General features: G+C 43.4%; 104 protein-coding genes, 2 tRNA genes and 4 pseudogenes (2 of these 110 cut by a window edge). 15 read left to right on the top strand and 95 right to left on the bottom strand.

What is annotated here, in order from left to right; genetic code table 11:
- The 7 genes from K1I80_RS07335 to K1I80_RS07305 form a co-directional block, all read right to left on the bottom strand.
- Positions 1 to 363: the beginning of a cysteine desulfurase gene (locus K1I80_RS07335; protein ID WP_223313855.1), read on the bottom strand. The gene continues 870 nt to the left of window position 1, outside the view; the window shows 363 of its 1,233 coding nt (coding positions 1-363); its start codon is at positions 361 to 363; its stop codon lies off the left edge, out of view.
- Between the two features lie 40 nt (positions 364 to 403).
- Positions 404 to 1,666: a Fe-S cluster assembly protein SufD gene (sufD, locus tag K1I80_RS07330; protein ID WP_002902438.1), complete on the bottom strand. Its 1,263-nt coding sequence runs from the start codon at positions 1,664 to 1,666 to the stop codon at positions 404 to 406.
- A 41-nt stretch (positions 1,667 to 1,707) separates the two neighbouring features.
- Complete coding sequence (sufC, locus tag K1I80_RS07325) at positions 1,708 to 2,478, bottom strand: Fe-S cluster assembly ATPase SufC (protein ID WP_002893635.1); 771 nt, start codon at positions 2,476 to 2,478, stop codon at positions 1,708 to 1,710.
- A gap of 89 nt (positions 2,479 to 2,567) precedes the next feature.
- Positions 2,568 to 3,734: a glycosyltransferase family 4 protein gene (locus K1I80_RS07320; protein WP_002893637.1), complete on the bottom strand. Its 1,167-nt coding sequence runs from the start codon at positions 3,732 to 3,734 to the stop codon at positions 2,568 to 2,570.
- The gene (gene mecA, locus K1I80_RS07315) at positions 3,725 to 4,477 is read right to left on the bottom strand and encodes an adaptor protein MecA (protein WP_002898871.1); all 753 of its coding nucleotides are present in this window, start codon (positions 4,475 to 4,477) and stop codon (positions 3,725 to 3,727) included. The genes K1I80_RS07320 and mecA overlap by 10 nt, the downstream gene beginning before the upstream one ends.
- Before the next feature lie 173 nt (positions 4,478 to 4,650).
- A complete protein-coding gene (locus K1I80_RS07310; RefSeq protein WP_223313854.1) occupies positions 4,651 to 5,493 on the bottom strand; it encodes an undecaprenyl-diphosphate phosphatase in 843 nt (280 codons plus the stop codon).
- Between the two features lie 139 nt (positions 5,494 to 5,632).
- Positions 5,633 to 7,528 carry a DUF2207 domain-containing protein gene (locus K1I80_RS07305; RefSeq protein ID WP_223313853.1) on the bottom strand — a complete coding sequence of 632 codons (1,896 nt, stop codon included), beginning with the start codon at positions 7,526 to 7,528 and terminating at the stop codon, positions 5,633 to 5,635.
- Positions 7,529 to 7,659: 131 nt separating this feature from the next.
- On the opposite strand from K1I80_RS07305, the gene K1I80_RS07300 reads away from it, so the two are divergent.
- Complete coding sequence (locus K1I80_RS07300; protein WP_223313852.1) at positions 7,660 to 9,225, top strand: ABC transporter substrate-binding protein/permease; 1,566 nt, start codon at positions 7,660 to 7,662, stop codon at positions 9,223 to 9,225.
- Entirely contained in the window at positions 9,222 to 9,962 is a 741-nt protein-coding gene (locus tag K1I80_RS07295; protein WP_002893646.1) for an amino acid ABC transporter ATP-binding protein, read from the top strand. The genes K1I80_RS07300 and K1I80_RS07295 overlap by 4 nt, the downstream gene beginning before the upstream one ends.
- Before the next feature lie 98 nt (positions 9,963 to 10,060).
- On the opposite strand, the gene K1I80_RS07290 is transcribed toward K1I80_RS07295, so the two are convergent.
- From K1I80_RS07290 to K1I80_RS07035, 52 genes are all read right to left on the bottom strand, one after another.
- A complete protein-coding gene (locus tag K1I80_RS07290; protein WP_002893653.1) occupies positions 10,061 to 10,276 on the bottom strand; it encodes a capsule biosynthesis transcriptional regulator in 216 nt (71 codons plus the stop codon).
- Positions 10,277 to 10,384: 108 nt separating this feature from the next.
- Positions 10,385 to 11,317, bottom strand: coding sequence for an SPFH domain-containing protein (locus K1I80_RS07285; protein WP_002898882.1), 933 nt, complete (start codon positions 11,315 to 11,317; stop codon positions 10,385 to 10,387).
- Between the two features lie 56 nt (positions 11,318 to 11,373).
- Positions 11,374 to 12,624, bottom strand: coding sequence for a threonine ammonia-lyase IlvA (ilvA, locus tag K1I80_RS07280; protein WP_223313851.1), 1,251 nt, complete (start codon positions 12,622 to 12,624; stop codon positions 11,374 to 11,376).
- Between the two features lie 99 nt (positions 12,625 to 12,723).
- A complete protein-coding gene (gene ilvC, locus K1I80_RS07275) occupies positions 12,724 to 13,746 on the bottom strand; it encodes a ketol-acid reductoisomerase (protein ID WP_002905287.1) in 1,023 nt (340 codons plus the stop codon).
- Between the two features lie 64 nt (positions 13,747 to 13,810).
- The gene (gene ilvN / locus K1I80_RS07270; RefSeq protein ID WP_002893659.1) at positions 13,811 to 14,287 is read right to left on the bottom strand and encodes an acetolactate synthase small subunit; all 477 of its coding nucleotides are present in this window, start codon (positions 14,285 to 14,287) and stop codon (positions 13,811 to 13,813) included.
- Positions 14,280 to 15,980, bottom strand: coding sequence for an acetolactate synthase large subunit (locus K1I80_RS07265; protein WP_223313850.1), 1,701 nt, complete (start codon positions 15,978 to 15,980; stop codon positions 14,280 to 14,282). Before K1I80_RS07265 ends, ilvN begins: the two co-directional genes overlap by 8 nt.
- Before the next feature lie 260 nt (positions 15,981 to 16,240).
- A complete protein-coding gene (locus K1I80_RS07260; RefSeq protein WP_223313849.1) occupies positions 16,241 to 16,840 on the bottom strand; it encodes a response regulator transcription factor in 600 nt (199 codons plus the stop codon).
- Positions 16,837 to 17,937, bottom strand: a complete 1,101-nt coding sequence (locus K1I80_RS07255) for a sensor histidine kinase (protein WP_223313848.1) — start codon at positions 17,935 to 17,937, stop codon at positions 16,837 to 16,839. The genes K1I80_RS07260 and K1I80_RS07255 overlap by 4 nt, the downstream gene beginning before the upstream one ends.
- Before the next feature lie 4 nt (positions 17,938 to 17,941).
- Positions 17,942 to 18,676, bottom strand: a complete 735-nt coding sequence (locus tag K1I80_RS07250; protein WP_012130775.1) for an ABC transporter permease — start codon at positions 18,674 to 18,676, stop codon at positions 17,942 to 17,944.
- A 12-nt stretch (positions 18,677 to 18,688) separates the two neighbouring features.
- On the bottom strand, positions 18,689 to 19,564 hold the full coding sequence (locus K1I80_RS07245; protein ID WP_223313847.1) for an ABC transporter ATP-binding protein: 876 nt from the start codon (positions 19,562 to 19,564) through the stop codon (positions 18,689 to 18,691).
- A 419-nt stretch (positions 19,565 to 19,983) separates the two neighbouring features.
- The gene (locus tag K1I80_RS07240) at positions 19,984 to 20,592 is read right to left on the bottom strand and encodes an SP0191 family lipoprotein (protein ID WP_223313846.1); all 609 of its coding nucleotides are present in this window, start codon (positions 20,590 to 20,592) and stop codon (positions 19,984 to 19,986) included.
- Between the two features lie 110 nt (positions 20,593 to 20,702).
- Complete coding sequence (locus K1I80_RS07235; protein WP_223313845.1) at positions 20,703 to 22,367, bottom strand: DAK2 domain-containing protein; 1,665 nt, start codon at positions 22,365 to 22,367, stop codon at positions 20,703 to 20,705.
- 2 nt (positions 22,368 to 22,369) lie between these two features.
- Complete coding sequence (locus K1I80_RS07230; RefSeq protein ID WP_002893676.1) at positions 22,370 to 22,735, bottom strand: Asp23/Gls24 family envelope stress response protein; 366 nt, start codon at positions 22,733 to 22,735, stop codon at positions 22,370 to 22,372.
- Positions 22,736 to 22,876: 141 nt separating this feature from the next.
- Positions 22,877 to 23,065 carry a 50S ribosomal protein L28 gene (rpmB, locus tag K1I80_RS07225; RefSeq protein WP_001140948.1) on the bottom strand — a complete coding sequence of 63 codons (189 nt, stop codon included), beginning with the start codon at positions 23,063 to 23,065 and terminating at the stop codon, positions 22,877 to 22,879.
- Between the two features lie 130 nt (positions 23,066 to 23,195).
- Entirely contained in the window at positions 23,196 to 23,870 is a 675-nt protein-coding gene (locus K1I80_RS07220) for a LiaF transmembrane domain-containing protein (protein WP_002908050.1), read from the bottom strand.
- 4 nt (positions 23,871 to 23,874) lie between these two features.
- Entirely contained in the window at positions 23,875 to 24,321 is a 447-nt protein-coding gene (locus tag K1I80_RS07215; RefSeq protein WP_002908049.1) for a LytTR family DNA-binding domain-containing protein, read from the bottom strand.
- A gap of 170 nt (positions 24,322 to 24,491) precedes the next feature.
- The gene (locus K1I80_RS07210; protein ID WP_223313844.1) at positions 24,492 to 26,405 is read right to left on the bottom strand and encodes a hypothetical protein; all 1,914 of its coding nucleotides are present in this window, start codon (positions 26,403 to 26,405) and stop codon (positions 24,492 to 24,494) included.
- A gap of 155 nt (positions 26,406 to 26,560) precedes the next feature.
- Positions 26,561 to 27,079, bottom strand: coding sequence for a hypothetical protein (locus tag K1I80_RS07205; protein ID WP_223313843.1), 519 nt, complete (start codon positions 27,077 to 27,079; stop codon positions 26,561 to 26,563).
- 639 nt (positions 27,080 to 27,718) lie between these two features.
- On the bottom strand, positions 27,719 to 29,851 hold the full coding sequence (locus K1I80_RS07200; RefSeq protein ID WP_223313842.1) for a hypothetical protein: 2,133 nt from the start codon (positions 29,849 to 29,851) through the stop codon (positions 27,719 to 27,721).
- 176 nt (positions 29,852 to 30,027) lie between these two features.
- Positions 30,028 to 30,100 (bottom strand) — tRNA-Thr (locus K1I80_RS07195).
- A gap of 98 nt (positions 30,101 to 30,198) precedes the next feature.
- Positions 30,199 to 30,984, bottom strand: a complete 786-nt coding sequence (locus K1I80_RS07190; RefSeq protein WP_223313841.1) for an ABC transporter permease — start codon at positions 30,982 to 30,984, stop codon at positions 30,199 to 30,201.
- Position 30,985: 1 nt separating this feature from the next.
- Positions 30,986 to 31,804 carry an ABC transporter permease gene (locus K1I80_RS07185; protein WP_223313840.1) on the bottom strand — a complete coding sequence of 273 codons (819 nt, stop codon included), beginning with the start codon at positions 31,802 to 31,804 and terminating at the stop codon, positions 30,986 to 30,988.
- A gap of 1 nt (position 31,805) precedes the next feature.
- Complete coding sequence (locus tag K1I80_RS07180) at positions 31,806 to 32,798, bottom strand: ABC transporter ATP-binding protein (protein ID WP_223313839.1); 993 nt, start codon at positions 32,796 to 32,798, stop codon at positions 31,806 to 31,808.
- Positions 32,799 to 33,002: 204 nt separating this feature from the next.
- Positions 33,003 to 33,884 carry a class II fructose-bisphosphate aldolase gene (locus tag K1I80_RS07175; RefSeq protein WP_002905307.1) on the bottom strand — a complete coding sequence of 294 codons (882 nt, stop codon included), beginning with the start codon at positions 33,882 to 33,884 and terminating at the stop codon, positions 33,003 to 33,005.
- A 177-nt stretch (positions 33,885 to 34,061) separates the two neighbouring features.
- A tRNA-Leu gene (locus K1I80_RS07170) sits at positions 34,062 to 34,147 on the bottom strand.
- 144 nt (positions 34,148 to 34,291) lie between these two features.
- Positions 34,292 to 34,702 carry a GyrI-like domain-containing protein gene (locus K1I80_RS07165; protein ID WP_223313838.1) on the bottom strand — a complete coding sequence of 137 codons (411 nt, stop codon included), beginning with the start codon at positions 34,700 to 34,702 and terminating at the stop codon, positions 34,292 to 34,294.
- Positions 34,703 to 34,772: 70 nt separating this feature from the next.
- A complete protein-coding gene (locus K1I80_RS07160; RefSeq protein WP_223312190.1) occupies positions 34,773 to 36,386 on the bottom strand; it encodes a CTP synthase in 1,614 nt (537 codons plus the stop codon).
- Between the two features lie 325 nt (positions 36,387 to 36,711).
- Positions 36,712 to 38,418, bottom strand: a complete 1,707-nt coding sequence (locus K1I80_RS07155; RefSeq protein WP_223313837.1) for an FtsX-like permease family protein — start codon at positions 38,416 to 38,418, stop codon at positions 36,712 to 36,714.
- 1 nt (position 38,419) lies between these two features.
- Positions 38,420 to 39,121 (bottom strand): ABC transporter ATP-binding protein, encoded by a 702-nt coding sequence (locus K1I80_RS07150; RefSeq protein ID WP_223312188.1) that lies wholly within the window; start codon positions 39,119 to 39,121, stop codon positions 38,420 to 38,422.
- A gap of 196 nt (positions 39,122 to 39,317) precedes the next feature.
- Entirely contained in the window at positions 39,318 to 40,001 is a 684-nt protein-coding gene (locus K1I80_RS07145) for a B3/B4 domain-containing protein (RefSeq protein ID WP_223312187.1), read from the bottom strand.
- Positions 40,002 to 40,121: 120 nt separating this feature from the next.
- The gene (gene rpoE, locus K1I80_RS07140) at positions 40,122 to 40,712 is read right to left on the bottom strand and encodes a DNA-directed RNA polymerase subunit delta (RefSeq protein WP_002898937.1); all 591 of its coding nucleotides are present in this window, start codon (positions 40,710 to 40,712) and stop codon (positions 40,122 to 40,124) included.
- Between the two features lie 185 nt (positions 40,713 to 40,897).
- The gene (gene tig, locus K1I80_RS07135) at positions 40,898 to 42,181 is read right to left on the bottom strand and encodes a trigger factor (RefSeq protein ID WP_223312186.1); all 1,284 of its coding nucleotides are present in this window, start codon (positions 42,179 to 42,181) and stop codon (positions 40,898 to 40,900) included.
- A gap of 79 nt (positions 42,182 to 42,260) precedes the next feature.
- Positions 42,261 to 42,824, bottom strand: coding sequence for a TIGR01440 family protein (locus K1I80_RS07130; protein WP_032915521.1), 564 nt, complete (start codon positions 42,822 to 42,824; stop codon positions 42,261 to 42,263).
- 12 nt (positions 42,825 to 42,836) lie between these two features.
- A complete protein-coding gene (locus K1I80_RS07125) occupies positions 42,837 to 43,319 on the bottom strand; it encodes an ECF transporter S component (protein WP_011837488.1) in 483 nt (160 codons plus the stop codon).
- Complete coding sequence (locus tag K1I80_RS07120; protein ID WP_223312185.1) at positions 43,300 to 44,070, bottom strand: bifunctional hydroxymethylpyrimidine kinase/phosphomethylpyrimidine kinase; 771 nt, start codon at positions 44,068 to 44,070, stop codon at positions 43,300 to 43,302. The genes K1I80_RS07125 and K1I80_RS07120 overlap by 20 nt, the downstream gene beginning before the upstream one ends.
- Positions 44,060 to 44,809, bottom strand: a complete 750-nt coding sequence (gene truA, locus K1I80_RS07115) for a tRNA pseudouridine(38-40) synthase TruA (RefSeq protein WP_223312184.1) — start codon at positions 44,807 to 44,809, stop codon at positions 44,060 to 44,062. The genes K1I80_RS07120 and truA overlap by 11 nt, the downstream gene beginning before the upstream one ends.
- A gap of 256 nt (positions 44,810 to 45,065) precedes the next feature.
- Entirely contained in the window at positions 45,066 to 50,804 is a 5,739-nt protein-coding gene (locus K1I80_RS07110; RefSeq protein WP_223313836.1) for a ZmpA/ZmpB/ZmpC family metallo-endopeptidase, read from the bottom strand.
- Positions 50,805 to 51,124: 320 nt separating this feature from the next.
- On the bottom strand, positions 51,125 to 52,258 hold the full coding sequence (gene dnaJ, locus K1I80_RS07105; protein WP_223313835.1) for a molecular chaperone DnaJ: 1,134 nt from the start codon (positions 52,256 to 52,258) through the stop codon (positions 51,125 to 51,127).
- A 137-nt stretch (positions 52,259 to 52,395) separates the two neighbouring features.
- The gene (locus K1I80_RS07100) at positions 52,396 to 53,028 is read right to left on the bottom strand and encodes a DJ-1/PfpI family protein (protein ID WP_223313834.1); all 633 of its coding nucleotides are present in this window, start codon (positions 53,026 to 53,028) and stop codon (positions 52,396 to 52,398) included.
- Between the two features lie 227 nt (positions 53,029 to 53,255).
- Positions 53,256 to 55,085: a molecular chaperone DnaK gene (gene dnaK / locus K1I80_RS07095; protein WP_002905346.1), complete on the bottom strand. Its 1,830-nt coding sequence runs from the start codon at positions 55,083 to 55,085 to the stop codon at positions 53,256 to 53,258.
- A 285-nt stretch (positions 55,086 to 55,370) separates the two neighbouring features.
- Positions 55,371 to 55,907: a nucleotide exchange factor GrpE gene (gene grpE, locus K1I80_RS07090; RefSeq protein ID WP_223313833.1), complete on the bottom strand. Its 537-nt coding sequence runs from the start codon at positions 55,905 to 55,907 to the stop codon at positions 55,371 to 55,373.
- Between the two features lie 35 nt (positions 55,908 to 55,942).
- Complete coding sequence (hrcA, locus tag K1I80_RS07085) at positions 55,943 to 56,977, bottom strand: heat-inducible transcriptional repressor HrcA (RefSeq protein ID WP_042763211.1); 1,035 nt, start codon at positions 56,975 to 56,977, stop codon at positions 55,943 to 55,945.
- Positions 56,978 to 57,140: 163 nt separating this feature from the next.
- Positions 57,141 to 57,869, bottom strand: a complete 729-nt coding sequence (locus K1I80_RS07080) for an ABC transporter permease (protein WP_223313832.1) — start codon at positions 57,867 to 57,869, stop codon at positions 57,141 to 57,143.
- Positions 57,862 to 58,701, bottom strand: a complete 840-nt coding sequence (locus tag K1I80_RS07075) for an ABC transporter ATP-binding protein (RefSeq protein ID WP_223313831.1) — start codon at positions 58,699 to 58,701, stop codon at positions 57,862 to 57,864. Before K1I80_RS07075 ends, K1I80_RS07080 begins: the two co-directional genes overlap by 8 nt.
- 41 nt (positions 58,702 to 58,742) lie before the next feature.
- On the bottom strand, positions 58,743 to 59,315 hold the full coding sequence (locus tag K1I80_RS07070; protein ID WP_223313830.1) for a DUF2812 domain-containing protein: 573 nt from the start codon (positions 59,313 to 59,315) through the stop codon (positions 58,743 to 58,745).
- Positions 59,315 to 59,638, bottom strand: a complete 324-nt coding sequence (locus K1I80_RS07065) for a PadR family transcriptional regulator (protein WP_002920200.1) — start codon at positions 59,636 to 59,638, stop codon at positions 59,315 to 59,317. The genes K1I80_RS07070 and K1I80_RS07065 overlap by 1 nt, the downstream gene beginning before the upstream one ends.
- A 225-nt stretch (positions 59,639 to 59,863) precedes the next feature.
- Positions 59,864 to 60,652: a M15 family metallopeptidase gene (locus K1I80_RS07060; RefSeq protein ID WP_223313829.1), complete on the bottom strand. Its 789-nt coding sequence runs from the start codon at positions 60,650 to 60,652 to the stop codon at positions 59,864 to 59,866.
- Positions 60,639 to 61,337: a histidine phosphatase family protein gene (locus K1I80_RS07055; RefSeq protein ID WP_223313828.1), complete on the bottom strand. Its 699-nt coding sequence runs from the start codon at positions 61,335 to 61,337 to the stop codon at positions 60,639 to 60,641. The genes K1I80_RS07060 and K1I80_RS07055 overlap by 14 nt, the downstream gene beginning before the upstream one ends.
- Before the next feature lie 99 nt (positions 61,338 to 61,436).
- Positions 61,437 to 62,138: a histidine phosphatase family protein gene (locus K1I80_RS07050; RefSeq protein WP_223313827.1), complete on the bottom strand. Its 702-nt coding sequence runs from the start codon at positions 62,136 to 62,138 to the stop codon at positions 61,437 to 61,439.
- A 131-nt stretch (positions 62,139 to 62,269) separates the two neighbouring features.
- Complete coding sequence (locus K1I80_RS07045) at positions 62,270 to 63,166, bottom strand: hypothetical protein (RefSeq protein ID WP_002908012.1); 897 nt, start codon at positions 63,164 to 63,166, stop codon at positions 62,270 to 62,272.
- A 132-nt stretch (positions 63,167 to 63,298) separates the two neighbouring features.
- Complete coding sequence (locus tag K1I80_RS07040; RefSeq protein WP_002902345.1) at positions 63,299 to 64,636, bottom strand: PFL family protein; 1,338 nt, start codon at positions 64,634 to 64,636, stop codon at positions 63,299 to 63,301.
- A 10-nt stretch (positions 64,637 to 64,646) separates the two neighbouring features.
- The gene (locus K1I80_RS07035) at positions 64,647 to 64,913 is read right to left on the bottom strand and encodes an ACT domain-containing protein (RefSeq protein ID WP_002893729.1); all 267 of its coding nucleotides are present in this window, start codon (positions 64,911 to 64,913) and stop codon (positions 64,647 to 64,649) included.
- A gap of 255 nt (positions 64,914 to 65,168) precedes the next feature.
- Here K1I80_RS07035 and K1I80_RS07030 point away from each other — a divergent pair, with 255 nt between their 5' ends.
- On the top strand, positions 65,169 to 68,267 hold the full coding sequence (locus K1I80_RS07030; protein WP_223313826.1) for an LPXTG-anchored zinc carboxypeptidase: 3,099 nt from the start codon (positions 65,169 to 65,171) through the stop codon (positions 68,265 to 68,267).
- A 58-nt stretch (positions 68,268 to 68,325) separates the two neighbouring features.
- On the opposite strand, the gene K1I80_RS07025 is transcribed toward K1I80_RS07030, so the two are convergent.
- Positions 68,326 to 69,360, bottom strand: a complete 1,035-nt coding sequence (locus K1I80_RS07025) for an NAD(P)H-dependent amine dehydrogenase family protein (RefSeq protein WP_223313825.1) — start codon at positions 69,358 to 69,360, stop codon at positions 68,326 to 68,328.
- Between the two features lie 86 nt (positions 69,361 to 69,446).
- On the opposite strand from K1I80_RS07025, the gene K1I80_RS07020 reads away from it, so the two are divergent.
- Positions 69,447 to 70,283: a MerR family transcriptional regulator gene (locus K1I80_RS07020; RefSeq protein ID WP_223313824.1), complete on the top strand. Its 837-nt coding sequence runs from the start codon at positions 69,447 to 69,449 to the stop codon at positions 70,281 to 70,283.
- A 150-nt stretch (positions 70,284 to 70,433) separates the two neighbouring features.
- On the opposite strand, the gene K1I80_RS07015 is transcribed toward K1I80_RS07020, so the two are convergent.
- The 8 genes from K1I80_RS07015 to K1I80_RS06980 all read right to left on the bottom strand — a co-directional run bounded on the left by K1I80_RS07015 (position 70,434) and on the right by K1I80_RS06980 (position 80,643).
- Positions 70,434 to 74,651, bottom strand: a complete 4,218-nt coding sequence (locus K1I80_RS07015) for a GH32 C-terminal domain-containing protein (protein WP_223313823.1) — start codon at positions 74,649 to 74,651, stop codon at positions 70,434 to 70,436.
- A 278-nt stretch (positions 74,652 to 74,929) separates the two neighbouring features.
- The gene (locus tag K1I80_RS07010) at positions 74,930 to 75,868 is read right to left on the bottom strand and encodes an ATP-grasp domain-containing protein (protein ID WP_223324166.1); all 939 of its coding nucleotides are present in this window, start codon (positions 75,866 to 75,868) and stop codon (positions 74,930 to 74,932) included.
- Between the two features lie 14 nt (positions 75,869 to 75,882).
- A complete protein-coding gene (locus K1I80_RS07005; protein ID WP_223313821.1) occupies positions 75,883 to 77,133 on the bottom strand; it encodes a dicarboxylate/amino acid:cation symporter in 1,251 nt (416 codons plus the stop codon).
- 184 nt (positions 77,134 to 77,317) lie between these two features.
- A complete protein-coding gene (locus tag K1I80_RS07000; protein ID WP_002908723.1) occupies positions 77,318 to 77,647 on the bottom strand; it encodes a hypothetical protein in 330 nt (109 codons plus the stop codon).
- A 15-nt stretch (positions 77,648 to 77,662) separates the two neighbouring features.
- The gene (locus tag K1I80_RS06995) at positions 77,663 to 77,944 is read right to left on the bottom strand and encodes a hypothetical protein (protein WP_002908722.1); all 282 of its coding nucleotides are present in this window, start codon (positions 77,942 to 77,944) and stop codon (positions 77,663 to 77,665) included.
- 38 nt (positions 77,945 to 77,982) lie between these two features.
- Positions 77,983 to 79,716 (bottom strand): hypothetical protein, encoded by a 1,734-nt coding sequence (locus K1I80_RS06990; protein ID WP_002908721.1) that lies wholly within the window; start codon positions 79,714 to 79,716, stop codon positions 77,983 to 77,985.
- Positions 79,700 to 80,152: a hypothetical protein gene (locus tag K1I80_RS06985; RefSeq protein WP_223313820.1), complete on the bottom strand. Its 453-nt coding sequence runs from the start codon at positions 80,150 to 80,152 to the stop codon at positions 79,700 to 79,702. The genes K1I80_RS06990 and K1I80_RS06985 overlap by 17 nt, the downstream gene beginning before the upstream one ends.
- 47 nt (positions 80,153 to 80,199) lie before the next feature.
- Entirely contained in the window at positions 80,200 to 80,643 is a 444-nt protein-coding gene (locus K1I80_RS06980) for a hypothetical protein (RefSeq protein ID WP_125342557.1), read from the bottom strand.
- 462 nt (positions 80,644 to 81,105) lie between these two features.
- On the opposite strand from K1I80_RS06980, the gene K1I80_RS06975 reads away from it, so the two are divergent.
- Together K1I80_RS06975 and K1I80_RS06970 are read left to right on the top strand one after the other, a co-directional pair.
- Entirely contained in the window at positions 81,106 to 81,342 is a 237-nt protein-coding gene (locus K1I80_RS06975; protein WP_002908717.1) for a hypothetical protein, read from the top strand.
- A complete protein-coding gene (locus K1I80_RS06970; RefSeq protein ID WP_061595308.1) occupies positions 81,332 to 82,468 on the top strand; it encodes a YcjF family protein in 1,137 nt (378 codons plus the stop codon). Before K1I80_RS06975 ends, K1I80_RS06970 begins: the two co-directional genes overlap by 11 nt.
- A gap of 140 nt (positions 82,469 to 82,608) precedes the next feature.
- Here the strand turns inward: K1I80_RS06970 and K1I80_RS06965 are convergent, their stop codons facing one another.
- On the bottom strand, positions 82,609 to 83,121 hold the full coding sequence (locus K1I80_RS06965; RefSeq protein WP_223313867.1) for a GNAT family N-acetyltransferase: 513 nt from the start codon (positions 83,119 to 83,121) through the stop codon (positions 82,609 to 82,611).
- A gap of 143 nt (positions 83,122 to 83,264) precedes the next feature.
- On the opposite strand from K1I80_RS06965, the pseudogene K1I80_RS06960 reads away from it, so the two are divergent.
- Positions 83,265 to 83,456: pseudogene (locus tag K1I80_RS06960) on the top strand (site-specific integrase); the annotation flags it as partial.
- A gap of 707 nt (positions 83,457 to 84,163) precedes the next feature.
- Here K1I80_RS06960 and K1I80_RS06955 read toward each other — a convergent pair.
- From K1I80_RS06955 to K1I80_RS06945, 3 genes and pseudogenes are all read right to left on the bottom strand, one after another.
- Positions 84,164 to 84,436 (bottom strand): annotated as a pseudogene (locus K1I80_RS06955) (hypothetical protein); the annotation flags it as partial.
- Positions 84,437 to 85,122: 686 nt separating this feature from the next.
- Entirely contained in the window at positions 85,123 to 85,803 is a 681-nt protein-coding gene (locus K1I80_RS06950) for a response regulator (RefSeq protein WP_223313819.1), read from the bottom strand.
- Between the two features lie 10 nt (positions 85,804 to 85,813).
- Positions 85,814 to 87,325, bottom strand: coding sequence for a Spo0B domain-containing protein (locus tag K1I80_RS06945; RefSeq protein WP_223313818.1), 1,512 nt, complete (start codon positions 87,323 to 87,325; stop codon positions 85,814 to 85,816).
- A 163-nt stretch (positions 87,326 to 87,488) separates the two neighbouring features.
- Between K1I80_RS06945 and K1I80_RS06940 the strand changes: the two genes are divergently transcribed.
- The 3 genes and pseudogenes from K1I80_RS06940 to K1I80_RS06930 form a co-directional block, all read left to right on the top strand.
- Positions 87,489 to 88,808, top strand: coding sequence for a 2-hydroxycarboxylate transporter family protein (locus K1I80_RS06940; protein WP_223313866.1), 1,320 nt, complete (start codon positions 87,489 to 87,491; stop codon positions 88,806 to 88,808).
- 29 nt (positions 88,809 to 88,837) lie between these two features.
- Complete coding sequence (locus K1I80_RS06935; RefSeq protein ID WP_223313817.1) at positions 88,838 to 90,001, top strand: NAD(P)-dependent malic enzyme; 1,164 nt, start codon at positions 88,838 to 88,840, stop codon at positions 89,999 to 90,001.
- 243 nt (positions 90,002 to 90,244) lie between these two features.
- A pseudogene (locus K1I80_RS06930) lies at positions 90,245 to 91,039 on the top strand (site-specific integrase); the annotation flags it as partial.
- 109 nt (positions 91,040 to 91,148) lie between these two features.
- Here the strand turns inward: K1I80_RS06930 and rpsI are convergent.
- The 5 genes from rpsI to rlmB form a co-directional block, all read right to left on the bottom strand.
- A complete protein-coding gene (rpsI, locus tag K1I80_RS06925; protein WP_002902303.1) occupies positions 91,149 to 91,541 on the bottom strand; it encodes a 30S ribosomal protein S9 in 393 nt (130 codons plus the stop codon).
- Positions 91,542 to 91,560: 19 nt separating this feature from the next.
- Positions 91,561 to 92,007 carry a 50S ribosomal protein L13 gene (gene rplM, locus K1I80_RS06920; protein ID WP_002893769.1) on the bottom strand — a complete coding sequence of 149 codons (447 nt, stop codon included), beginning with the start codon at positions 92,005 to 92,007 and terminating at the stop codon, positions 91,561 to 91,563.
- Between the two features lie 182 nt (positions 92,008 to 92,189).
- Positions 92,190 to 93,053, bottom strand: coding sequence for a DegV family protein (locus K1I80_RS06915; RefSeq protein WP_223313816.1), 864 nt, complete (start codon positions 93,051 to 93,053; stop codon positions 92,190 to 92,192).
- Positions 93,043 to 93,564: an NYN domain-containing protein gene (locus K1I80_RS06910; RefSeq protein ID WP_002902298.1), complete on the bottom strand. Its 522-nt coding sequence runs from the start codon at positions 93,562 to 93,564 to the stop codon at positions 93,043 to 93,045. Before K1I80_RS06910 ends, K1I80_RS06915 begins: the two co-directional genes overlap by 11 nt.
- Entirely contained in the window at positions 93,561 to 94,289 is a 729-nt protein-coding gene (rlmB, locus tag K1I80_RS06905) for a 23S rRNA (guanosine(2251)-2'-O)-methyltransferase RlmB (RefSeq protein WP_223313815.1), read from the bottom strand. Before rlmB ends, K1I80_RS06910 begins: the two co-directional genes overlap by 4 nt.
- Positions 94,290 to 94,441: 152 nt before the next feature.
- On the opposite strand from rlmB, the gene K1I80_RS06900 reads away from it, so the two are divergent.
- Positions 94,442 to 95,398 carry an aromatic acid exporter family protein gene (locus K1I80_RS06900; RefSeq protein ID WP_223313814.1) on the top strand — a complete coding sequence of 319 codons (957 nt, stop codon included), beginning with the start codon at positions 94,442 to 94,444 and terminating at the stop codon, positions 95,396 to 95,398.
- Between the two features lie 25 nt (positions 95,399 to 95,423).
- Here the strand turns inward: K1I80_RS06900 and K1I80_RS12100 are convergent, their stop codons facing one another.
- From K1I80_RS12100 to pnp, 8 genes are all read right to left on the bottom strand, one after another.
- Positions 95,424 to 96,476: a DUF6287 domain-containing protein gene (locus K1I80_RS12100; protein WP_223313813.1), complete on the bottom strand. Its 1,053-nt coding sequence runs from the start codon at positions 96,474 to 96,476 to the stop codon at positions 95,424 to 95,426.
- Between the two features lie 136 nt (positions 96,477 to 96,612).
- Positions 96,613 to 97,005, bottom strand: a complete 393-nt coding sequence (locus K1I80_RS06890) for a Mini-ribonuclease 3 (protein WP_111675294.1) — start codon at positions 97,003 to 97,005, stop codon at positions 96,613 to 96,615.
- Complete coding sequence (gene cysS / locus K1I80_RS06885; protein ID WP_223313812.1) at positions 96,998 to 98,341, bottom strand: cysteine--tRNA ligase; 1,344 nt, start codon at positions 98,339 to 98,341, stop codon at positions 96,998 to 97,000. The genes K1I80_RS06890 and cysS overlap by 8 nt, the downstream gene beginning before the upstream one ends.
- A 17-nt stretch (positions 98,342 to 98,358) precedes the next feature.
- Positions 98,359 to 98,880, bottom strand: coding sequence for a dihydrofolate reductase family protein (locus K1I80_RS06880; protein ID WP_223312162.1), 522 nt, complete (start codon positions 98,878 to 98,880; stop codon positions 98,359 to 98,361).
- A gap of 8 nt (positions 98,881 to 98,888) precedes the next feature.
- On the bottom strand, positions 98,889 to 99,653 hold the full coding sequence (locus K1I80_RS06875; protein ID WP_223313811.1) for a nucleoside phosphorylase: 765 nt from the start codon (positions 99,651 to 99,653) through the stop codon (positions 98,889 to 98,891).
- A 13-nt stretch (positions 99,654 to 99,666) separates the two neighbouring features.
- Positions 99,667 to 99,885, bottom strand: coding sequence for a YdeI/OmpD-associated family protein (locus K1I80_RS06870; RefSeq protein ID WP_002911671.1), 219 nt, complete (start codon positions 99,883 to 99,885; stop codon positions 99,667 to 99,669).
- 30 nt (positions 99,886 to 99,915) lie between these two features.
- On the bottom strand, positions 99,916 to 100,533 hold the full coding sequence (gene cysE, locus K1I80_RS06865) for a serine O-acetyltransferase (protein WP_002899011.1): 618 nt from the start codon (positions 100,531 to 100,533) through the stop codon (positions 99,916 to 99,918).
- Between the two features lie 91 nt (positions 100,534 to 100,624).
- A complete protein-coding gene (gene pnp / locus K1I80_RS06860; protein ID WP_223313810.1) occupies positions 100,625 to 102,826 on the bottom strand; it encodes a polyribonucleotide nucleotidyltransferase in 2,202 nt (733 codons plus the stop codon).
- Between the two features lie 523 nt (positions 102,827 to 103,349).
- On the opposite strand from pnp, the pseudogene K1I80_RS06855 reads away from it, so the two are divergent.
- Both K1I80_RS06855 and pepF read left to right on the top strand, forming a co-directional pair.
- Positions 103,350 to 104,706, top strand: a pseudogene (locus tag K1I80_RS06855) (MFS transporter).
- A 115-nt stretch (positions 104,707 to 104,821) separates the two neighbouring features.
- Positions 104,822 to 106,618 carry an oligoendopeptidase F gene (gene pepF, locus K1I80_RS06850; protein WP_223313809.1) on the top strand — a complete coding sequence of 599 codons (1,797 nt, stop codon included), beginning with the start codon at positions 104,822 to 104,824 and terminating at the stop codon, positions 106,616 to 106,618.
- Between the two features lie 617 nt (positions 106,619 to 107,235).
- Here pepF and trxA read toward each other — a convergent pair.
- The 3 genes from trxA to K1I80_RS06835 all read right to left on the bottom strand — a co-directional run bounded on the left by trxA (position 107,236) and on the right by K1I80_RS06835 (position 108,392).
- The gene (trxA, locus tag K1I80_RS06845; protein WP_223313808.1) at positions 107,236 to 107,550 is read right to left on the bottom strand and encodes a thioredoxin; all 315 of its coding nucleotides are present in this window, start codon (positions 107,548 to 107,550) and stop codon (positions 107,236 to 107,238) included.
- A gap of 18 nt (positions 107,551 to 107,568) precedes the next feature.
- Positions 107,569 to 107,790: a DUF4649 family protein gene (locus tag K1I80_RS06840; protein WP_002899027.1), complete on the bottom strand. Its 222-nt coding sequence runs from the start codon at positions 107,788 to 107,790 to the stop codon at positions 107,569 to 107,571.
- Positions 107,791 to 107,978: 188 nt separating this feature from the next.
- Positions 107,979 to 108,392 carry a YjdF family protein gene (locus tag K1I80_RS06835; RefSeq protein ID WP_223313807.1) on the bottom strand — a complete coding sequence of 138 codons (414 nt, stop codon included), beginning with the start codon at positions 108,390 to 108,392 and terminating at the stop codon, positions 107,979 to 107,981.
- 288 nt (positions 108,393 to 108,680) lie between these two features.
- Here K1I80_RS06835 and K1I80_RS06830 point away from each other — a divergent pair, with 288 nt between their 5' ends.
- Positions 108,681 to 109,607 carry an alpha/beta hydrolase family protein gene (locus K1I80_RS06830; RefSeq protein WP_223313806.1) on the top strand — a complete coding sequence of 309 codons (927 nt, stop codon included), beginning with the start codon at positions 108,681 to 108,683 and terminating at the stop codon, positions 109,605 to 109,607.
- Between the two features lie 521 nt (positions 109,608 to 110,128).
- On the opposite strand, the gene rpsO is transcribed toward K1I80_RS06830, so the two are convergent.
- From rpsO to K1I80_RS06815, 3 genes are all read right to left on the bottom strand, one after another.
- A complete protein-coding gene (gene rpsO, locus K1I80_RS06825) occupies positions 110,129 to 110,398 on the bottom strand; it encodes a 30S ribosomal protein S15 (RefSeq protein ID WP_004193424.1) in 270 nt (89 codons plus the stop codon).
- Positions 110,399 to 110,564: 166 nt separating this feature from the next.
- A complete protein-coding gene (locus K1I80_RS06820; protein ID WP_223313805.1) occupies positions 110,565 to 111,293 on the bottom strand; it encodes a pseudouridine synthase in 729 nt (242 codons plus the stop codon).
- A gap of 11 nt (positions 111,294 to 111,304) precedes the next feature.
- On the bottom strand, positions 111,305 to 112,474 hold the full coding sequence (locus tag K1I80_RS06815; protein ID WP_223313804.1) for an MFS transporter: 1,170 nt from the start codon (positions 112,472 to 112,474) through the stop codon (positions 111,305 to 111,307).
- A 193-nt stretch (positions 112,475 to 112,667) separates the two neighbouring features.
- Between K1I80_RS06815 and def the strand changes: the two genes are divergently transcribed.
- Positions 112,668 to 113,300, top strand: coding sequence for a peptide deformylase (gene def, locus K1I80_RS06810; RefSeq protein WP_223313803.1), 633 nt, complete (start codon positions 112,668 to 112,670; stop codon positions 113,298 to 113,300).
- A gap of 60 nt (positions 113,301 to 113,360) precedes the next feature.
- Here the strand turns inward: def and K1I80_RS06805 are convergent, their stop codons facing one another.
- The 4 genes from K1I80_RS06805 to K1I80_RS06790 form a co-directional block, all read right to left on the bottom strand.
- Positions 113,361 to 113,591 carry a GlsB/YeaQ/YmgE family stress response membrane protein gene (locus K1I80_RS06805; protein ID WP_002893807.1) on the bottom strand — a complete coding sequence of 77 codons (231 nt, stop codon included), beginning with the start codon at positions 113,589 to 113,591 and terminating at the stop codon, positions 113,361 to 113,363.
- Between the two features lie 94 nt (positions 113,592 to 113,685).
- Complete coding sequence (locus K1I80_RS06800) at positions 113,686 to 114,927, bottom strand: aminopeptidase (RefSeq protein WP_223313802.1); 1,242 nt, start codon at positions 114,925 to 114,927, stop codon at positions 113,686 to 113,688.
- A gap of 21 nt (positions 114,928 to 114,948) precedes the next feature.
- Positions 114,949 to 115,101: a hypothetical protein gene (locus tag K1I80_RS06795; protein WP_049552879.1), complete on the bottom strand. Its 153-nt coding sequence runs from the start codon at positions 115,099 to 115,101 to the stop codon at positions 114,949 to 114,951.
- Positions 115,102 to 115,119: 18 nt separating this feature from the next.
- Positions 115,120 to 115,343: the 3' portion of a class I SAM-dependent methyltransferase gene (locus K1I80_RS06790; RefSeq protein ID WP_223313801.1), read on the bottom strand. Its footprint extends 460 nt past the window's final position; 224 of the gene's 684 nt are visible here — the last part of the coding sequence; its start codon lies beyond the right edge, outside the window — the gene reads right to left on this strand; the stop codon is at positions 115,120 to 115,122.

The following is a 115,343-nucleotide window of genomic DNA, read 5'->3' as shown; positions in this document are numbered from 1 at the left end:
CATGATAGAAATCAGCACTTCATCACCAGGCTGCAACCTTTCAGTCGCAAACTGAGCCACCCAGTTAAGTCCCGTCGTGGTTCCTCGCGTAAAGAGGACTTCTCTACTAGAAGCCGCATTGATAAAAGAACGAACTCTTTCCCTGGCTGCTTCATAAGCTGCTGTCGCCCGCTCGGCTAGCGTATGCACACCGCGGTGGACGTTGGCATTGTCTCTAAGATAGTAGTTTTCAATCGCTGCCAGCACCTGCTTGGGTTTCTGGGTTGTCGCCGCATTGTCCAAATAAACCAAAGGCTCATCATTGACAATTTGGTCCAAAATGGGAAAATCTTGCTTGATTGCTTCTGCATTAAATCCAGTCATGAAGACTCCTATCTACTTACAAGGGACAAGGCCCAGCTTTTTATCTTTTTGCGAGAATAATATCGATATTTTCAATCATTTCATCACGAACTTCTTTAACAGGGATTTCTACAATCACTGAGCCCAAGAAGCCGCGCACGACCAAGCGTTCAGCCGTCGCCTTATCAAGACCCCGACTCATGAGATAATACATATCTTCTGGATCTACCTGACCGATAGAAGCCGCGTGACCAGCTGTCACATCGTTCTCATCAATCAAAAGGATGGGATTAGCATCTGAGCGAGCCTGGTCAGACAGCATGAGAACCCGACTTTCCTGCTGGGCATCCGCTCCCTTGGCACCTTTGATAATATGTCCAATACCATTGAAGGTCAGGGTTCCTTTTTCTAGGATAACCCCGTGCTGCAGGATATTTCCGATAGAGTTGCAGCCATAGTTAGTTACGCGGGTATCAATCCCCTGAACCTGCTTACCGCTTGAGAGAGCCACCACTTTCATATCCGCATGGCTACCCTTGCCATAGAGGTCGCTATCAAAGTCAGCCACGACATTGCCTTCGTTCATAACGCCGATGGCCCAGTCAATCATAGCATCATTATCCAGTTTACCACGACGACTGATATAAGCCGTTACATTTTCGCCCAAGCGATCAATAGCTGAAAACTTAATCTGAGCTCCAGCCTGAGCAATAACTTCGACAGTGATATTGGCTGTTACTGGAACAGAGCCCTCGCCGTAAGTTTCCAAGCGTTCCAAGTAGTTAACCTTGGAATGTTTGCCCGCGATAATCAAAATATGCTTGTTAAAAGGAACATCGCTTTCGCTGTCCTGATAAAAAATTCCTTCAATTGGCTGGTCAATCTCAACATTGTCCGGCACATAAAGAACTGCACCGCTGTTGAAATAGGCAGTGTGGTAAGCTGCCAATTTATCCTCGTCATACTTAACTGCGGACATAAAATGCTTCTCTACCAGCTCTGGTATCTCTTCCAAAGCTGTGTGGAAATCTGTGAAGATCACACCTTGCGCTGCCAAGTCAGCCGGCAATTGCTCCAGAACAGTATGAGTTCCCACTTGGACAAGCTTGAGATTGTCTTCTAGAGCTGTAAAGTCTGGAACACTTGTCAATGGCTCACTCTCTGAAATACGGCCGTCCCCCAGATTCCAGCGGTGAAATTTAACCCGCTCAATACGCGGTAACTCTAACTGGTCAATTTTATCAAAGGCCTGCTGGCGCAGTTGAAAGAGCCAGTCAGGTTCTGCATGTAGCTGTGAAAATTCTTGAATTAATTCTTTAGTCATGTCATTCTCCTATCTTTTATAAAAGTCAAAAGAATGTTTGACTAGGCTTCTTCGGTATAGGTGAAGCCCAACTCTTCAGCCAATTTAGCATAGCCTTCTTTCTCCAAGCGGACTGCCAATTCTGGACCACCAGAAAGAACGACTTTACCATCCATCATGACATGAACCACATCTGGAGTGATATAGTTGAGCAGGCGTTGGTAGTGGGTGATAATCATAGCACCAAAGCCCTCACCGCGCATAGCATTAACCCCTTTGGACACAACCTTAAGAGCATCGATATCCAGTCCCGAGTCAATCTCATCCAAGAGCGCAAAAGTCGGCTCTAGCATGAGCAACTGCAGGATTTCGTTACGCTTCTTTTCACCACCGGAGAAACCTTCATTAAGGTAGCGCTCAGCCATTTCTTCTTTCATGTTGAGCAGTTCCATCTTTTCATCCAGCTTCATGATAAAGTCGCGGACAGAGATTTTTTCCTCATCTTCTTTGCCAGCATTCATAGCTGCTCGCAAAAATTCGGCATTAGTAATACCAGGAATTTCACTAGGGTACTGCATAGCAAGGAAGAGCCCCATGCGAGCACGCTCGTCTACTTCCAACTCCAAGATATTGACTCCATCAAAAAGCACTTCTCCTTGAGTCACTTCGTAGTTAGGATTGCCCATGATGGCTGCAGACAAGGTGGACTTCCCTGTTCCATTTGGCCCCATAATAGCTGCAACCTCTCCTGTTTTCAGAGTGAGATTCACCCCTTTGAGAATTTTTTTCCCTTCGATTTCAACATGAAGATCTTTGATTTCTAAGACAGACATTTCTTTTTCCTTTCTTTGCTTAGCTGATTTACATACTTTAGTATACCAAAAAAAAGCCCAAAAGGCTTTTATTTTGTTTAGAGCTATTCTTATTTATTCCTCTTTTGACGCCATTTCCGCCGAACTTCCTCTCGGTAGGAGGAGTTGCCAATAAAGCGGAGAATATTGAGCAAAGGAGTACGATTAGGCCCCAACACTCCGACCAGCTCAGCAAAGAGCTCAACACCCAGAAGTAAGCCTATCATCAAGAGCACGCCACCAATTCGACTGGAAACATTCAACAAGAGAGAAATCATGGCAAAGACCAGTGAAATCCCATAGATAACCAACACTGTTCCTCGATGAGTCAATCCCAAGGACAAAAGTCTGTGATGGAGATGGTGCTTGTCAGGCGTGTAGAATTTCTGGCCAGACAGAGTACGGCGGATAATCGCTAGAAAAGTATCCGTAATCGGCACTCCTAAGATAATCATAGGCGTCACCACCGCAACAGCCGTCGCATTTTTTAGTCCTTGCAAGGACAGAACAGCAATCATAAAGCCGATGAAGAGGGCCCCCGTATCGCCAAGATAGATGATAGCTGGGTGGTAATTGTAAGGAAAAAAACCCGCAATTGACAAGACCAAGACGAAAATAGTCAGGGTCAAAAAGAGATTGTGCTGGGGCAAAAAGAAGTAAGAAACAATCCCCATCGTAACCAAGGAGATGATGGACACCCCACTCACCAGACCATCCAAACCGTCAATCAAATTAACTGCATTGGTGATAGAAATAATCCACACCACTGTCAAAATATAGGACAGCCAAGGCTCAAAATGTAGGAAAGGTCCGCCAAAAGGAATCTTAAAATCATCCAATCGGAAATCTGTCAGCCACCAGATTAGACTGGCTGCTAGAACAATTCCCCCCATTTTCAGCAGAGGCGATAGTTCTTTGATATCATCAACCAGCCCTGTAAAGGCAATAATCAAACCACCTAGAACGACCGGCCAAACATAATCAAAATAGGTCTGTCCAAAAAAATCTACAGCAACAATTTGCGGCATCAAGAGCAGAGTAGAGATAGAAAAGGCCGCTACAATCGCCAACCCGCCACTGCTAGGCATGGGCTTTTTATTGATGCGACGAGCATTGGGATAATCTACCGCACCAATCTTAAAGGCTAGGAGCCTAACCAAGGGTGTCAGAATCACCCCGATAAAAAAAGTTCCCAACAATACCAAGATAAACTTTAAAGGAAAAGTAATCATAGGCATTCAACCTTCTGCAGGCCAGAGACCGCATCTGTCACCAAAAGCAGATGACCGTGCTCCTGCAGCACCGCCCGAGTGATATCTGAATCATCTGCGAATTCACGCATCTTGGCCAAGAGCCAAGCTGGATAGCGTTCTGGGAAGCCTTCAACGTCCACCAAAATCGTCAAATAATAAGCTGAATCATATTTATAAAGTTCTGATAAGTCAATCTTATAGTCCACCGTCTGGGCAAAGGCCGCAGCAGCCTTAATATCTTCAAAACGCAGGATATAGTATATATAGCGCTCTGCATTTTCTGCCGACTGCTCATCAGCCGCCTCCCGAGAGAGCTGTTCCCCTTCCTCTGCTTCGGCTGTTTCCAAAGATTGGACTGCTTCTATATCTTCCTTGCTCTTTTCAAAAATGCTCTTTTCCAATGTCTTGAGGAATTCATCGGGAGACATATGAGATAGCTCATCCATGTCTGGCAGATCTGCCAAATCCTCAAAACTCAGATTCTTATCCAACTTAGACTTGGTAACAAACACATCCACCTTATCTGGCTTAGGCGTCACACGGAAACTCAGCATACCGCTGTCCAAAAAATTATCCGGCATTTCCAACTCATCTAAGATAGTATAGAAAAACTCTTCCGTCTTTTCTTGGGGAACCAAGAAATCGGCCATTTCCATGCCGCGCTCTTCCAAATCTTCCAGCTGAATCGTGATTTTTATGGTCGAATCACTAATCTGTTTCATTTCCATATCTCTACCTCATACACTTCTAGTCCTACTATTATACTAAAAAATCCCCCGTATTTCAAAAAATAGCTAGTATTGGTCTGAAAATGAAAGTTACAATAAAAAACTCTCAGAAAATTCCGAGAGCTTCTTATTTCACTACATGAGAGAGTCAGGGAAACATTAAAATTACCTTTTTAACCCATCAAAGCTTTGATGGCTGCATAAACCAGAAGCACGCCGCCTAGGCCAATCCGATATTTCCCAAAAGCGGTAAAGTCATGCTTTTTGACGTAGTCTGTCAGGAAACGAATCACTACTAGACTGACACCGAAGGCCACCCCCATGGCAACCAAGAGCAAGAAAATTTGCCCAAATCCCAGACTGTTCCCATTCTTGATGAACTTGAGAATTTTCCAGCCACTAGCGCCAAACATAATGGGGATCCCTAGATAGAAAGTGAACTCTGTCACGACAGAACGACTGACACCATTCAAGAGACCACCGACAATGGTAGCACCAGAACGGCTAGTCCCAGGAAAGAGAGCTAGAACCTGAAAGAGACCAATCTGCAAGGCAGTCTTGTAAGGAAGATATGCCAAATCTGTCACAACAGGCTCCTCATGCTCGCGCCTTTCCAGATAGATAAAAGCCGCCCCATAGACAATCAGCATCACTGACACAGAGACCAGATTGTAGAAATGCGCTTCAAACCAATCATCCAAGAATAAGCCGATAACAGCAGCCGGCAAGGCTGCCACGACCACCTTGGCCCAAAGCTGCCAGGTCTTTTGAACCTGACGTGCTGACTTGCCCGGTTTAAAAGGGTTTAGCTTGTCAAAATAGATAACGACAACCGCCAAAATAGCTCCCAGCTGGATAACGACATTAAACATTTCCATAAAGGCTGGACTTTGATTTTTAAACTGGATAAAGTCTTGAATCAGAATCAGGTGACCTGTACTGGAAATCGGCAGCCATTCTGTGATTCCTTCGATGATTCCGTAAATAATAGAGATAAAAATTTCAATGATAAACATAGAATACTCCTGAAACAAGGGTTTACTCAAGGAAAGTCGCAGTTAAATTCCCAAAGAGTATTAGGTCTTATTATATCACAATTTTAAGGCTAGGAAAAGCCAGTACTAAGACTTTTCCAGATAGGCGAGGGCTTGTCTATCAGAAAGCTCCACCGCCTCCACCGCCTCCGCCGCCGGAGAAACCACCACCTGAACTTCCGCCAGATGAGACAGAGAAATTACTGGCTGTGGTGGCTACATGGCCGTAGTTTGAGAAGCTGTGCATACTGCTATAGAAGGCATAGTGCAGGTTAGCCTGAACATAGCTGTCCATAGATGGATTTTGCAAGCGAATCTGACGCAGAGCCATGACACGGCTGACACGATCTGCATAGCCAAAGAGGGTCGCATAGACCAAGAGACGGTTCCACAGGATAATGCCTTCGATTTCTGTCTTGTCCAGATGAGCAATATCTCGCAGCATATTTGAAAAACTTCTCCACAAATAGTACTCATGCGCGCCTTCATCATTCAGGACGCCATCTCGCCAATAAAGCTGCGCCTTACTAGCAAAAATACAAATCATAACAAGTCCCACCAGTGCTAAGGGAATATATATCCAGATAAGACTTTCAAAAGCTGCCATATAGACAAACAAAAATCCAAGAGAGAACAACAAAACAGCACTAGCTAGAATAATGACAGTAATCAGCAATCTCTTTTCCTGAACTTTGAGAGGCCGGTAGTGACCAAAGAGACCCAAACGCTTGCCTTCCGAGCGCACTTCTTTAGATAAGGAGCGCAAACTGTTAGTAAATAAGGACTTGATATTACTACCTATGTTACGGATATAGGACTCATCCGCAGAAGACTTGTGCTTATAAATATCTTCTGAAATTTGATAGGCTGAAAAGAGATCTTTCACACTTGCTTGGGATTGCTTGTTAAAAGCCATGCCCAGAAAACGTCTCTCAAAGTCTGCCAGCCCATCATAAGTCGCTATTTGCAGAACAGGATTTTCAGCATCTCCCTGCAGGAGGAGATTGCCCCTATCCAGCAAATCTAACAAAGTCGCCTGAACCATGTTTTCAAAGTTCAGCGCTGCCTTGCCGCCCTTAGTCGGGTCGACATCCTCCATGTCTACCGCGTAAATATTTTCTGCCAAGACAAGAGGAGCCAAGTCCTGAGGCGCCTCATATAGACGGGCATTCTTGGGATAAGACTGCTTAGGCTTGATCTTCTGGGCAAAGACAAAATAAAGAATAGCTGCTGCAAGGATGGCACATAGGAGCAGCAAGGGTATATAAATTTCTCCTAGCTGCCGGTAAAAGACCGTCTTGCGGGCAATCTTTTCTTCTTGAGCTTTAAAGGTTGGCAAGTAGTCGCTCTCGTCTTCATTCTGGGACACAAGAGAGACCGCTTGTCGATCCCAATAGCCGTGTAGCTCGACATTATCGCCCGAGCCAATTCCATTGAGTTTGACCAGATAGTCGGTGCCATCCTTATCCACGAAAGGCTGGGTTCCAAAGTAGCCACTATGAGCAAAGAGCTCGCTCTTATCAGGATTGCTCAAGCCAGAAACCGTTAAAACGACCTCTCCTATCCCCTGATCCCAGTCGCTGATAGGAGTCCAGTTGAGCTCAGCAATATCCTTGTGAAGAAAAAGGAGATTTCTCAGCTGCCAGGTCACAGTAACAACAACTCTGTCACCGTCGTTTCCTGAATTATAGATTTTGACTTCATAGCCATCTCCCAAGTCTTTGACTTGGGGGTTAATGTCCATATCTGGTTCACCATTCGTCAGAACCGAGACCGTCGGATTCCCATCAATGGCAAAGCCATTGGGCATCTTTCCAGCAGATCCCAGCGACACAATCTGACCATTATAGTCGTCATTAAACTTGTAGGTCACTTTCTCTGTGTAGGTAGCTGTATTGTCCTCACGCAAGGCCAGATCGCCTTGATAGGATTCAATATCATAGTCAACAGCCGAGACAACCCGACCAAAACAAAGACAGGAAAATAAAACCAACAGAAGATAAAAATATCGTTTCATACTCAACCTCTCTTTACAGATATTTTGTTCTATTATATCATTTTTATCAAGTAAGGGCTTACTAGGATTGAAAAGAACGGTAATTTTCGATAGAATAGGAAGAACTATTATTAGATAAGCAGGAGAAAACCATGAAGAAATTATTACTCACTTTATTTACAGCCCTCCTGGTCGCCTTAGGAACGGTCCATGTTATTCAGGCCGATGACTATCTGAGAATCGGTATGGAAGCAGCCTACGCGCCCTTCAACTGGACTCAGGATGACGATTCCAACGGTGCTGTAAAAATCGAAGGCACCAACCAATATGCCAACGGATACGATGTGCAGATTGCCAAAAAAATTGCTCAAGAGATGGGTAAGGAACCTCTGGTTGTCAAGACTTCTTGGAATGGCTTGATTCCTGCTCTGACTTCCGGCAAAATTGACATGATTATTGCAGGTATGAGTCCAACTGCCGAGCGAAAAAAGGAAATCGCCTTTTCCAACAGTTACTACACCAGCGAACCAGTTCTCCTAGTTCGTAAAGATGGAAAATATGCATCCGCTAAGACTCTAGAAGACTTCAAAGACGCTAAAGTCACTTCCCAGCAAGGTGTTTATCTCTACAATCTCATTGACCAGCTGCCTGGCGCCAAAAAAGAAACAGCTATGGGCGATTTTGCCCAGATGCGTCAAGCCTTGGAATCCGGTGTTATTGATGGCTATATCTCTGAGCGGCCAGAAGCCTTGACTGCCGAGACTGCCAACTCCAACTTCAAAATGATTCAATTTGAGAAAGGCTTTGAAGTCGGCGAAGAAGATGCTTCCATTGCCATTGGGATGCGTAAAGATGACAATCGTATCGAGCAAGCTAATGCAGCTATCGCTAAGATTTCTACCAATGACCAAGTCAAGCTAATGGATGAGATGATTCAGAAACAGCCTGTCGACACGGATAGTGAAACAACGAATGAATCATTCTTCAGTCAAGTTGCTAAGATTCTGGCTGAAAACTGGCCTCAATTCCTACGCGGAGCTGGGTTGACCTTGCTTATTTCGATAACAGGAACCATTGCAGGCCTCATCATCGGACTGCTGATTGGCGTTTATCGGACGGCACCAGCTTCTAAGAATAAACTCCTAGCATCACTGCAAAAAATCTTCGGCTGGTTCTTAAATATCTATATTGAGATTTTCCGTGGAACTCCCATGATTGTTCAGTCCATGGTTATCTACTACGGAACAGCCCAGGCTTTCGGAATTTCTATCGACCGAACTATCGCTGCTATTTTCATCGTCTCCATCAATACCGGAGCTTATATGAGCGAGATTGTCCGCGGTGGTATCTTTGCTGTTGATAAAGGGCAATTCGAGGCCGCAACGGCACTGGGTATGACCCACGGCCAGACTATGCGCAAGATTGTTCTGCCTCAGGTCGTCCGCAATATTCTGCCTGCAACTGGTAACGAATTTGTCATCAACATCAAGGATACATCCGTGTTGAACGTTATCTCAGTGGTTGAGCTTTATTTCTCTGGAAATACCATCGCTACCCAGACTTACCAGTACTTCCAAACCTTTACTATCATCGCTGTAATCTACTTTGTCCTGACATTCAGCGTGACACGCATCCTGCGCTATGTTGAAAAACGCTTTGACACAGACAACTACACGACAGGTGCCAATCAAATGCAGACAGGAGAAGTGAAATCATGACAGAAACTATTCTAGAAATTAAAAATCTCAAAAAGTCCTACGGTGAAAACCAAGTCCTCAAGGACATCTCCCTCACCGTTCATAAAGGAGAAGTAATTTCCATCATCGGCAGTTCCGGTAGCGGAAAGTCAACCTTCCTGCGCTCCATTAACCTTCTGGAAACACCAACTGGTGGACAGATTTTTTATCGCGGCAAGAATGTCCTGGACGAGAATTACGACTTGACCCATTACCGTGAAAAGCTGGGCATGGTCTTTCAGTCTTTCAATCTCTTTGAAAATCTTAATGTCTTGGAAAATACCATCGTCGCTCAGACAACAGTTCTGAAAAAAGAACGGTCAGAAGCCGAGAAAATTGCCAAAGAAAACCTCAACAAGGTTGGAATGGGCGAGCAATACTGGCAGGCCAAGCCTAAGCAACTCTCAGGCGGTCAGAAGCAGCGAGTCGCTATTGCCCGCGCCCTCTCCATGAATCCTGACGCCATCCTCTTTGACGAGCCGACTTCAGCCCTCGACCCCGAAATGGTTGGTGAAGTTCTGAAAATCATGAAAGAACTGGCTCAGGAAGGACTGACTATGATTGTCGTGACCCACGAAATGGAATTTGCCCGTGATGTCTCCAGCCGTGTTATCTTTATGGACAAGGGCGTCATAGCTGAAGCCGGCAGCCCGCAGGATATCTTCACCAATCCAAAAGAAGAAAGAACCAAAGAATTCCTGCAACGTTTCCTCAGCTAAATTACTTCTATTTTCAAAAACAAAAAAAAGGAATCTGGAACTAAGTCCAGATTCCTTTTTTGATTTAATGAGCAATATCAGTTGCACGATTTTGAAGTTTAGTCTTCAAATTTTTCATGGTTTTTGTCGTAGAAATCAATCAAGCCAAGAGCTGTTTCAAAAGAGATATTTTTCACTTTTGCACGTCCTTGAGCAAGAGCAATGATAGACATTTCACGTGCATTTGTTTCTTTACTAATACGGTAACCGGTGATCTTCTTATCACGTACCCAACTAACAACAGATTCTACTTTCTCGAAATTAGATTTAGCCATTTCTTACTCCTCTCTATTCTAGCTACATCAACTACTATAATTGTTTTTATACAGTTTGTCAACTTAAACAAACCAAATTCGAACAAATTAAATAATTCTGAATTTTCTTTACTTAGCTTTGAGGGCTGAAAGTATCTGAGTCCGAATACTTTCGACACCTTCTGGATTTGCTGGAAGGAAGATGGTATTATTACCCGAACTATCTGCAAAATTATTCAGCGTATCCAGGTACTGGTTGGTCAAAAGAATAGACATAATCTGCTCTTCTGTCAACTCAATATTGGCTCCCTTCAATTCCTTGATCGAATCTGCCAAACCATCCACAATGGCCTTCCGCTGCTCGGCAATACCAACACCATGCAGGCGGTCTTTCTCAGCTTCTGCAGAGGCAGCTGTCACAATCTTAATCTTATCCGCTTCAGCCAATTCCTGAGCAGCCACGCGCTTACGCTGCGCCGCATTGATTTCGTTCATAGACTGTTTAACTTCAGCATCAGGCTCAACCTTGGTAATCAGAGTTTTGACAATGATATAGCCATAGGTCGACATTTCTTCTGCAACTTGCTTTTGGACTTCTAGGGCAATTTCGTCCTTCTTTTCAAAGAGCTCGTCCAAGGTCAGTTTTGGAACGGAGGAACGAAGAGCATCTTCAATATAGGACTTAATCTGAGCTTCTGGCCGCATAAGTTTGTAATAAGCGTCAATCACGTTGTTTTCATTTACACGATACTGGGTCGCAACATTCATAGTTACGAAAACATTATCCTGTGTCTTGGTCTCAACGACAATCTCGCTCTGCAACAAACGCAGCTGAACGCGAGCCGCTATCTTGTCAATCCCTAAAGGAAGGCGGAAATTGATACCACTGCTGCTAGTTTTGTGATAGCGTCCAAAACGCTCAATGATTGCCACAGATTGCTGACGAACCACATAGACTGCACTAAGCAGCAAGAATATAAAGATTATGATCAATATGATAAAGAAAAATGGAATAAAAAACATGTTCAAGCCTCCTTGATTCACTATAGTATATTCTAACATATTTAATTTGCAGTTTCAAACGAAAGCATACAAATTAGGCTAAAATATATTTACAATTAGACAAGCATATTGTAGAGTGTTTCATTCCCGTTCAGATTGATAAAGGACGGATCGAACTGCTCAATACGGTTAATCAAAGAAGCATAATCATGCTTATCAGCCAGAGAAATACCAATCAAAACCGGTCCTGTTCCCTTGCTTGCCCGCTTGATATATTCAAAACGAGTAATATCGTCATTGGGTCCTAAAATATCATTTACGAATTCACGCAAGGCACCTGGACGCTGCGGGAAGTTAACCACGAAATAGTGCTTGATACCATCATAAATAAGTGCCCGTTCTTCCATCTCTGGCATACGGTTGATGTCATTATTACCACCTGAGATAATGCAGCAGATAGTCTTCCCCTTGATATACTCGCTCAGTACTTCCAAAGCAGCAACACTTGCCGCACCAGCTGGCTCTGCGACAATCCCTTGCTTGGAGTATAGGTCAATGATGGTCTCTGAAATAAGACCTTCATCTACACCGATAAGGTTTTGAACATTCTTTTGTGTGACCTCATAGGTTGATGCACCGACTTTCTGGACTGCTATACCGTCTGCAAATTTATCGATTTCTTTGAGCTTGACTGGACCACCTGCTTCAAAGGCTGCTTTCATACTGCGGGCACCGTTGGCTTCCACACCAATAACTTCGATAGTTGGCTGACTTTCTTTGATATAGGTTGAGACTCCTGATATCAGGCCGCCGCCGCCAACTGGTACCAAAACTGCATCAAAAGTAATAGCTTCTCTCTTGGCCTCGTCTAAGATTTCATAGGCTACAGTCCCTTGACCCGCTTGGACATCTTCATTGTCAAAAGGATCGATAAAGGTGCGATTTTCAGCCTTAGTATAGTCAAGCGCTGCCTTAGCCGAAGCATCGAAGGTGTCTCCAACCAGCTTGATATTCACAAATTCACCACCAAAGAAGCGGACCTGGCTAATCTTCTGCTGAGGAGTCGTGATGGGCATGAAAATAGTGGCTGGAATTTTCATTTCCTTACAAGTATAGGCCACTCCTTGGGCGTGATTTCCCGCAGAAGCACAGACAACCCCACGCTGGCGTTCCTCTTCATTAAGTTGAGAAATGGCATAATAAGCCCCGCGAAGTTTAAAAGAGCGCACCCGCTGCATATTTTCTTTCTTTAGGTAAATCTTAGCCTGGTACTTCTCTGACAAATAATGGTCGTAGTCAAGAGGTGTATTGACTACCACATCTTTTAACACTTTATGAGCATGCGTGATATCTTTTGCTCTGAGCATATTTTTTCCTTCCCTATTCTTCCAGTTTATTCTCTATCAAGCAAAACAAGGGGCTGGGAATTCGCATTCCTACCCCTAATTTCTTATATGCTCTTTATCTTAATTGTAAATCTTGAAAGCATCGTCGTCGTTTTTACCAACGAATGGCATTGCTTTACGCAATTCTGCACCGACCTTTTCAATCTCCAGATTAGCAGCTTGCTCACGGTAAGCAGTGAGTTTTGGACGACCAGCCTTGTAGTCATTTACAAAGTCATTTGCAAATTTACCATTTTGGATATCTGCCAAGACCGCCTTCATGTTTTCTTTGACTTGCTCAGTAATCACGCGCGGACCAGATACATAGTCACCATATTCAGCTGTGTTTGAGATAGATTGGCGCATCTTCTTGAAGCCACCTTCATAGATCAAGTCCACAATCAGTTTCATTTCGTGCAGCACTTCAAAGTAAGCCAATTCTGGGGCATAGCCTGCTTCTGTCAAGACTTCAAAACCTGCTTCGATAAGGGCAGTCAAACCACCACAAAGGACAGCTTGTTCACCAAAGAGATCTTCTTCAGTTTCTTCTTTGTAAGTTGTTTCAAGCAAACCAACACGAGCCGCACCAACACCTTTACACCAGTCCATTGCGATGTCTTTGGCATTTCCAGTAGCGTCTTGGTAGACTGCATACAGAGCTGGTACACCAAAACCTTCTTCGAAAGTACGGCGAACCAAGTGACCAGGACCTTTCGGTGCACACATGAAGACATCTACATCGGCAGGAACTTTGATAAATTCAAAATGGATGTTGAAACCATGAGCAAATCCAACTGCGTTTCCAGCTTCCAAGTTTGGAGCGATTTCTGCTTCATAGAGATCTTGTTGGATTTCATCTGGGGCCAAAATCATGATAACATCAGCCAATTTAGCTGCTTCTGCTACTGTATAAGTATCAAAGCCATCTTCTTTAGCCTTGTCAAATGACTTACCAGGACGAACACCGATAATCACGTCGTGGCCTGTATCGCGCAAGTTTTGAGCATGGGCATGACCTTGTGAGCCATAGCCGATTACGGCAATTTTCTTACCGTCAAGTGCTGCTACTTTTACATCTTTTTCGTATTCCATTGTTACTGCCATAAGTTTTACTCTCTTTTCTATTTTTATTGCCTGTTAGGCGGTTTTAACAAATTAAAGGTTTGATTTAATCTCGGGTAAAGCCTGTCGCTCCAGTCCGAGCAATATTTTTGATACCATATGGGCGAATGACCCGAAGCAAGGCTTCGCTCTTCTCCGCATCACCAGTCATCTGAATGGTAATAGAGCTAGGTGCTACATCCACAACTGTTGCCCGGAATGGCTGGATAATAGACAGAATCTCTGCCCGCTTATCAGCTGGAGCCGAGACCTTAACCAGAATCACTTCACGCTCTAAGTGAGGGCGGTCCGTGATATCTCGAACCCGAATCACATCAATCTGACGATTGAGCTGCTTGATAATCTGCTCGACTTCTGCCAGTGAAGCCACATCAATGATAATGGTGATACGGGAGACCTCCGGATTTTCCGTCGTTCCCACTGAGATACTCTCAATATTGACCTGACGTCTGGAAAGAACACCCGTGAAGCGGTTCAGAACACCCGAACGGTTTTGGAGTTTAGCTGTCAACATTCTACGCATGGAACTTCACCCCCAACATCTCATGATTGCTCTTGCCAGCCGGCACCATTGGAAGAACGTGCTCCTTGCGAGAGATATCCACCTCGATAAACATCGGTATATCTTCCTTTAAGGCTTCCAAATCCTGGACAATGGTCTCTGGATCGTCAAATTTATAGGATTTAACACCATAAGCCTGAGCCATGAGCTGGAAATCTGGCAATGTTTCAAAGACAGACTCAGAGGTACGACCATCATAGAAAGCTTCCTGCCACTGGCGCACCATGCCTAGCGAATGATTGTTAAGCATGATGACCTTAATCGGAATCTTATAGATATTGAGAATAGCCATCTCTTGGTTTGTCATCTGATAGCCACCATCTCCGACAAAGAGCACCACTTCCTTATCCGGGTTGGCAATCTTAGCCCCAATCGCTGCTGGAACACCGAAGCCCATGGTTCCTAGACCACCAGACGTTACCAGTTGACGCTCGTTTTTATACGGATAATATTGGGCAGCCCACATTTGGTGCTGACCGACATCTGTTACGACGATGGCATCACCCTTGGTCAGCTCACCCACGCGCTCAATGACAGCCTGAGGCTGTACGACACGTTCTTTCTTATCATATGAGCGAACTCGCTCCTTGTCCTGCGTTACTTTTTCAATCCACTTGCTGGTATTATTATGCACCTGCTCTTCATTTAGCAGCATCTGTAGGGCTTTCTTAGCATCCCCTACGATAGGAATATCTACGCTGATAATTTTTCCAATTTCCGCTGGGTCAATATCGATATGTGCTACTTTAGCGTTCTTGGCAAAGGTTTTCGGATTACCAGTCAGACGGTCATCAAAGCGGCAGCCGATACTAATCATAAAGTCGGCCTCAGTCATGGCAATATTGGCCGCAAAAGAACCGTGCATCCCACCCATACCTAAGAACAAAGGATGGTCTGTCGCAATAGTTCCCTGACCTAACAAGCTAGTGACTACTGGAATCTGATACCGCTCTGCCAAAGCAACCAGCTCTGCTGCTGCCTCGGCATAACTGATACCGCCTCCCGAAAGAAGGACCGGCTTTTTAGCCTTAGAAATCTGCTTGATAATCTTCTTAATCTGCAATTCATTAGGCTCAATAGTCGGCTGATAGCTCGGCAGATGCAACTTACTGTCATAGATAAAGTCCGTTTCCAGAGCGGAGACATCCTTAGGCAAATCAATAACGACTGGCCCAGGACGACCTGTCGTCGCAATGTGAATAGCTTCTGTAATAATACGCGGAATGTCTGCCGTCTCCCGAACCTGATAATTGTACTTGGTTATAGGAGTCGTAATCCCAACAATATCCGCTTCCTGAAAAGCATCTTTACCGATTCCGGCCTTAGCTACCTGACCAGTAAAAACTAAAAGGGGGACGCTATCACTCATGGCATCAGCAATACCGGTAATGGCATTAGTCGCTCCCGGACCGCTGGTCACAACTGCTACTCCGATTTTCCCAGTAGACTTAGCATAGCCTTCTGCTTCGTGAACACAGCCTTGCTCATGGCGGCCTAGAATATGACGGATGCCTTCAAAGCTATAAATAGCATCATAAAGCGGCAGTACAGCGCCGCCGGGATAGCCAAAAATCGTATCAACACCAAGATTTTTCAAGGTTTCCAAAACAAGCTCTGAACCTGTCTTAGAAGTTTCTAATTTGATTTTCTCCATTCTTCCCCTTTCATTTATTTACAATTTTCTAAAAATTCAAAAAGCTTTCTACTATGATAACATTTTTGAAAAAAATTGCAAGCCATGCAGAATGTTTTTCTACATTTTTTCTCTAAATCCGAATGTTTTTTCTAATAAAAGATAAAAAGTCAGAACTATGTTTACAGTCCCGACACTTCATTGGAATATTCCTCACACAAATGTTCACTTTAGCTAAAAACTAACTTATCTCACCTTTTCTCCAAAGCTGAATCTTCCAGCTATAACCAGCCTTTCTCTTGCCCGATTCGGACGGCTTCTGTTCGATTTTCAGCATCTAGCTTGGTCAAAATAGCAGACATATAGTTACGAACCGTTCCATTTGACAGGTAGAGTTTTTCAGCAATTTCTTTATTGGACAGGCCAGTCGCCGCAGCTTGCAGGACTAGCCTCTCCTGCTGAGAGAGAGGGTTCCTACTGGTCATTAGCACCTCCATCAATTCCGGCGAATATTCCTTTTGCCCATCTAGAACAGTGTGGATGGTCTTCATCAAATCTGCAATGCTGCGCTCTTTGAGCACATAAGCATCTACATCCGCCTTAACAGCTCGCTCAAAGTAGCCCGGCCGTTTGAAGGTTGTGACAATGATGACCTTGATGTTGGGTCGATTGGCCTTGACCCATTCGAGAACGTCTAGGCCGGTTTGGTGGGGCATTTCCACGTCCAAAATAGCTACATCAAGAGTTTCTGAGCTAAGACAGTCAATAGCCTTCTGCCCATCTGCAGCCTGATAGACTTCTTCGACATCTGGCTGCAGCTGCAAGAGCTGAGCTAGAGCATCTCTCAGCATACTTTGATCCTCTGCTAACAAAAGTTTCATGCTTCCTTCCCTCCGTATGGCAATTCAATTCGAATCCATGTTGGATCTTGGCTGCTAAGAATCTCAAGCCTTCCTGACAAGGCAGACAGTCGCTCTCGAATACTATGCAACTCCCGACCAGTCAGCTTTTGAAAACCACAACCATCATCCTGAATGTGTAAAATAAGCCTTTCATCTTTCTTCACCAAAGAGAAATTACTCTTTTTAGCCTTGGCATGCTTGATGATATTGGTCGCTGCCTCTAGTAAGATCATACTAATCGTTGACTGCTGACTCGGTGGGATACTGGCAACATTGAGCTGGTTATCTATCTCGACCTGAACACCGCTCATCTCCAGCATGGCTCGAATAGTCACTAGTTCCTCGTCCAGAGTCCGATTCTTTAGATCGTTAATAATTCGCCGAACATCAGCCATTGATTTCTTACTAATTTCTTGCACTTCCTGCAGTTCTTTTGCTGCCTTGTCATAGGCTTCCATCTGTAAAAACTGTTGAGCCAGCTCTGCTTTAACACTGAGCATGGCAAAGGTGTGCCCTAGACTATCATGTAAGTCACGGCCAATCCGATTGCGCTCATTTTCTGCCAGGAAAAGATTCAGTTGGGCATTTTGTTTCATCTTTTCTTCTTTTATTTCCTCTGACAATCGAATTCGATAAAGACCAAAGGTCATTGCATCGGAAAAGATAAAGGTCACCAAGAAAAAGAGTAGCTGCCAGGGACTAACATGATTGACCATATAGATTCCGGTCAGAATAAATGGTTGCAGGACAATAAAACTGACAAAACGCCAAGAGTGAAAAGAAATCTCATCCAGCTCATAAATAAGGAGATTGGATAAATAAAAGATAAACCATGTGAAACCTGAACTTAGCCAAACAGATGTATAAAAAATGTAGACAAGCATGGACCACCATGCTAGCCACTGCACGGTGCGATTCTGACTGATTAAAACCGAATAGAAGGCAAGTACAAATAGTAGGGTCCATAGCAAGGTTAAAAGCGGGTAATCTCCAACGATGACACCCGCTATAGGAAAGATGATAAACACAATTGAAATATGAAACATATAATGAATGTTTTTAAATTTTTCCAACATAGATTTATTTTACCTCAATCCGTTTTTTCAGCTGGATTACCAGTACACCAAAGAAAACTGTATAGCCTAGCACAACCAAGGCAGAAAGAATATTAAATTCATGGTGTTCCAAATAAGTAGAGACGACCTGCATCAGTTGATAGGTTGGAGTCAGCTTTCCAATAGATTGGAGCCATTCTGGGAAGGAATCCAAGGGGAACCACAGTCCACCTAGGACAGCCAAAGCAATATAGGCAATATTTCCAACAACCGTCATCAGTTGAGCACTGGGAAGCAAGCTCACCAATACCCCCATGCTGATAAAGACCACGCTTCCGACCAGTAACATAACTCCGATTACCAACCAGTCAAGCCAAGGCAGAGTCACTCCACGGACAAAATGACCAACCGAAAAGACAACTATAATTGATAACAAGAAAGTCAGTAGGGTACTGAACAGTTTTGATACATAATATTCTACCATAGATACGGGAGAATGTTGAATCAATTTTTGCCAGTTGTTTGTCTTATCAGACTCGAGTGTGCTTGGGATACTGAAAAAAGCACTTGACATGATACTAAAGAGCGTCATGGCAAAAAGATAGGCTTGAAGAGCAATTTCTGGAATATCTGACCCTGACATCATACCAGAGAAAATAAGGTAAAACACACTTGGAAGTCCGATGGATAGCAAGTAGTAGATGGCTTGCCGTTTCATCAGAATGATTTCTACTTTCATGAGACTTGTCATATTTTTCATCGTCAATCTCCTTTAGTCTTGAGTCGTTTCAAAAATACTATCCAAGAGGGTACGGTTACGTACTTCAATCTCTTCGATTGTACAGCCGTTTTCCTGAAGGACCTGCCAAACCTGTCCAGCATCTCGAGTAGCAAAAGATAAAGCCTTTTGCTTGATTTCTAAATCAGTCACATTATCCAGCTTTTCCAGCACAGACTGATAAGTCAGCGGCAAGGTAAAGTGTTTTTCCTGCTCCTCACTACGCATGGCATAAGGCGTCGTATCCCGAATCAGCTCACCCTTGTGCAACACCAAAATCCGGTCTGCCGTATGCTCAACTTCTTCGATATAGTGAGAGGAGTAGACGATGGTCACTCCCTGCTGCTTGAGCTGATTAACAATTTCCCAGAAATGCTGACGAGTGGAGGTGTCCATAGCTGAAGTCGGTTCGTCCAAGAACAGAATCTTAGGACGGCCAACCAGGCTTAAGACAAAAGAGAAGAGACGTTTTTGTCCACCAGACAGCTTGCTGGCCAACTGATTCTTTTGCTTGTCTGTAAATTGCAGCAAATCATCAATTTCTTGATCAGACAGACTATTTGGATAAATTGCTTGGAAGAACGTCAAGAGTTCCTTGACCTTCAAATCCTCCACCACTGTATTTTCTTGTGGTAAAATCGCTACCGACTGCTTGAGATGATTGTCAGTCGGCTTTAGTCCCTGAATCGTTGCCTGACCCGCTGTCAGAAACTTATCGCCCAGCAAACAGTCCATGAGAGTCGTTTTCCCTGCTCCGTTGGGACCAATCAAGGCCACACAGTCACCTTGGGAGATTTCAAATGAAATATCCTTTAAAATCTCCTTGCCATGAATGCTTTTTGAAAGCTTCTTTACTTCAATCAGTTCCATTTTGCTCCTCCTTTGATTTGATGAACCGTATGTACATCTTTCCTTTATTTTTCCAAAGCCGGAAGAATACTAAGCACTATCGCTTTTTCAATGCCTACAGCAACCTTTTATCATTTTGTTAACTATATTATAAGGCAAAGAAATTTTTCCTACTAGTTGATTTTGTCACCGACTGACATGACAAATGTCACTATTCCGCTTTTAGAGCACAAAGCTAGCAAATATTGGAATAATCTGTTTATCCCCCCTCTGCATGAAGACACAAAAAAGCCGGTCCCCCTCGTTGAGAGGAGCCGACTAGTTGTATGTCTGTTGCAATTTAGATAGAAACTGGAATCAAAGCAGCCTAATCTAAAAAATTTTTCAATAAACTAGCTACTCAATCTGTAAGATATGAGGCGACCAACGCTTTTTAAACTTTAGCTCTGCACCTCTTCTTTGAGACCATTGAGCTTCAGACTCAGAATGAACATCTCAGGTGTAATATCCTTAATGTCCTTCAGTCCAAAACCTTGGAAGAAACTGTTCTTTTCCACCTCTTCGACATTGACCTTTTGCAAATCAATTTCAATCAAGGTCTGCAATTTCTTGTCTGCTGTAACTGAATAATCAATATTGACACCCTCCAGACTCTTAGCTGCTACATAGTTTGAATCAGACTGCATTCCTTCACGAATGATAGTCGTCATCTCCTCTGGAGTCAAAGTAGCTGATGCCGCACTAGCTTCTTCTGGCAAGGAAGTGAGCAATTCCATACGAAGATTCAAGATTTTCTTGCCCTGATAGGTAATTGTATCACGATGATGGATTCCTTCAATGTCTCCAACCAAGGTTTTAGAGACAATCTCTGTACTTTCGGAAGAAGAACTGGATGACTTGCTAGAGCTAGAGCTAGAGCTGGATTTAGTCCGCCTAGAAGAAGCTGCTGATTCAGAAGAATGTCTAGGACGATGCTTGCTGAAGTTAGGAAACACACAGCCCGTCAAGAGTACCGAAGCAGAAATAACAAGAATGAAAAATTTTTTCATAGTTCACCTTTTTTTACTTTTTATTTGTTACAGTATAACATAATACCAGTTTCTTGTCTAAGTATTTTCTACAAAATGACAAAAGGCAACCTCTCGATTGCCTTTTTATGCTATTCAACACTAAAAATATATGGATAAACCGGCTGACTGCCCTGATGAATTTCTACTTCGACATCCTCGAATTGTTCCATCAAATCTTGAGCAAGACTGCTAGCCAACTCTTCGCTGCCGTCTTCACCGATATAGATAGAGACAATCTCGCTGTCTTCATTGAGCATCTTGCTGAACGTTTCTTTCAAAGCTGCCAGCATATCTGGATTAGAAACAACAATCTTACCATCCACCATACCGAGGTTGTCGTTCTCATGAATTTCCAAGCCATCAATCGTCGTATCGCGAACCGCAGTCGTCACGCTGCCGCTGACTACTTCTGCCAAGGCTGCAGTCATACGCTCTTGGTTTTCCTCGATAGTCTTGCCGCCATCAAAAGCTAGGAGACTGGTCAAACCTTGAGGGATTGTGCGAGTCTCAATAACAGCTGCTGGCTGTTCAATCACTTCTGCTGCTGATTGGGCTGCCATAAAGATATTTTTATTGTTTGGCAAGATAATAATATTACGAGCGTTGACCTGTTCTACAGCCTTGATGAAGTCTTCTGTTGATGGGTTCATAGTTTGACCGCCAGAGATGATGTAGTCAACTCCCTGAGCCTTAAAGATTTCAGCCAGACCATCACCAGCCACTACAGCGATAATCGCAAACTCTTTTTCTTGAGCCGGCTTAGCAGAGCGCTCTTCCTTTTCAACCTGTGCTTCGTGCTGGTTGCGCATATTGTCAACCTTGACCTTGACCAAACTACCATACTTGAGACCTTCCTGCATAACCAGTCCTGGATCTTCAGTATGGACATGGACTTTGACGATTTCATCATCGTTTACTACCAACAAGGAATCTCCTAAATCGTTGAGGTAGTTGCGGAATTCATCATAATCAAAGTCTTTTACATAGGTTGGCCCTGTCTTAAGGGCCACCATGATTTCTGTACAGTAGCCGTAAGTGATGTCTTCTGTTGCCACATGGCCAGCTACAGACTTATGATGCTCAGCATTAATCATCTCAGACATGGTCGCAGGTGTCGCCACGAAGTCCTCGGAAGCAATATATTCGCCTGTAAGAGCAGACAGGAAGCCTTCGTAGATAAAGACCAACCCTTGACCGCCAGAGTCCACAACACCGACTTCTTTCAGAACCGGCAGCATATCCGGTGTCTTAGCCAAAGCAGCCTTTGCTCCTTCAAGAGCTGCTTTCATAACTTCTACAGCATCATTAGTGACTTCAGCTTTCTTCTTGGCTCCGATAGCCGCACCGCGGGAAACAGTCAAAATCGTTCCCTCAACCGGCTTCATAACTGCCTTGTAAGCCACTTCTACACCAGACTGAAAGGCCAGAGCTAGATCTTCACCAGTCAGCTCTTCATGCTCTTTCACACTTTGAGAAAAACCGCGGAAAAGCTGGGAAGTGATAACTCCTGAGTTACCACGCGCGCCCATCAAAAGGCCTTTCGCAAAGATACCCGCCGCTTCGCCAACTGTTGAAGCAGACTTATCTGACACTTCCTTAGCACCATTTTCAATGGTCATGCCCATGTTGGTCCCTGTATCGCCATCTGGAACCGGGAAGACATTCAAAGAGTTCACATATTCAGCCTGTTTATTTAAGCGAGTAGATGCCGCCTGCACCATTTCTTGAAATAAACTAGTAGTAATATTTGCCACGATTATTCTCCTACGACTTTAATATTTTGGATATAAACATTCACTGCATGGGCAGTAATTCCGAGCTTGTTTTCCAAACTGAATTTAACACGCTCTTGGATGTTTTTGGAAACTTCGCTGATTTTGACTCCATAGCTTAACACAGTGTAGACATCAACTGCGATATCACCTTCATCAGTCGCTTTCACAACCACGCCCTTAGCATAGTTTTCTTTTCCTAAAAGGGCTTGAAAATTATCCTTGATTGCATTTTTGCTGGCCATGCCAACTACACCAAAAATTTCAGTCGCTGCACCGCCGACGATTGTCGCAATCACATCATCAGTCAGCTCAATTTGACCATCTTTTGTATTAATTTTCACAGTCATAATTTGTACCTCAAAAGTATTTTATAGTTTATTCTACCATATTTTATACAGGGTGTAAAAGAGGAAGGGTCTAAATCAACTGTCTAGGCGGAAATTTACAAGCAAAAAAGGACGGAAAATTTCCATCCTTTTAAATAAAAATTAAACGCGTTCAACTTTACCTGATTTAAGGGCACGAGCTGAAGCCCAAACTTTTTTAGGTTTACCGTCAATCAAAACAGTAACTTTTTGAAGATTTGGTTTAACAGCGCGTTTTGTTTGGTTCATCGCGTGAGAGCGGTTGTTTCCTGATACAGTCTTACGACCAGTAAAGTAACATACTTTAGCCATTGATACTTATCCTCCTGATTAGTTTAAGGTGTTTTACCACATACTTATAAAGTCTACCATACTTTACCGAGTTTGGCAAGAGCTAGTTCCCAAGTTTTGCAAATAATCACCTTTTTAAAACAAGAAATAATTAGATATAAATCACTTTCAAATGACCGAAAGCCACGCTGCCTTCTAAATAGAGCGTTTTTTCTTTTTCACTGGTATCGCGAACTTGAGAAACACCGCCAAAAGCACAAGCAACCTTGCTGACAACCTGCCAAGAGCTTGGAACAAAGAGAGTGGCATTACCAAAAGCAACTTCCACTTTAAAAGTCGCTGAATCCCCAGCTATCTTAGCGTTGTCAAAGTAAACCTTGGCACTACCAAAAGAGCAAGTCAGCTCATCATAGCTAAAATTGTCCTTATTGACATAACGGGTGCCTGAGCCAAAGACAATGCCTTCGCCACCAATTTCTTCGCCAGAAAAATGTTTAGAAAAATGCCTTAATTTCCATTTTTTGCTAGGTTTGACCAAGAAATTGACACCGATACAGGCTAGAATACCAGCAAAACTAACTGCGCTTGCTGAGATATTGGGCAAGAGGTCGTAAGTGCTATTAGCAATGATAAAAGCGATAATGGCAAAGATAAAACCTAGCGGAATGTTGCCAGAATAGAAGCTCTCCGCTGAAAAATAGACAAAGCCCATAATGACCAACAAAGGCCAAACATTGATGTGAATAACGGGAATCCCGAAATTCCCCTGCAAAAGTACCCAAGCTGCTAGAAGTAAGCAAGCCAGTCCTAATATTGTTTTTCTCATGATGTTACCTCGTTTCGTTTAACTTTTCTTTTAAAATTTGATAATAGTGCCTAGACACATACACTTCCTTATGGGTATCGTAGAAACGGACGCTGCTACTGCCCGAAAAGGATTTTTCCAGCGAGTAAATCGCCTTACTATTGATAATGCTGGATTTGGATATGCGACAAAAATAATAGGGCAGGCGGTCTTCCAACTCATAGAGCTTGTGCTTGACTTCATAAGCATCCTCACGCGTATGAGCAAAAATCTTGCTACCGTCAGTCTCGAAAAAGAGAATATTGTCAATATCCAGAAAATATTCGCTAGCTCCCTTATAAAAAATAATGGGCGGTGCCGTTGCTTGCTCCAGAGCTTGCTGAATTTGCTCGAGCTGAGCATCAAATCGAGCAGCCCTGATGACAATCTCTACTTCCGCTAAATCCGAATCCAGTTCTACTCGAATTTTCATTGCTACCTCCTTTACTTTCTACGTTTATTATATCAGTTTCAAAATGAGAAACAAGGCTTTTTCAGTAAGTGGTCAATTTTGACCGGTAAGTGGTTAGCCGCTACGATTGACAAGAATCAAACATCAGAAAAACCGGGACGAGGCCCGGTTTTTTGACATGATGGGAGAGATTATTTTTTGTAACTATTACTATGTCCTTCAGAGGCTCCCTTTTGACTTCCCTTTACTCCTTTGAATATTCCAAACAGCGAGGGAACTCGATCCTCTGCTTTTCCAGTAATCGGATTGTAGCCTGTCATACCAACAATAACATCTAGAGGTTCTACACCTTTTTTGGCTCCAACAGCATTATTTCCAATAATAGCAATTCGACCAACTACTTCAGGCAGAGGAGAACTATCTGGAACAGCATCTTTTCCTGTTAATGTCTTTCCAGTAACTCCAATGTGAGCACTGTCTATTATATTAGATGTAAATAAACTGTCAACAACTTTAAGTCCATATCGCGCACCTGTTTCGCTTGTTTTGATTACTCCTGTTCCAATAACTGGCGGGGTTCCTATCATTGTATTATAATTTAAAGATCCAGTTGGTGTTAAAACTGAGTCAGGAATTGGCTGGGGATTTGGAGAGGTATATGTCCCCATTTCAGTAAGCGACACCCCTAACACTTTTCCTGCCAAGCCATCAATCTCATCATAAACCCCTTCTCCAACCTTACCTAAAAAAGTCGTTGGTTTAGAAAAAGGTTTCCCAGTATCTGTCCCCCACATATTAGGATTCTTAGTTTTTTCTTCATTTTTGGCCTTGGCAGCAGAAACCGTATTACTAGTGGCAGGAGCATGCCTAGCAGCTTCCAAAGCCTTCTGGACATCAGAATATCCAAACGTTTGCTGAGGGATATCTCCTATGGGAGTATGCACTACCGGCCCTGCAAACATCGCACCTGCTTGATAGTAGTCTTCTGGTGTTCGACTAAAAGTTTGAGATAAGTCTAAGTCAACCGTCGTTGGAAGAGTTTGGTTAGTGAGTGCGTCCTCTGTAGCCAAAGGATTGTTAAAAAGGTTTGAAGCGGGCTTACTTTCGCTAATCCGTTGCCAATCTCCGTCTAAAAATGAACCCGGCAATTGATTTTTTCCTGTTGCTGTCAGAGAGGATGCATAGTCTAAAGCAAAGCCTGGGAGTCCTTCATTACTCGTGGTTGTCTGCTTGAAGCCTGCCCAATCAGCCAACGCCTCTGACATCGTTGGGGTATTAACAGTTTTTGATTTCTCAGAGATATCAATCTGCTTCCAATCACCCTCGACTGGATTAAAGCCAGACCATTGATTTACTGGTGACGTGCTAACAAAGTCCTCTGTAGGTTTTGTTGCAGAAAGAGTATATTCACCCTCCAATGGAGAGAGACTTGCTGTTCTTGACGCAGCATCCTGAACACTGGCCCAATCACCAAGTGTCAAATCACTTAGAGACTTACTTTTGTTAGAAACCTGGCTTCCAAACGCATCGGTTACACGAGTCCAGTCTCCTGTTGTAAAATCATCTGTTGCCGTGGTAGATGACGAAGCCGAATTGTTGAAAGAATCATTGATTCTAGACCAATTATCTGCCTCCAAATCACTATAAGCAGCACTTGTTGAAGTTTTATTGTCGGTAAAATCTGATACATGCGACCAGTCTCCTGCTGTAAAGTCGTTCAGACCTAAGCCGCTTGTTGAAAATTTATCGCTTGATGAATCAGATACTCTAGACCAATCGCCTGAAGTAAAGTCACTCACTGTCTTGCTGGTTGACGAAGCATTATCAGCCAAGGTATCAGATGTTCGAGACCAATTACCTGTATCAAAATCACTAAAAGAGTCGGAAATCTCGGAAGATTTCTTAGCGGCTGAGTCGTTGGTGCTCGTCCAATTTCCTGCGCTCAAATCTGCAGAACTTGTATTGCCGTCAGAAATACTAGACCAACTTCCAGAACTATAATTGTTGCCCGATGAAATAGCTTCACCAAAGCTAGAAAAGTCGCTGTTATCCTTAGACGAACTAGTATCCCCAATACTGGACCAGCTTCCAGATCCATTTGACAAGTCGCTGTCGCCAATACTTGACCAATTCTCAGAACTATCTGACGATCCAAAGCTACTATTCGAAGTAGAGTTTCCAAGACTATTATTATCTGAAGTAGAATAGCCACCGAAGCTGGTAGAATCTGAAGAGCTAAAACTTCCAGAATCTGAGAAACCTAGACTATCACTATTTGAAGTGGAGGAGCCATAACTACCGGAGTCTGAAGAACCTGAACCGAAACCACCGGAGTCCGAGATACTGGAACCGAAACTGTCGGAATCCGAAGAACCTGAACCAAAGCTACCGGAGTCCGAGGTACTGGAACCGAAACTGTCGGAATCTGAAGAACCTGAACCAAAGCTTCCAGAGTCTGAAGAACTTGAACCGAAACCGTCGGAATCTGAGGAGCTGGAACCAAAACTACCAGAATCCGAAGTACTGGAACCGAAACCACCGGAATCCGAAGTACTGGAACCAAAGCTTCCAGAGTCTGAAGAACTTGAACCGAAACTGCCGGAATCCGAAGTACTGGAACCAAAGCTTCCAGAGTCCGAAAAATCTGAACCGAAACCACCGGAGTCCGAAGAATCTGAACCGAATCCGCCGGAATCCGAAGAATCTGAACCGAATCCGCCGGAATCCGAAGTACTGGAGCCAAAACCGCCAGAATCTGAGGAACCTGAACCACCATCATAAGCCTGGACCTGCCCAACGTGGACAAACACAGCGCTCAACAAAATCAAAAGCATTGGTCTTTTCTTCACAAATGCTCCTCCTTTCTTTTTTTACTATTCTAATATACCATAATTTTATTATAGGTTGCTGATTTTTTTGCCATGTAAAAATATTTTAAAGACCTTGAAATATTATGTCATATATAATTGACACTTTGTCCAGTAAAAAAGAAACCTTGCTTTTACAAGATTTCTAAGACCTATTTATACCCCCTGCAGGGAATTTTCTTATTAACCCAAATTTGTATTATATAGTGCTGCTCTTAAATTTGTGATAAAAATAATATCAAGCAGTACCTAAAAATTCCTGGTAAAGATACATATTGGGTTTCGAACCATAAAAAACCTAAGCGTGTATCACTCCAACTGTCTAAAAATAAGCTTAATGCTTCTAACTTCTTCTTAAGTAGGATATAAAAAAATTATCTTTCGCTTGATGAACTAGAAAAAGCTACTGTAGATTATAGAGTTTTCTACAAAAAACGAATTAAAAGGACCGAATCCTGTTCAATATAGAATTCAATCCTTTCAATAATTATTGGTTCAGCTTTGAAATCTTAGTATAGAAACCTAGTCTTTCGATAAGATGTCAAAGAAGATTATTTTTCCTGACTATTACTAGCTCCTTCGGAGCCCTCCTTTTGTCCCCCTCTCATTCCTTGAATTATTCCAAATAGCGAGGGAATGCGATCTTCTTTTTCTCCAGTAATGGGATTATAACCTGTCGTACCGATAACAACATCTAAAGGCTCTACATCTGTTTTAGATCCAACAATATTATTTGCAATAATAGCAATTCGACCAACAGATTCAGGCAGAGGAGAACTATCAGGAACAGCATCAGTTCCTGATAAAGTCTCTCCAGTAAGTCCAATGTAGACATTATTTGCTACATTATGAGTTAAATTATCAGCAATTATACCGATGTATCGTGCACCCGTTTCGCTTGTTCTAATCACCCCTGTTCCAAGAACCGGAGAAGTTCCTTGTGCTATATTATAATTTAAAGATCCGATAGGGGTTAGAACTTCTTCAGGCACTGGCTGAGGATCAGGAGTCACGTATGTTCCCAACTCAGTAAACGTCACTCCAGCCAATTTTCCAAATGTGCCATCAAATACATCATAAACTTCTTCTCCAACAATACCCAAAAGAGTCGTTGGAGTAGAAAAAGGCTTGCCAGTTTCTGTCCCCCACATATTAGGGTTCCTTCTTTCTTCTGCATTTGTTGTATTTGTTGCAGAGACAGTGTAATCAGCCTCCAAGGGAGAGTAATTACCCCAAGCATCGTTTCCCAAAACATTGAAAGTTTCATTTGAATCAACTGCCAAACCGCTACCAAGGTCAACAGAAGATTCGGATCCAGTTATATCGGCTGGTTTATCCGAAACGAAACTGCCTAAGCTGTCTGGATTAGCTGTCAAACCATTGCCTGCGGAAGCCGCAGTGCTTGATTCAGTTGCCGAATCTGCCAAATTAGGCTTGTCAGAGCTTGCTGAGCCTACTGACTCAGTTGTAGAATCTGATTCTGAGATAAAACTACCTAGACTATCTGCATCTGCAGCCAAACCACTGCCCAGGTCAGCAGAAGATTCGGATCCAGTTCTATCGGCTGGTTTATCCGAAACGAAACTGCCTAAGTTATCGGAATTAGCTGTCAAACCATTGCCTGCGGAAGCCGCAGTGCTTGATTCAGTTGCCGAATCTGTCAAATTAGGCTTGTCAGAGCCTGCCGAGCCTACTGGCTCAGTTGTAGAATCTGATTCTGAGATAAAACTACCTAGACTATCTGCATCTGCAGTCAAGCCACTGCCCAGGTCGGTAGAAGATTCGGATCCAGTTCTATCGGCTGGTTTATCCGAAACGAAACCGCCTAAGCTGTCCGGATTAGCTGTCAAACCATTGCCTGCGGAAGCCGCAGTGCTTGATTCAGCTGCCGAGTCTGCCAAATTAGGCTTATCAGAGCTTGCCGAGTCTACTGACTCAGTTGTTTGATTAGCTGAATCTATAGGAGTCGAGGAAGCCGTCGTTTCATCTGTAGTAGTGACAGAATTAGTTGCATCCGTAAGGGGTGTGGGAGGAGCGGTCGCTACTGCTGCATCTGGTGTGCCCCCCATTATCTCATCTGTGCTCGTTGTTGGATTGGTTGATTCTGTAGAAACTGGGGTAGAAACATTCCCCAGATTAGTCAAATTATCACCATCATTTGCTGACGCATCCAAAGAATCAATAGTTGGAATATCTGAAGCGAAGTCACCTAAACTATCCGGATTAACAGTCAAACCGCTGCCCAAGTCAGAGGAAGAAGCATCGTCAGATGAGTCGTCATCAGAATCCGAAGAGAAGTGACCTAAATCGTCTGCATCAGCAGACAGGCCGCTGCCCAAATCAGAGGAAGAAGCATCGTCAGATGTGTCATCGTCAGAATCCGAAGAGAAGTGACCTAAATCATCTGCATCAGCAGATAAGCCACTGCCCAAATCAGAGGAGGCATCATTGTCAGATGTGTCATCGTCAGAATCCGAAGAGAAGTGACCTAAATCGTCTGCATCAGCAGACAGACCGCTGCCTAAATCAGAGGAATTATCATCTTCAGAATCTGAATCATTAGACGAACTGAAACTACTAGAATCTGAAAAACTATCAGAGTCACTGCTATCAGCACGAACTTGTCCTATACCAATAAATATGGAAATTAGTAAAATTAAAAAAAATAGCAATCGTTTTTTCATAAACACCTGCTCCTTTCTTTTTATACTAATTCACTGTATCATATTTCTCTTTGATTTTCTTGATTTTTCCACCATGTAAAGATATTTTAACCTCTTTGCATTCGAACTTTTATAATTGACACCTTGTCCAGTAAAAAAAGAAATCTTGCTTTTACAAGATTTCTAAGACCTATGTATGCCGATTGCAGGGTTCGAACCTGTGACCTACGCGTTACGAGTGCGTTGCTCTACCAACTGAGCTAAATCGGCGATTACCCTTTCAGTATAGCACTCTGAGAATAGATGTCAAGAAATTTTCGTCACGATAAAAAAGCCCGTCCTGAGACAAGGCTTTGATAGTCTTCCCCTTACGAACCCGCACTCTCGTAGGCATCTAAGCCCCTGTCCCATAGTTTCAAGGAAATGACAAAGAAGACAAGAGAAATTAGAATTAAACCACCGATATTAAAGAGGCCATTCTTTTCCTGCAAGAAATAGCTAGCTGGATAGTAGGCCGTAAAGGCGAAAGGCACAATAAAACTAATCAACCAACGGATAAGCGAATGGTAAATCGAAATCGGATACTTAGCAAAATCATTGAACATATAGAAAATGTAAATCAAGGCGCCTGACTGCTTGGTCCAAAAAGCGATACTGGCTGTCGCGATTTTCAAAGAAGTATAAATCAAGGTCGTAAAAGGAATACAGATTAGAAAAATCAGGAATTTGGGAAGAGTCCAAGCAATGCTAGTCACTGTTGTCGCTAGTAAAATTCCACCAACCAAAAGTTCGCCCAAGGCATCAATCTGAAAGGTCTCAACTAAGATGTGAAAGAGAGGGTTGATAGGACGAGTCAGGTATTTATCAAACTCTCCCTTTCGCACCAAGCGTTGCCCCAGGGCCCAAAGATTGTCAAAAAAGAGATGGTCCAGTCCCTTGGGAATCAAGGAAAATCCATAGATAAAGGCAATCTCTTGAAAGGTCCAACCTTCTAGTGAAGGGATGTGTTGAAAGAGCACGTTGAGAAACAAGAGGTTCAAGCCTTGGGTCAGGAAGACACCTAAAACACCAACCACAAAATCAACCTTGTATTCCATGATTTGCTTGATGTATTGTCTGATAAAAATCAGATGCATGCGCTGATATTTTTTCATACTAACCTCCTTGAATGGTGATAAATGACTGGACTCTTTTCCAAATCAACTGAGACAAGCCAACCATCACTAAAAGCCAAAACAACTGCAAGGAAAGAGCCTGAAGAATCTGACTGGTATCGTATTTCCCAACGATAATCATAACTGGAGTGTAAATCAAGGATGAAAAAGGCAAAAAGGACAGAATATTTGAAACAATCCTAGGAAAGAAAGCCAAGGGAATCAAACTCCCCGACATAAAGGCAATCAGAGAATTCTTGAGCAGATTAGAGCCCCATAGATTTTTAAACACAAAAGCTGAAAAGCCAAAGCAGATATTAAAGAAAAAATTGATCAGATAGGCTAGCGTTAAGCTAAAAAGATAAATCAAGGTTAGTCCTAAAACTTCTAAAACAACTTGCCCAGATAAGATTTTCATCAAGACAATGACACTTAAAAATGGGAGGCCGACAGAGATAAAAATCAACCACTTGGAACCAATCTCGGTGAAGAGATAAGAGGCCGCAAAGTGCACTGGTCTCAACAAGCGCATGATAATCGATCCGTCCTTGACCTCTTCTCCAATCATAAAAGAAGAATCCGACCTGGTCAAGAGATTGGTCACAAAACTCATGATGATGTAGAGGGTGATATCTGCCATACTGAAGCTTTGAATCAAAGACTCCTGCGACGAATCGAAGACTGCCTTCCAGAGATAAAAGGCCACAAAAGCTCCCATGACATCGCCAAGCCGATAGAGAATAAAGTTGACTCGATAGGTAATCAACTCCTGAATCCCTGCATTGATAAAGGGTTTATAACGTCTCCACAATTTGACCATCTTAGAGCTCCTTTCGGTAGAAGCGACGGATAATATCCTCAATATCCGTATCCACCATCTTCAAATCACGGATCTCAAAATCAGACAGGGTTTGCTTAATAATATCAGCTGACTGGTAGCGGGAACTATCGTATTGAATGTTGAGGCTATTCCCTTGTCTATCAATAGTCATATCAGGTAATCCTGCATAGTGAGAGACAAGATGACTTTGCCCTGGCACTAGTTCAAAGGAAAGAGTCTTCATCTTGCCAAAGGTTTCCTTGAGCTGGCTGACCGTTCCATCAAAAATCTCCTGCCCCTTGTCAATCATAAAAATCCGATCACAAAGTTGCTCAATATCACTCAGGTCGTGAGTGGTCAAGAAAATGGTTGTTTCTTCCTCCTGATTGATTTGGGTAATGGCCCGGCGAATGTTATCCTTGACCGAAACATCCAAACCAATGGTCGGCTCATCTAAAAAGAGAACCTTGGGATTGTGGAGCAAGGAAGCCGCAATGTCCGCCCGCATCCGTTGACCAAGCGACAGAGTCCGCACAGGGTCTTTGATAAAGTCCTTCAAATCCAAGACTTCATTCAAAAAGTCCATCCGCTTATGAAAGAGCGCGTCTGGCACATCGTAAATCTCTTTCAAGACCGTGTAAGTCTCTTGCAGAGCCAAATCCCACCACAGCTGGGTGCGTTGCCCAAAGACTACTCCAATATCCTTGACATAGTCTTGGCGATTGTCCTGCGGAATCTTGCCGTTAATTCGACAAAAACCAGATGTCGGCTTCAAAATCCCTGTCAGCATTTTAATGGTTGTTGACTTCCCAGCACCATTGGCCCCGATGAAACCTAAAATCTGCCCCTTGGGAACCTCAAAGGTTAAATCCTTGACCGCTTCAAAGGTCTGCTTTTCAGGATGAATAAAGGAGCGCAAAGCCCCCTTCAATCCTGGTTCCTTAACTGTCTTCACAAAATTTTTCTGAAGATGCTCTACTTCTATCATTGCCATACGTTTCTCAATATCCTATTATTCAATTCATGTTACAGATCATTTCCCTACTTAACTCAGGAAAATAGAATCTTATCTCCTCACTATACTACCACTTTTACTTCCAAACGAACATAGGAAATTCAAAAATAATTATCATATTTTATCACACACTAAAAAACCTACCCTTACGGGCAGGTTTCTGTTTTGTAGTCTTCAGCTAGATTATGCTTTACCTTCTGAACCGAATACGTCGATACGTTCTTCAACTGATGCTTGGATAGCTTTTACACCGTCAGCCAAGAATTTACGTGGGTCGAAGAGTTTCTTCTTGTCGTATTCTGCTTCGTTTGCTTCGTAATCGCGAGCGAATGCACGAGTTGCGTTAGCGAATGCGATTTGGCATTCAGTGTTAACGTTAACTTTCGCAACACCAAGTTTGATAGCTGCTTGGATTTGGTCATCAGGAATACCTGAACCACCGTGCAATACGATTGGGAAGCCTGGAAGAGCTTCTGTCAATTTCTTCAAGTGGTCAAGGTCAAGACCTTCCCAGTTTGCTGGGTATGGGCCGTGGATGTTACCGATACCTGCTGCCAAGAAGTCGATTCCAGTTTCAACCATTGCTTTAGCGTCTTCGATTGGAGCCAATTCACCTTTACCGATGATACCGTCTTCTTCACCACCGATAGTACCAACTTCAGCTTCTACTGAGATACCTTTAGCGTGTGCTTTTTCAACAACATCTTTAGCCAATTTAAGGTTTTCTTCTACTGGAAGGTGTGAACCATCAAACATGATAGAAGTGTAACCAACTTCGATACACTCAAGTGCATCTTCGTAGTGACCATGGTCCAAGTGAATCGCAACTGGTACAGTGATGCCCATTGATTCTACAAGGTTAGCGATCAAGTTACGAGCAACTTTGTAGCCACCCATGTATTTAGCAGCACCCATTGAAGTTTGGATAAGCACTGGTGCTTTCTTTGCTTCTGCCGCACGCAGGATAGCTTGAGTCCACTCAAGGTTGTTTGTGTTGAATCCACCAACTGCGTAACCATTGTCACGAGCTGCTTGGACAAATTTTTCTGCTGAAACGATTGCCATTCTTATCAGGCCTCCTCTTATTTTTTGTGGTTAAACCACTTACATTGTTTATTTTATCACTTTTTCACTAAAATTGCTAGTTTTTCCTGAAATTTTAAAGAATTACAGGGAGACACTCAGCCTTTTTAAGCGTCTCTATCGCAAAAAGAAAAAGCTGACCGAAGTCAGCTTACTTGATGCGGAGAGAGGGACTTGAACCCTCACGACCTAAAGCGGTCACAGGATCCTTAGTCCTGCGCGTCTGCCAATTCCGCCATCCCCGCGATTGAGTACCTTACTAGTATAACAGGACAGCTAAGGCTTGTCAAGAAAATTTTTTAGTTTATTTCAAAAAATCAACTTTCTACTCAATCAGTAAAATTGGGAAATCTAAGCGAAAATGAAGCCAAGGAAGGAACACGGAAAACTCAGTGCTGCTGAGTCGCAATAAAGACAGCCACCGTTTGGTCGGGATCGTATTTTTCAAAGTCGAAAGTGTAATCTCGATTAAGCTCACCTGTTTCTTCTGCCTGCCAAATCCTCTGCCAAGCATGAAGAATCGCTTGCGGATCCTCCTTATCCGCTTCAAACACTTGATAGGTCTGCTCAGAGGTATCAAAATCATAGACTTCCCCATCTGTCAAACGGCAGATAGAGAGACTATAGTCTCCTTTGTAATCACTGGCATAGTCATGATAGACAGCATAGACCGGCTCCCCTTGGGCAAAAGCTTCTTTCACAGCTCCCTCTTGTTCCTTCCAGAGAGCTTGGATTTTTTCTACACAATGCTCATCTTGGAAATTATTAGTACGAATATTAGCTAAAATGTTTAGAAACATCTTCTTTCCTCCTTTTGTTTTTCATTATAACATTTCTCTAGAAAAGTCGCTTAGGTCAGACAAAACTAGTCTATTTCTCCTGGCTCTTTTCTACCGCTGCTGTGACAAAGGCTGTATAAAGACCTTCAGGTCGGTTCGGTCGGCTGGAAAGCTCTGGGTGATACTGACAAGCAACGAAGAATTTATTTTCTGGGATTTCCACTATTTCGACCAAGCGATTGTCTGGTGAGACTCCAGAAAATACAAATCCAGCTGCCTCAAACTGCTCGCGGAAAGCATTGTTAAACTCATAACGATGACGGTGACGGCGCTGCACGACTTCTTGATGGTCATAAGCTGCTGCTGTCTTAGAGCCAGGCTTAAGCTTAGAAGGATAGAGCCCCAGTCTCAGCGTTCCTCCCAAGTCTTCAACATCAATCTGATCACGCATGAGATCAATGATTGGATACGGTGTGTCTGGATTGAGCTCCGCTGAGTTGGCATCTGCCAGTCCTAGGACGTGACGGGCAAATTCGACACAGGTTAGCTGCATGCCCAAGCAAACGCCCAACATAGGCACATCCTGCTCACGCGCATAGCGGATTGCCTGAATCTTACCCTCAGTTCCCCTCTGACCAAAGCCACCCGGAACGATAATTCCATCCGCACTTCCAAGAAGCTCTGCGGCGTTTTCGGCCGTTACCTGATTCGCATCAATCCAGTCAATCTTAACTTCCGCATCATTGGCATAGCCGGCATGCTTGAGCGCTTCAACAACTGAAATATAGGCATCTGGCAACTCGACATACTTGCCGACCAGAGCAATACGTACCTGCTTTTCCAGACTCATCACTTTCTCTACCATGGCTGACCACTCTGTCATATCTGCTGCCGGCACATCCAGCTTCAGATGGTCACAGACGATTTGGTCCATCTTTTGCGCCTGCAAATTAAGAGGAATTTGGTAAAGATGCTCCACATCTAGCGACTCAATGACCGCCTCCGGCGCCACATCACAGAATTGAGCCAGTTTGTTTTTGATATTTTGTCCAGCTGGCTTCTCTGTGCGGATGACCAGCATATTAGGCTGAATCCCCAGACCGCGCAGCTCTTTGACAGAATGTTGAGTCGGTTTGGTCTTCATTTCTCCAGCTGCCTTGAGATAAGGCAGGAGGGTCGTATGGATATACATGACATTGTCTGCACCGACGTCAGCCTTCATCTGGCGCAAAGCTTCTAAGAAAGGAAGAGACTCGATATCCCCCACTGTACCACCGACCTCTGTGATAATCACATCCGAGTCCGTCGTCCGTGCTGCCCGCTTGATCTTGTCCTTGAGAGCATCTGTGATATGCGGAATGACTTGGACCGTCGCTCCTAGATACTCGCCTTTACGCTCCTTGCGTAGGACTTCGCTATAGATTTTACCAGTGGTGACATTGGAGTATTTATTGAGATTGATGTCAATAAAACGCTCATAATGTCCCAAATCCAGATCCGTCTCGGCTCCATCATCTGTGACAAAGACTTCCCCATGCTGGTAAGGGCTCATGGTCCCAGGATCAATATTGATATAGGGGTCAAATTTCTGAATCGTAACCTTGAGACCGCGATTCTTTAAAAGCCGACCCAGACTAGCTGCCACAATCCCTTTCCCGATAGAAGAAACTACACCGCCGGTGACAAAAATATATTTAATTGACATACGTGCTCCTTTTCATAAAACAATTTGTTCCAGCAAGCATCACAGTTGCTGGTAACTTATCTAGAGGAGGATTTTCCATAATCTGTCTGAAAAAGAAAAATAGCTCCCTGAACACAGGAAGCTCTGACCTCTAAAAGAGGTGCCCGAACAGTATGATATCGCAAACCTAAAAAATTGTCAAATGTTTTCATTCGGTTTGCATCCATTTTCACTAATACTAATGACATGTGTTTCGAATTCTACATCAGGCATGCACTCCGCTAAATCGCGTCGAATTCCTTTCAAGATTTCCGACTTCTTATCTTAAAAATCTTTATGCTGTTTCTCACCATTCTGATAAGAATTCTGCCTGCCGATTATCATCCCTGATTTTTTTAACTTTTCGAATAAATAAAAATCTAATGATAAAACATAAGGCATTCAAGATAACAAACATATAAACGAAAGTAATCCAGTTGAGCTGGAATGGCATATAGTCCCCTGTCTGAAGAGAAGTCATAATCTGGATATTCCTTGCAGCATAGATGGCCACAGGCAGAGTGAGCAAGAAAAGCAGATTGCTGATCACAATGTAGGGGTTAAGCAGGATACGATAAACCTCTCTCTCCTCATATCCTAGCAAATCGAACATTAATAGATTCTTCATATTACCATTCAAGCCGATAAACACGGCTAAATAAATCAATAAACATCCCGTTATGACACCAATACTTTGGTTAATAATAGCACTTGCTTTGTTAGAAGTCTGACTTCTTTGAATCGTTGATAATTTTTCCTCTAGGGAGCGAACTTTTCCTTCACCTTTTTCTTGAGGCTTATTGGTAAATCTGCCATTAAAACGATCGTCAGCTTCATTTACCATAGCGGATGCTTGGTCTTTGGGAATATATATTGTCTTTAAATCAGCATTCTCCGCAAATCCAGCTATCTTTATCTGATGTTGCTTTCCCTTTACTCTTAACTCTAGAGTATCCCCAACTTTAAGACCATAATTCTCTCGCAACTCAGGGTTTACATAGACCCCCTGAGTGGGATCTAGCATTTCTCCCTTACTGCCAATCAGCTGAAACAAGTCATTTTGGCTTGTAAGCGAAAGGGCCTGATAGGCTATAGTTTCGCCTTTTATCATTAGATCAACATCGTATCTCAGATAGGTTACAGAATCTGAAGCTGACTTAGTCTCCTCCTTTTGGTAGTTATCATAGCTGACCTCATAAGAATAGTGCCGGCCTTCCTTCTGAGATTCAAGGATTTTAGAGGAGCTAAAAGTAAGAGACAAGCTTAAGACAAACATGATGCTAAATGTAACGATAGCAATCAGCAAGAGCCCTAAGGTGCTAAAATGATTTAGAGTTAGCTTAAATTTGAATTTATGCTTCATCGGCAGCTTTTGAATCATCTTCTCTATCAAACCGGGACGGATGCTTTTTCCGTCAGTCTGTTTCATCATTAGAGCCAAATCTGTCTTTCTCACTGTCAGTCCCGCCAGATAAGTAAGAGCTCCTAGGAAAAGACTTAGAAACAGGGTTCCCGTCATAACCGACTGCAGAGAAAGTCCTTTACTCAACCCTTGAACGAGATAGGTCTGGCTATTAGCAGAAAGGAGAATATCAGAGCCCCAGAAGCCCAAGACTAAGCCAAGCAAGGAACTGAGCAAGGATAAACCGCTGATTAATAGCGCATAGCTTGCTAGCACACTGGAGAAAGAAAAGCCAAGGGACATCAGCTGGGCTAGCTGCACTCGATTTCTTTGGAGCATCCCTCTGATGAATAAGGATAAAATGAGGGAGAAAATGGCTACCATGGCGACAGTAATGTTTCTGATTAAGAGTTGATTACTTTTCAAAGCTGTGAAATAATTAGCCTCATTGCCTGATAATTGCTCTCCACCTAAACGAAGTATATTGGCATCAATCGCAAAATGAACGAAGAAGAACATAAAGGAAGTGAAGATTATAATCAGAGATAGAATAGACACTATGGTCTTCTTAGCAAAAAAGTCTTTGGATAGATATTTAAACAGCAAATCCATATTAAATCTCCCAACTCATTTGATCCGGCGACAACTTCTCCATATTCATGTCGTCCCTAACAATACGACCATCTTCTAAGAGCAGTATTCGGTCAGCTGTTCTGGCAATTTCTCGATTATGTGTCGTAAAAAGGATACTGGTTCCGTAGGTTTGCTTGATAGCATGCAATAAAACAATAATGTTCTTACTATTTTCGCTGTCCAGAGCGCCTGTCGCTTCGTCACAGAATAAAACAGCCGGTTTCTTGATCACGGCTCTGGCAATGCAGACTCTCTGCTGCTCACCACCCGACAGCTGATGAGGGTATTTGTTCAAAAGCTTCTCAATTCCCAATAGCGAAGCCAATTCTTCGAGGTCCGCTGCTTCTGCGGCATACTTGCTGCCCAGCTGAATATTCTCCTCAACTGTTAGATTAGGAATTAGCATATAGTGCTGAAAGACCAAACCAATGTCTTCTCTCCTAAACTTAGCCACTGCTGATTTACTCAGCTGACCTATTTCCTTGCCTTTGTAAAAGATCTGTCCAGAACTTGGTTTCAGTAGAGAAGATAGGATATTCAGCATTGTTGACTTTCCTGAGCCACTGTGACCCAAGATTGCTACAAACTGTCCCTGATCAATTTTTAGATCCATATCCTTCAGGACATACTCATCCTCATATTTTTTGCTGATTGATTTAGCTTCTAATAGTGTTTCTGTCATAGCACGCTCCTTTTCTTTGTTTATTATACCATTTTTTGTTGAGTAATGTCTCCTATTTTGAGAAAAGCTAAGTGTACTCATTTCTCATTCTTTCAACCACGACTCTGACAAAAGAAAGAGAAAAGCATGCAAAAAAGCTCCCTAAAAACAGGAAGCTGATAGTCAGTGAGAATCAAAATTGGAAAGCCTCTTCCAGTTAATTTTCCTCAATACTAATAACATGTGCTTCAAATTCTAAATCGGGCATGCACTCTGCTAAATCGTGTCGGATTCGTTCCAAGGCTTCCAGACGCATTTCGACAGAGGTATTGGCATTCCCCTGAATGATGAAAATGGCATCCTTGGTCTCCTCATCAAACTTATAATACTCGCTGTCACGGACATCCAGCCAAGCCAAAATGCCTTTGGCATCCCGATAGACATAGTCCGTCTTGGCAACATGCTTCTCCTTGGACAAAATAGGCAGAAAAACATCTTCCTTTTGGCTTACGGTAAATTCTATCTGACCTTCAATCTTATCAAAATCATGCCCTCCAATAGCCAGTAGGGAATGCAGGGCTTCAACGTTATAAATATCAATAATGCTATTAATATGAGGGAGCGATACGCGGTGCTGGATATTGCGAATAAGAGCAGGAACCGTCGGAGGATTTTTCTTAACACTGCGACCTACGCGCTGCAGTATTTCTACATAACCTTGAATAACTGGCGACTCAAGTACCTCATCCAAGTCGCAGTCCAGAGCCCAGTCTTCCATTTCCTTTTTCTTTTTTAGAAATGAAGGAGACAGTTCTGCATGAGGATTGACATTCTTGGCAATCCCGATAACGACACTTTTTATGTCTAGTTCACCCAGACTCTTATCAAGGACAAATTTCATAGCAGCATACCTCCATCTTTTCTTTATTAAATTTTATTAGTATTCTACACCTTCCGAACTTATATTTCAAGGAATATTAAAAGAAACAAAGGATTTCGTCCCTTGTTTCTTTTGGTTGATTTATTCTTCCTCTTCTGTCTCCGTGTCTTCGTCAGAGTAGTCGTCATCTTCTTCGTTGAGTTCGACTTCTTCACCTAGATCATCTGGAGCGATTTCGTTGATTTCAGCATCGTAAGCTTCCACTTCGTTCTTCTCATCGTCTGGATTTTCCTCATCGTATGAGAGAGCTGGATCTGCTTCGTAGCCGTCCTCATCTTCTGGATCGTCATCGCTGTAGTCAATGGCATCCTCGTCGCCATCCATAAAGGCATTGACGCGTTTCTTCTTGCGTTTCTTAGGTGCGTCGTCCTCATCAGTCTCTTCCAAGGCGATGATTTCTTCATCCACTTCGTCGATAGCATACCATGAACGCAGGCCCCATTTATTATCCCCCAGCGGAATAAAGCTGCCGTCTACATTGAGTTCTGTGTAGAACAAAGGCAGAGCATCACGAATCTCACTGTTTGATTTTTCCAGATAGTTTTGAATTTCATTGACCAGATCATTAAAATACATCTCATGGTCGCGGCCGCGGGCTTCCAAAATGGCACGCGCCACTTCAATCATAGAAAGCTCACTTTTTTCCTGTCCAGCAAATACTTCTAATTCCAAAGTTGATCTCCTTTAAGATTAAGTAAAGGCTTGTCGCCCTCTTGCAATTTTTCGCTACTTTCTATTGTACGATAAATTTCTATTTTCGTCAAAAGAAAATCCAGGAAAAATCACGGAACAAGTACAAAAAAAAACTAGTGCATCTGTACACTAGTTTCAAATGATCTCATTTTGAATGATGAAGCTTATTTCACTTTCGCAGTGCTTGTAATCACTTCAACAGCTTTCTTGATAGCGATGTCGTGTTTCAGCATGTCTTCTGACAGCAATTGACGAACACGTTCCACTTCCATGTTGTAGTCTGAAGCCAATGAAGTTACTTCGGCTTCGATTTCTTCTGCACTAGCTTCAAAACCTTCTGCCTTAGCAACTGCTTCTACGACAAGGTTTGTCTTAGTGCGTGACTCGGCATCTGCTTCGTATTGCTTGTGCAGGTCTTCCTGAGTAGTGCCAGTGATTTGGAAGTACATGTCAGGTGAGATTCCTTGGCGCTGCATATTGCCCAAGAATTCATTAACAGCGCGGTGCACTTCTTCGTGGACCATTTCTGCTGGCAAGTCAACGATTTCAGCGTTTGCTACTGCTTGATCAATAGCTGCTGCTTCTACCGCATCCTTATAAGCTGTTTCCTTAGCTTCTGACAATTCTTTGCGGTACTTTTCTTTCAGCTCGTCAAGCGTTTCCACTTCTTCGTCGATATCTTTTGCAAGTTCATCGTCCAATGCTGGAACTTCTTTTTCTTTAACTTCGTGAATAGTTGTCACAAACTTAGCTTCCTTGCCTGCCAAGTCTTCTGCTTGGTAGTCTTCTGGGAAGGTTACGACAACATCCACTGTTTCACCTGCACTGTGGCCAACCAACTGCTCTTCGAATCCTGGGATGAATTGACCGCTGCCCAGTCCAAGTGAGAAGTTGTCACCCTTGCCGCCGTCAAATTCAACTCCGTCAACAGATCCAACAAAGTCAATCACAACTGTATCACCGTCAGCTGCTGGACCTTCTTTGAGAACCAACTCAGCCAAGTTGTTACGCTCACGCTCAATGCGTTCATCTACTTCAGCGTCAGTCACTTCTTTAGTAGCTTCAACAGTTACTTCCAAGTCTTTGTAAGCACCCAGCTTAACTTCTGGCTTAGTGACTACTTCAGCTTTGATGACCCAGTCTTGGCCTTTTTCCATAGACTCGACATCAAACTGAGGCTGAGCAACTACTTCGATACCCGCTTCTTTGACAGCCGCTTCGTATGCTTCTGGAAGAAGAGCGTTCAAAGCATCTTGGTAAAGGGCTTCTTCACCAAAACGTTGGTTGAAGATAGCACGTGGAAGGTGACCTTTACGGAAACCTGGTACAGCAATATCTTTTTTTACTGAGTTAAATACACGGTCCAAGGCAGGCTTGATTTTCTCTTGACTGATGCTAAAAGTCAAAAGACCGCGATTTGTTTCTTTGTTTTCAAATGATACAGACATTCTGTCATTTCTCCTTAAAATTTATTGAATACAACCCATTATAGCATAATTAGAGTTTTTTTCAAAATTATTTTTCCTTTTATCCCTTCCTGATTTTATCCTCTGTATAGGCCGCTCTGGCGCCACCGATTAGCTTGGGACGGCTGGCTAAAGCCGTGACATGGGCAGCTCCCAATTCCTTGAGAATCGGTCGGATAGGAATCTGCACGTGCTTGACATGCATACCGATAGCAGTATCGCCAATATCCAGCCCCGCCTGAGCAACGATAAACTCCACCTCAACAGGATCCTTCATGTATTGGAAAGCTGCTAGCTGACCGCTGCCCCCTGCGTGAAGAGTAGGCAGAACATTGACTATCTCCAAATCCTTCTTGTTCGCCAAGGCTCTTTCAACTACGAGGGCGCGATTGAGATGCTCACATCCCTGAACTGCTAGAAAGATACCCTTCTCTTCTAAGATATCCAGTATGGTTTTGACAATGACCTGTCCGACTTCCAGACTGGAATTCTGACCGATATGTCCTCCGACAACCTCACTAGAGGATAGACCCAGAACAAAAATATCTCCCTCGACCAAGGCAGCTTTGTCCAAAACATCTAGAACAATCTGACGAGTTTCCGCTCCAATCTTAGCTAAGTCCATGTCTCACCTCGTTTATTTCACTGTGACTGTCTTTTTCAAACTCTCTGGGAAGGCCTTGTAAAGAGCAAAACCGACCGCTAAACCAAAAGCATTCTGCATAAAATTACTTAAGATTTCGGCTAGGGCAGCCCCGACACCATTCATGATACTACCAAAGAGGGCGTAGCCGCCGACCATAGCTGCTGCAGCCAAGACCAGCCCAAGGTAGCGTTTCTTACCCTCAAAGCCAGCAAAGAAACCTTGAAGTCCGTGGCAAATCAGACTGAAAATCATCCATTGGGGATAGCCGGCAATCATATCAATCAAAAAGCCCGAAAGTCCTCCGACAATAGCCGCTTCCTTGCGGCCAAAGTAGAAGGCTGTAAAATAAATCCCTGCATCCAGCAGCGTCAAAAACCCTGTCGGAGTCGGGATTTTTAAAAAATTCCCCAAAACCACAGACAGAGCTGTGATGAAAGCTAAGATAACTAATTTTTTAACTTGATGATTTCTCATACTGAACTACCCCATATTGATCTGAGCGCTGAATCGCTCGGTAAACAAAATCTTTAGACAATTGAACTGCTGCAAGTGGAGACTTACCTAGAAGAAGCTGACTGGCAATGCTGGAAGCAAATGTGCAGCCCGCTCCGGTATTGTTGCTGGCCAGCACTGGCGATTCCATAATCTCAAACTCTCGACCGTCATAGTAAACATCCACCGCTCGCTCCTTGCTTAAGCGATTGCCGCCCTTAATCACCACATGCTCAGCTCCCAAATCATGGAGCTCCTTGGCTGCAGCCTGCATATCCTCAAGAGTTTTGATTTCTTTTTGGGTCAATAGCTGAGCTTCTGCCAGATTTGGCGTGATGATGCTGACATAAGGGAAAAACTTGATGATTTCCTCTCTCAGCGCACTGACTTCCAAGTCATGATTTTCCTTGCAGACCAGAACAGGATCCAGAACTACTGGTATATCCGCATGCTGCTTGACAAAAGCCAGAGCTTGCTCTGCTATTTCCAGATTGGGTAAAAGTCCTATTTTAATAGCAGAAAAAGGAACATCCTTGAGACTGGCTAACTGCTGGGCAAAAACTTCTTCCTCAACTGGAAGAACCTCAAATCCCTTATCAGTCATAGCCGTCAGGCAAGTCACAGCTACGAAACCATGCAGGCCATTGACCGTATAGGTAGCCAAATCAGCGTGCAGTCCGCCGCCGCTGAAAATATCATTGCCCGAAAGGGCTAAAATCAACTTATTCTTCATAACGAATCTCCTTTAGATAGAGGCCGTTTGGATCGGCCGTTGGTCCTGCCAAATGGCGGTCTTTCTCCGCTAAAATCCTCTGAATCTGCTCCACCGGCATGCGCTTATTGCCAATCTTGAGCAGGGTACCGACCATATTACGGATCTGCTTGTAAAGAAAGCCATTGCCCGAAAAAGTAAAGACTAGAAAATTACGCTCTGCATCGTAGCGGACCTTAGCCTCGGTAATAGTCCGAACCTTGTCTTCCACACTGGTCCCTGAAGCCGTAAAGCCTGTAAAATCATGCGTCCCCTCTAGCTGAGCAATCGCCTCTTCTATCAGACCCAGCTCCAAAGGATAAGGATAATGCGTAGCATAATGGCGCATCATAGGATTTTTAGGCCGGCCAATGTCCACCAAAAATTCATAGGTCTTGCTGTGCTTATTGTAGCGAGAGTGAAAATCGTCCGACACCCGCTCTACCCTGATAAAATCAATATCTTCCGGCGTCTGCGTATCCAAGGCGAAACGAAGCTTTTCTTCATCCCGCTCTTCTGGTAAATCAAAATGCAGGACTTGTCCTAGAGCATGGACACCACTGTCGGTCCGACCCGCTCCATGAATCACCACAGGCTGGCCTTTATTGATACGGGTCAGGGTCTTTTCAATCTCTTCCTGAACGCTTCTGGCATGGGGCTGTCGCTGAAAACCAGCAAAGCCATAACCATCATAGGAAATAATCGCTTTATAACGTGTCATGTGTTTATTTTAGCAGGAAAAAAGGCCCCCAGCAAGCCCTAAAAGCAGGAACTGTCTGGGGACAGATTTTTATGAAAATACCGTATAAGAATTTGGGATAATCTGCACTTTGACTTGCCATTATGCAACAAAACAACCCATATGAATCAGACTGTCAGTGACGACACAAACAGAGCAAATTCAAATGGGTTATTGATTGCATATTGCTAAAGATCCTTATTTGTAGTTACACATGCAGCAAATCTGACACCTTTTCTTAGGAACCCCAAATGGAGTTTTCATCCATAAAGCTGTTGGTGTTCTTGAGCAACTGCGTAAAGACAGCATACTTGAAGTCCTTGGTTGCCCGTTCATCGACACGAGACTTCTTCAGATCCTTGTCAACAGCTTCTGCAAAGCCAGCTTTCAACTCTTCATAAGTGTGATAGACTTTTCCGTTGACAGTCACTGGCTTAATACCTGAGGTTTGTGCTTTATCCACAACTTTTCTGAAGTAAGCTTTCTTGAAGTCTTCCATTGTTTCAAATTCGCCTTCAGAAATTTGCTTGATGATAAAGTTATCGCTCAAACCAGTCACCCCTTGCTCATTGGCTGTCTTACGGTGTTTATTGGAAGCATAGCTTACAAAGCCTTTTTCATAGCCATAGTAACCCCAGATTCTGAAGGTATTATGCTTGAACATCAAGGCTCCTGGCGCCCCAGTATTGTTTTGACCACCACCATAAATACCTGTCATAAAGTCGATCGCAATGTAACTAGAGTCATAGTCAGCAGGATTATAGGTTCGATTGTCAACCGCACGGTTAGACAGCAAGCCTTGATCAACCAAGTCCTCTACAGATGAGACTGACATGGCCGCTTTCTCCTCTGCCGTCAAGTCTCTTACGACGTCGTATTGGGTTCGAGGATCCACAACTTTCGGTTCAACCTTCTTGAACCATTTGGCTGCTGCTTCATTTCCTTTGGCAACAACGGCTTGTCCCTCAAGGTAATCCAGCAGCATGAGGGTATCATTATATCCCTTCATGTAATGGTCGATGTCTGCTCGGTTCTTGAAGAGACTTGGCGAGCTATTGAAAATGAGACTGCCATTATTTGGACGATCAAAGGCCATATTGAGACCCAAAGCACCCCAACCTGGCTGATCAGGAACAGGTGATTGGAGCAGACCTTGGGCATAACCTTCTGGTCCGATACCTTGTCGTCTGCCATGTCCGCCCAGATAAATATCTCTGTCATTGACGTGGGTGAGCTCATGGGTAAAGACGGACACACCGTATTCTGTCAAGAGGTCAAAGGCCTCAAAGTTAACACGGATTGAACCGGCAGCATGGGCGCCATAGCCATTTGACTTGTACCAGCCACCAGCTCTGCCGCCAACTAGGTTAAAGAACTCGCGGGATGGTGCATAAGGATTGCCCTTATTATCATTTCCGTTGACATCAATCCAGCCACGTCCCTCTACATCAAAACCATCCCATACAGCTGTTACATTTTGCTTGACCATTCTGGACTTGATATCATCTGAGAGCAGTTTGTACCAAGTGTCTACGTGATTTCTATGCTGGGTCGCTACTTCCTTGATGCGCGCATTAAATCGTTCATCCGACCATGACCGGCGCTTGTCTCTGTTGACAAAGGCCATGGTGCTATAGTTTGACAGAATAGCTAAACGTGTATTCTTCAGAGTCAAAAGCGGAAGGATATAGTTGCTGAAGTACTCAGAGTTGAGGTTATCAAAGACGCGATACTTAGCAGACTTAATCTCCTCGACTTCGGACTGGCGTTCTTCAAACTGAATAAAGCCTCGAGTTGCATCCTTGAACCAAGAATCCATGTCCGCAAAGTCAGTCAGCAGGCGACGGTTGTAATCCAAGTAAGCCACCAAATCACTAGACTTGGACTCAGCCTTCAACTGACGCGCAAACATATTGACATTGTCTGCCCCTTTTAGTTGATTTTCTGTCGAACGACCAATCTTAATCAAGCGATCCAGCAATGGCACTTTTTCACCATAGAAGTCTGGTTTGAAGAGCACCAGCTCCTTGAGGTTATAGTCGCCAAACTTGAGATCGTAATAACGGTTGAGGTAGGTCAGACCTAGCATGATAGCGGTCTTGTTCTCTTCGATTTTAGCTTTCAGAGCTTCGTTGGCTGCTGGATTGTCAGCATGGAATCTTGTCCATTCATTGGCCAGGAGCTTACCAAGCATATCCTGCAAGTTGGCTTTCACCTCAGCTAGAGATTCATCCAAGAAGAGGCGCTTCACTTTGTTGACCTTGTCATTATCATTAGGCAGACCAACAGAACGATAGACCTCATCACTGTACAGGTCAAAGCTCTTCAAGCTCTCAGTCAGCTGAGTCAGCAAGTCTTCTTTGACTGCCGTTGAGTGATTTGGAGTATAGACTGTACCAAGCTCTGCAATCTGATATTCCGGCAGAGCCGTCTGTTCAAATCGTGCTTGATTTTGAAGATTGTAGATAGTCTTGCTTCCATCTTCAAAATGAACCAAAATCTTATCCGCATCCGTTCCGCCAGCAACAAACTGATTGCCCTTCAGCGCTTGAACAGATAGAACTTTCTTAGTCAACAGGTCGCCCGCCTTACCAGCATCCACCAGCTTATTGGCTTCATGAATCAAGAACTCTTGATTGTAGAAAGGCATAAAGCGCTCTAGATTTTGATAAAGCTGTTCATTTTCTGCCTTGTAACCTGCCTTATCTTGATAAGTACTTGTTCTCAGGATAGCAGCATTTAGCTTCTCAGTTGTTACTTCATTGGCGCTGCTTTGTTCAAGAGCCGTAATCCGATAGCTCTTGACTTTTTGCTCTGCTTCAGCTTCTGTCAAGCGACGGAACTTGGCATCTTTTCCTGTCTTGGTTCCAGAGCTTTGTCCCTGAACACCAAAGAGGTTTTGGAGTTTTTGTCCCATCCAAGCATCAGTAATCTCATTATCTGAGCTAAAGAGCTCTTTTCCGTTCACTACTGTAGCATAGCTGACAGTGTCATTGATAGTTCCATACGGCCAAATGGAAGCAGCGATACCAGCCGCATTTCTTGAGCCCGCATCCTCTAACTTACCTTTGGCAACGGACTGAGTCAGCTTGCCCCAATTCCCCCAGCCTGCACCTGAATAGTTAGTGAAGTTTTGAGCGACCAGCATACCTGCATTTTGACCACTCTTAACCCAAATATCTGCTTCGACATAAGCTCGGCTTACTAAGGACATGGCGTTGGTTCCTGCAATACCGGCTGTAACAGAGTTTCCACCCTTGGACTTAATCTGACCCTTAAAGGAGACATTTTCAACTCGAGATTGGCCTTCTATATTGTTAACCAGACCAGCAATATGATCTCTTCCTTCCAAGTATCCTTGGACATTGACGTTTTCGATTACTCCTTTATTCTTCAAGCGAGCAGCAATTGTGGCAATTGTATCACCCGCTTGCGAATCTGGATAAACCATATTGACTCGCTTAAAGTCAATATCCTTGACCGTTCCGCCAGTAATCGTATCAAATAGAGGATGCGCCAAGTCTAAAATTGCATGGCGTTCGCCATTTTGACCACCAATCAGCTGACCTTTGAATTCACCTTGCAGGTAAGATTTGCTGTTAGCTGGTTTGTCAATCAGCTTGGCACTGATACTGCGGCCAAGAATAAAGGTTCCAGAAGGATCTTCCTTGATGCCGTCCAAGAGGTCTTGGAAGTCATAATAGACATTCCCTTCACGCTTCTTGGCCTTTTCCAGATAGAAATCAAAGCTGTTTTGAAGACCAGTTGCGCTTCTTTGCAGCAAGTCTGGCAGCTGAGCCTGGATCTTAAAGACAGGCTGGTTATTAACGACCACTTCCTCAATAGAGGTAACCGGCAGGACAGTATCCTTGAACTGGTCTGATGTAAAGTGCAGGTAATATTGGTCCAGATTTGCTGGTTTCTCAGCCAGAGTAGGCATCAATTTTGTCTGGCCATTTTCAACCTTCATCAAGGAGACATTAGTGATGGACTTGAGCTCCACCTTCTTCAGGTCAAGCTGGACTGTCTCTTGAGCTAATTCCTGACTTTCAGGCCCATTTCCTAAGTCATAGGACAGAGTCGTCTCAATCTTATACGGTGTATAGTAGTCCAAACCACTGAAGCTAGCAGTCAACTGGCCTGCCGTCAAGTTCTGCTCTGCTATCAGCTGGCCATCCTTCTTCAGACGAACATGAGCACTAGTAAAGGCTTGATCTCTGTCCGTCAGCTGGTATTGAATCTGAACTGATTTCTGCAATTCATCCTTCTTAACCGCTGAAACAGTCAGAGTTGGTGCTGCTTTAAGAGCCAATAAGTCGGCCAAAGCCTGCTTAAGTTGGTTGACACCCGCATCTACTTCATCTTGACTTGACGAAGTTTGATAAACCGTCGCAGCCATATTCTTAATTGCCTGCAGCTGCTGATAGGATTGATTAGTGTAAACTGCAGGATCCACAGCTGCTGCTAAAGCCAGCTGCTTGCTCAATTCTTCTTTATTGATGCGAGCCTTGCTACCTCGAGTGACCACTGTATCAACTACTTCATGCAAGATTCTTTCAGTTGTTTGTGGCTCCGATATGCGATTACCATCCAAGACTTCATAGCTGGTTACAATTTCTTTTTGTCCTGGAGTTCCATCGACAGTGGTCTCCTCATCAAGATACTTGCTATGATCTGTCTTGTTGACAACTTGAGGTTCAATCGTTTCTAGCTTGATGTCTGTATGCAGACTAGGCTGTTCTGGCTGAACTGTTGACTCACCATTAACGCCACCTGTGTATTCTGGCAAAGCTGGCTCAACTGGAGCCACGTCACTAACTGTAGCTACTGGAGCATCATAGACTGGATTGTCTGCTTGAACTGCCGATTCGCCGTTAACGCCGCCTGTATATTCTGGGAGGGCTGGCTCAACCGGAGCCACGTCACTAACTGTAGCTACTGGAGCATCATAGACCGGATTGTCTGCTTGAACTAGCGATTCGCCATTAACTCCGCCTGTGTATTCTGGGAGGGCTGGCTCGACTGGGGCTGTGTCTCCAACTGTACCAACTGGAGCAGTATAGACTGGAGTTTCCGCTTGAACTAGCGACTCACCGTTCACAGCACCGCTGTACTCTGGCAAGGCAGGTTCTTGTAAACTTTCCCCTTTTGCCGTTTCTATAGGTGGATTTGACGGCTGAGGAGCTGGACTAGGATTTGGAGTTGGAGCTGGAGTTGGAGTTGGAAGATTCCCTATCTGGCCAGAATCACTTTCATCAGGATTCAGCTGATACTGCAACCCTGCCTGAGCAGCTCGATCAATAGAATCAGAATCCTCTTTTGCAGCTTCTGATACTTCTGCTTGCGCTTGAGCCTCTTGACCAGCCGGCAGAGAGGTTGTCTTGGTCTCTGTCAAAGTACGCAAATCAGAAGCTGTAAAGTAACCGATATAGTTATAGCCTGCAATGGTCACATCCGCTTCAGAGACTGCTGACGAAACCGCAACTTGACGATTATAAGAAAGCAATTCCCGATTTTCTAGCGCAAACGCTTGAGGAGACTGTAACACAGTTTGTCCCAAGCTACCTAGCAAAAGCACTCCTAGTAACTTACCAGATTTCTTTCGTGAGAATACCAAGACAGCCAAAATAGCCGTTCCTGCAAATAAGCTGAGAAGCGGCTGACCAGTATTTCCTGTACTCGGCAAGACAGCTTGCCCAGATTTCTTTCGATAAATCAGGTAATAATTTTCCCCCGTTTGCAGATTTTCAGGCAGACCTTTCTTAATCAGACCTTTTTCCTGCTCTGTTAGCTCTTGCTCTTCAACATAAGTATAGTGAGCAGTCGCACCGCCTCCAACTTCATCCGCAGCAACAGTCAAACTGGACAAAGAGCTCCCAAAAATCAGAGCTGCAATGGCAACTGAGCCCACACCGACAGACAATTTGCGAATCGAATATTTCTGAATTCGCTCCTGCACTTTTTCAAAACGTTTCACTTTATAAATCCCCTTTTTCCTAAAATGTATAAAGCTAATCTCCCAATATCTCTCTAGCAGACTCCTCAGCAGGCTAAAAAGATGCGTTTTATACATATAGTATTATCATATATCTTTTAGGAAATTTTTACAATAGATTTTACTTAAAAAAACAATTAATTTTTGTAAAAGTAAATAGAGAAAATCTCTTTACGCTTTTTATTGTGAATTTCTTTTAATTAAAAGGCTGATTAGAGCTGCTCTCTTACTTGACTACATTTGCCAAATGTCCTTCTAGAAAACATAAAAAGAACAGCATTAGGCTGCTCCTTTTTATATGATTACAAATCTTCCAAGGCATCTTTCATTTTGTCGAAGAAGCCTTTTTTCTTAGGATTGACCGAGATATTGCCAGCTTCCGCAAATTCTTTGAGGGCTGCTTTTTGACGGTCGTTGAGGCCAGTCGGCGTCACAACATTGACAGTTACATACTGATCCCCCATGCTTCCACCACGCAGACTCGGTGCTCCCTTGCCACGCAGACGGAAACGTTTCCCAGTCTGTGTTCCTTCTGGGATATTCAGCTCCACATCCCCGTGAACAGTTGGAATATCCACACTGTCACCAAGAGCTGCTTGGACAAAGTTGAGATTGAGGTTGTAGTAAATGGTAGAGCCATCTCGCTCAAACTTGTCACTCGGCTCAACTTGGACCACAACATAAAGATCACCATAAGGGCCGCCATTAAAGCCTGCTTCACCTTGACCAGACAGACGGACCTGCTGACCAGTTTCCACACCAGCTGGGATTTTCACCTTAACGCTGTGAGCCTGTTTTTCATGACCCGTTCCGTGACAGGTTTCACAAGGACTTTTGATTTCTTTTCCTCGGCCATGACAGACATCACAGGTCACTTGCCGACGCATCATGCCAAGCGGTGTCTGGGTATCAACATTGATGACACCTGAGCCATGGCAGCGACCACAGGTAACAGGGCTAGTTCCTGGCTTAGCACCAGACCCGTCACAGGTACGACAAGTCGCTTCGCGGTTATACTTGATTTCCTTCTCAGCTCCGAAAATCGCTTCTTCAAAGCGGAGATTTACACGATACTGAAGATCATCCCCTTGGCGCGGAGCATTAGGATTACGCGAAGCGCCACCACCAAAGAAGCTGGAGAAGATGTCTTCAAATCCGCCAAAGCCGGAGCCATCAAAGCCACCGAAGCCGCCTGCACCACCGCCAAAGCCACCATTAGCTCCCGCTGCACCGTATTGATCATAGGCTGCCCGCTTTTGCTCGTCGCTCAGCGTTTCATAAGCCTCTTGGACTTCTTTATATTTGTCCTCCGCCCCAGCTTCCTTATTAATGTCGGGGTGGTACTTTTTAGATAATTTCCGATAGGCTCTCTTGATCTCATCCTGAGAAGCATTCTTAGAGACACCTAGACGGTCGTAATATTCTGTATTGTTCATGTAAGATACCAAGACCGTAAAATTCGACTGAAAAATAGGAAATCAGGCGACGGAGCGATGCCCCTAGGCTGATTTCTCTTTTTTCCGAAAATTTAGGTCGGGTTCAGTTCCTTTCTTTAAATTTTAGAAAATATTGATCAGAGGGTATTTTCAAATTCATGCTTCATTTCAGCAAACTCTTCTTCTGATAAAGTGAATATCAAGTCCTCTTCCGAATATTGATTCCGTTCTTTAAAATAGTTGTCAGCATTATCTACCAAACCTAGACTAAGAAGCACTTTTCTCGCAAACTCTTGATGTGCAAAGCCAACAGCCGTAATGATGTTCTTATTTTGCAGGACCGCTTTAGCTTTGAAATTCTCCCGTGGAAGAAATTCAAAATAGTCAAAGAAGTTTTGCCAAATCCCACCAGTAAATTTAGTGTCCTTCAATAAACCTGCTTTCGCCAATAAAATGGGCGCTGAGGAAATAGCTGCAATTAAAACTTCTTGCTGCTTCAAACTTCTTAGGAAAGAAATCAATTTTTCATCATGCAGAGTAGGGACAATATTTATCATTCCTGGCAAAATGACACAAGAATAGTCTTCGATAACTACTTCATCCAGTGTTCCAGTAGGTTGACAGGGAAGTCCATCTTCCGATCTTATAACATTTCTATCTGTACCAACATAATCAACCTCAACACCAAAAGATAGCCCTAAAGTACTGGTCAGACCAACTACTTCATAAAGTGAAAAATTAGGATAAATTAAACAGAGCACTTTCTTCATCAGCGTCACCCTCTAGTTTAGCGAAAAACAGAGGCTGGGTTGCAACCTCTGGATTTCTTCCTATCATTACGACGTGAAATTTTCAAAACAATATTTTTTGAAAAATTTTTGACGCGGTAGCTGATTGGATTTTAGGTTCGTCTTTCAGACTCCCAAAAATCCTAATCATCCTCGCGGGGGTTCGACTACGAACTAAAAACTTTCAATTTTTAGTTCTGTCTCACCGCCTATTTCTCAGTAAACTCTCCGTCTACAACATCGTCGTCTGCTTTAGTTGAGCCCGCGTTTTCAGCTCCTTCTGCTCCTGCTTGGGCTTGTTGAGCCGCAGCAGCTTGTTCATAGAGTTTCACTGCCAACGCTTGAGCTTTTTCGTTGAGAGCTTCCAATTTCGCTTTCATGTCGTCCAAGTTATTATCTTCTTGCGCTTTCTTAAGTTCATCAAGAGCAGCTTGGGCAGCGTCACGCTCTGCGTCGAAGCCTTTGCCTTCTGTTTCCTTGATAGTCTTTTCAGTCGCAAAGATAGCTTGGTCAACTTCGTTACGAAGGTCAACTTCTTCTTTACGTTTCTTATCTGCTTCAGCATTCGCTTCTGCATCCTTCATCATACGGTCGATTTCTTCGTCAGTCAGGCCGCTGTTAGATTGGATAACAATGTGTTGTTCTTTTTGAGTTCCAAGGTCTTTAGCCTTAACAGATACGATACCGTTCTTATCGATGTCAAAGGTTACTTCGATTTGAGGGATTCCACGAGGAGCTGCTGGGATATCTGTCAATTGGAAGCGCCCCAGAGTCTTGTTATCTGCTGCCATTGGACGTTCACCTTGAAGAACATGGATATCAACGGCTGGTTGGTTGTCTGCTGCTGTAGAGAAGACTTGTGATTTAGAAGTTGGGATTGTTGTGTTGCGGTCAATCAGCTTAGTGAAGACACCACCCATTGTTTCGATACCAAGTGACAATGGTGTTACGTCAAGAAGTACAACGTCTTTGACATCACCAGTGATAACACCACCTTGGATAGCTGCTCCCATAGCAACTACTTCATCAGGGTTCACTGATTTGTTTGGCTCTTTACCAGTTTCAGCCTTAACAGCTTCCACAACTGCAGGAATACGAGTTGAACCACCAACCAAGATTACTTCGTCGATTTCTGACAAGCTCAAGCCTGCGTCAGAAAGAGCACGGCGAACTGGTTCTTTAGTGCGCTCTACCAAATCACGAGTCAAATCGTCGAATTTAGCACGAGTCAGAGTCATTTCCAAGTGGAGAGGTCCTGCGTCGCCAGCTGTGATAAACGGCAAGCTGATTTGAGTAGAAGTCACACCTGAAAGGTCTTTCTTAGCCTTTTCAGCTGCATCTTTCAAACGTTGAAGCGCCATCTTGTCATTTGACAAGTCGATGCCGTTCTCTTTCTTGAACTCAGCTACCATGTGATCGATAATCTTTTGGTCAAAGTCATCACCACCGAGTTTGTTGTCACCAGCAGTTGCCAATACATCAAAGACACCATCACCCAACTCAAGGATTGAAACGTCAAAGGTACCACCACCTAAGTCAAAGACCAAGATCTTTTCTTCTTTATCTTGTTTGTCAAGACCATAAGCAAGGGCTGCTGCAGTTGGTTCGTTGACGATACGTTCTACTTCAAGACCAGCGATTTTACCAGCGTCTTTAGTCGCTTGACGCTGTGCATCGTTAAAGTAAGCCGGTACTGTGATAACCGCTTTGCTGACTTTTTCACCAAGATATTCTTCCGCGTAGCCCTTCAAGTATTGCAAAATCATAGCTGAGATTTCTTGCGGAGTGTATTCTTTGCCGTTAGCAGCTACTTTTTCAGATGTTCCCATTTTTGATTTGATGGAAATGATTGTATCTGGGTTTGTCACTGCTTGACGTTTTGCCGCATCACCAACGATGATTTCGCCATTTTTGAATGACACTACAGATGGCGTTGTACGATTTCCTTCTGGGTTTGCAATGATTTTGCTTTCAGTTCCTTCAAGAACCGCAACTGCTGAGTTTGTTGTACCTAAGTCAATACCGATAATTTTAGACATGTTTTTTTCTCCTTAAATTTTATATTCTATTTTCTTTTTAATACTCTTCTTAGGTGGCGGCGCCGTCAGAGCTTGACTTTATCAATCTCTTTGACTAAACTTTGAGCATAAGGTCTCAAAGTTTGCGCGAATAGCGCCACGGCGAAGAGTATCGTCTTTGGTTCGCTTCGCTTACTATTACAAAGCCGAACATTTTTTTATCTTTCTTCATAGTTTATTGTCGTTTCGGACAAGTCTTACGCAGCAACTGATTGGCAGTTCACTTCGCAAATATTAGTGACTCGCCTAGTTGTAAACCACCACCATAGCCGGTCTAAGGATCCGGTCATGAAGTTTGTAGCCTTTTTGGAAGACCTGCGCTATAGTGTCAGCTGGGTGCTCATCGTCAGCTGAAACTGTTTGAATAGCCATGTGATAGTTATGGTCAAAAGCTCCGTCAGCTGGGATTTCTTCAATGCCCTCTTCTTTGAGAGCATGAATCAAGCTTTCCTGCACCATTTCCAGTCCCTTTTTGACATCATCTGTCAGACCTTCAACTGCAAGCGCGCGCTCCAGATTATCTATCGAAGGCAAAATAGCTTTTGCCAAGTCCTGACTGCGGTATCTTTGCAGCTGCTGGCGTTCTTCATTTGCTCGGCGCTGGATATTCTGCATTTCTGCATGAGCACGGAGATATTTGTTTTCAAAATCTTCTGCCCGTTCATTAGCTAGTTCTAATTCTGATTTTTCAGGGCTTGCTGATTCAGCTTGTTCAGCTGTTTCTACAGCTTCCTCTTTTACTTCCACATCTTCTGGATGTTCTTCTTGCTTATGTTTTGCCACAAGGCACCTCCTTTTTAGGAATATTTCTATTATATTTAATGGACTTCATAGTGATTGCTGCTCAGATAGCGGTAGAAGTCGGTTAGTTTCATAGTCAGCACGCGGTTAACGACATTCATCTGACTGACCAGCCGTTGGTAGTCAAGATTGACCGGACCGACAACTGCCAGCACTCCAAAGCCTCGATAAGGAATCAAGAATTTGCTGGAAATCAGCGTCAAATCAGCCAAACAGCTTTCTCTACTGTCTGCCACGCGCACGCTTTGCATCTGATCTTCGGCCAAACTGTCGCGAATTTCAAAGGCTACTTTTTGTGGGTCATCAAAAAACTGATAGGCCGTCAGATCTGAGAATTCCAAGAGCTGAACCTTGCCAGACAGAATCACATTTTCCTTGAAAATATCACCAAAGATGTGCTCAAAGAGCTGGATGACATTGTCCGTCGTGGTGAAATAGCGCTGGATAATCTGCGGAATTTCCGTCCGAATCTTGTAATGGATGTCCAGCACTGTCTGTCCCAAGAACCGCTCCCTTACTAGGCCTTTAAGCCTATCCAGGTCTTCTCTTAGGAAGTTGCGCGGAATCATAAACTGACTGGTAATGGTATTGGACTCATCCAAGGTGAAGACCGCCAGAGCCGTGTGCTGACTGAGCACAACGATGTCAAAAGCTGTCAAACGCTGCCGACTGGGTTCTACATCCAGTGCAACAACTGTGCATCCACTGAGCTTGGTTAAAAGGTCCGCTGCCTGTTGAAGAATGTCCTCCAAGTTGAAAAACTCATGATCAAAGGCTTTGATAACCTCATAAAGTTCATTCTCAGCGAGACGATCAAAGGACAGAGAATGCTTGACAAAGTACTGAAAACCAGCCACGCTAGGCTTACGGCCGCTAGACGTATGCGCCTTTTCCAGAAGCCCCTGCTTTTCCAAAGCCGCCATATCGTTTCGGATAGTGGCACTGCTGGAATTGATGGAATCCTGCAGGGCTTTGGAGCCGACCGGCTCGTGAGTCTTGGTAAAGATATCAATAATCAAATTCAAAATCTCATTTTGACGCTCCGTGACCACGGCATCACCTCCAATCAAGATTCTGCTGTCGATTAGCACTCAACCACCTCGAGTGCTAACTCATGATTCTATTATACACTCTTCTACTCCAAAGTCAAGACAAAAACTCAAAAAATTAGCACTCTTTTTACAAGAGTGCTAAAAATCAGTCTGGCGACCTAGATTAATCCTCCAGGATTTGCAAATGGCGCATCAAATAGAAAGAAATTCCTGCAAAAAGAAGCAACCAAACTAGCAAAGCCAAAAATTCTCCGCTCCACAAATGGAAATGAGACCAATCTTTCATATAACTACTAAAGAGGCCCATAAAGCTATAACGCAGCACCTTAAATAAATCCTCGCTCATATTTGAAAACATAGGAATAAATGCCGCCAAGAGCATAGCCGGAACACTAAGAGATTGTGCCATAACCTGATTTTTACAAAACAGACCAACCATTAAAAAGAAGAAAATTAAGACCAGCATGGTCAATAAGAGAACCAAACTATAGCTGAACAGATGATGAGAGAGCTTGGCTCCCACCAAAAGTGGGGTAATGACGATATAAAAAATCCCAATAATCGCTGGCCAGATTAAAGCTGAGAGAATGTATTGACCAGCTGTCACACCAGCCAAGCGCAAACTTTGCAAATTATGTTTTTCTCTTTCCTCAGCTAGGATGATGATGATAGGTGTTCCAACAGACATGGCTAGAGAGAAAGGCAGAGAGAGCGTAAGCAACATAATAGCTAGTTTATCCACTCCAATTTCCTTACCTGCTCCATTCAGAGAAAAAATAAATTTATAGAGAAAAATGAGGAAAATCGGCATAAAAACCTGCAATAGAATACTTTTATTAGCTAGTGTCACTTGACCTCTCAGCCAAATCATACCTTTGAATTTATTAGACATTTAAGGTACCTCCTGTCAACGTGATGAAAACATCTTCCAAAGTTGGTTCGCAGGAATGAATACTGATAACATTGGACAAATCCAAACCACCTTGCAGTTCATCAAAGGTAACTGTCTTCGTCGTCAAATCTACATATTCTAAACGAACCTTCTTATCTGTATTATACTTTTGGATTATCTCATGCGGACTGCCTACTTCGACTAGTTTTCCTTTACTTAGCAAGGCCAAGCGATCACACAAAAGAGTAGCTTCCTGCATATCATGAGTCGTCAGAAAAATAGTTGTCCCCTGCGCTTTTAGTTCCAGCAGCAATTCGTGAATGGTGCGAGAGGTTGACGGATCCAAACCACTGGTCGGCTCATCCAAGAAGAGCAATTTAGGTCGATTAATCAAGGCACGTACCAGTAACATGCGCTGCTTCATGCCGGTAGATAGTTTTTCAGCCACCTTGTTGCGGCTATCATAGAGTCCCACTTTCCGGAGAAGTTCATCGACTTCTGTCATCTTAACACCAAAGAGCATAGCATAGGCCTTGAGATTCTTATAAAGTGACATCTTTTCATAAAAACCACTGCCATCGCTGACAATCCCAATCTGCTCCAGCACTTCTGCCTTTAAATCCTCAACCGGTGCAGACAGCACATGAGCTGTCCCAGCATCTGCAGACAACTGACCAGTCAAGATATTGATAGTCGTCGTTTTACCAGATCCAGATGGTCCTAGGAAGCCAAAGATTTCTCCCTCTCGGATGGAAAAATCGATTCCTGCTAAGGCTTCTTGTTCCTTGAATTTCTTTTTCAAGCCTTGCACTTCAATAATGGTCTTTTTCATTGTTTTCCTCGCTTTCACAACAGTATTTAACAAAACTGCAATCAGTCTTTCAGTTCCTGCCTCATTTTCCAAAAACGCAAGGCAATATGGACCAGTTGGCAGAACAGAATGAGCAATATGACACAGTCTATTGCTAAGACTGACTTGAATAATAGACTTGCTTTCAAACTTTTCTGGGAAATATCTAGAATGAGATAGGTAGTGACACACAAAACCATAATAGCTGGCAAAAATCGCCATATAAGCAAACGCTTGACCATTTCTAGCTTAGACCATGCGTCATTATAGATTTCAAGATCGCTGTCTGCATCAAGCTGAGAAACCGGCTTGCGGAAATAAGAGAACTGATTAAAGTTTGTAATATGCTCCCAGCCACAATCCTCAAACAGTTGATAATAGGATTCTTGCTCCGCCTTCTTTATGGGGCGAAAATCCAATTGATAGGCCACGTCCTGAGGCGGACAGGATTCAAAGGTATAGCGAACTGCAACAAGAAAGGGAGAATAACTTACTTTCTTCAATCTCCAGCCTTGGCTGTGCATTTTTTTAAAATAAGCTGCTTCTCTGTCATAGTCTGCAATGGTAAAGATTTTATAGACAATCTTCTTTTCCATCAAACTTCCTCCTTACTATTGCGGTAAAGGCGCTCAATCCGCTGGATTTCCAACTCTAAAATCTGTCTTCCAAGCTCTGTGATAGAATAGAGTTTTCTCTTTTCTTCCTCACGAACAAAGGCAATCAGACCATCTTTTTCCATCTTTGCCAAGGTTCCATACATGGTTCCAGGGCTGATAGATAGCTGTCCTTCTGTCAGATCCTTGACTTTTTGAGTAATACTGTAGCCATGCCTTTCTTTCTGAAGACAGAAGAGGATATAAAAACCTGTCTCTGTCATTGGCACATAGACTCTCCTAAGCTTTTCTGTCAATCCACTCATCTTCTCATCTCACTTTCACCTCGATATATCGAACCTTGATATAAAAAATTATATCGCAGTTCGATATAGTTGTCAAGGATTTATAAATTTTTTTTACAAAAAGTGATTCATTTTTATCTATCAATGCTTCAGCTAAAGCTGCTTTAAGTCAGAAGCATAAGTGATTATAGACCTACATCCTGATAAATCAGCATAAAAAAAGCCAGGAACACCTGACTTACTTTTTTATTTTCCTGCTTCCTTGAGCAGGGCGATGTATTCTTCCAGAACCAGATTGTGCTTCTGCATATACTGGGCATTCTCCACACCGACATAGCGGTAATGCCAATTCTCAAAGTCAACTCCAGTAATGTCGCTCTTGCCATCTGGATAGCGAAGGACAAAGCCATATTGCGGAGCTAGTTGGGCAATCTTAGCTGCCAATTCATCCTCCTGGCCTTCTGGAGCGCTCATATCAATAGCCAAGCCCGTTTGATGCTCGCTGGCTCCTGGAAGCTGCACCTGCTTCAGCACGATGCTGACTGCTTCTTCATTTGACAAGCCTTTGGCGACTTCCCCAGCAACTTTTTCGTTATAGAGTTCCTCCTGCTCAGCTCGGCTGCGATAGCCAGAGATTAGAGTTTCTTCAGGAGCTATCGCCTGGGCTGCAGCTAGGAATTGCCGAGTATTTTCAGCAATACGGCTGTCCACCTGGATCTCTCCAATCTGAGTCAGATTAGGTGTTTTTTCTTCTTGCTGGTTGTCACGATTGACTAAAATCAAATTCCAGTCAGTAGAAGACACCTTGGGCAAATCAGACTGCGAGCTCTCTGAGCTAGAAGAGCCTTTCGTAGCAGAACTGCTAGATGAACCCGAAAACTGAATCTTTGCAAGCAGATCTTGTAACAAGGACGGACGGAAATAAATCGCCGTTCCTCCAGCTGCCAGACACAAGACGATTAACAACAAAAGCGTTAACCCAATCTTCTTAGACTTCGATTTTCTCTTTTCTTTGCGATGTTTAGCGCGCTTCAACTTCTTCCTCCATTACTTTGGCACCGACCTCTCGATAAGACATGTCTCCGACGCAAGCTACTGTGAATTTACCGTCTTCATAGTCTATAACCGTCACACTGCCATTGTCCAAACCATGAGGCCGAGTTCGATTGATTAGATAGACAAAGGTTCCGATGGTCATGCCGTGGCTAACTACAAGAGCATTGCCACCGCCAGCGGCTTCCAGCTCCTCAGCTATGGCTGAAAAGCCTTCCCAGATTCGGCCGCTAAGCTTTTCCCAATTTTCTGCCCAGCCAGCTGTATCGACTTCTACAAGGCCTTCTGCCAACTCAGCATAGCTAAGCTGATGGACATGCTCAATATTGAAAACCCGAGGCATCACACCCATAAAGAGCTCTCCATCATAACCGCCATCAAAACTGCCAAAGCACCATTCGCGAATCCGTTTGTCAAAGGTATAAGGAATCTGTCCTGTCAAACCCAGCTCCTCTAGAATAATGCCCATGGTCTGAATAGTCCGGCCGCTGTCGCTGGAGCGAGCCAATTTGAAATCAAGCCCAGCTTCTCTCAAGCCAATGCCCAACTCATGAATGCCACGTTCCCCAACTTCAGTCAATGGGGTATCAGACCAGCCTTGGGCCCGGCCGATAGTATTAAACATGGTCTTGCCATGACGAACCAAGTATAATCTTGTTTTTGCCATTTCATTTCCTCCGTTGTTCTTTTCATATTATACCATTTTATGAAGAAATTGGCGCCATCTGGCTTTCAAAGCAAAAAGCAGGAGTCTCAAAACTCCTGCTCATTCTTGATTTTCTCGGTCCAATATAGCTGCACCAACCTGACGGTAAGACACATCACCCAAGGCCTGAATGCTAAAGCGACCATCTTCATACTCCAGCACTGTGACACTGCCATTGTCGACATTAGGATTTTTCGTGATATTCTCATCAACCAGATAAGCCAAAGTACCAATGGTCATACTGTGGCTGACGACCAGAGCATTGCCGCCGCCTGAGGACTCCACCTCTCTAGCAATGGCTTCAAATCCTTCTAAAATCCGACCGCTAAGCTTGTCCCAAGGCTCAGCCCAGCCAGCCGAATCCACTTCTACCAGGCCATTCGCCAAATCCGGCCAACTGAGTTCTTTATAATTATCCGTCTTAAGAACTCGTGGGATAACGCCATGAAAGAGCTCACCACCATAAGCACCATCAAAACTGCCAAAGCACCACTCCCTGATGCGCTTGTCATAGCGATAGGGAATCTGGCCAGTCAGGCCCAGCTCCTCTAGGATAATCCCCATGGTCTGAATGGTCCGACCACTATCACTGGAAAAAGCCTTGACAAAAGGCAAACCCGACTCTTGTAATCCGATGCCCAGCTCACGAATACCTCGCTCGCCTTTGGCAGTCAGCGGGGTATCAGACCAGCCCTGAGCCCGGCCGATAGTATTGAACATGGTCTTGCCATGACGGATAACATAGAGTCTTGTTTTTGACATACTTCACCTCTTTTATTTTTTCTTTGTTTATTATAGTATAGGCCTTCGGATTCTTTAGGATAAAGAAGAGGGAGAACACGCTTCCTCTTCTCGATAGACTGCGGCTCACCGTGAAGTCAGCATCTAATCAACTATAGAGACTTAATATGAACTTTGACGGCACTGACACACCCAAGAATAATGTACAGATAATGGAGCCAATAATTAAGACCAAACTGTCCGGATAAAGCGGCTTTATTAATAGCGATAACGGCTTGCAAAATATGGCCTTCCCCCTGATAAAAAGAATTAGCATAACCGATTTGAACAGCTAAAAAGCTCATCGTTAAAGTAAAAAAGAAACTTGCCACAATGCCTAAAACAGAAATCCCTTTTACAAACTTTTCATAGCAAGCAATGCTAAATAGCAGTGTAAAACCTGATATGAAGCCCATGGCCAAGGATGCACCTGTCAGGAAGAAGACAAGGCATGCACCAAACAAACTAGTCAAGAAAGCCCCGACAATCCCCAGGAAATAATGTATTTTCTGCGGACTTTGATGAGGAAGGGAGCGCTTTGTCACCTTATCCTGTGAGATGGAAATCATTCGCTCATAGCTAGATGGCGTGAGATAGAGCCAATCTCCTTTGAACTGATACAGGTCCACATCTCCAGTTTCACCGGTTTTCTCACAGGCGCTGACCAGCCCTTGTTCCTCAAAGTAGCGGGTGCAATCTTCGATAGCCTCCTCCAAAATATCCGGCAGCAAATCTCGGTCTTGATTAGCCAAAATCTGACAGGCTAGGCTATAGCCAGCTCTCTCAAAATCAATCAAGACCTCGGAATCGTTGATCAGAGCTTCCAAGGTATCTCGACCAATATAACCCTGCTCACATCTGACTGAAAAGAAAATCGCAAATTCATCGCCATCTGTTATGGTCTCTAGATAAAAAGCATAATCTCTTCTACAGCCATATATAATTCCGCTCTCTTTATCAAAATCCAAACCTAAATCAAGGGCCAGCTCAGCTAGCTCTCTTTTATTCATAACCTAAACAATCTCCTTATAATCTCCTACATTTCAAGCATCCAGCTAGACTCAATCCCGCAAACCCCTACTCGGAAACTGAATAGCTGTCCTTTATAATGCTTTCTTAAAAGCTGTTTCAAATCTAGCTTTTTAATTTTTAAAGCTGTGAATAGGCGCTGGAATTTGACCGCCCCGCGCGATAAAGGCTGCTGACGAAGCCTGATTGACCTTCATGACCGGAGCTGTTCCCAAGAGCCCGCCAAATTCAATCATATCACCTTCCTTGCCCTTCGGAATAATCCGCACAGCTGTCGTCTTCTGATTGATAACGCCAATCGCTGCCTCATCCGCAATCATGGCTGCGATGGTTTCAGCTGGTGTCGTCTCTGGAATGGCAATCATATCCAAACCTACCGAGCAGATAGCTGTCATAGCTTCCAACTTTTCTAGATTTAGCGAGCCATTTTGCACAGCCGCAATCATTCCCTCGTCTTCTGAAACAGGAATGAAAGCACCAGATAGACCACCAACCTGATTGCAGGCCATAACACCGCCTTTTTTGACTTGGTCATTGAGTAAGGCAAGCGCCGCCGTCGTACCATGAGTACCGACTGTTTCTAAGCCCATTTCTTCTAAGACACGGGCCACTGAATCCCCGACCGCCGGTGTTGGAGCCAGACTCAAGTCAACAATCCCGAACTTGACGCCCAGACGCTGGCTGGCCATCTGACCGACTAACTGACCGATACGGGTGATTTTGAAAGCCGTTTTCTTGACTGTTTCAGCCACCACGTCAAAGCTCTCACCACGGACCTTTTCCAGAGCTCGCTTGACAACACCCGGCCCAGAAACACCGACATTGATGACCACATCTGCTTCACCGACACCATGGAAGGCGCCCGCCATGAAAGGATTATCCTCCACCGCATTGGCAAAGACGACTAGCTTGGCCGCACCCATGTCAGAAAGCTGGGCCGTTTCCTTGATAATCCGCCCCATATCCGCAACCGCCGTCATGTTAATACCTGTCTTGGTCGAGCCGATATTGACAGAGGAGCAGACCTTATCCGTCTCAGCCAAAGCACGTGGAATAGAATTAATGAGGATTTCATCCCCTTTTTGATAGCCCTTTTGAACCAAGGCAGAGAAACCACCGATAAAGTCAACACCGATTTCCTTGGCTGCCTTGTCTAAAGCCTTGGCCAACGGAACATAGTCACTGCTGTCTGTCGCTGCCCCAATCAGAGAAATCGGAGTCACTGAGACCCGCTTATTGACGATGGGAATCCCAAGCTCTGCAGCAATTTCATCCCCAACTGCCACCAGGTCTTTCGCTTTGGTCGTGATTTTTTGGTAAATCTTCTCCGCTGCCCGTTCAATATCTGTGTCGATACAGTCTAAGAGTGAAATGCCCATGGTGATGGTCCGAATATCAAAATTCTGCTCCTCAATCATGGCAATGGTTTCTGTTACTTGTCTAATATCCATCCTTCACTCCTTAGATATTGTACATGGCATCAAAAATAGCTGCGCTTTGAATGTTGATTTTGACATTGAGCTCTTGTCCGAAAGCTTCAAACTCATTGCGAAGGGCCGTAAAATCTTGCTTTTCATCACTTGATACCAAGGCCATCATGGTAAAATATTCCTCCAAAACGGTTTGGGAAATATCGTCAATATTCAGCCCCAGCTCCGCAATTTTAGTGGAAACTCCGGCTACAATCCCTGTTTTATCTTTTCCGACAACGGTAATAATTGCTTTCATGCTTGGCTCCAATCATTTTTAGTTTGTCTCATTGTAGCATAAATTCGAGGATTTTGTATACTATTTCAGAAAATAAAGACAGAAGGTTCGGATATTGCAAATAGCGCTCGAAACAAGGAAAATTCTCCTACGCTCAGCAATTCATCTGAGAGACCATTTTGGGCAACTTTGTATGTTTTTTCTATTTTCATTTGAAAGCGCTTTCGATATTTGTTATACTAAATATAGAATATTTTACACAAAGGAGATTTCCTAATGAACGATTCATACAAGAAGCGTCTCTATACTCAGGTCTTGAGTTTATCAGCCGCTGTATTGATGGCTGTCTTAGCTCAGGGCAAGGCCGCAGCTGACCAGCAGAACAGCACTGAGTCACAGCCAGCCGCCAATCAGATAGAGGCTGTAACTCCTGCGACAGAAGCTGCTCCAAATCAGACAGGAGAAAAAGAGCAGGCTCCTGCTCCTGCAGCGGACAATCCAGCTGTCTCTGCAGCAGCTCAAACAAGAGCAGCTGCTTCTGAAGAAGCCAAGACACAGCTAGCTGACAGCACTGTCTATATGTCCGAGCCTGCAGAGCTCAAGGAAACCGTCCAAGGACAGGCTTCTCAGGCGGGCAAACTGACCTGGACTCTGGACAATAAACCGATTGCCGACTGGAAAACCTGGAACATGGACAGCGGCACCTTTACCGGCCAACCCTTTGTCACAATTGAGGAAAAGGCTGACGGGAACAATCTTCATCTGAATCTGCAGTTTCAAAAGCTTTTCGGAGACGATCTCAGCCTGCGCTCTCCCCATAATATCCGCCGGACCTATCGAAACTTCATTGGCAGCCATGAACTGGTCGGTACGAGCCAGGACTTGAGCTTGACCATTCGCAAAAATATCGTCTTGCGTCCTTATGAAGACTTTCACAGCCATGAAGAGATGCTGGCATCTATCGAAAAGAGCAGACAGGACGCCAAGACCGATCGCTTGGTACAGATTGAGAACATTGGAAAGAGCGCTCAGGGCCGCGATATCAAGCTGGGTATCATCAGTTCTGACCAAAAGAGCATCGACGACTACCTCAGCACAACTAATCCGCAGGCCTTGACCAAACCAGCAGAAATGCTGGCAGCTCTCAAAAATGGCAACTTAGACTATAAACTGCCTGTGCTCATTAACAACACCCACGCCGATGAACAGCCTGCTATTGATATTATCACAGGTCTCTTTAAAACTTTTGCAACTAAAGACCAAGTCAGCTTCAAAACAACCGCTGCCGATGGTTCTGAAAAACTTGTCACTCTCAAAATCCAAGATTTACTGAAGAAGTTTATCTTTCTCTTTGACTTTACGGAGAATCCTGACGGCGATGTCCTCAACACTCGGGCTCTGGCCAATGGACTTGACCCTAACCGTGATACTGGCTACCAAGCCAATCCTGAAACCCGTACTGTTGCTGGATTGATTAACAAATGGAACCCAATTGCCCTCTATGATATCCACGGATTTGTCAAGGAATTCCTGATTGAGCCGGCAACCCCGCCTCACGATCCTAACTTTGAATATGACCTTTTAGCTGACCTCATGCTGGACAATGCCCATCATATGGGACGGGCCGGCGTTGCCAACTCTGGCTACGACAAATACATCATTCCAAAACTGGACTGGGGAGACGGATGGGACGATTCCTTCTCCGGCTACACAGCGGTTTATTCTATGTACCATGGCATCCTGGGACATACCATCGAAATTCCGGAGGGCAATCAAGAGTCCTACAAGGCTGGATATTATGCAGTTCTAGGAGGCCTTGACTATCTAGCTCAGAACCCAGATAAACTCATGGAGATGCGTCTCAACTTCTACCTGCGCGGCATCAATAAAGTCGAAGATCCTAAGGCAGAAAATGAACTCGTCGGACCTGATGGTCAGGTCGTAGGCCGGATTAAAAAAGGCCAGGAAAAATTCTTCCCAGACTACTATGTCATCCCAATGGGAGTGGACAAGGACAACGATACCCAAGAAGCCTTTAATATGATTGACTATTTCAAGCGCAACGGTGTCCTGGTCAAAGAACTCAAGGAAGACAGCGGCAACTATAAAAAAGGCGATTTGGTTGTCGATATGGCGCAGGCTAAGCGTGGCTATGCCAACCATGTCCTCTACAAAGGCTCAAATGAATCCAAGTGGGCTGCCATGTATGCGGAATTGGTCGTCAATTTCCCTGATATGAAAGGATTCAAAGCCCAGCCAGTCTTTGGCGACAAGCTCTTTGAAGGCAAGTTAGGCGACGTGACAGCTCTCCGTGCTGCACGTACCAGTCAGGTTGATTATAAAGCGCCTTATTACGTCATTGCCAATACGTCTGAAAGTGCCGTTAAGGCCGTCAATCAAGCTCTTGCAGAAGGCAAAAAGGTCTATCTGACAGACGACGGCTATATTGTTGATACGCCGACCTTTACCAGCCTTCTGGATCACTATGCCATTTACGGTGATGCTCTCTATAAGATTCCACAGGGACCAACTCTGAAGCCTCTCAAGGTCTACGCACCGCCACATCAGTTTTACTGGGCAGGTATGGACTCGCCAGCTCACACTGCTTTAGCTCTGAAAAATATGGGCTTTGAAATCGTTGACAGCCCAGAAGAAGCGGACGTCATCGTCCTTGAAAGCAACAACTATGACAAGTCTCTTGTCGGACTTAAGCCAACCATCGTCGTCGGAGGCTCTGCTATGCAGCGCTTGGAAAAACTAGGAATCCTAGATGGATTTGACGCTGAGCGCTTCAAGAACGGCAGTGACTACGAGGGCTTGATGAAGGCCATTATACAAGACCAAGACCCGCTGACCAGCGGCTACAAGAAGGATGGACTCTTTTACTCCAACTCTGGTAACTGGATTGCTAAGATTCCTGCCAATTTTAGGACTCTTGCCAGCATTGCCGGAAGTGACTTCTATATCGCTGGCTGGTGGCCTGGCAATGAACAGCTGGCCAACAAAGTCGTAGCAATTGCCGGTACTTATAAAGAACAGCCTCTCTTTGTCTATGCTGGCAATCCGACTAACCGCCTTCACCCTGTTCATTTCTACCGCTGGATTTCCAATGCTATCTTTGGCAGCCAGTTGGCCGAGCTGACAGACCTCCCAAGTCCTGCGGCACCTGCCCCAACCTATCAAGCGCCAAGTCAGACTGTCCTTGACTGGAAGCCTGCTACAGTGAATCCACCGGCTCAAACGGTAGTCCTGACCTACAAGAGTCAGCCCCTTCCGCAGACCGGCAGTCAAGAAAAAACTGCTAGCTTTGCTCTAGCTGGACTCCTAATCGCAGGGGCAGCTGGACTCTTACTTTTAAAGAAAAAGGAAGACTAATACTTAAAAACACACCTCCCAATTGATGCGGGAGGTGTATTTTTAGTTATAAGCTCTGCTATTTTTCCACATAGGTATGAAGCGGATAGGTCGGATAGGCCAACTCACGCGCCAACTCTGAAGTCACATAACCTGCCGGTGCGTCTAACACAGAAGGGATTCGATTGACGATAGTGGCACAGGTCAAGGCTACGGTATCAGGCTTGCTGACTGAGAAGACTAGATTTGGCTCGCCAGTAATTTCCCAATCACACATATCTCCGTCATTTTCACGATAGACCTTACCAATACACTCTACTTCCAACTCAATTCCCTGATGGGTATGAATGGTTGTCACAGCTGACATACCTGTTACTTGCCCCGCCGGAACTGTACGTCCCAGCGTTTCAGAATAAACATCTTCATCCAAAATGTAAGGAACGCTCTTTTGTGAAATATCCTGAATGGTCCAGTTCATCTTAGAGCAAATAGCTTCAGCAGCATTCCACATATAGGACGGCAGACTCTCAGCACTAGCAATTTCCTTTTCAAATCGCTCTGAATCGTAACCAGCACCATGCGCTTCTGCCAAAGCCAGACCATAATCTTCCACATTATAGCTGACAATCCCTTTCACCTTTTGAATGCGATTAAGGCCAGACATAGCCAAGCAAGGCATATTAATCCAGTAAATATCCTGCATGCCTGAGCCCATTACAGTGACACCATATTCTTTGGCCAGCTTGTCCAAGCGGTTTGTTTCGGATGGCGACGTCGTCCAAGGGTAGATGGCTTCCTCACAGGTCGTGATGATATTAACTCCATGCTGGATAGCTGTTTCAAAAAAATCATACATTTCCGGCATATAGGAAGCAATAGTGACAATGGCAATGTCAGCGTCACACTCTTTAAAGACACGTTCGGCATTATCAGAAATCAGAACACCAGTCTTATAGCCTAGCTCTGCAAAATCACCAACATCCTGTCCTACTACAGCAGGATTGTTATCAATAGCTCCGACAATTTCTACACCGTGATCCAGTAGGTACTTGAAAATCACTTTAGACATCTTGCCGCAGCCATACTGAACAGCACGAATTTTTGTATTTCTCATGGCAAATCCTCCATTAATTGTTATTATTTTCACAATTATAGTATAATATCTCTAGTAACTAGAGAGTCAATAGAGGGTTTTAAAAAATGAAAAAAATTTTGCGTATCGGAGAGTTTTCCCAAATAAATCAGATTTCCATCCAAACTCTAAGATTCTATGACCAAATCGGTCTTTTAAAACCCTATAAAGTCGATCCAGAAACCAACTATCGCTACTACCACATCAATCAATCTTCTCTGGTTGACTCCATTCAGTACTTGCGTCAACTGAATTTTTCTCTAGAAGACATAAAAGAAATCCTATCTGACAAAGACCATTTTCAACTGCACCAGCTTATCGAGGAGCGCTATCAGCGTCTTCTAGAGGAAAAAGAGAATTTAGAAAAACAAATCCAAGAAATCGAAATCTTTCGGTCTGGTGCCCGTATCTATTGCGAAAAGCAGAGCGAGCAAGAACTGGAAATTCTAACTTTTCCTGAACGGCAGCTGCTTACTTTTGAAATTGATCAAAACATTTATCAAATGAAAAGTGAGGAATACGAACTTGCTCTCCGCTGCTTCAAGCAAGAAATCCTGCGTTACAGTCCTTTTTTCACCCATTTCAGTCGTGTTGGTTCCATTATGAAACAAGAAGATTTCCAAAAAGAAAGATGGATTTCCAAACAACTCTGTCTCTTCCATCATACTCCCAATGAACTCCCTCACTTAAATCGAATATTGCTGCCGGCAGGAAATTATGCAGTCGCTTACTGCCCTTCCTTTGCAGATGAACTTAAAGCTCTGCCGCATTTTTATCAGGCTCTGACCCAAGCTGGATATACTCCTGTGGGCGATTATATCTGCGAGGTCATTCATGAACAGCCACAACTCCAGGAGCAGCACCGCGATATGTTCATCCGGATGCAAGTTCGGATAGAGGATTAAGAAAGGAGGAAAGAGGATGTAGCGAAATTTCTTACCAAATACTGGAGCATGCTCAGCTAGAAACGAATCATTTCGCAAGCCATAATTATATCAAAAAAGGACGGGAAAACACCCATCCTTTTTATGTGCCAATAACCATTGCTTAGCATCTTAGTCTCCTTGTTTCTTCCTTCCAGCTAGAAGACCCATTCCCAGAAAAGCTAAACCAGCCAGAGGTAGAAACTTATCTTCTTGAGTGCCAGTCTTAGGCAGAGCTGAATCGGGAGCTGGCTGCAATCTTGGCGTCGGAATAACTTTTCCTTCCTCACCTTGCTTCAGAGCTTGAGGCTGGGTCCTTGTCAAAGGCTGTTTAGCACTTTCAGCCACCACCTTGCTACCAACTTCTACTAGTTCGTCAACTGCTAGAGAGAGCACTTCCTGACCGAGGATGGTTCGCTGACCCTTCAAGACTTCTACAAAGACTCGCTTTTGACCCTTTTGGCCAGTTACAAGTATCCGCCGCTGCCCTTGTTCCAGTTCTGGATTTTCCTGTTCTCGAGTCTGATATGCAATTTCTTCCATTACGACTTCTAAGAACGGCTTTTCTTCCACTAGGTCCTTTATCCCTTCTTCCGGAGTGACCTGATGACTTGGTTTCACAGCCAGAGCAGCAAGTGCTGCCTTCAGATCTTGCTCTGCTTTATCTAAATCCGCCTGCTCCGCTTTTTCCTCTGCCAAGAGAGACTGAGCTTGAGCCAAGGCTGCCTGGTAAGCCTGAACTGTCTCATCTGTGTAGAGGCTTGGATCTAGACTAGCCGTACTGTCTACCACTTTCTGCAGAGAAGCCTTATTAACTGCTGGCGCATGAAGATTGGTCACAAAGAAATTGCGCGCTTCCAAGTCCCCATCCCAGAGTCCCAGACCGACGTAGGCATCATTATAATAAGGCTCAACCGTATCAAATTGGTGGTTCAAGTATTCTACACCGTCCACAGATACACTGACACCATTTTTAGTTTTCACTAGCTTAACATGGTGGAACTGGCCGTCATTAAGATGCTTGCCATTCATGCTACTTTCTGCAATCGTCTCTCCCATAAAGCGGTAAAGTCGAATCTTATCATTATCGCCAAATTGAATAGAATAAGCATTGCGAGGATCAACATTTTCAGACGCATAGAAAATGTTAATCAAGCCTTTTTGATACTTGAGATCCACATCCAAGTTATACTCAGGGAAAGGAATCTTCTGACCTCCCATATAATAATCATTGGCGCTGGTATTCTGATTATAGAGGCTTTCACCGTCGACATACCACTTACCGGAAACAGCTTTTAGATATGGAACATTGGTCTTAAAGTCATTGCGGCTGATATTGATGGTGAAGACCTTGGAAAGGCTTGGGTTTTCCTTAGAGGTCGCCGTTACCTTGACCACACCCCTTTGCAGAGCAGTCACTCGCAGCTTATTGCCATCTTCCGCGACAGAGACCAGATCTGGCTGATCCACACTCCAGCTGACCGCTTGAGAGACACTTGCTGGCATGACATATGCTTTCAAATCCAAAGTATCGCCGACATAAATATTATTTGTTACAGGAGAAGCCTGCACTAGTTCCAGTGGTTTGGTCACTGCCTGCTTGTCTTTCCAGATGCCCTTCAGCGGATAAAGAGCAATGTCAGCCTTAACTGCACCACCTTCTACAAACACACTAGCGGCAAGACTATTTGGCGCAGGGAATATCTGATTGGCACCTGCCACAGTATATCCTTTGGCAAAGACTTCTAGGCTGGAACGATCTATGTAGAGATGCAGATCTATGCTGCCATCCGCATTGCGTTTGACGGACTGACTATCCACCTGAGCAAATTTATTACTGAGAAGAATGCCGGACCGGCTGCGGTCAATAGAGAGAGTTTCCTTTTCTAAATCATAGGTAACTCTAGTCACTTCTCCATCTCCAACCCGCAGGTTAAAACCGACTTTCTTGGTCGTTTCACTCGGACGGAAAGTAGAGACAATTTCATACTGATCACCGGAAAAATCTTTCAACAGCCCATTCTTCTCACTAACTTCCACGTCTTTATACAACACAGCCTTGTCTTCCTGACGCAGAGTCTGATAAGCTGCAATTGGTGTCTGAGTCAGCCGATAGCTGCCGTCTTGCTTGATAAGGCCTAGTTTGAGGTTAAGATTGAAGGTACCGTTAAACTTCTGACCGACGGTATCGGCTACCAGATTGCAGTAGTCTTCCCAGGTATTCATCCAGTTAGACTCAATAATGTCGGGCAGGGTTGGATTAGCCTTGCTGCCAAAGTCCTGAACGTAGTAAGTCATGGCCGCATAAGAATCTTTACCAAAGTTCATGACCTGATCAGCCTGAGCAAACTCAGCATCTGGGACGAAGGTCCACTTGCCCTCCACCTGTCTAAAATCACCGACCTTATAGGAACGCCCGCCACGAGACAGGATCCATTTTAGGCTACCATCATCTGCCAGTAGAGGATAGAGATCTGGGCACTCCGTATGGAGATCCGCATAAGTTGACTCGACCTTCCAATGACGCAGATTATCAGACGAATAAATTCTCAGCGGTCCGCCTGCAACGACCATAAACCATTTACCCTCCCAACGGAAGACCTTGGGGTCACGGAAATCCTGAGATTGCAGTGGATCATCCGTCCAGTCAGCTGCAATTTGATCAAGCTTCGTCCAAGTCCGACCCTCATCCTTACTGTAGGCTAACTTGATGCGCTGACCGTTTCCATCGGCAGTAATCAGTGCGACTAAACCGCCCTGGTCATTGTCGAATAAACCAGAGGAATTGGTAGTATCTGCTACGATAGAGCCTGAGAACATAGCCCCATTAGCATCCGGATAAAAGGCAATCGGCTGTTCTTCCCAATGAATCAAATCCTTGCTGATCGCATGGCCCCAGTGCATAGGCCCCCACTTGGTATCGTCATAAAACTGATAGAAGAAATGATAGACTCCCTTGTAATAAACCAGCCCGTTGGGATCATTGGCCCAACCGTCCTTGACCGAATAGTGATACTGACCGCGATAGAGCTCATTGTAGTATACCTCATCTGCCTGCCGACGATGGACATTGAGCCGGTAAGTCAGGCTGACCTCCTGCCCATCCGCATCCGTCACAGTGCTGGTTACAGTCAGATAGTTTGCCCCCACTGCCAGCGGAATATTCTTCAAATCACTATAAACCCTACCTGCAGCATCAGTCACGCTTACCTTGGCAGCAGGATTTTTCGCTACGACAATCAAGTCTACAGTCTCAGCATCATGCTTGACATACTGGATAGTGATAGGGGCAGTGAACTGACCTTTCTGCTCCACTCTCCCAACCGAAGAAGTCACCCTTATATCCTCCAACTCGGGATTAGACTGAGGAGTGATTTCTTTATAAAAGGTATTTTGAAAAAGCAGCTCGCTATTCCAGTTAAGTAAGCCAAAATAGCCTTCTGACAGATAAGTATTCTGCCCCTTATCATCTCTCTGAAGCGTGTAATCTCCTGAGCTGGCCACTAGAATATCATTGACATAGTAGGATACCCAAGAGCCGATAGAAACGACCTTGAGTCTATATTTATTATCATCCGTTGGCTCGATATGTTTTTCATTGATAAATTGATAGTCACGTCCGCCTTGCCAACGCCAAAATTTCACATTGTTACTGCCACCATCAATATTAACTGCATAGCTGCTCTTGTCATCCGGATTATTATTACTGCGGAAAATGAGGGCTGCTGCCCCTTCCTTACTGAGAAAAGTTACATCCGTCGAGTAAACAAAATCCTTGCCCTGACTTTGAGAGTAAAGGAAACTATCACCTTTGCCTCTGGCATCACTATAAAGTCCTTGTTCCCGGACTTCCCAAACTCCATTTTTGTCTCCCTTGGCTTCTGCCAAATTAGTATTGAAGCCTGACTGCTTATCTACAGTCTCTGCGGCAGGGAGTTTTTCCGAAGCAACTTCCTTCGCTGCTGTCTGTTCGTTTTCTTCCTGTTTGGTCTCTTTAGCGTTTGCTGTGATTTGATTTTCCTTATCAGCCTTTTGATTGGCTGACTCCACTGCTGTATCCTGAGCACCTGCTTCCGTCGCAACAGTCTCTCCAGCTACAGAGTTTTCTGTCTTATCGGCATTCCTTGTAGGAGCAGCTATTTGTCCGCTCTCAGGCTCCGAGACAGCTGATGAATCAGCCTGCAAGACCTGAGTAGGGGCTGGATTAGCCTTACCCTCATCCGCATAAACCACTCCGCCGCCATCTAACAAGAAAGCTCCAAAAGCAAGCAAGGCGCACCCAAACACCCAACGCTTGCCGCTTTTTCTCATAAACCAATTTTTACACGCTTTTTCCTGATGATTTTTCATGACACACCTCAATATTCTAAAAATAAAGTCAGACTCCTCACAACCAAATCACTGCTACATAACGCACTCCTTTCAACTTTTCTTGTTCAAAATGAACACCTCGTTTAGCACCTAACTCCTTTATAAAAAAGAAGCAATCTCAATAATCTAAATATAACAAATTTTTGTAAGCGCTTCACCTAACGTTTGTCACAAAAACAAAATGACAGATGTCATATTTTGGAAACGAAGTAAAAACAAAAAGCCTCCAAAACGGAAAGCTTTTGTTTGTTTTAAATTTATTTTGGATAGGATGCTGCCAGCTCGTTCTTTAGATATTCTGCCAAGTGCTGATGAGCAAAAATTCCTGCTTTTTCTTCTGCTGTCGGATTATAGTTGGTATTGGTGTTCACATCATAGACATAAATCTGACCTGCCTCCGACTCTACCCACTCAATAGCTGCCACATCAATACCAGCCTGAGCTAGAAATGTCTCGTAAGCCCGCCTTTGACTAGCAGACAGCGGCTCCGTAATTTGAAACTTATCCGATGTTTCCAACTGAGCAGGCTTTTGCCCAATCTGACACCCATCTGCCGGACAAAGCTGAAAGCCTTCTGATGAATCAATGGACACCGTATAAAGAAACTTCTGGTTGATGAATTCCGAACGACGAATGCGACCATCCGCAGGCTTGATATAGGCCTGAAGCAGAGTGATCCCATCCACAGAAGGCTCAAAAGCAGGACTGTCTACATAGGCTTCTAACTCTTCCTCACTATTGAAGAGCTGCACTCCCAAACCTTTCCCAGCCCGATTATGCTTGGTAATCAGGGGATAAATATCAAGCTTTCTAGCCGCTTCAAGAATATTCTCCTGTCCCAAAACGGCTACCGTTTCTGGATAAGCAATTCCAACCTCAGAAAGCTTCAAATACTGTTTAATCTTACTAATTTCTAGATTGATAGCCCCGCTGCCGTTGATGAGCTTGCGACCGTGAGCTTCCAGCCAAGCTAGAACTTGCTTTGTAAATTCCGGTGCATAGCGGTGTCCACGCGTATGAGAAGAAGCAGACATCCGATTGTAGAAAATTCCTGTTGGGGGCGAACTCTGCAAATCTAAGATCCCACTTGACAAATCCCACAGTTCATAGGGCACATCTTTTTCCTCCAGCCACTTGACCAAGTGCTGCGTCCACTCCAAATTTTCATGAATAACATATACTTTTGCTTGACTCATAAGTCTCCTCTCCATTATGAATACCGAACAGCCAGCTTGCTGCTTTTCGATTCTTCCACTACATGACCTTCTGTTTTTTCAACAACACTAACAGCCAAGACCTGACCTAGAACATTGAGAGCAGTACGGCCGGCATTGACAAAGAAATCAACCGCAAAAATCAAGGCAACGCCTTCCACCGGTAGGCCTAGCTGAGGCGCAGCTGCCAGCAAGACAACAATCGCTCCAGAAGGCACCGTCGCAGCTGTTTTACCAATCAAAGTCAAAAGCAAAACAGTAAAGAAAAGTCCTGATACAGAAAAAGCAATCCCATAAGCATGGGCAATAAAAATAGTTGCTACAGAGAAATAAACAGCAGCCCCTTCAAGATTAAAAGTGTAACCCAAAGGCACAACCAAATCTATGACATGCTCATCATAGCCCTGCTTCTTTAAATCTTTCAACAGCGGCGGCAGGACAACACTGGAACTGCCAGAGACAAAAGCCAAAGTCAAAAGACTCCAAATCCGTTGCAAGCTTGTTAGATAAGGAATTCTGAAAGTAAGAGCAATCAAAGGAAAAATCACTAAAGCTAGAACCCCATAAGCCAGATAAGTCCCTGCTACAAATTGCCCCAAACCGGCCAACTTGTCAACTCCTGTCGTAGCCACATCCTTAGCAATAAAACCAAAAATACCAATCGGAGACAGCTTCACAATCACACCGACAATTTTATAAATAGCCTCAATCCAAATCTGCAGCAGCTCAACAGCTTTCTGAGTCTTTTCTTCCTTGAGACTTCCAAGCCCAAATCCTAAAAATATAGCAAAAACAATAATAGGAAGCAGAGCTCCTTCCGAAAGCGACTTGACAATATTAGAGGGAATGAAGCTAAGCAAGAACTCATCCAGCTGAATACTTTTGGCAATCCCGTCAATGCTGGCTCCCGCCTGACCGATATTGACTCCCTGACCAAAGCCTAGATAATAAGCTGCAAAGACAAAAATAAAGGTAATCGCCGTCGTGACCGCAAAGAAATAGAGCAGACTCTTTGACAAGAGCTTCCCAAAAGATTTCTTACCAATCACACCAGCCACAGCTACGACCACAACCGGAAAGACCAGTGGAATAATCACCATATTAATCAAACTGATAAAAGCTTGACCCAAAAACTGGTAAAAAGCCGAAAACTGCGGCCAGATAAGAGCAACAAGAACCCCCAAAATTAAAGCAATCAAGAGTTGCAAGCCCAGATAAACCTTTGACCATAAAGAAACTAACTTCATTCCAAACTCCTTTAGTCTATTTTGATAGCTATTTTACTATGATTGCCCCTTTCTGGCTAATATATATTTTCTATGAAAGTAATAGAAGAATTTTATAGGTGAGCTAAATAACGTAAAAAAGCCATCCAAGAAATAACTCCTGAATGTCTATAAACATTTAATCTCCTAAAACTCCAATACTTGCTTAGTTATTTTGCTTTTTAGCTTTTTTCTTATAGAGAGCATCTAATTGCTCCTCATAATCCCAACGAAGTTTTGAGCGTTCCTCACCGATATCATCGATTTGCTCAAGAACATCTTTTCGAAACAACTCTGCATTAGTATCCATTTGAAAAATATCGGGATACGCCTCCACAGGCAGTTCTCCGTTTGCTATTTGATAAACTTCATCTTTTAATTGCTCTGTCGTATGAAGGACATAAGACAAATTGTCTTCTAAATATTCCTCTTTTTTCTTTAATTCCCTCATCTTTTTATCAAACTGTTCATCCAGTCTATAAATTTCTGCATTCATCTTTATCACCTAAAACTAACTTTTGATTGGACTTGTTAATTCTGGTTTTGGCATTTGCGATAGATAGTCTTTAGCTGCATTTGCTGCTTGACCTTCTAGCCCATCCGTGATATTCGTATTATATGTATTTTTAGCATAATCTTGCAGTTCTTGTGCTTTGGTATTTAATGTTTGTTGAAGCGCCTCTCTCTTGGCCTTGGCAGCTGCTACAGAGGCTATAACAGCCGCTTTTATAGCTACTCTTTGTTGATTCTTCAATATTTCTATTACAATATTTTCACTTGTTTTCTCTGCCATAATTATCCTTTGCTTTTATCATTTAAACTTCAGTACAATCAAGAGAAGGCTGCAAAAATATCTGCAGCACCTTGAGCATCTACTTGCTCAAGATTTTGTGCACACTGAATCATACTTTGAGAGAAATTAGTTATCTTAGTTTCAAATTCTTTTAAATGAGTGATATTTAATTCGTTAATCCCTGAATCCCACAAGTTTTCAAAGGACAGTTCTGACATTAGCCCCTCTATCTCCGAAGCAGACAACAAACTTCCTAGAGCCTCAATAGCACTTCTCTTAGAGTCGATAAATTCCTTAAGATTTGATTCGGCATCAGCTAAGGCAGTTTTCACTTCAGATATCTTTTGTTCAATATCTGAACCAGCCAATTCTACAGCAGTATACAATAGCTGACTCCTCAGCAAAATACGATCTTCGTAACTACCTGCACGCTTGATTCTCTCGTGTAAATTATTCGGATTCTTAAGATCGAGATTCTCTCGATCCCATTCCAAAGACTCCTTCTTTGCATCCTTGATGATTTTTGCATATTCCTTTTCATAATTTTCATATGTGTCTATGAGCTTATCTCTGTTATTAAAAATATTCCGTACTTCTTCCCAGCTCAACCCCAATTTATCTTTTATCTCAATTATACTTTTTTTAATCCCTAATAGACTTCCCTCTTTCATACTATCTAGTAGTTGTCCCGCTAATCTATTAAACTCCTCTGGACTCATAGTTACTAATTTTTCAATCACTTTTTCTGGAACATATCTTTTTATATTTTCAATGCTCTTTTTGTTTAAGTCCGCAAGTTTATGACCTGCTTTCCACAACTCAGGGTGATAGTCTTCAGAAACCTCCAAGAGATTTCCCTTACTATCTATCTGATAAGCGCCCAAGTCATGGGAGGAGTGTTTATCCATCATACTTGTATATTCGATCGGAACTACCACTCTGACATCACCAAATTGCTGATCCCAAGGTTTATCACGATTGAGCATACTAACAGGATCAAAAGGGTTAACATAATAAGTTGTTTTAGCATCTAATTGTGGGATTTTATCGCCATAACCTGCTTTTTCTAGACTCTTAGTAGGATCCGGACCATCAAAAAGAACAATATGGCCAACCTTACTCAACTCTTCCTCATTAAGTCCTGCAACTCCCTGTATCGAAGTCATCGTCCCCAACGAATGAGCCGTTATATCCATCTTGGCATCTGGTGCTGCATATTGGTTTAGTTCAGCTATTTTTGCCTTCATGCCTTCAGTAGCATGCTTGGCTTGAGGAATAATCGCGTCTGTCAAAGCAAAGGCCGCATCATTGTATACCCAATCTTGAAAGTTGAAATCGCTAGGGTTGTATGTCCGCAAGTATTCAACCCAGTTCTTTTGTGCCTCATCTATATCAATTCCGAAACCATCACTCCCACGAACGGCAAAATAGGTCTGTTTGGTATTTTGGTTAATCGTATCTGTATCAGTGACATAGTAGGCATTGTAGCCTGTCTTTTTGTCTTCAAGCAGTCCTTCATTGTCAGGTTGAAGATAAACCTTCCCTTGGTTGGGGAGGTCAGTGCCACCACCTTGGGTAACTTGGCCTTTTTTATCTTTGGCATCTTTAGAGAAGTCAAATACTAAAGACTTACCAGAATTAAGTATTTTTTGTTCTTCAGGAAGTAATTGTTCAAAACTAAATCCATTCGGTCTATCTCTATAGGCTGATTCCGCTAACGAAGCGTATATATTATCAAAACTTTTTAAATTCCAATTAGGCAAAAAGATCACCTCTTATTCTTAATTGATTACTAAGGAACATCTCATCCATATTTAATGTTCCATCATCATTTATTGGAATTAATATTCCCCAACTTGAACTGTCAGCATTATTGAAGCCTCCATAAATTTGCAACATTTCCCCCCCACCTTGAGGAGTACCATTACTCGCTTCACTCCATCTAACCCCATCCCAATCAATCTGAACTGATTCAATTTTTGGACTTTGGGCTTTCACAAAATCGATTATTTCCTGCTCATGTTCTTTGAGATAGGCGAGTTGTTTTTGTTTGATAGCTTCCTTGTCATCTGCAATATCCTTTTTTGAAGAAGCAACTTTCTTATCTTGCTTATTACTTTCTTTTTGAGTCATGGCACATCCTCCCAGACTTACGAGCGCCACTATTGATGTAATTGTTGCAATTATGATTTTCGTTCGTTTCTTCATAGCTCCTCCTTAGTATGCTTTATTAATTATCAGAATCTAAATTCTAATTAATCAATCATCCTACCTCCTATCGTAGGTTCGTGAATCATATACATCCCCCCCATATCAATTGACTTATCATCATTAATTGGGATATCCACTCCCCAACCCGATTCTTCAATATTATTGATTCGCCCAAAAATATTAATATAATACTCGGGATTTGTAAGCCCACCATCACTCCATTGAGTTTCTCCCCAATCAATCTGAACTGATTCGACTTTTGGACTTTGAGCTTTTACCAAATCTATAATTTCTTGCTCATGTTCTTTGAGGTAAGCGAGCTGTTTTTGCTTGATGGCTTCTTTATCATCTTTAATATCCTTTTTTGAAGAAGCAACTTTCTGATTTCGCTTATTACTTTCTTTTTGAGTCATAGCACATCCTCCTAGGCTTACGAGCGCCACTATTGATGCAATTGTTGCAATTATAATTTTCGTTCGTTTCTTCATAACGTCTCCTTAAATTTTTTGATACCACACTAATTTTCTAAAACAGCTGGTAACATCCATACTAATTTTTCAGTCACTCAAAACTCAATATTACACATCTAGTGTACTATATAAATTTTTAAAAATCTATAAATTACTAAATCTTAGCATGCTATTTACTTAGACTTATTTTACAAATCATAGCCACACGTCTATGGACCACACACGCAAGGCAGGTGGTTTATTTTTCTTGTACCTTGGAGAGTGAGACAAGCTGAAAACCACATAACTACTTTTCTATCTTCAATATCTTTGCCACCTCTTCATTACAACTAATAGATCTCTGCTAACATTACTTCAATTTCTATCGAAGAATTTGTTCTAAAATCTTTAAAACAAAGAGATAACCAAAATCATTAAATTGACTCTTTTAATTTCTTATATGATATAATTATTTAAAATATCATATTAGTGAGAAATATTATGTCAAAGACAAAAGGTAACAAAAAAAGAAGTTCTTCTAAAGTAAAATATATCTTAGGAAATGGAGTTTTAATTTTAGCTTCTACAGTGATTCTGCCTAAAGTTTTGAAAAAAACAACAAATTATTTATATAAAAAGCAAGTAAAAATAACTAATCATCGAAAAGTAACTTTTGATTGCAAGGACAAATTGGTTAAAAAATCTGAATATAAAAAGGTAGAAGATCATGCAAATTAATACTGACAATATTGCGCAACAATGTCTCAATGCGATTAATGATAGAATTCATAATTTAAAAAGATTAAACATCATTGTAATTGGGAAATCAGGTGTTGGCAAAAGCACACTAATCAACAGTTTGTTTAGAGGTAATTTTGCTGATACTGGATTGGGTCGACCAGTAACTCAAGAAATTCGCAAAATTGAAAAAAACGGATATCCTTTGGCAATCTACGATACACCCGGCTTTGAATTGTCATATGCCCAACAGGAGAGTGTCAAAGATGAAGTGATCAAATTAATTAACAACGGTTACTCTTCTAATGATATCAATGAGGTAATTCACTGCATTTGGTATTGTATTAATGTCGGTTCAAACCGTACTTTCGATAGTTCGGAAGTGGAATGGCTAAGAGAGTTTTCTGAGAAGAATAAAACGTCTAAGGTACCAATCATTGTTGTCCTTACTCAATCTGTACCTAAGAAGAAAGCATTAGAAATGAAAGCTCATGTTGAGCAGGAAAACTTAGACGTCTGTAAAGTTGTGCCAATTTTAGCTCAAGATATGGATTTTGATGAGGAATATGTCGCTAAAGCTTTTGGATTAGATACTTTGATTGATGTAATGTCTGAGGTATTGCCAACTGAACTACAAGATACTCTCCAAAATATCCAAAAAGTATCTCTGGAATCTAAAAAAAAACATGCTAGGGCAGTCATTGCGACTGCAGTAGCAGCAAGTTTTGGCGAAGGTTTCGCTCCGGTTCCATTCGCAGATGCATTCATGCTTGTTCCAACCCAGATAAGCATGATTACTGGCATTACTGTAATATTTGGCCTTGATATAAATAAAACGTTTCTAACCGCCTTTGTATCCTCCACTTTAGGGTCTGGGGGAGCAACATTCCTCGGAAAAACAATTGTCTCCAATATACTCAAATTTATCCCAGGAGTAGGAACAGCAGTTGGAGGAACGATTTCTGGAACCACTGCTGGATTAATTACAACTGCTTTGGGCGAGGCTTACCTGTTTTTAATGGAACAAATATTTAAAGGAGAAATAAGCAAAGAAGCACTAGGTACTCCTGCCGGACAAAAACAAATGACAAAACTTTTTAGAGAACAATTATCTAAAAAAAGATAATACACCAAGATTCTGAATCTTGGTGTATTTTTAGGTTAAATTGCTTTTTACATCAAAAAAGACATCCAAGAGAAAATTCTTGAATGTTAGTAAAGTTTGATAACTCCATTGATTCTACCAGTAAACTGGGAATGATAATACTATAGATTCCTTATCTCAAATACTGCTGTATGCACCCACTCATTATTCATTTGTAAGTCATTTTCTATGATCCTAATAAAAGTGAAACCATTTTTTAAAAGCACTCTCTTAGAGGCCAGATTATCCGTTGCTGTTCCCGCAATGATTCTATTTAAACCATAAGTACTAAATGCCCTGTCTAAAACGAGTTTAACCGCTTCGCTTGCATAGCCTAAATTAGTATATTTTTCTCCAATCCTATATCCAAGTTCTGCTGTTTTTCTATCACTCCCTAAAACACTTAAATTGATCCTTCCGACCATAGCGCCTTGCGAATCTCTAATAAGATGCATGTAGGCGTCATGATTTTCTTGTTCCGTTAACAATTCCCTTGTAATTTCCTTAAAACTTTCTGGAGCAAAATAGTTACCTGGTCTAGGAGGTAAATTTCGCTCAAAATACTCCCGATTTTCTTTTTCAAAAAAATAGACATCTATACTATTTTCTTCAGACATCAGCTCTAAACTTATCATTTCAAACCATCTCTCATCATTATCTACATTCAAATTTTCTCATGTTTACACAAAGTGAAATTTGCAGTATCTAAACCAATACTTTTTTTCATATCGTTTCTACATTATAACACAAAAGACTATTTACAAAATAATATCCAGGGTTAAAAAAAGCTTCACTTCATAAACTACATCATACCGGAGTAACACTAGCTAAGCAAGCAAGGACATCATTGCAAGCAATTTCAGAGGCTCTTACGCATAGTGATACGATTACGACTAAGACTTATGTTAACACTTCAAATGTAATCCCAATGACTGTTGGAGAGATTGCTTATCGTTCCTTAAATAAATAATGGTGTGAAAAGTGGTGTGAATTTTGCTAAAAATCATCCAAAAAACACCCCATGGTGTGAACCATGAAGTGTTTCGAAACGTTGGTATAATCGTATTGATTAACGTTTTGAGAATTGTGATGCTTTACGAGCTTTCTTAAGACCTGGTTGGGGCACCACTTATTTCATCTAATTTCAAAGTGCTTTAAAATTAACGTTTTCATAACTTTTCAAAAAATAAAATTTTAACTAATTTCAATCAGTTTCATTAAAATAAGGTAAACTTTCATAAAAAATAAGCGAAAATCGAACCAGAATATCAAAAATTTACCTTATTTAGTTTTTACAGAAGTTAAGTAGGGGTTCAATACGAATCAATACATAAGAAAAACGCTGATTTAAAGCGTTTTTTCTTTTTGCCAAATGCGATATATTGCACTGTATTTCAATCCAAACTCTACCTTTTTCTCTACCTTTTTTCTTAAGACCTGGTTGGATACATTTATATTTGAATAAGTTCCAAAATTCCCTTTAAATCAGCGTTTCCCCGCTTTTTTTAGAAAACTAATTTCATCTAATTTGAATAAGTTTCAGTTAAATGGTGTGAATTTTACCCTAAAAATACACGAATTGAGCTAGAATTTACTAAAAAGTTCACACCATTTAAATTGTTATTATTCTGCTAGATTGTTTATAGAAATAGAAACTTTTATTATATTTTAACCATTCTATCCGAAATGATTATCTACTAATTCCTGAATCCTACCTTCTTTAGCAGCAGGAATAGTATCTTCTAGAACAAAGTTCTTTCTACTGATATCTTGAGAGAGATTTCCAAAGATAAAATTAGTCGAGATGTTATAGATAATCTCTGAAGGTGCAAATCCATAAACTTGATTTTCCAGGATATGTTTTAAGCGTTCCTCAGAATTTGGAAAAGCATCTTTTAAATCTTTGCTATTATATAGTCGCTTAACAAGTTCAGCAATATAGAGACCAGAGAATAGTTATGTGTAAAGAAAAAGTTATTGAGAGCAACCTTATCTTATTGCTGTGGTTTTCTCTGGATATGACAGGACTTGATTTTGGCGAGACTTATCTTGTTAGTCGGTCGTAGCGGGAAGATGGGCTTTTCTTTCTCATCTATTTTATCTGTATTTGCCTTTTTATCTTTCAAGAAAGAGTGGGCAAGTACTTCTTGACAATCTGGCTTAGTCTCTGGTTGCTCCTGCAACTTTGGATTCACTTGCTCCCTATGCTCCTTGGTGGTGGTCAAGAATTGAAGGCTTATTTTACTCATTCCCTGCAGTGGATACGTTCGGAAACACATTATATTCCAGATGTCTACCATACAGTTTTGATTTTCTTGATTCTACTTGCTCTTTCTACAACCCTAGTTTATCTGAGGCGAAAGAAAACTGAAAATACAGCCTGAACTTTCCTTCGTCTGTTAAAAAAGCGAGACAGGACACTCACAGAACTCTACACGCTGCAACAGTCACGCTATATGGGATCTTAAATCCTTTAAACGGGGCAGCTAAAAAGTTACTATAGGTTTTTTTAAAACTTTCCGAGTTTTACTTGACACATACAGCTTTTTGAAGAAAACCACTCGATGCCAGTTAAGAAAACTGACATCGAGTGGTTTTTTTGCGGAATGTGTATATATTTGTCTAATTGATTCAAGCTATTGAATAGCCTTACGATAGGCTTTGAAGGGGCGCCCGACTTTCGTATAAATTTGTTCACTTATCAGCTCCCCCTGTTCTTCCATGTAGGCGACGTATTTTCGGACAGACACATGGGAGAATCGACTAGCATCAGCCAATTCTTGAATGGTAAAAGGTTGCTTTAGACGAGAGATTGCTTGAAGGATATGTTGGTAAGTGGCTTCTGACAAACCTTTTTCATCCAATTCTTGATGGCTAGCAGGGTTGGCAACGGAAAATTTATGATGGTAGTGGTCAATGGTTTCTTGTCCCACGGTAGCTTCATCAAAGGCCTTATGGTGTTGTAAAAATCTCTGGATTGCTACTTCAAAACGGTCAAACGTAAAGGGCTTGATGAGGTAGTCAATCACTCCAAGGTGAAAACTAGATTTGACTATTTGAGCCTCACTAGCAGCAGTTATGGCAATAACCTCTGCATTAATATGATTGGCTCGTAACTCCTCGAGCAGGATCAGACCATTGCCATCCTTGATATGGATATCTAGCAGGATGAGGTCAATCGGATATTTTTCAAGAAAGTGATGTGCTTCAATCTGACTGTTGGTAGAGTAAATTTCACGAAAAATAGCCACTTTTTCTAAGTAGTTACGGTGAATAAATTCCACCATTGGATCATCTTCGATAATTAAAACGTTCATTTCCGTCTCCTTAATAGGCAATGCGTGTAGAAATAACAATCGTATCTTCTTGCGTATTAAACTCATACTCTCCATCTGCATCTGCAAGTAGTTGCTGAAAATAGGGTTCTTGAAGAGAAGCTAGAAAATTATCGCTCAAAAATGTTGGAGCAGAAAATCGATATTCTGTCTGCAACAGTTTATCCTGATAAGACAACTGTATTTGGATGGTCTCTGGCAATGTAAAATGGAGCAATGAGGTGTTGATATACCGATGAATAAAAATGTAGTGATGAAGCTGATCTGCCATCTGTGGCAGGCCGACTTCTTCTCGTATTTCAAACTGCAGTTGGGTGTGTTTTTCAGAAAACTTTTCTTTTTCTCCAATAAGAAAACTAGCCAGCTGGGGGTCTTTGATCAACATGGATAGACTGGTCAAAAATTCATTCTGTGGCTCCAAGAGCTCCTTTAAATAGACTTTAAGCTCATCATAATATGCAATGTCAACGAGACCATAGATAACATGCAATTGATTCATAAAAGAGTGGGTCTGGGCTTGCAAGGCGGAGGCGTATGTGGTGGTATAAGCCAGTTGTTCCATCTGCAATAGGGTCTCTGTTGCGTTGCGCATAAAGACAACATAGCCACGATTTTGATTTTGCACAACTATTGGAGATATAGACAAGAGATAATCCTGGTTTCTGAATGAAACAATTTGTTCGTTCTGGGTTGCAAAATGCTTCTCATTGAGCATAGGAAGGAGATCATCCAAGCGTTCCCCAATTAACTTTTTATTATCAGAATAAGCTCCTAATAAACGGGTGGCAGCCGGATTGTGACGCTGGATATAGTGTTGTTGGTCAAGGACAAAGACAGCGGCATGAGTCTGCTCCAACATGGCATTGCGCTCTTCAAGATTTTGAAAAATCTCATTTGGCTCTAGATTATGGAGCCGTTTTTTAAGAAAATAGGAAATGCTACTGGTTACCAGTAAACTAAGGAGAATGCTAATGACCAATGCACGTGTATACTGTTGGATATTCTGCTGAGAAATATCGCTTAATGTCGTCAATTTCAACCCAACAGCAACGGCACCTATCTGCTGCTTATCATCATAGACAGGAACAATGTAGCGTAGGGATTCCCCTAAGCTTCCTTCAGCGACAGAAAGGATTTCCTGCCCATTGAAGACGGCTTTTTCGTCTCCTCCTTGAAAGGATTTTCCAATTTTTGAAGGATTCGGATGAGTTAATCGCGTCCCAGATAAGTCCATCACTACAATATAATCCAGATGAGAATCCTCAGCCAATGCAAGGGTGTAGTCCTGCACCTGTTGATCTGATTCGTCCTGCTTTAGCATAGCGATAATCTGCTGATTCTTGGCAATCATCCGAGCAGCTGTTTTTAAAAAGCGCTCTTCCTGAGTGCGAATAATCTGATAGGATTCATGGGTTGTTTCATAGTAAAAGATAGATAGTATCAGGGTTAACACCCCGATTAAAAACAAGGAAAGAAAGGCCCAAAGGGATAATTTTTTCTTCATAGAGTGCCTCCGATTTTAGTATACCACATATTTTTTTAGAGAATCTAGCTTAAATTAATTAAATAAATTGAAATACTTCAATTAATTAAATAATCTTCACAGAACAACAGACTTCTTTTATACTAAAACCAAGAACTAAAAAGGAGGTACTTTCATGGCTAACATGAAAGCAAAACAGCAGCCAAACTTGACTGCAACAAAACAATCCATTTCAGATATTAAGGTCGGCTCCGTTCCCTTGCCGGTATACCTTTGTCTGTCAGCTCTTATCTTAGCAGCAGGTCTTTTACAGCAGCTACCTGTCAATATGCTAGGAGGATTCGCAGTAATCCTTACCATGGGTTGGTTGCTCGGGACAATAGGAGCTAATATTCCTGGCTTGAAAAATTTTGGTGGCCCAGCGATTCTCTCGCTTTTGGTGCCTTCAATTCTCGTCTTTTTCAATTTGATTAACCCCAATATTTTGGAAGCTACGAATGTATTGATGAAACAAGCGAATTTTCTGTATTTCTATATTGCTTGTTTGGTCTCTGGTAGTATCCTTGGGATGAACCGTAAAATGCTCATTCAGGGTCTTTTTCGTATGATTATTCCGATGCTTCTAGGAATGATTTGTGCTATGGCAGTTGGAACCCTTGTTGGTGTCCTTCTGGGGCTGGATTGGCAACATACCCTCTTCTACATTGTAACCCCAGTCCTTGCTGGAGGAATTGGTGAAGGGATCCTTCCGCTTTCCATTGGCTATAGTGCTATTACGGGTGTATCGAGTGAACAATTGGTTGCTCAGCTGATTCCGGCTACTATCATCGGAAACTTCTTTGCCATTCTTTGTACAGCTCTCCTCAGCCGACTTGGTGAGAAAAAGCCTGAACTGTCAGGACAGGGTCAGTTGGTTAAGGTTAGCGACAAGGAAGATTTATCAGATATTTTAGAAGATAAGTCTGGTCCGCTTGATGTCAAAATGATGGGAGCAGGGGTCTTAACCGCATGTACCCTTTTTATCTCAGGCCACCTCATGCAGCACCTGACTGGATTCCCAGGACCAGTCCTTATGATTGTCATTGCAGCCTTGATGAAGTATGTCAATGTCATCCCACAAGAAACACAAAACGGTGCAAAGCAACTCTATAAATTTATTTCAGGAAACTTTACCTTCCCGCTTATGGCAGGACTTGGCTTGCTCTATATTCCTTTGAAGGATGTAGTAGCCACCTTAAGCTTACCGTACTTTATTGTGGTCATCAGTGTTGTCTTTACTGTCATTTCAGTAGGTTTCTTTGTCTCCCGTTTCTTGAACATGCATCCTGTCGAAGCTGGTATTATTTCAGCTTGTCAAAGTGGCATGGGAGGGACAGGAGATGTTGCCATCCTGAGTACAGCAAATCGGATGAACTTGATGCCATTTGCCCAAGTTGCTACTCGACTAGGTGGGGCAATTACAGTCATTATCATGACCGCTATCTTACGAATGATTTTTAAATAAGAATAAAATAATAAAAAGGAGTTATCAAAATGGTAGAAAATGTAGGTCAATTGGCCATTGAACAAGCAAAAGCGAATGGCGGAAAACTAGAAGTTGTCTCAAAAGTTGCGGTTGATAATCGCCATGATCTGAGTATTGCCTATACACCCGGTGTTGCTTCCGTATCTTCTGCAATCGCAGAAAATGCAGATTTAGCTTATACACTGACTACAAAGAAAAATACAGTGGCTGTAGTCAGCGACGGGACAGCTGTATTGGGCTTGGGTGATATCGGTCCAGCTGCAGCCATGCCTGTTATGGAGGGAAAAGCTGCGCTCTTTAAACGATTTGCGGATGTTGATGCAGTGCCGATTGTTTTGGATACAAAAGATCCAGAAGAGATTATTCGTATAGTCAAAGCAATGGCGCCTACCTTTGGTGGGGTAAACTTGGAAGATATTTCTGCACCACGTTGTTTTGAAATTGAGCAGCGACTCATTGAAGAATGCGACATTCCAATTTTCCATGATGATCAGCATGGAACAGCAATCGTTGTTTTGGCTGCCCTCTTCAACAGCCTGAAGCTAGCTCAAAAAGAGTTGGACAAGGCAAAAATTGTAGTGAATGGTGGCGGTTCAGCCGGCTTATCTATCACTCGCAAACTCTTAGCTGCAGGCGCTACAGATGTGACAGTTGTCGATCGCTTTGGTATCATCAGCGAAGAAGACCATGACAAGCTAGCTCCACATCACCAAGATATTGCCAAGGTGACCAATCGACGCTTAGCTAGTGGCAGCTTGGCAGATGCTTTAGTGGGAGCAGATGTCTTTATCGGTGTTTCTGCCCCAGGCGCCCTCCATCCTGAGTGGATTGCCAAGATGAATGACAAGCCCATTATTTTTGCTATGGCGAATCCAACTCCTGAGATTTTCCCTGATGAGGCTCTGGCCGCAGGTGCCTATATTGTCGGGACAGGACGAAGCGATTTTCCGAATCAAATCAATAATGTATTAGCCTTTCCTGGTATCTTCCGTGGTGCTTTAGATGCGCGTGCGAAGAAGATTACAGTAGAAATGCAGATTGCCGCTGCCAAAGGTATAGCCAGCCTCATTCCTGATTCAGAATTAAGTCCTACCAATGTCATTCCAGACCCATTCCAAGAAGGTGTCGCAAAAGTCGTCGCAAAGAGTGTCAGCGATGCTGTTAAAGCCTAAAAGAATCCTATCCCTTGTCCAATTCCTGACAAGGGATTTTTTAAGAAAAAGTTCATGGGAGAAAAGGTAAAAGGCAGGGACAGCCATAGAAAAATCATCTTGGTGTATAATAGTCTTGCATCTCAAAGTCTTTCTAATTGTTATTGTGGTGATTACAATTATACCTCTCTGAGATGTTTTTTGGTACTCGGAAGTGGCTAACTTCATTTTAGAACTTTCATCCAGAAAAAGAACTAAAAAAATGAATATGCAAATTTCAAAGTTATTAGAAGCTACGTTAACTCTATCTTTAACTAGGCAAAAGAATTAGAGTACATAGAAACTAACCGCTTATCTAAAACAATAAATCGTATCAAAGCGACTAAGAAAATCAAGTTACAAGAATCTAAAAAAGAGGAAGATTTATATTTATCTCAAGAAGAACTTCAAGCATGGTTCTCAGCTTTTAAAGAAGATTTAGAGAACGATAAAATATCACTCAAAGATTACGTCCTTTTTTATCTCACCTTTTTCCTTGGAGATAGAAAATCAGAAACATATGCTCTTCAGTGGAAACATATCGATTTTTCAAAATCTCAAATTCAGTTAATTCAGGCTTTAGATAGGTACGGACAAGTAAAATCTACCAAAGGAAATAAAAAAACTATCTTTTCTATTTCTAGCGACCTGCTTCAACTCCTGACTTTATGGAAAAAGCAACGAAAATATGAACTGGCAAAGTTTGGTATCATCAGCAATTCAGAACAATTCATCTTCACTTATATAGATACCAGAGGGAATATCAATAAGCCTTTACATGCTGACTATCTTAATAATAAGATGAAAACTATCAAAAAGCGACACCCAGAGCTTACACACGCTACGCCACACAAACTACGTCATACAGGAGCAACACTCGCTAAACAAGCAGGAATGAGCTTAGAAGCTATTTCCGAAGCTCTAACACATAGCGACACAGGGACAACACAGATTTATGTAAATACTTCTAATGTAGTCCCTATGGCAGTCGGTGAATTTGCCTTAAAATCTCTAAAATAATAAGGTGAAAATAAGGTAAACTTTGAGGTGAACTTTTTCAAAAAACATAAAAAAAGCACCCATGAGGTAAACTCTTGAGTGCTTTGAAACGTTGGTATAATCGTATTGATTAACGTTTTGAGAACTGGCTAGCTTTACGAGCTTTCTTAAGACCTGGTTTCTTACGTTCTACCATACGGGCATCACGAGTAAGAAGGCCTGCGCGTTTCAATGAATCGCGGAAGTCTGGGTCTACTTGAAGAAGGGCACGAGCGATACCGTGACGGATAGCGCCTGATTGACCAGCGTAGCCACCACCATCAACGTTTACGAAAACGTCGTATTGACCAACAGTTGAAGTAACTGCGAATGGTTGGTTGATAACCAAGCGAAGGTCAGCGTGTGGGATGTACTCTTCAACATCTTTTTTGTTTACAGTGATTTTACCAGTTCCTGGAACAAGGCGAACGCGTGCAACAGCGTTTTTACGACGTCCAGTACCTGCATATTGTGCTTGTGACATAGCTTATTTGTTCCTTTCCTTAGATAAGTCCTGAAATATCAAGAACTTCTGGTTGTTGTGCAGCGTGAGTGTGCTCAGCGCCTACAAATACTTTCAGCTTCATACCTTGAGCGCGGCCAAGAGTATTGTGCGGAAGCATACCTTTAACTGATTTTTCGATCAAACGAACAGCGTTCTTAGAGCGAAGCTCACCTGCTGAGATTTGTTTCAATCCACCTGGGTACATTGAGTGAGTGTAGTAGATCTTATCAGTCGCTTTTTTACCAGTCAATTTTACTTTTTCAGCGTTGATAACGATTACGAAGTCACCTGTATCAGTGTGTGGTGTGAAGGTTGGTTTGTTTTTTCCACGAAGTACGCTTGCTACAACAGCAGAAAGGCGTCCAAGAGGTACATCAGTAGCGTCAACTACGTACCATTTGCGTTCAACTTCACCTGGCTTAGCCATGTATGTTGTTTTGTTCATGATTTCTCCTATATGAATATCGTTTTTGTTTACAGGGCGGATGTTCCGGTCCGCGAGTTATTTGAAAGGTTCCGGGGCCTTACAAATGGGGTAAACAATACCGCCTACTATCATATCAAAAATAGTAGGCAAAAGCAATAGATTTGAAGCAATTATTTATGAAATAGCGATTTCATTCTTTCTTAATCTTGAATGTCTTGGGCAATACTAAAGAGTCCCAAAGTTCCAGGACCAGTATGGGTAGAAATGACAGGTCCCAGAGGCATGAGGAGAACTTCCTCTACTTGGTCGCTTTCCAGCAGCTGGGCTTTTAAACTCTCAGCAATCTCTTTGGCACCTGCGTAGGCGATGACCACCCGCGGGTCAGCAACTCCTTCCAGAGTCATGCGGACCACTTCGGCCTGAGCCTTTTTCTTACCGCGAACCTTAGCGACCGAGTCCAGAGTCCCATCTCCCCTGACAGCGATAATGGGCTTGATATTGACCAAGCTCCCCATAAGCGCAGCAGTTTTGGAAATCCGACCGCCCCGCATGAGGTGATTGAGGTCATCAACCAGAAAATAAGTCTTGACCTTAGGCACCAAACTCTCAATCAGGTCCGCTGTCTGCTCCAAGGTCTGGCCTGCCGCTCTAGCTTCTGCCGCCTTCATGACTAATAGACCTTCGCCCATAGAAGCCGCCTTGGTATCAATGATGCGAATCAGCGCATCTGGAAAATCTTCCAAGACTATCTCCCGTGCCATTACAGCACTCTGATAAGTACCCGATAGGGCTGAAGCAAAGGCCACATAGAGAACTGGTGTCCCTTCCTTGGCATAGGTTCGAAAAACATCTTCAAACTGGCCAACATTAATCTGGCTGGTAGTCGGCTTGCTGCCAGACTCCATCTTATCTAGAAGTTCTTGGCTGGTCAGCTTGCCTGCGCCAACTGTCTCATAGGTTTGGCCATCTAGCTGAATGGTCAGGCCTAGGACCTGCACATCATTTTCCTGAGTCCAGTTTTCTGGCAGGTCTGCTGTTGAATCAGTTAAAATTTTAAAGGTCATCTTTTTTCTCCATCATTTTTTGTAAATCGCGCAAAGATTGGCTGTCCATCGGTCGCAAGGGCGGTCTTTGCAGGTTGATTTGTCCGCTCAGCTTATTAAGGTCTGATTTGGTAACAGCCACTCGCTTCTCTAGCTCTCTAGCGGAAACTCTCAAAGCCCCTTGGGCGAAGACAGTCCACTGCTCATTGAGATCGCTAGTCGCAACTGACACCTGATTTTTGGGTGTATTGAGTTCAGCTGCCAAGCGCTCAATATAGTCATCTGCCGTTTCCTCCTCTTCAGTGAAAACGACCGTCACATTAAACTCCTCGTAGGTCTGCCGAACTCCCGGCATATACTGGGCATCGAAGACGCAGATAACTTCCAGTCCTTCAAAGCTAGCATAATTGCTGAGCTTCTGGAGCAGAATCGTTCGCGCTGCATCTAGCTCTCCGCGGTTAAAGTAAGGACGAGTTTCCCGCCAAAAGGCCGTCATATTGTAGCCGTCCACCAGTAAGATTTTTCTTTTCATAGGCGATTGCGAAATACTTCATACATGAGAATAGCCGCTGCGACACTAGCATTAAGGCTCTGGACATGACCATTCATAGGAATGGAAATCATCTCGTCCACCTGCTTTTTGATATTGGTTGAAATCCCCTTGCCTTCGTTGCCGATGATGAGGGCCAGCTTGCCTGCTGTATTCCACTTATGAGAAGGCGTCCCCTGCATATCCGTCCCGAAAATCCAGAAACTAGCTTCCTTGAGCTTGTCCAGAGTCTGGCTGAGATTGGTCACACGGGCAATGGGAATATGCTCAATAGCGCCCGTTGAGGTCTTGGCTACGACTGGTGTCACACCGACGGCCCTGTGCTTGGGAATGATGACTCCAGCCACATTGGTCGCATCAGCCGTCCGCAAGATAGATCCCAGATTGTGTGGGTCAGTCAGCCCGTCCAAAATCAATAAGAGTGGATTGTCTTCTTGCTCTGCTTTTTTCAACAGCACCTCGAAGTCAGTATAGGCGAACTCCGCCACCCGCAGGACAAACCCTTGGTGAACAGCCCCATCGGTCATTTCCTGCAAGTTCTTCTTAGGCGTCCAGGAGATGGAAACTTTTTTTTCTGCAGCTAAATTTTTGATTTTATCGACCTTTTTGCCACGCAGGTCGTCCTGAATGTAGAGTTTATTTCCAGTGTTAGCCGCGAGAGCCTCTGTCACCGCATGCACACCGTAGACAATATCGTTTTTTTCCATAGGACTAGTATAACACAAAGGCGAAAAAATGGCGGCAGGATTTACTCGGGCGAGACAGAATTCTGCTCTGATAAAAAGCAATCAGCAGCTTCCAAAATTCCCTACCAGTCGTGCTATAATAGAAAGAAGTCTAAAAAAGGAAACTCTTACTCATGTCTCTCCTCCAACGTACCATCAAGCTTGTACTAGCTACCTGTCTAGCTGCTTGGCTGTCTGACTTTTTAGGTCTGACTTACTCAACTTCAGCCGGAATTATTGCCATCCTCAGCGTGACTGATACCCGCCGCAGCACAGCAAAGCTGGCTGGCAATCGCTTTTTATCTACCCTGCTGGCTCTGGCTATCGGAAGTCTGGCCTTTCACTTTCTAGGTTTTCATCTCGGAGCATTGGCCATCTATATCGCGATCTATGTGCCTCTGGCCTTTCGGCTTGGCTGGGAAATTGGCATTACCCCCAGCACCGTCCTGGTCACCCATCTGCTCTTAGAAAAATCCACCTCCTGGTCACTGCTTGGAAATGAGCTAGCTCTATTTCTTATTGGAACTGGCTTTGCTCTGCTAGCCAATCTCTATATGCCCTCACGCCAGCAAGAGATTGAGAGCTACCACGAGCAAGTGGAGGAACAGCTGAAAAAGATTTTGCTACGCTTTGAATATTTCTTAAAATCTGGAGATGGCCGAAATGACGCAGCTCTGATCAAGGAGCTGCATCAGATTCTGCAGCAGGCCTTGCAGCTGGTCTATCTGGATCACTCCAACCACCTCTTTCACCAGACCAACTACCATATCCACTATTTTGAAATGCGGCAGGCCCAAAATCGTATCCTGCAAGACATGGCCAGCAATATCAACAATTGCCATCTAGCAGCCAGTGAAAGCTTGATTTTAGCCCGCCTCTTCTCCCAGACCGCTAAGCAGCTGAGCCAAGAAAATCCCGCCCGAGACCTCTTGGACGAGATTGACAACTATTTGACCGTATTTCGCGAGCGGCCACTCCCTAAGACCCGTCAGGAATTTGAAACCCGAGCCATGCTCCTGCAGCTCCTGCGAGACTTGGAAACCTTTATTAGGATTAAGGTGGAATTTTACGAAAATTATAAAGAAGACTAGCTGCCATGGAGGACAGCTAGTCTTTTCAGTCTATTTTATAATAAAAGGAATTTGGATCTGTATTGGTTCCAAGTCCTTGACCCGCCCATATCCGATCTCGTTCATGGTCTGATGCATCTTTATATGTTTCTCCTGCATTAGTGATAGTGTAGTCTTTTCCTTTAGGTATAAAAGCTATTACATAACCACCTGCACCTTGCTTAGGGAGGACTCCAATACTAACAAAACCATACATATCTCTTGCACCATATTCACTCAAATGTTGAGTTTCGCTCACCAAACCATTGGCATCAAACACCAATGTATTTCCAGTACCACTTTTCCAAGTTCCTACAATGCTAGAGTAGTCTCCATTTTTGATAGCTTCCTCATCCATAGAAGATGTTGAACTTTCCGTATTCGTTTCCGTTTTACCCAAGACTTTCCAATCCAGAATAGATAAATCTAGAAAAGCAGGCAATTGTCCAAGTGAGTCTTGACTTGCTCCCTCTGCCACTTTTTCCAGTGCATTGCCTTTTTGATTGAAATTGTAATGAATATATTGAGCCTCAGTAGCTGAAGAAGCTCCTCTATAAAGGAATGATCCATCTTCCAAAGGAGCCAAAATCATCCGCTCTCCAATCATATCCAACTGGTTCTCTTTATTTGTCAATCGAAGTGGTTTTTGGTCATCAATAGTATAAATATCCAGAAGATCATACTTCACATCAGCATTCACGCGCCCCATAGCAACGATCAACTCTTCTGTTCCGTTTTTATCTAGGTCATAATAACTATAGAAGACTCCACTATAAACTTGTGGATGAATATTTGCTTGAGAAACAATCCAATTAATCTCTTGGTTTTGTTGATTAGCTTTCGGATTCTGAATCGCCTGAGCATACATATCCAAAATAGAATCATAAAGTTTTATATCAGTTTTTTCAACCTTTTTGCTAGAAGAAGATTTGCTAGAGGAACTGCTAGTCTTGCTACTAGAAACCCTACTAGAAGAAGATTCTGTTTGCTTCTTATTACTGCAAGCACAGAGCAAAAGCAAAGATAAAGTCGCTACCGACAGAGTAAAGTATTTTTTCACAGTTTTTCTCCTATAAATGCTTTCTACTTTGTATATTATAGCAAATACAGACACTAAAGAAAAGAGCTGCCGCAGCAACTCTGTTTTAGATATGTTCAATTTATCTAGCTTGTAAACGGAGCTAGAAAATCTTTTTTTATTTGCTTTCCTCCACCCGTTTGATACACCAGTCAATCAGCTCTTCCAGCCGCTCAATTGCTTCGGTCATATGCAGGTAGCCCATGACTGCCTCAAAGCCGGTCGACATCCGGTAGGTGACGATGTCCGTATTCTTAGCCTTGGTGTGGCTGTTGGCATTGCGGCCGCGCTTGTAGATATCTTCTTCCTTTTCCGTCAGAATCCCTTCTTCTAGCATGAGAGAGATGAGATTAGCCTGAGCCTTGGCAGAGACGTACTTGGTCGCTTCCCTATGCAGCTGATTAGGCTTGGTCAGACCTTGAAAAATCAGGTGCCGCCGGATATACATGGAGTAGACAGCATCTCCCTCAAAGGCGAGGGCAATGCCGTTAATCAGGTTGACATCAGTCACGGGTCCACCTCACTCCGTCCTTAGTATCCAAAAGCTTGATGCCCTGAGCGGCCAATTCATCCCGAATACGATCTGCAGTCGCAAAGTCCCGATTAGCCCGCGCCACTTGGCGTTCCTCAATCAAGCGCTCAATGTCCGCGTCCAAGACTTCTTCTACAAAGACGATACCGAAAACTTCTAAGAGCTTGGCAAAGGCTGCCTTAACTTCAGCAGTGTAGTTGCCAGAGTTGATCCACTTGGCCAGCTCGAAGACAACCGTGATACCGTTGGCCGCATTGAAATCTTCGTCCATAGCAGCGGTGAACTTGTCCAGAAAGGCCTGAAGCTGAGCAGAGTCTGCCTGACCCGTGAAAGGCTGCTCATAGGTATTCTTCAAATACTTGAGATTGGTCGCTGCATCATGAACAGCTTTTTCTGTGAAATTGATAGGCTTGCGGTAATGCTGGGTAGCAAAGAAAAAACGCAGCACCTGGCCATCAATGGTCTTGAGGGCATCGTGAACAGTGATAAAATTGCCTAAAGACTTGGACATCTTAACATCGTCAATGTTGACAAAGCCATTGTGCATCCAGTAGTTGGAAAAAGTCTGACCAGTCTTGGCCTCTGATTGGGCGATTTCATTGGTATGGTGAGGAAACTCTAGGTCTGCTCCTCCACCGTGGATATCAATAGTATCGCCCAAGATCTCCGTCGACATGACCGAGCACTCGATGTGCCAACCCGGACGACCTGCTCCCCAAGGACTGTCCCAGGAAATCTCACCCGGCTTAGCTGCCTTCCAGAGAGCAAAATCTACCGGATTTTCCTTGCGGGCGGTCTCCTCATCTGTCCGACCAGAAGCACCCAACTCCAAGTCTGCCAGGGTTTTGTTGGCTAATTTGGCATAATTGTGAGATTTTTCCACACGGAAATAGACATCGCCCTCTGACTCATAGGCGTAGCCCTTGTCCACCAAAGTCCGCACAAAGTCAATGATTGCCTCCATAAAGTCAATCACTCGCGGATGGCGAGTCGCAGGTTTCACGCCCAAGGCCGTCACATCCTCACGAAAAGCTGCGATATACTTATCAGCCACTTCTTTTGGTGTGATGCCTTCTTCCTTGGCCCGATGGATAATCTTATCATCCACATCTGTAAAGTTGGAAATATAATTGACTTCAAATCCCCGATACTCAAAATAACGGCGAATGGTATCAAAAGCTATTGTTGAGCGGGCATTGCCCACGTGGATATAGTTGTAGACCGTTGGCCCACAGACATACATCTTAACCTTGCCATCCTCAATAGGGACAAATTCTCGCAAATCACGAGACATGGTGTCGTAAATTTTAATCATGCGGTCCACTCCTTTCTCTATTTCTGACTTTTTCGGCTGAAAACCAGCTCTGCAAAAGGGCCAAATTGTCTGAGGCTATCCAGTTGGTAAAAGCGCTGCCCTTCCTCTTGGGTAAAGAGGGGAACCCCCTTTCCTAGGATAAGGGGCGCTATCTGAATAATGAGGTGGTCGAAAAGATCCGCATCCAAGAGCGGTCCTACCAAGGAATTACCACCAATCACAAAGACATTTTTGCCTTTGTCAATCTGGTGAACAAACTCCACCACATCCCCAGCTACTGGCTGGTAATTGCTGACAGGCAGGTGCCTATCATGCGTAAAGACATAGTTTTCCGTAGCTTGATAAAAACTTTCTACATCTTGCAAATCTTGGATTTCCTCAAAGGTCCGCTTGCCCATGATGGTGATATCCATTTGCCTGTAAAAGTCATCATAGCCTGTATCCTCTACAGAACCAAGCTGATGCAGCCAGTCTATCCTGTGCTGGCTGTCTGCCAAGTAGCCATCCATGGTGATACAGCCGTAAAAATATACTGCCATTCTTGTAGTTACCTTTCTAGTTCCTTTGCTATTGTCAAAGCGATAGTGAAAAAAGTCATGGCATCAACTGTCCGCTCTTCATGGCGGGCATCCCAGGTTCGGTTATGATGATCCACATAGTCAGCTGTGTAGAAGAACTGATAGACTTTACTCTTGCGAAATTGACTCCAAGCCATGATAGCTGAAGCTTCCATGTCCACCACTTTGGCTCCAGCAGCCAAGCGACGCTTGACCTTATCAGGCGTTTCTCGATAAAAGGCATCAGTCGTCCAGGACTTGGTGCGGATATGCTCTATATCGTGCTTGTCAAAGATGGCTTCCAGCTCGACCAGCAGAGACTCGTCATAGGCTACTTCGTCACCCGGTGGGGCATAGTGGTAGCTAGTCCCTTCATCTCGCAATGCGGCTGCAGGCAAGATGATTTTATCTGCTTCAATTGAGCGGTCCAAAACGCCGCAGGAACCTAGAATGATGAAATTCTTGAAGCCTCTAGCCGCCAACTCCTCCAGCTGGCCAACTATCATGGGAGCCCCAATTGGAGCCAACATAACTGCTAGCTTGCTAGGACCTTGGCGGTAAATATACCATGGATGCTGTCCGTTTATGCTTTTCAAATAGCCTCCTGGATAGACTGCTTCTGACTCAATCAAACGTTTCAGAATTTCTCCATTAAAAGACAGGATAATGGTTTCGCAAACTTCACCCTTATCAATAATCTGCCTATCTGTTGGCTCAATAACTCCAGCTACATCTTCAAATTCCTCTAATAGCATAACTTCTCTTTTTTTAAGGCTCCAGCAAATTCACCTTCATCTTTTCTATGCGGCGCAGCTTGGTCTCATCTTTTTTGGCTTCACTGATATAGCGAGCCCATTCGCGCTGGTGGCTAGGTGGCAGTTTTGTAAAACGCTCCTTGGCGGGACCTTCTAAGCCTTCTTTCAGCTCAAGGACTACCTGGTTCAAAATAGCATCTGATAAATCTGACATGTCGGTTCCTCCTGTCATATTTTACTTAGATAACTTTGCCAACCTTTTCTACAGACTTGACGAATGGTGGCTGGCTTCACGGGCATGCTCTAGCTTGTCTAGATAGTATTCCCGTTTCTCCTCTACCTCGTGAATGGTTGGCTCGTCTTTCTCACCGTGAACACGAACAATCTTCGCTGGTACACCAACAACTGTCACATCACTTGGAACATCAGCCACGACAACTGCACCGGCTCCGACCTTGGCTTTCTCGCCAATCTCAATTGGTCCGATAACTTGGGCATGGGCAGAGACCAAGGCACCCCGACGCACAGTCGGATGGCGTTTACCTGTATCCTTGCCCGTCCCGCCTAGGGTCACACCGTGGTAAAGCATAGCCCCCTTCTCCACAATGGCCGTTTCACCAATCACCAGGCCACTGCCATGGTCAATGAAGACACCCGACTCAATCTGAGCGCCGGGATGAATCTCAATCTGGGTCCAGAAACGCCAGAATTGACTGTGCATGCGCGCCAGCAGCTTAAAGCCGTGCCGCCACAAAAAATGCGAGAGGCGGTGGGCCGCCAAAGCTTTAATGCCCGGATAGGTTAGTAAGACTTCCAGCGACGTTCGTGCCGCTGGGTCATTTTCTTTTACGATATCAATGGATTCCTTCCACCAACCCATGCTAGCCTCCTTCCTTCTCTAAACAAGGAGAGACGAGAACTAGGCTCGCCTCTGCCGATTTTTGATGAGGTCTACAGGGATAAGCGACCTCTTATTCTTCTGTTTTAGGGCTTTCTTGATGGTCCTTATGACCCTTGTGCTCCTTGCGCGGATGATGTCCCTTGTCATGGTGATGCTTTGGCTTATCAGACTTTGGTGGACGCGGCAGCAATACTTTCATGGAAGCATCTACCCGGCCTTTGGCATCAATCTTGATAACCTTGACATCCACTTCATCACCGATTTGTACAACATCTTCGACGTTGTTGGTTCGAGTCCAAGCTAACTCTGAGATGTGAACCAGTGCATCCGTCTTGTCAAAGAGATTGACAAAGGCACCGAATTTCTCAATCCGAACAACCTTGGCATGGTAAACTTCATCCACTTTCGCTTCGCGGACCAAGCCAGCAATGATTTCCTTCGCACGATTAATCGCGTCTTGATCGCTAGAGTAGATGGATACATTACCTTCTTCATCAATATCAATCTTAACGCCGGTCTCAGCGATGATCTTATCAATGGTTTCCCCACCTTTACCGATGACAATCTTAATTTTGTCCACATCAATCTTGATGGTGTCGATTTTCGGAGCAGTTGGAGCCAATTCAGGACGTGGAGCAGGAATCGTCGCTTCAATCAAGTCCAGAATTTCAAAACGAGCTTTCTTAGCCTGAGCAAGAGCTTCTGTCAAGATCTCAGCTGTAATTCCTTCAATCTTGATATCCATCTGCAGGGCGGTAATCCCTTCGCGGGTACCAGCTACCTTAAAGTCCATGTCGCCAAAATGGTCTTCCAAACCTTGAATGTCCGTCAGAACCGTATAGTTGCTGCCATCTGAAATCAAGCCCATAGCAATACCAGCAACCGGTGCTTTAATCGGTACACCACCTGCCATCAGAGCCAAAGTGCCCGCACAGATAGAGGCCTGGGAGGAAGAACCGTTTGACTCTAAGACTTCTGCTACCAGGCGGATAGCGTAAGGAAACTCTTCCAAGCTAGGCAAGACTTGCTCCAAGGCACGTTCCCCAAGAGCACCGTGTCCGATTTCACGACGGCCAGGAGCCCCATAACGACCTGTCTCACCGACAGAGTATTGCGGGAAATTATAGTGGTGCATGAAGCGTTTCTTGTATTCTGGATCCAAGCCGTCCACGATTTGCGTTTCTCCCATTGGTGCTAAGGTCAGGACAGACAAGGCTTGAGTTTGCCCGCGAGTAAAGAGACCAGAACCATGAACGCGCGGCAGATAATCCACTTCCGCATCCAGCGGACGGATTTCATCAACCTTACGACCGTCAGGACGGACCTTATCTTCCGTAATCAAACGACGCACTTCCGCGTGCTCCATTTGTTCCAAGATTTCAGCCACATCACGCATGATGCGGTCGTATTCTTCGTGGTCCGCATATTTCTCTTCATAAACTGCTGTGACTTGGTCTTTGACAGCCTGAGTTGCGGCTTCACGCGCCAGCTTTTCTTCTACCTGAACAGCCTTTTGCAAGTCGCTGTTATAGGCTGCGATGATCTCAGCCTGCAGCTCTTCATCAACATGCAGCAATTCTACTTCTGCTTTTTCCTTGCCGACTGCTGCGACAATTTCTTCCTGGAAGGCAATCAATTCTTTGACCGCTTGGTGCCCTTTGAGAAGAGCTTCCAGCATGATATCTTCAGACAGTTCCTTGGCTCCAGATTCTACCATATTGATAGCCTCTTTGGTACCAGCCACTGTCAGTTCCAAAAGCGAAACTTCTTTTTGTTCCTTGCTAGGGTTGATGATAAATTCACCATCTACATAACCGACTTGAACTCCTGCGATAGGGCCGTTAAAAGGAATATCTGAGATAGAGAGAGCCAGAGAGCTACCGAACATAGCAGCCATTTGAGGCGAAGCATCTTCGTCATAAGAAAGAACGGTATTGATAACCTGAACTTCATTGCGGAAACCTTCCGCAAACATAGGACGAATCGGACGGTCAATCAAGCGGGCAGTCAAAGTCGCATCTGTTGACGGACGGCCTTCGCGCTTGTTAAAGCCGCCAGGATATTTCCCAGCTGCATACATTTTTTCCTCATAGTTGACCTGCAATGGGAAAAAGTCACCAGTAGCCATCTTTTTGGACATGGTTGCCGCAGTTAAAACGGTACTTTCTCCATATCGAACAACGGCGCTGCCATTTGCCTGCTTTGCAACCTGACCGGTTTCAACTACCAGCTCACGACCTGCAAAAACGGTTTTAAAAACTTGTTTTGTCATAAAGACTCCTTGCCGAGCACATGCTCAAATTTTTTCATACGCCTTGGCTACAAAGATCAAGATATTAAGCCCGTTAAAAGCAAAGTAAAAATAAGAAACTGACGAAGTCTTCGATGAAGAAAAGACAGTTTATCTTTTTTACACAGCTTTTAGGTCGTGTTCAGTTCATCAAGATACTAAGACCTTAAGCAACCTATAGGACGTGTTCAGTTAGCACTGTGACTTTAATATCATAGCCTTAGTAGCTTATTATATCCTCATCTTTGTATCAAGCACGTACAGACCTTATTTTACCACAATTTCAGGCAAAAGAAAAAGACTGAAAATGGCTTTTTTTCTATAAAAGTACTGAAAATCTATTTTTCTTTTCTATAGCTGATTATAGCTGGCTGGCTGAGTTCGTTTTTTTCCCTTTCGATTCGTCAAATAAGATGGCGGTATAGCCACTATTCACTTTTCAAAGTGAACTTCTTGCTTTATAATAAAGACAGTGACTCATTTCAAACATGTAAAGGAGACAATCGTGCCAGATCATCAAACAGTTGAAAAGAAAGATTTTTTCTCGCTCCTTGCGACAGCCTTAGTCAGCTTTGCAGGCATCTTATCTGAAACCAGTATGAATGTAACCTTCCCACATCTAAGTAAGGTCTTTGGGTTAGGATTGGGAACGCTGCAATGGATTACAACAGGGTATTTACTAGCAGTGGCCATTACGATTACTTTAGGAGCAACCCTAGCCCACAATTGGAAAGAGAGAACTATCCTCTTTACTGCTTTGGCTAACTTTTGCTTGGGAACTCTGATTGCCATGTTGGCTCCAAGCTTTCCCATCTTGATGATAGGGAGAATCCTGCAAGGAGGAGCTACTGGATTAGCCATTCCTTTGCTCTTTAACTTGATTGTTGAGCGTGTTCCTAAGCAAAAAATTGGAACCTACATGGGCTTGTCTGGTATGGTGGTCAGCCTAGCACCAGCAATTGGTCCGACTTACGGTGGTTTTATGATTAGTCGTTTTGACTGGCATATGATTTATACCTTTATTCTTCCTGTCCCAATCATTTCCTTTATTCTTGGTTTTTTCTTTTTAAGAAATTCCGAACAGTCGAGGAAACGCGCCTTTGATCTTCTCTCATTTCTCCTCTTAGCAAGCTCACTCGTCTTTGCCATTGTAGCCATCTCCAGCTTAGAAGAAGGACATATCGATTGGCTCTATCTTATTCTCTGTCTACTACCACTAGCTTGCTTCATCTATCGGAGCTTAAAGATTGATCATCCATTCCTAGATATTCGGATTTTAAAGCAACCGACGGTCTTATTGGCTATTTTACCCTTCTTCATTTTTCAATTTATAAACCTATCGGCTAATTTTCTGATTCCCAACTTCCTAGTCATAGAAAAAGACATTTCAACCGCTCAGGCAGGATTTGCACTGCTTCCAGGAACCATGCTTGGAGCCTTCCTCTCTCCTGTCTTTGGCAAACTCTATGATAGAAATGGTCCTAAACCAACCCTTTTTACAGGAAATTCACTTCTTTTCCTTGCTGTATTCTTGCTCCTTATCTTCACAAAAGAACTCACCTTAACAGCTGTTATTGCGATTTATATTTGCTTTACCTTGGGGCGAAACATGGCCTTCAATAACACACTTGCCCTAGCGACGACTCAAGTTGATAAAGAAAAAACCGCAGATACGACTGCGCTGTTTCAGCTGGCCCAGACCTTTGCGGGCGCAATAGGTACTGCAGTCACAGCTGTCATCGCCAATCAAGCTCCCAATATGACAAAAGGAACTCAAAACGTCTTCACCCTTTTATTGGGCTTGGTTCTCTTCGTATTCTTATCTACTGCTTTTTAAAAAGATTGCCACAAAGAAACATTGACTTTTATCCTCGAACTGATAAACAGCTAAAAATTACTGACTTATCCTTCTCCCCCAAAGACATTTTGGGGGATTTTTTGCTATACTATTTCTATATACGACAAAAGGAGTAGACTATGGAACAAAAACATCGTTCTGAATTTCCGGAAAATGAACTCTGGGACCTAACGGCCCTTTACCAAGACCAAGAGGACTTCCTGCGGGCCATCGAAAAGGCCAGAGAGGACATCCAGAAATTCGTCCGTGATTATCAAGGCAAGCTTAGCACTTTCGAAGATTTTGAACGGGCTTTTGCTGAGTTAGAGCAGATTTATATCCAAATCAGCCACATCGGTAACTACGGCTTTATGCCACAGACCACTGATTTTGGCGACGAGAGCTTTGCGCAGATTGCCCAAGCAGCCATGGAGTTTGAGACCGAGGCCAATGTCGCACTCAGCTTCTTTGACGACGCCCTAGTCGGTGCAGACGAAGCTGTCTTGGAGAAACTAGGCCAAGAGCCCCATTTGACCTCAGCCATTCGCCAGGCTAAAATCAAAAAAGCCCACTATCTGGGAGCGGATGTCGAAAAAGCTCTGACCAATCTAGGCGAAGTCTTCTACAGTCCACAGGATATTTATACCAAGATGCGGGCTGGCGACTTTGCCATGGCTGACTTTGAAGTAGACGGCAAAGTTTACAAAAACAGCTTTGTCACCTATGAGAATTTCTATCAAAACCATGAAAATGCAGAAATCCGCGAAAAAGCTTTCCGCTCTTTCTCAGAAGGACTTCGTCAGCATCAAAACACTGCCGCAGCTGCTTATCTAGCTCAGGTCAAGTCTGAAAAATTACTGGCTGACATGAAGGGCTATGAGTCTGTCTTTGACTACTTGCTGGCAGAGCAAGAAGTTGATCGCTCTATGTTTGACTGGCAGATTGACTTGATTATGAGTGAATTTGCCCCAGTAGCTCAGAAATACCTCAAGCATGTCGCTAAGGTAAACGGACTTGAAAAAATGACTTTTGCCGACTGGAAGCTGGACTTGGACAGCGAGCTCAATCCCGAAGTCAGCATTGATGATGCCTATGACCTCGTCATGAAGTCAGTCGAGCCACTCGGACAAGAATACTGCCAAGAAGTTGCCCGCTATAAGGAAGAACGCTGGGTCGACTTTGCGGCCAATGCCGGAAAGGACTCTGGAGGCTATGCTGCTGATCCTTATCGGGTTCACCCTTATGTTCTCATGAGCTGGACTGGACGTATGAGTGATGTCTATACTCTGATTCACGAAATTGGCCACTCTGGTCAGTTTATCTTCTCCGACAATCACCAAAGCTATTTCAATGCCCACATGTCCACCTACTATGTGGAAGCACCGTCTACCTTTAATGAGCTCCTGCTCAGTGATTATCTGGAACGCCAGTTTGATAACCCACGCCAGAAACGCTTTGCCCTGGCTCACCGTCTGACGGATACTTACTTCCACAACTTCATCACCCACTTGCTGGAAGCTGCCTTCCAACGCAAGGTCTATACTTTGATTGAAGAAGGCGGAACCTTCGGCGCAAGTAAACTCAACGCTATTATGAAAGAAGTCTTGACAGAATTCTGGGGCGATGCCGTTGAAATCGACGACGATGCTGCCTTAACTTGGATGCGCCAAGCCCACTACTACATGGGACTCTACAGCTATACTTACTCCGCAGGCTTGGTCATCTCTACCGCTGGCTACCTACACCTGAAAAATGACGAAAATGGTGCCCGTGACTGGCTTGAGCTGCTCAAATCTGGCGGCAGCAAGACTCCGCTTGAGTCAGCTATGATTATCGGAGCAGATATTTCGACTGACAAACCACTCCGCGACACCATTCAATTCTTGTCAGACACAGTTGATCAGATTATTGCTTACAGCGAGGAGTCGGGGGAATAAAAAATAAACAAAAACAGCTTGAAGCTTTGCTTCAAGCTGATTTTTTAAGTTTAATAAAAATCAAGCGATCCAAAAAAGCGGAGATAAAGTAAAATATAGGCACTAAAACAAGCGATAAATATAAGCCATCTTGTCCAGTACTGTGACTTAGTATAATTCTTCATTCGCAGCAGCCCGATGAAAAACCAAATCAGACTCCAAAAAACTAGGCCTAATATCTGAGGGGCACAATAGGAAATCAAAAGCAAAATTGGAATCAACAAGGCTAATACTAGTATGATTCTTTTTTGAGTGATCTGCTCTCTAGGAATCATCCACCCCACAAAGAAACACAAAATCGCTGGGGCAACAAATGGTGTAAAAATCATAAAAACAAATAAAAGATGTTTTAGCAACTCAATCATTAATATTACCACATTCCCATCATTTTTAAATAACCCGGCTCCCTAACGAGACCCATTGGAAAAAATACCTCTACTTATTATACCTTAAAATGTGAATTTTCGAACAAATTTTTTAAATTGACTTCTTATTGTTACAATCGCAATAAAAAAAGACCACTCTATAACCTGAGCAGTCTCAATTTTTAATAGGTCTAATTTAATCTTCCACGCACTTTATCCCAAGCCTGCCACAATCGCTTTAATCTGCTGGGCAGTATGAACGCCCGCTAGCTGCTTGACGACCTGACCGTCTTTTTTAAAGAGCAAGGTCGGGATAGACATGATACCAAAGGCGCGTGCTGTAGCTGGATTTTCATCCACATCCATCTTGACAATCTTGAGCTCATCTTCGGAAAGTTCCTCTGAGAGTTTGTCGAGGATTGGCCCCTGCATCCGACAAGGTCCGCACCAAGTCGCCCAAAAATCAATCAGCACCAAACCGTCTTTCGTTTCCTGCTCAAATGTCGCATCTGTAATTGCTTTTACCATTATTTTTCTCCTTTATTCTTAGTCAAACTTTGTCAAATCCTGCTTCATCAGGAAAAAGAAGACGTCGCCGTAAGTACCCTGATAATTCAAATCATGCCCTTTATAAGTCAATTTTTTAACTGGGTAATAATCTGCCACACCAATCAAGCAGGCTTGCTGGGACTGCTCAAACTCCTGATAAGACTCAAAGGTCATCTTCCGCTCCTGCTTGACAGCATCCAAATATGTAATTTCAATCATAATTTCTCCTTTTTCAAATTACTCTTGTAATTTTTATTTTATGATTATATTGTAATACCTTTGATTACATCTGTCAAATGAAACGACTTGGAGAAATCACTTCGCTTTTCAAGCAACTCACCGATTTCCTGACAAACAAAAAAGCCTCCCATCGGAAGACTTTCCCATATAAATAAGAAAAACCAGGCTCAATGCCCCTTGTGCTTTTCCAACCGTTTTTGCTGTTTGAGTTCAAATTTCCTTTGCTTAGCCAGTTCTTTCTGTTGCTTGCGCTTGACTCGAGCGATTTTCTTTTGCTCTTCAAATTGCAACTTCAGCGCTTCCTGAGACTTTGAAGACCGTGAAGCCATCTGCTCCTTTTTAGCCTGTCTCTGCAGGCGTTTAGGACTGACCGACTTAGTTATCTCCTTAACTCTGATGCTAGGACTAAACTGCAACCGATGATAATAACGGTTTAGAAAATCCAACAATTCCTGCGTGCTAGGCTCTGCACCAAAGGTGACTCGGCAAACTCTATAAGATTGAGCATGTTCCTGCTCGAAAAGACCGTGCCAAAATCCCTCTTCAAAATAAACTGTCAGCGTCATTGAAATCTTATCCATGACAGCACCTCCTTTAAAAGATCCCTAAGAATGGACAACCAAGGAGGAAGGTTACTGACAAAAAATAGATTTTTTGCGTCTGGACTACCAACCAGAACTGTGTTTTTATCTTAGTAGTTACAGTCTAGCAAGATTTTCTAAAAAATTCAAGGTTATCAGAATCTCGCTTAGATGACTGAATTGGATTTTCTTGTATGAAATCCAGAAAAATCAAAAACAAGAAATCTCTCTCCTTGTAAAATACATTCGTTTCCGCTATAATACTACAAATACTGAAAGGAGAGAACTATGAAGTATATTGGGGCTTTCTTAGCAGCCTTGTGCTTGGCTGGACTAGGTCTTTTCTTCTGGCATTCTCAAAACAGAGCCAATCCTACTCATCCTAAGCCAGAAACCACACAGACAGCTTCTAGCGAGAAGAGCGACAAGCAAGCGACTCCGACAGAAAACATCGTATCCGAAGAGTACAGTATTTCATACGATGACAAGCAACTCTACGGAAAGATTACTGCTCCTTCTGACTACAAGAGTAAAAAATTGCCGACTATTGTTATCGCACATGGATTGAACAACACCCTTGAGCAATATGAAATGTACAGCCAGCTGCTGGCAAAGCAAGGTTATCTGGTTTACAGCTTTGATTTTTACGGTGGTAGCCGCCAATCGAAAAGCGGTGGACAAGATATGCTGAATATGTCGGTCAAGACCGAACTCACAGACTTGACTCAAGTCATGGAAAAGCTTCGTTCCGAGGCCTTTGTAGATAAAAGCAAAATGAGCTTATTCGGTGCCAGTCAAGGCGGCGTTGTTGCCAGTCTTTATGCTGCTGCTTATCCGGACCGCGTGCACAAACTCCTGCTCATCTTTCCAGCTTTCGTTCTTTTCGATGATGCCAAAGAGACCTATCGTGAGCTAGGGAGTCCTGACTTCGACCAACTTCCTGATAGCCTGACACACCACAATACTACTCTGGGCAAGATTTATCTAATCGATGCCTTAGACATTGACATCCAAGCCGAACAGACCAAAATCACAGCTCCGACCCTCATTATCCATGGTACCGATGACGCAGTCGTGCCCTATCAGTATGCTGTCGAAGCAAGTCAGACCATTCCAAATGCAGAGCTGGTCACAGTAGAAGGTGGAGAGCATCGTATTGACGAAAGATTTGCTATCACAGCCGCTCCTGCAATCCAAAAATTCTTGAAAGAGTAAAGTTGCTGATAGAAAAAGTTCTTCTAAAATCATAGAAGAGCTTTTTGTTTGGAGAAATTAGAAGAATTAGACTAGGAAATGATATTTGAAGAGCTTAAAATGAATTTAGGGGAAAGACGAATAATCGTACTCCAAAACCCTGAAAACTGATTTGAGATTAGGTTACAATCCTAGAGAAAAAGAAAAAACTCCCCTAAGAGAGAAAATCTGGTTTATTTTACCTTACAGTGCTAGAAACCATAACCGAAGATAATACTTGAGTATAAGATAATACTTGAGTATATCGAGGTAAGGTGAAAGAACAGAAAAAAGCTCCCTGAAGTCAGAGAGCCAATTTGAGCTCGGGCTAAAATCCTAGCGAAAAAGATGAAACTCCTTGTGTTCATCTAACACGGTGTCGTTTCCCCATTTTCATACGGATTTTTGACGCCCTTAGCATCATGATTCTTGCTGGATAAAACGTTTATAAACTAGGCGATGAGGCGAAGTCAACGAAGTATAGAAACGTTTTAGGCGCAAGATTAGCGACGAAGTCCAAGAGAGTTAATCAACTCACGGTAACGGTTAACGTCGTTCTTACGAAGGTAAGCCAAGAGGTTACGACGGCGACCGATTTTCTTCATCAATCCACGGTAAGTAGCGTGGTCTTTTTTGTGTTGTTTGATGTGGTCGTTGAGGTGGTTGATTTCCCAAGTTAGGACAGCAACTTGTACCTCTACTGAACCAGTGTCACCTTCGTGACGTGCATATTGTGCAATGATTTCATTTTTTTTCTCTTTTGAGATTGCCATGATATACTCCTTTTCTTTACGCTTCATCCGAGTGACAGGTTTGGCATGGCCTGCAACCAAGAAGAAGTTATTTGTCTTTACGACATACTTATTCTACCAAGAAGGACTACCTTTGTCAAATGATTCTGTTTTATCTCTCTCGTTTGAAGAATGAAGGATTTTCGATTTACAATTCAACGCCGAAGATTGCCAAAGACTGCATTTCTACCTCGGTCAGCCTCCGCCATTCTCCAAGTGCAAGTGCGGGATCCAATTGTAGGGGGCCCATCGTGAGGCGCTGAAGATCTGTCACTTCTTTTCCGCAGGCAGCCACCATGCGCTTGACCTGGTGGAACTTGCCCTCAGCTAGGGTAATTTCTACGAGAGAAGTCTCTTTTTCTTCGTCCAGCTCTAAAATCTTGAGCTGAGCTGGCTGACAGGTAAAGTCTTTCAGTTCTATTCCTTCAGCAAATCGCTCTACATCTGCTTGGTTCATCAGGCCTGTCACTTGAGCTCGGTAGATTTTTTCTACGTGCTTTTTGGGTGACAGCATGGCATGGGCTAGCTTGCCATTATTGGTCAGAAGGAGCAGGCCGTGGGTATCAATATCCAAGCGGCCGACAGGAAAAACTTCTTTCTGACGGGCAGTCTCGTCCAGCAAGTCCAGAACCGTCTTATGACGGCCATCCTCTGTTGCCGAAATGACTCCCTGCGGCTTGTTGAGAAGGTAGTAGACGAATTTTTCATAGGTCAACCTTTGGCCAGAAACAATAATCTCATCTGCTGTCTCATCAATCTGAGTCTTAGGTAATTTCTCTGCTCTGCCATTGACCAAAACTAACCCTTTCTTTAGGAGCTGCTTAACCTGGGCTCGTGAACCCAGACCATTTTCTGCTAAAAATTTATCCAGACGCATCGTATAACCTCCTAACTTTCTGAAGCCATTCCGCTCTTTTCTTTGCTAAATCGTAGAACAAAGAGCGAGGTCAGAATCATAGCCAGCCCCAAAACGCTGAAGATAAAGGCTGGGGCGTTAGAGAATCTCCCAATGAAACTGAGGACAAATGTAGTGGCCGTTGCTCCAATACTGCAGCCTAAAATCACGATAGAAGTGGCTTGATTGAGTAGGTGGCTGGAAATGCGCTCGGAAAGAGTATAGAAGATAGTCGTCAAACCAACACTATAGACAAAACCGGCGCTAATAGTAGCCATGCTGAGTGACAAGAGATTTGGTGAGAAGCCAATGATAATCTGAGTCAGGCCAAAAACCAGACCAGAAAGCATCAGCAGTTTATCTCTAAAAAGACGGGTCAAACTAGCAAAGCTGATACCCGCCGCAATCCCAATCAACTGCATCAAGGAAAGAATCACGCCTGCAGTTTGGGCTGTCCCCATACCAGACTTCTCTACAATCCCTGGCACGCGCACATTGATAGCAATATAAGTCAGTACAATAACCCCCGCCACAAAGGCAAAAGTTAGACTCAGCTGCCAATCCTGGCGGCTAAGCTTAGGAGTCGATTCAGACTGTTCTTGCTGCTTTGCAAAGACCTTGTCATAAGGAACAAAAAGCAGATAGAGCGCCAAAACTACCAGTCCAAAGGTATAGACGAGAAAGGCAGCTGGCCAGCCGAGAGGAAGAAGCCGACTGACACCAAATGTCAAGAGGGCTGTCCCGACTACTTCTGCTGAGCCTCGCAGTCCTAAAAGATGTACGCGCTCCTGTCCCTTGTAGCGCTCGCTAACAATCGAAATTGCCTTGGCATTGAGCATGCCAAGCCCCATCCCAAAGACAAGCCGAGACGCAAACATCAGCCAGTAAGACTGATTAAGAAGAGGAAGAAGCCCGCAAAGTGAAAAAATCAGAAGCCCGCTCACAATCATCTGGCGCTCTGTCAGGTATTTTTCAATGACCCTATTAAACAGCAACATGAGCATAATCCCAGCCGAAGGCAAAGAAACCAGAAGTTCTACCCAACTTTCTGGAATCCCTTTATAAAAAGCAAACATGGCCGACTGGGCACTGGAAATCGAGAAAGCCGTCGTCAGAATCAAAGAAAGTGAGAGGATGCTCACCTTTTCCATCAATTTTTTCATTCTATTTTCCTTTAAAATTCACACTACCTCTATCATACAGTTTTTTGGGTCAAGACGCAATTTCTTTGTCAGGAATATTATGGGTCGCTGTCGCTCCATTCAAAATCAGGCACCGCCAGCCAGTCAAAACCGCTCCCGCCTTTATTTCTTGCAGGTTTTATGTTATGATGAAGGGTAGAAAAAGGAGAGAATCATGTCTGTGAGTGAAAAAACATCTGTTATTGAACGATTAACCAAACCAGCCCATTTAATTGATATGAAGGACATTATCCGCGAGGGCAATCCGATCCTGCGCGCTATCGCTGAGGAAGTCAGCTTCCCTCTATCAAACCAGGAAATCATTCTGGGCGAGAAGATGATGCAATTTCTCAAGCATTCCCAGGATCCAATCATGGCAGAAAAAATGGGGCTTCGCGGCGGTGTTGGTCTAGCTGCTCCCCAGCTGGATATTTCCAAACGGCTCATCGCTGTTTTAGTTCCCAACCCTGAGGACGAAGAGGGCAATCCGCCTAAGGAAGCTTATAGTCTGCAAACGCTGATGTACAATCCTAAGATTGTAGCCCATTCCGTTCAGGATGCAGCCTTAGCTGATGGTGAAGGCTGCCTGTCAGTCGATCGAGAAGTACCGGGCTACGTAGTTCGGCATGCGCGAGTCACCGTGGATTACTTTGACAAGGACGGTCAAAAGCATCGTATCAAGCTCAAGGGCTATAACGCCATTGTTGTTCAGCATGAAATCGACCATATCAACGGCATCATGTTCTACGACCGCATCAATGAAAAAGACCCATTTGCAGTCAAAGACGGCATGTTGGTGATTGAGTAAATAACTTGCATATCATTATCAAAAATACCTAGATAGTTTCTATCTAGGTATTTTTCTATTCTAACTATCCCGTCTCCAGAAAATAGCCAAGAGGATAACTGCTCCTAGCACTGATGGAACAATAGCTGTATCAGCAAGCATTGGTCCCCAATGGCCAAAAAGAAATTGACCAATCAAGGAACCAAACCAACCCAAGAGGATTTTTCCGATACAGCCCATGCGCTCCCCACGGCTGGTAATAGCCCCGGCGATAAGGCCGATGATAAAACCGACAAACATACTACCAATCATATATTCCCCTTCTTTCTATATTTCTAGCAAGGCTTCTCAAGAAGCAAGTGGAAGCTGTCATTATGGAATGCGCCATTTAGGGCAGCTCAAAATCTTAAATTGCCCAGTCTCCATTTCGGAAGATAGCTACACGGCTGCCATCTTTACGGATACCATCAATATCCATCTGATTTGAGCCAATCATAAAGTCCACATGGACATCCGAGCGGTTGAGACCTGCCACCTCCAACTCTTCCTCAGATAAATTCTCTCCCCCGACTACACTAGTCGCATATGCTGCACCAATAGCCAAATGGTTAGAAGCATTTTCATCAAAAAGTGTATTGAAGAAGGTGATGCCTGACTGGGAAATCGGGCTTGGATCTGGCACCAAGGCACACTCACCTAAAGCACGCGCACCCGCATTTTCAAAGACAAGATCCTTCATAACCTGGTCACCCTTTTCTGCAGTAATGTCCACAATCTGGCCATCCTTGAAGGTCACCTTGATGCCTTCGATGATGTTGCCATTGTAGCTGAGAGGCTTGGTGCTGGTCACATAACCATCGGCCCGACGGAAGTCCGGTGCTGTAAAGACCTCTTCTGTCGGCATGTTAGCAATGAAATATTCGCCCTGGGCATTAAGACTGCCAGCTGACTCCCAGTGATGGTTCTTGGGCAAGCCCAATGTCAAGTCTGTTCCAGGAGCTGTGTAGTGCAGAGCAATGAATTGCTCTTCATTCAAAACTTTAGCCTTTGAGCTGAGTCTTTCTTCATGAGCTTTCCAAGCGGCTACTGGGTCATCCTCATAGACACGGCAGGTTTTGAAAATCTGATCCCAAAGCAAGTCTACCGCTTCCTCATCGCTGGCTGCATTTGGAAAGACCTTCTTAGCCCACTCTGTACCAGCTGCTGCAGCGACTGTCCAGCTGACTTTATTGGATTGGGTTGCGATCCGCATCGGTTTCATGGCTATGCCCATAGCCTTAGCAGAAGCTGATAATTTCTCAGCATCCACGCCGTTCAAAGCCCCTGGGTCAGATGAACGAACGCCCAAGCGACTAGCTTTCTTTTCAAGAAGGTAGTTCATCTCAGCCACCTTATAGTCTGGAACATTGTCCAAGCGCTCCATTGGCGCATGGAGAAATTTCTCCCGCGTACTCAAATCATCCGCCCACTGGACGATAACTTCATGAGCTCCCAGAGCATAGGCTTCCTTGACAATCAAGTGAGCCAGCTCACGCTGCTCCACATCAATATTGAGCGCCACTGTGTGACCCGGCTGCACATTGATACCATTGGCAACCAATAATTTAGCGTATTTTTCTAAGTTTTCTTTAAAATTTGGCAGAACCATTCTGCTTCTCCTTTTCTTTTGTTATTTCTCTTTAAACAAGGACAGCAGGCTAACCGCTGCCACAGTGCCGCAAATCAAAGCGGTCATTTTCAAAATTGTATCTGGATCAAGATCCAGCTGGTAATCCAACACTTTTTGCGCTGGCTTATCCTGAGCGGAAATGGTAAGCTTCATGAGCAAGTCCTTTCTTTGCTAATCATATACTGTTTTTTGCCAGATGACTTTCATATTCCAGCCATTTTGACTGAAATTACAATCTGGCAGTCGCTTTCCATACATTTCTTCATATTCCTTTTTAGAAAGGTACCGATCTGTTGCTAAATGATTGAGCCAAGATTTGGAGGTGCTATGTTTGAAGATTCTTCTGGCATTTTTCAAACCAAATCTTTTCCAATGTCGAGGAAAATCTAAATAGG

Origin of the sequence: Streptococcus sanguinis, assembly GCF_019929225.1 — a bacterium.
Lineage (GTDB): Bacteria > Bacillota > Bacilli > Lactobacillales > Streptococcaceae > Streptococcus > Streptococcus sanguinis_J.
This window is presented reverse-complemented; position numbering and strand designations above follow the sequence as displayed.

What these genes read in the sequence shown, in the direction of transcription:
- sufD (WP_002902438.1), bottom strand. Translation starts at nt 1,666, where the DNA reads ATGACTAAAGAATTAATTCAAGAATTTTCACAGCTACATGCAGAACCT.
- sufC (WP_002893635.1), bottom strand. Translation starts at nt 2,478, where the DNA reads ATGTCTGTCTTAGAAATCAAAGATCTTCATGTTGAAATCGAAGGGAAA.
- K1I80_RS07320 (WP_002893637.1), bottom strand. Translation starts at nt 3,734, where the DNA reads ATGCCTATGATTACTTTTCCTTTAAAGTTTATCTTGGTATTGTTGGGA.
- mecA (WP_002898871.1), bottom strand. Translation starts at nt 4,477, where the DNA reads ATGGAAATGAAACAGATTAGTGATTCGACCATAAAAATCACGATTCAG.
- K1I80_RS07310 (WP_223313854.1), bottom strand. Translation starts at nt 5,493, where the DNA reads ATGTTTATCATTGAAATTTTTATCTCTATTATTTACGGAATCATCGAA.
- K1I80_RS07305 (WP_223313853.1), bottom strand. Translation starts at nt 7,528, where the DNA reads ATGAAACGATATTTTTATCTTCTGTTGGTTTTATTTTCCTGTCTTTGT.
- K1I80_RS07300 (WP_223313852.1), top strand. Translation starts at nt 7,660, where the DNA reads ATGAAGAAATTATTACTCACTTTATTTACAGCCCTCCTGGTCGCCTTA.
- K1I80_RS07295 (WP_002893646.1), top strand. Translation starts at nt 9,222, where the DNA reads ATGACAGAAACTATTCTAGAAATTAAAAATCTCAAAAAGTCCTACGGT.
- K1I80_RS07290 (WP_002893653.1), bottom strand. Translation starts at nt 10,276, where the DNA reads ATGGCTAAATCTAATTTCGAGAAAGTAGAATCTGTTGTTAGTTGGGTA.
- K1I80_RS07285 (WP_002898882.1), bottom strand. Translation starts at nt 11,317, where the DNA reads ATGTTAGAATATACTATAGTGAATCAAGGAGGCTTGAACATGTTTTTT.
- ilvA (WP_223313851.1), bottom strand. Translation starts at nt 12,624, where the DNA reads ATGCTCAGAGCAAAAGATATCACGCATGCTCATAAAGTGTTAAAAGAT.
- ilvC (WP_002905287.1), bottom strand. Translation starts at nt 13,746, where the DNA reads ATGGCAGTAACAATGGAATACGAAAAAGATGTAAAAGTAGCAGCACTT.
- ilvN (WP_002893659.1), bottom strand. Translation starts at nt 14,287, where the DNA reads ATGCGTAGAATGTTGACAGCTAAACTCCAAAACCGTTCGGGTGTTCTG.
- K1I80_RS07265 (WP_223313850.1), bottom strand. Translation starts at nt 15,980, where the DNA reads ATGGAGAAAATCAAATTAGAAACTTCTAAGACAGGTTCAGAGCTTGTT.
- K1I80_RS07260 (WP_223313849.1), bottom strand. Translation starts at nt 16,840, where the DNA reads ATGAAACTTTTGTTAGCAGAGGATCAAAGTATGCTGAGAGATGCTCTA.
- K1I80_RS07255 (WP_223313848.1), bottom strand. Translation starts at nt 17,937, where the DNA reads ATGTTGGAAAAATTTAAAAACATTCATTATATGTTTCATATTTCAATT.
- K1I80_RS07250 (WP_012130775.1), bottom strand. Translation starts at nt 18,676, where the DNA reads ATGAAAAATATGACAAGTCTCATGAAAGTAGAAATCATTCTGATGAAA.
- K1I80_RS07245 (WP_223313847.1), bottom strand. Translation starts at nt 19,564, where the DNA reads ATGGAACTGATTGAAGTAAAGAAGCTTTCAAAAAGCATTCATGGCAAG.
- K1I80_RS07240 (WP_223313846.1), bottom strand. Translation starts at nt 20,592, where the DNA reads ATGAAAAAATTTTTCATTCTTGTTATTTCTGCTTCGGTACTCTTGACG.
- K1I80_RS07230 (WP_002893676.1), bottom strand. Translation starts at nt 22,735, where the DNA reads ATGACTGTGAAAATTAATACAAAAGATGGTCAAATTGAGCTGACTGAT.
- rpmB (WP_001140948.1), bottom strand. Translation starts at nt 23,065, where the DNA reads ATGGCTAAAGTATGTTACTTTACTGGTCGTAAGACTGTATCAGGAAAC.
- K1I80_RS07220 (WP_002908050.1), bottom strand. Translation starts at nt 23,870, where the DNA reads ATGAGAAAAACAATATTAGGACTGGCTTGCTTACTTCTAGCAGCTTGG.
- K1I80_RS07215 (WP_002908049.1), bottom strand. Translation starts at nt 24,321, where the DNA reads ATGAAAATTCGAGTAGAACTGGATTCGGATTTAGCGGAAGTAGAGATT.
- K1I80_RS07205 (WP_223313843.1), bottom strand. Translation starts at nt 27,079, where the DNA reads ATGATGGTGGTTCAGGTTCCTCAGATTCTGGCGGTTTTGGCTCCAGTA.
- K1I80_RS07200 (WP_223313842.1), bottom strand. Translation starts at nt 29,851, where the DNA reads ATGAAAAAACGATTGCTATTTTTTTTAATTTTACTAATTTCCATATTT.
- K1I80_RS07190 (WP_223313841.1), bottom strand. Translation starts at nt 30,984, where the DNA reads ATGAAAAAATATCAGCGCATGCATCTGATTTTTATCAGACAATACATC.
- K1I80_RS07185 (WP_223313840.1), bottom strand. Translation starts at nt 31,804, where the DNA reads ATGGTCAAATTGTGGAGACGTTATAAACCCTTTATCAATGCAGGGATT.
- K1I80_RS07180 (WP_223313839.1), bottom strand. Translation starts at nt 32,798, where the DNA reads ATGGCAATGATAGAAGTAGAGCATCTTCAGAAAAATTTTGTGAAGACA.
- K1I80_RS07175 (WP_002905307.1), bottom strand. Translation starts at nt 33,884, where the DNA reads ATGGCAATCGTTTCAGCAGAAAAATTTGTCCAAGCAGCTCGTGACAAT.
- K1I80_RS07165 (WP_223313838.1), bottom strand. Translation starts at nt 34,702, where the DNA reads ATGTTTCTAAACATTTTAGCTAATATTCGTACTAATAATTTCCAAGAT.
- K1I80_RS07160 (WP_223312190.1), bottom strand. Translation starts at nt 36,386, where the DNA reads ATGTCAATTAAATATATTTTTGTCACCGGCGGTGTAGTTTCTTCTATC.
- K1I80_RS07155 (WP_223313837.1), bottom strand. Translation starts at nt 38,418, where the DNA reads ATGGATTTGCTGTTTAAATATCTATCCAAAGACTTTTTTGCTAAGAAG.
- K1I80_RS07150 (WP_223312188.1), bottom strand. Translation starts at nt 39,121, where the DNA reads ATGACAGAAACACTATTAGAAGCTAAATCAATCAGCAAAAAATATGAG.
- K1I80_RS07145 (WP_223312187.1), bottom strand. Translation starts at nt 40,001, where the DNA reads ATGAAATTTGTCCTTGATAAGAGTCTGGGTGAACTAGACATAAAAAGT.
- tig (WP_223312186.1), bottom strand. Translation starts at nt 42,181, where the DNA reads ATGTCTGTATCATTTGAAAACAAAGAAACAAATCGCGGTCTTTTGACT.
- K1I80_RS07130 (WP_032915521.1), bottom strand. Translation starts at nt 42,824, where the DNA reads ATGGACTTAGCTAAGATTGGAGCGGAAACTCGTCAGATTGTTCTAGAT.
- K1I80_RS07125 (WP_011837488.1), bottom strand. Translation starts at nt 43,319, where the DNA reads ATGAGAAATCATCAAGTTAAAAAATTAGTTATCTTAGCTTTCATCACA.
- K1I80_RS07120 (WP_223312185.1), bottom strand. Translation starts at nt 44,070, where the DNA reads ATGAAGAATAAGTTGATTTTAGCCCTTTCGGGCAATGATATTTTCAGC.
- truA (WP_223312184.1), bottom strand. Translation starts at nt 44,809, where the DNA reads ATGACACGTTATAAAGCGATTATTTCCTATGATGGTTATGGCTTTGCT.
- dnaJ (WP_223313835.1), bottom strand. Translation starts at nt 52,258, where the DNA reads ATGAACAATACAGAATATTACGACCGTCTAGGTGTCTCTAAGAATGCT.
- K1I80_RS07100 (WP_223313834.1), bottom strand. Translation starts at nt 53,028, where the DNA reads ATGAAGAAAGTGCTCTGTTTAATTTATCCTAATTTTTCACTTTATGAA.
- dnaK (WP_002905346.1), bottom strand. Translation starts at nt 55,085, where the DNA reads ATGTCTAAAATTATCGGTATTGACTTAGGTACAACAAACTCAGCAGTT.
- K1I80_RS07080 (WP_223313832.1), bottom strand. Translation starts at nt 57,869, where the DNA reads ATGTCTAATAAATTCAAAGGTATGATTTGGCTGAGAGGTCAAGTGACA.
- K1I80_RS07075 (WP_223313831.1), bottom strand. Translation starts at nt 58,701, where the DNA reads ATGAAAAAGACCATTATTGAAGTGCAAGGCTTGAAAAAGAAATTCAAG.
- K1I80_RS07070 (WP_223313830.1), bottom strand. Translation starts at nt 59,315, where the DNA reads ATGGAAAAGAAGATTGTCTATAAAATCTTTACCATTGCAGACTATGAC.
- K1I80_RS07065 (WP_002920200.1), bottom strand. Translation starts at nt 59,638, where the DNA reads ATGAGTGGATTGACAGAAAAGCTTAGGAGAGTCTATGTGCCAATGACA.
- K1I80_RS07055 (WP_223313828.1), bottom strand. Translation starts at nt 61,337, where the DNA reads ATGGCAAAAACAAGATTATACTTGGTTCGTCATGGCAAGACCATGTTT.
- K1I80_RS07050 (WP_223313827.1), bottom strand. Translation starts at nt 62,138, where the DNA reads ATGTCAAAAACAAGACTCTATGTTATCCGTCATGGCAAGACCATGTTC.
- K1I80_RS07045 (WP_002908012.1), bottom strand. Translation starts at nt 63,166, where the DNA reads ATGAATAAAAGAGAGCTAGCTGAGCTGGCCCTTGATTTAGGTTTGGAT.
- K1I80_RS07040 (WP_002902345.1), bottom strand. Translation starts at nt 64,636, where the DNA reads ATGGATATTAGACAAGTAACAGAAACCATTGCCATGATTGAGGAGCAG.
- K1I80_RS07035 (WP_002893729.1), bottom strand. Translation starts at nt 64,913, where the DNA reads ATGAAAGCAATTATTACCGTTGTCGGAAAAGATAAAACAGGGATTGTA.
- K1I80_RS07030 (WP_223313826.1), top strand. Translation starts at nt 65,169, where the DNA reads ATGAACGATTCATACAAGAAGCGTCTCTATACTCAGGTCTTGAGTTTA.
- K1I80_RS07025 (WP_223313825.1), bottom strand. Translation starts at nt 69,360, where the DNA reads ATGAGAAATACAAAAATTCGTGCTGTTCAGTATGGCTGCGGCAAGATG.
- K1I80_RS07020 (WP_223313824.1), top strand. Translation starts at nt 69,447, where the DNA reads ATGAAAAAAATTTTGCGTATCGGAGAGTTTTCCCAAATAAATCAGATT.
- K1I80_RS07015 (WP_223313823.1), bottom strand. Translation starts at nt 74,651, where the DNA reads ATGAAAAATCATCAGGAAAAAGCGTGTAAAAATTGGTTTATGAGAAAA.
- K1I80_RS07010 (WP_223324166.1), bottom strand. Translation starts at nt 75,868, where the DNA reads ATGAGTCAAGCAAAAGTATATGTTATTCATGAAAATTTGGAGTGGACG.
- K1I80_RS07005 (WP_223313821.1), bottom strand. Translation starts at nt 77,133, where the DNA reads ATGAAGTTAGTTTCTTTATGGTCAAAGGTTTATCTGGGCTTGCAACTC.
- K1I80_RS07000 (WP_002908723.1), bottom strand. Translation starts at nt 77,647, where the DNA reads ATGAATGCAGAAATTTATAGACTGGATGAACAGTTTGATAAAAAGATG.
- K1I80_RS06995 (WP_002908722.1), bottom strand. Translation starts at nt 77,944, where the DNA reads ATGGCAGAGAAAACAAGTGAAAATATTGTAATAGAAATATTGAAGAAT.
- K1I80_RS06985 (WP_223313820.1), bottom strand. Translation starts at nt 80,152, where the DNA reads ATGAAGAAACGAACGAAAATCATAATTGCAACAATTACATCAATAGTG.
- K1I80_RS06980 (WP_125342557.1), bottom strand. Translation starts at nt 80,643, where the DNA reads ATGAAGAAACGAACGAAAATTATAATTGCAACAATTGCATCAATAGTG.
- K1I80_RS06975 (WP_002908717.1), top strand. Translation starts at nt 81,106, where the DNA reads ATGTCAAAGACAAAAGGTAACAAAAAAAGAAGTTCTTCTAAAGTAAAA.
- K1I80_RS06970 (WP_061595308.1), top strand. Translation starts at nt 81,332, where the DNA reads ATGCAAATTAATACTGACAATATTGCGCAACAATGTCTCAATGCGATT.
- K1I80_RS06965 (WP_223313867.1), bottom strand. Translation starts at nt 83,121, where the DNA reads ATGATAAGTTTAGAGCTGATGTCTGAAGAAAATAGTATAGATGTCTAT.
- K1I80_RS06950 (WP_223313819.1), bottom strand. Translation starts at nt 85,803, where the DNA reads ATGAACGTTTTAATTATCGAAGATGATCCAATGGTGGAATTTATTCAC.
- K1I80_RS06945 (WP_223313818.1), bottom strand. Translation starts at nt 87,325, where the DNA reads ATGAAGAAAAAATTATCCCTTTGGGCCTTTCTTTCCTTGTTTTTAATC.
- K1I80_RS06940 (WP_223313866.1), top strand. Translation starts at nt 87,489, where the DNA reads ATGAAAGCAAAACAGCAGCCAAACTTGACTGCAACAAAACAATCCATT.
- K1I80_RS06935 (WP_223313817.1), top strand. Translation starts at nt 88,838, where the DNA reads ATGGTAGAAAATGTAGGTCAATTGGCCATTGAACAAGCAAAAGCGAAT.
- rpsI (WP_002902303.1), bottom strand. Translation starts at nt 91,541, where the DNA reads ATGTCACAAGCACAATATGCAGGTACTGGACGTCGTAAAAACGCTGTT.
- rplM (WP_002893769.1), bottom strand. Translation starts at nt 92,007, where the DNA reads ATGAACAAAACAACATACATGGCTAAGCCAGGTGAAGTTGAACGCAAA.
- K1I80_RS06915 (WP_223313816.1), bottom strand. Translation starts at nt 93,053, where the DNA reads ATGACCTTTAAAATTTTAACTGATTCAACAGCAGACCTGCCAGAAAAC.
- K1I80_RS06910 (WP_002902298.1), bottom strand. Translation starts at nt 93,564, where the DNA reads ATGAAAAGAAAAATCTTACTGGTGGACGGCTACAATATGACGGCCTTT.
- rlmB (WP_223313815.1), bottom strand. Translation starts at nt 94,289, where the DNA reads ATGGAAAAAAACGATATTGTCTACGGTGTGCATGCGGTGACAGAGGCT.
- K1I80_RS06900 (WP_223313814.1), top strand. Translation starts at nt 94,442, where the DNA reads ATGTCTCTCCTCCAACGTACCATCAAGCTTGTACTAGCTACCTGTCTA.
- cysS (WP_223313812.1), bottom strand. Translation starts at nt 98,341, where the DNA reads ATGATTAAAATTTACGACACCATGTCTCGTGATTTGCGAGAATTTGTC.
- K1I80_RS06880 (WP_223312162.1), bottom strand. Translation starts at nt 98,880, where the DNA reads ATGGCAGTATATTTTTACGGCTGTATCACCATGGATGGCTACTTGGCA.
- K1I80_RS06875 (WP_223313811.1), bottom strand. Translation starts at nt 99,653, where the DNA reads ATGCTATTAGAGGAATTTGAAGATGTAGCTGGAGTTATTGAGCCAACA.
- K1I80_RS06870 (WP_002911671.1), bottom strand. Translation starts at nt 99,885, where the DNA reads ATGACAGGAGGAACCGACATGTCAGATTTATCAGATGCTATTTTGAAC.
- cysE (WP_002899011.1), bottom strand. Translation starts at nt 100,533, where the DNA reads ATGGGTTGGTGGAAGGAATCCATTGATATCGTAAAAGAAAATGACCCA.
- pnp (WP_223313810.1), bottom strand. Translation starts at nt 102,826, where the DNA reads ATGACAAAACAAGTTTTTAAAACCGTTTTTGCAGGTCGTGAGCTGGTA.
- pepF (WP_223313809.1), top strand. Translation starts at nt 104,822, where the DNA reads ATGGAACAAAAACATCGTTCTGAATTTCCGGAAAATGAACTCTGGGAC.
- trxA (WP_223313808.1), bottom strand. Translation starts at nt 107,550, where the DNA reads ATGGTAAAAGCAATTACAGATGCGACATTTGAGCAGGAAACGAAAGAC.
- K1I80_RS06840 (WP_002899027.1), bottom strand. Translation starts at nt 107,790, where the DNA reads ATGATTGAAATTACATATTTGGATGCTGTCAAGCAGGAGCGGAAGATG.
- K1I80_RS06835 (WP_223313807.1), bottom strand. Translation starts at nt 108,392, where the DNA reads ATGGATAAGATTTCAATGACGCTGACAGTTTATTTTGAAGAGGGATTT.
- K1I80_RS06830 (WP_223313806.1), top strand. Translation starts at nt 108,681, where the DNA reads ATGAAGTATATTGGGGCTTTCTTAGCAGCCTTGTGCTTGGCTGGACTA.
- rpsO (WP_004193424.1), bottom strand. Translation starts at nt 110,398, where the DNA reads ATGGCAATCTCAAAAGAGAAAAAAAATGAAATCATTGCACAATATGCA.
- K1I80_RS06820 (WP_223313805.1), bottom strand. Translation starts at nt 111,293, where the DNA reads ATGCGTCTGGATAAATTTTTAGCAGAAAATGGTCTGGGTTCACGAGCC.
- K1I80_RS06815 (WP_223313804.1), bottom strand. Translation starts at nt 112,474, where the DNA reads ATGAAAAAATTGATGGAAAAGGTGAGCATCCTCTCACTTTCTTTGATT.
- def (WP_223313803.1), top strand. Translation starts at nt 112,668, where the DNA reads ATGTCTGTGAGTGAAAAAACATCTGTTATTGAACGATTAACCAAACCA.
- K1I80_RS06805 (WP_002893807.1), bottom strand. Translation starts at nt 113,591, where the DNA reads ATGATTGGTAGTATGTTTGTCGGTTTTATCATCGGCCTTATCGCCGGG.
- K1I80_RS06800 (WP_223313802.1), bottom strand. Translation starts at nt 114,927, where the DNA reads ATGGTTCTGCCAAATTTTAAAGAAAACTTAGAAAAATACGCTAAATTA.
- K1I80_RS06795 (WP_049552879.1), bottom strand. Translation starts at nt 115,101, where the DNA reads ATGAAGCTTACCATTTCCGCTCAGGATAAGCCAGCGCAAAAAGTGTTG.